The 101,984-nt window shown below is 68.9% G+C and carries 97 protein-coding genes, 2 tRNA genes and 1 pseudogene (1 of these 100 cut by a window edge); 60 read left to right on the top strand and 40 right to left on the bottom strand.

The features are described 5' to 3' along the window. Nucleotides 1-396: 396 nt before the first annotated feature. From A37E_RS27130 to A37E_RS0124920, 12 genes are all read left to right on the top strand, one after another. The gene (locus A37E_RS27130; RefSeq protein WP_029559094.1) at nt 397-654 is read left to right on the top strand and encodes a hypothetical protein; all 258 of its coding nucleotides are present in this window, start codon (nt 397-399) and stop codon (nt 652-654) included. A gap of 1,839 nt (nt 655-2,493) precedes the next feature. Further along, on the top strand, nt 2,494-2,694 hold the full coding sequence (locus A37E_RS0124970; protein ID WP_156026421.1) for a hypothetical protein: 201 nt from the start codon (nt 2,494-2,496) through the stop codon (nt 2,692-2,694). A gap of 75 nt (nt 2,695-2,769) precedes the next feature. Beyond that, nucleotides 2,770-3,261, top strand: coding sequence for a TIGR02594 family protein (locus tag A37E_RS0124965; protein WP_029554753.1), 492 nt, complete (start codon nt 2,770-2,772; stop codon nt 3,259-3,261). Continuing rightward, complete coding sequence (locus tag A37E_RS0124960) at nt 3,251-3,562, top strand: hypothetical protein (RefSeq protein WP_051678657.1); 312 nt, start codon at nt 3,251-3,253, stop codon at nt 3,560-3,562. Before A37E_RS0124965 ends, A37E_RS0124960 begins: the two co-directional genes overlap by 11 nt. Nucleotides 3,563-3,571: 9 nt before the next feature. Beyond that, the gene (locus A37E_RS0124955) at nt 3,572-4,015 is read left to right on the top strand and encodes a hypothetical protein (RefSeq protein ID WP_029554751.1); all 444 of its coding nucleotides are present in this window, start codon (nt 3,572-3,574) and stop codon (nt 4,013-4,015) included. Next, nucleotides 4,012-4,314, top strand: a complete 303-nt coding sequence (locus tag A37E_RS0124950; protein ID WP_029554750.1) for a hypothetical protein — start codon at nt 4,012-4,014, stop codon at nt 4,312-4,314. The genes A37E_RS0124955 and A37E_RS0124950 overlap by 4 nt, the downstream gene beginning before the upstream one ends. Next, the gene (locus A37E_RS27125; RefSeq protein WP_156026194.1) at nt 4,311-4,466 is read left to right on the top strand and encodes a hypothetical protein; all 156 of its coding nucleotides are present in this window, start codon (nt 4,311-4,313) and stop codon (nt 4,464-4,466) included. The genes A37E_RS0124950 and A37E_RS27125 overlap by 4 nt, the downstream gene beginning before the upstream one ends. Before the next feature lie 14 nt (nt 4,467-4,480). Continuing rightward, nucleotides 4,481-4,882, top strand: a complete 402-nt coding sequence (locus tag A37E_RS0124940; protein ID WP_029554749.1) for a hypothetical protein — start codon at nt 4,481-4,483, stop codon at nt 4,880-4,882. Nucleotides 4,883-4,964: 82 nt separating this feature from the next. Beyond that, on the top strand, nt 4,965-6,266 hold the full coding sequence (locus A37E_RS0124935) for a hypothetical protein (RefSeq protein WP_029554748.1): 1,302 nt from the start codon (nt 4,965-4,967) through the stop codon (nt 6,264-6,266). Beyond that, complete coding sequence (locus A37E_RS25675) at nt 6,263-6,673, top strand: DUF6378 domain-containing protein (protein WP_038192312.1); 411 nt, start codon at nt 6,263-6,265, stop codon at nt 6,671-6,673. The genes A37E_RS0124935 and A37E_RS25675 overlap by 4 nt, the downstream gene beginning before the upstream one ends. 109 nt (nt 6,674-6,782) lie before the next feature. Further along, nucleotides 6,783-6,992, top strand: a complete 210-nt coding sequence (locus A37E_RS0124925; RefSeq protein WP_038193684.1) for a hypothetical protein — start codon at nt 6,783-6,785, stop codon at nt 6,990-6,992. A gap of 1 nt (nt 6,993) precedes the next feature. Next, nucleotides 6,994-7,218, top strand: a complete 225-nt coding sequence (locus tag A37E_RS0124920) for a hypothetical protein (RefSeq protein ID WP_029554746.1) — start codon at nt 6,994-6,996, stop codon at nt 7,216-7,218. A gap of 88 nt (nt 7,219-7,306) precedes the next feature. Here the strand turns inward: A37E_RS0124920 and A37E_RS0124915 are convergent. Continuing rightward, nucleotides 7,307-7,382 (bottom strand) — tRNA-Ile (locus A37E_RS0124915). Nucleotides 7,383-7,575: 193 nt separating this feature from the next. Here A37E_RS0124915 and A37E_RS0124910 point away from each other — a divergent pair. Both A37E_RS0124910 and A37E_RS27735 read left to right on the top strand, forming a co-directional pair. Next, a complete protein-coding gene (locus A37E_RS0124910) occupies nt 7,576-8,328 on the top strand; it encodes an SIMPL domain-containing protein (protein WP_029559091.1) in 753 nt (250 codons plus the stop codon). 208 nt (nt 8,329-8,536) lie between these two features. Then, entirely contained in the window at nt 8,537-9,778 is a 1,242-nt protein-coding gene (locus A37E_RS27735) for an NUDIX hydrolase (RefSeq protein ID WP_348550893.1), read from the top strand. A 40-nt stretch (nt 9,779-9,818) separates the two neighbouring features. On the opposite strand, the gene A37E_RS0124900 is transcribed toward A37E_RS27735, so the two are convergent. From A37E_RS0124900 to ltnD, 4 genes are all read right to left on the bottom strand, one after another. Further along, nucleotides 9,819-10,616: a DUF2189 domain-containing protein gene (locus A37E_RS0124900; RefSeq protein ID WP_029559089.1), complete on the bottom strand. Its 798-nt coding sequence runs from the start codon at nt 10,614-10,616 to the stop codon at nt 9,819-9,821. Nucleotides 10,617-10,779: 163 nt separating this feature from the next. Then, the gene (gene glsA / locus A37E_RS0124895) at nt 10,780-12,609 is read right to left on the bottom strand and encodes a glutaminase A (protein ID WP_029559088.1); all 1,830 of its coding nucleotides are present in this window, start codon (nt 12,607-12,609) and stop codon (nt 10,780-10,782) included. A gap of 167 nt (nt 12,610-12,776) precedes the next feature. Beyond that, a complete protein-coding gene (locus A37E_RS0124890) occupies nt 12,777-13,034 on the bottom strand; it encodes a cysteine rich repeat-containing protein (RefSeq protein ID WP_029559087.1) in 258 nt (85 codons plus the stop codon). Nucleotides 13,035-13,173: 139 nt separating this feature from the next. Next, the gene (gene ltnD, locus A37E_RS0124885; RefSeq protein WP_029559086.1) at nt 13,174-14,112 is read right to left on the bottom strand and encodes an L-threonate dehydrogenase; all 939 of its coding nucleotides are present in this window, start codon (nt 14,110-14,112) and stop codon (nt 13,174-13,176) included. Nucleotides 14,113-14,278: 166 nt separating this feature from the next. Here ltnD and A37E_RS0124880 point away from each other — a divergent pair, with 166 nt between their 5' ends. Further along, nucleotides 14,279-14,980, top strand: a complete 702-nt coding sequence (locus A37E_RS0124880) for an aldolase (protein ID WP_029559085.1) — start codon at nt 14,279-14,281, stop codon at nt 14,978-14,980. Between the two features lie 66 nt (nt 14,981-15,046). On the opposite strand, the gene A37E_RS26225 is transcribed toward A37E_RS0124880, so the two are convergent. From A37E_RS26225 to A37E_RS27120, 4 genes are all read right to left on the bottom strand, one after another. Beyond that, nucleotides 15,047-16,075, bottom strand: a complete 1,029-nt coding sequence (locus A37E_RS26225; protein WP_051679328.1) for a polysaccharide deacetylase family protein — start codon at nt 16,073-16,075, stop codon at nt 15,047-15,049. Between the two features lie 175 nt (nt 16,076-16,250). Further along, nucleotides 16,251-19,550: an error-prone DNA polymerase gene (locus tag A37E_RS0124870; RefSeq protein ID WP_029559083.1), complete on the bottom strand. Its 3,300-nt coding sequence runs from the start codon at nt 19,548-19,550 to the stop codon at nt 16,251-16,253. Beyond that, nucleotides 19,547-21,154 carry a DNA polymerase Y family protein gene (locus A37E_RS0124865; protein ID WP_081837767.1) on the bottom strand — a complete coding sequence of 536 codons (1,608 nt, stop codon included), beginning with the start codon at nt 21,152-21,154 and terminating at the stop codon, nt 19,547-19,549. The genes A37E_RS0124870 and A37E_RS0124865 overlap by 4 nt, the downstream gene beginning before the upstream one ends. Beyond that, nucleotides 21,036-21,854, bottom strand: a complete 819-nt coding sequence (locus A37E_RS27120; RefSeq protein WP_029559081.1) for a hypothetical protein — start codon at nt 21,852-21,854, stop codon at nt 21,036-21,038. The genes A37E_RS0124865 and A37E_RS27120 overlap by 119 nt, the downstream gene beginning before the upstream one ends. Nucleotides 21,855-22,113: 259 nt before the next feature. Between A37E_RS27120 and A37E_RS27570 the strand changes: the two genes are divergently transcribed. From A37E_RS27570 to A37E_RS0124835, 5 genes are all read left to right on the top strand, one after another. Then, nucleotides 22,114-25,116 (top strand): DNA translocase FtsK, encoded by a 3,003-nt coding sequence (locus A37E_RS27570; protein WP_245279417.1) that lies wholly within the window; start codon nt 22,114-22,116, stop codon nt 25,114-25,116. 151 nt (nt 25,117-25,267) lie between these two features. Then, nucleotides 25,268-26,080, top strand: coding sequence for an ABC transporter ATP-binding protein (locus tag A37E_RS0124850; RefSeq protein WP_029559079.1), 813 nt, complete (start codon nt 25,268-25,270; stop codon nt 26,078-26,080). Nucleotides 26,081-26,083: 3 nt separating this feature from the next. Further along, entirely contained in the window at nt 26,084-26,893 is an 810-nt protein-coding gene (locus A37E_RS0124845; RefSeq protein WP_029559078.1) for an ABC transporter permease, read from the top strand. Nucleotides 26,894-26,913: 20 nt separating this feature from the next. Beyond that, on the top strand, nt 26,914-27,930 hold the full coding sequence (locus tag A37E_RS0124840; protein WP_029559077.1) for an ABC transporter substrate-binding protein: 1,017 nt from the start codon (nt 26,914-26,916) through the stop codon (nt 27,928-27,930). A 483-nt stretch (nt 27,931-28,413) separates the two neighbouring features. Further along, entirely contained in the window at nt 28,414-28,620 is a 207-nt protein-coding gene (locus tag A37E_RS0124835) for a cold-shock protein (RefSeq protein WP_024278308.1), read from the top strand. Nucleotides 28,621-28,853: 233 nt separating this feature from the next. Here the strand turns inward: A37E_RS0124835 and A37E_RS0124830 are convergent, their stop codons facing one another. Both A37E_RS0124830 and A37E_RS0124825 read right to left on the bottom strand, forming a co-directional pair. After that, nucleotides 28,854-29,438, bottom strand: a complete 585-nt coding sequence (locus tag A37E_RS0124830) for a L,D-transpeptidase (protein ID WP_029559075.1) — start codon at nt 29,436-29,438, stop codon at nt 28,854-28,856. Nucleotides 29,439-29,591: 153 nt separating this feature from the next. Continuing rightward, complete coding sequence (locus A37E_RS0124825; RefSeq protein WP_038193680.1) at nt 29,592-30,452, bottom strand: alpha/beta hydrolase; 861 nt, start codon at nt 30,450-30,452, stop codon at nt 29,592-29,594. A gap of 385 nt (nt 30,453-30,837) precedes the next feature. On the opposite strand from A37E_RS0124825, the gene A37E_RS0124820 reads away from it, so the two are divergent. The 3 genes from A37E_RS0124820 (at nt 30,838) to A37E_RS0124810 (ending at nt 33,396) form a co-directional block, all read left to right on the top strand. Beyond that, a complete protein-coding gene (locus A37E_RS0124820; protein WP_024278311.1) occupies nt 30,838-32,151 on the top strand; it encodes a hypothetical protein in 1,314 nt (437 codons plus the stop codon). A gap of 311 nt (nt 32,152-32,462) precedes the next feature. Continuing rightward, a complete protein-coding gene (locus tag A37E_RS0124815) occupies nt 32,463-32,768 on the top strand; it encodes a KGG domain-containing protein (protein WP_029559073.1) in 306 nt (101 codons plus the stop codon). A gap of 121 nt (nt 32,769-32,889) precedes the next feature. Next, the gene (locus A37E_RS0124810; protein ID WP_029559072.1) at nt 32,890-33,396 is read left to right on the top strand and encodes a ferritin-like domain-containing protein; all 507 of its coding nucleotides are present in this window, start codon (nt 32,890-32,892) and stop codon (nt 33,394-33,396) included. Between the two features lie 577 nt (nt 33,397-33,973). Here A37E_RS0124810 and A37E_RS27115 read toward each other — a convergent pair. The 3 genes from A37E_RS27115 to gph all read right to left on the bottom strand — a co-directional run bounded on the left by A37E_RS27115 (nt 33,974) and on the right by gph (nt 35,536). Continuing rightward, complete coding sequence (locus tag A37E_RS27115; protein WP_156026420.1) at nt 33,974-34,330, bottom strand: hypothetical protein; 357 nt, start codon at nt 34,328-34,330, stop codon at nt 33,974-33,976. 291 nt (nt 34,331-34,621) lie between these two features. Further along, nucleotides 34,622-34,696 (bottom strand) — tRNA-Val (locus A37E_RS0124795). Nucleotides 34,697-34,819: 123 nt separating this feature from the next. Continuing rightward, nucleotides 34,820-35,536 carry a phosphoglycolate phosphatase gene (gene gph, locus A37E_RS0124790; RefSeq protein ID WP_051679327.1) on the bottom strand — a complete coding sequence of 239 codons (717 nt, stop codon included), beginning with the start codon at nt 35,534-35,536 and terminating at the stop codon, nt 34,820-34,822. A 263-nt stretch (nt 35,537-35,799) separates the two neighbouring features. Between gph and A37E_RS0124785 the strand changes: the two genes are divergently transcribed. The 3 genes from A37E_RS0124785 (at nt 35,800) to A37E_RS0124775 (ending at nt 37,711) form a co-directional block, all read left to right on the top strand. After that, nucleotides 35,800-36,267 carry a hypothetical protein gene (locus tag A37E_RS0124785; protein WP_051679326.1) on the top strand — a complete coding sequence of 156 codons (468 nt, stop codon included), beginning with the start codon at nt 35,800-35,802 and terminating at the stop codon, nt 36,265-36,267. 151 nt (nt 36,268-36,418) lie between these two features. After that, on the top strand, nt 36,419-37,126 hold the full coding sequence (gene rpiA, locus A37E_RS0124780; RefSeq protein WP_024278317.1) for a ribose-5-phosphate isomerase RpiA: 708 nt from the start codon (nt 36,419-36,421) through the stop codon (nt 37,124-37,126). Nucleotides 37,127-37,150: 24 nt separating this feature from the next. Further along, nucleotides 37,151-37,711: a DUF2059 domain-containing protein gene (locus A37E_RS0124775; RefSeq protein ID WP_029559067.1), complete on the top strand. Its 561-nt coding sequence runs from the start codon at nt 37,151-37,153 to the stop codon at nt 37,709-37,711. Between the two features lie 221 nt (nt 37,712-37,932). Here A37E_RS0124775 and A37E_RS26220 read toward each other — a convergent pair whose 3' ends face one another. Beyond that, a complete protein-coding gene (locus tag A37E_RS26220) occupies nt 37,933-40,035 on the bottom strand; it encodes a glycosyltransferase family 2 protein (RefSeq protein WP_051679325.1) in 2,103 nt (700 codons plus the stop codon). A gap of 378 nt (nt 40,036-40,413) precedes the next feature. On the opposite strand from A37E_RS26220, the gene gor reads away from it, so the two are divergent. Beyond that, on the top strand, nt 40,414-41,775 hold the full coding sequence (gene gor / locus A37E_RS0124765) for a glutathione-disulfide reductase (RefSeq protein ID WP_029559065.1): 1,362 nt from the start codon (nt 40,414-40,416) through the stop codon (nt 41,773-41,775). Nucleotides 41,776-41,986: 211 nt separating this feature from the next. On the opposite strand, the gene A37E_RS0124760 is transcribed toward gor, so the two are convergent. Then, nucleotides 41,987-42,904 carry an SHOCT domain-containing protein gene (locus A37E_RS0124760; protein WP_029559064.1) on the bottom strand — a complete coding sequence of 306 codons (918 nt, stop codon included), beginning with the start codon at nt 42,902-42,904 and terminating at the stop codon, nt 41,987-41,989. 157 nt (nt 42,905-43,061) lie between these two features. Beyond that, a complete protein-coding gene (locus tag A37E_RS0124755) occupies nt 43,062-44,351 on the bottom strand; it encodes a multidrug effflux MFS transporter (protein ID WP_029559063.1) in 1,290 nt (429 codons plus the stop codon). 425 nt (nt 44,352-44,776) lie between these two features. Between A37E_RS0124755 and A37E_RS0124750 the strand changes: the two genes are divergently transcribed. Then, complete coding sequence (locus A37E_RS0124750) at nt 44,777-46,213, top strand: 3-deoxy-7-phosphoheptulonate synthase class II (protein WP_029559062.1); 1,437 nt, start codon at nt 44,777-44,779, stop codon at nt 46,211-46,213. Nucleotides 46,214-46,521: 308 nt separating this feature from the next. Beyond that, nucleotides 46,522-46,974, top strand: coding sequence for a DUF6790 family protein (locus A37E_RS0124745; RefSeq protein WP_029559061.1), 453 nt, complete (start codon nt 46,522-46,524; stop codon nt 46,972-46,974). A gap of 118 nt (nt 46,975-47,092) precedes the next feature. Here A37E_RS0124745 and A37E_RS0124740 read toward each other — a convergent pair whose 3' ends face one another. The 4 genes from A37E_RS0124740 to A37E_RS0124725 all read right to left on the bottom strand — a co-directional run bounded on the left by A37E_RS0124740 (nt 47,093) and on the right by A37E_RS0124725 (nt 50,988). Beyond that, nucleotides 47,093-48,313: an ABC transporter substrate-binding protein gene (locus A37E_RS0124740; RefSeq protein ID WP_245279416.1), complete on the bottom strand. Its 1,221-nt coding sequence runs from the start codon at nt 48,311-48,313 to the stop codon at nt 47,093-47,095. Between the two features lie 184 nt (nt 48,314-48,497). After that, nucleotides 48,498-48,998, bottom strand: coding sequence for an N-acetyltransferase (locus A37E_RS0124735; RefSeq protein ID WP_029559059.1), 501 nt, complete (start codon nt 48,996-48,998; stop codon nt 48,498-48,500). A gap of 372 nt (nt 48,999-49,370) precedes the next feature. Continuing rightward, entirely contained in the window at nt 49,371-50,558 is a 1,188-nt protein-coding gene (locus A37E_RS0124730; RefSeq protein ID WP_051679324.1) for an FAD-dependent monooxygenase, read from the bottom strand. Nucleotides 50,559-50,727: 169 nt separating this feature from the next. Continuing rightward, complete coding sequence (locus tag A37E_RS0124725) at nt 50,728-50,988, bottom strand: zinc-finger domain-containing protein (RefSeq protein ID WP_024278328.1); 261 nt, start codon at nt 50,986-50,988, stop codon at nt 50,728-50,730. A 465-nt stretch (nt 50,989-51,453) separates the two neighbouring features. Here A37E_RS0124725 and A37E_RS0124720 point away from each other — a divergent pair, with 465 nt between their 5' ends. Beyond that, entirely contained in the window at nt 51,454-53,253 is a 1,800-nt protein-coding gene (locus tag A37E_RS0124720) for an ABC transporter ATP-binding protein (protein ID WP_029559057.1), read from the top strand. A 284-nt stretch (nt 53,254-53,537) separates the two neighbouring features. On the opposite strand, the gene nth is transcribed toward A37E_RS0124720, so the two are convergent. After that, complete coding sequence (gene nth / locus A37E_RS0124715) at nt 53,538-54,500, bottom strand: endonuclease III (protein WP_081837763.1); 963 nt, start codon at nt 54,498-54,500, stop codon at nt 53,538-53,540. Between the two features lie 22 nt (nt 54,501-54,522). Between nth and A37E_RS0124710 the strand changes: the two genes are divergently transcribed. Then, on the top strand, nt 54,523-55,062 hold the full coding sequence (locus tag A37E_RS0124710) for a DUF2244 domain-containing protein (RefSeq protein WP_029559054.1): 540 nt from the start codon (nt 54,523-54,525) through the stop codon (nt 55,060-55,062). A gap of 118 nt (nt 55,063-55,180) precedes the next feature. Here A37E_RS0124710 and A37E_RS0124705 read toward each other — a convergent pair whose 3' ends face one another. From A37E_RS0124705 to fae, 3 genes are all read right to left on the bottom strand, one after another. Continuing rightward, the gene (locus A37E_RS0124705; protein WP_029559053.1) at nt 55,181-55,876 is read right to left on the bottom strand and encodes a ChrR family anti-sigma-E factor; all 696 of its coding nucleotides are present in this window, start codon (nt 55,874-55,876) and stop codon (nt 55,181-55,183) included. After that, entirely contained in the window at nt 55,873-56,454 is a 582-nt protein-coding gene (locus tag A37E_RS25660; protein ID WP_051679495.1) for a sigma-70 family RNA polymerase sigma factor, read from the bottom strand. Before A37E_RS25660 ends, A37E_RS0124705 begins: the two co-directional genes overlap by 4 nt. Before the next feature lie 497 nt (nt 56,455-56,951). After that, nucleotides 56,952-57,491 (bottom strand): formaldehyde-activating enzyme, encoded by a 540-nt coding sequence (gene fae, locus A37E_RS0124695; protein WP_029559051.1) that lies wholly within the window; start codon nt 57,489-57,491, stop codon nt 56,952-56,954. A 188-nt stretch (nt 57,492-57,679) separates the two neighbouring features. On the opposite strand from fae, the gene A37E_RS27280 reads away from it, so the two are divergent. Then, a complete protein-coding gene (locus tag A37E_RS27280) occupies nt 57,680-57,823 on the top strand; it encodes a hypothetical protein (RefSeq protein WP_024278335.1) in 144 nt (47 codons plus the stop codon). Next, entirely contained in the window at nt 57,820-58,779 is a 960-nt protein-coding gene (locus A37E_RS0124685) for a site-specific tyrosine recombinase XerD (RefSeq protein ID WP_029559049.1), read from the top strand. The genes A37E_RS27280 and A37E_RS0124685 overlap by 4 nt, the downstream gene beginning before the upstream one ends. 212 nt (nt 58,780-58,991) lie before the next feature. Here the strand turns inward: A37E_RS0124685 and A37E_RS0124680 are convergent, their stop codons facing one another. Beyond that, nucleotides 58,992-59,567 (bottom strand): nitroreductase, encoded by a 576-nt coding sequence (locus A37E_RS0124680; RefSeq protein ID WP_029559048.1) that lies wholly within the window; start codon nt 59,565-59,567, stop codon nt 58,992-58,994. Nucleotides 59,568-59,801: 234 nt separating this feature from the next. On the opposite strand from A37E_RS0124680, the gene A37E_RS27685 reads away from it, so the two are divergent. The 3 genes from A37E_RS27685 (at nt 59,802) to A37E_RS0124665 (ending at nt 62,083) form a co-directional block, all read left to right on the top strand. Continuing rightward, nucleotides 59,802-60,830 carry a hypothetical protein gene (locus tag A37E_RS27685; RefSeq protein WP_038193677.1) on the top strand — a complete coding sequence of 343 codons (1,029 nt, stop codon included), beginning with the start codon at nt 59,802-59,804 and terminating at the stop codon, nt 60,828-60,830. A gap of 32 nt (nt 60,831-60,862) precedes the next feature. Beyond that, complete coding sequence (locus tag A37E_RS0124670; protein ID WP_081837762.1) at nt 60,863-61,225, top strand: cytochrome c; 363 nt, start codon at nt 60,863-60,865, stop codon at nt 61,223-61,225. A 168-nt stretch (nt 61,226-61,393) separates the two neighbouring features. Next, a complete protein-coding gene (locus A37E_RS0124665; protein WP_051679323.1) occupies nt 61,394-62,083 on the top strand; it encodes an outer membrane protein in 690 nt (229 codons plus the stop codon). 63 nt (nt 62,084-62,146) lie between these two features. Here the strand turns inward: A37E_RS0124665 and thrS are convergent, their stop codons facing one another. Beyond that, a complete protein-coding gene (thrS, locus tag A37E_RS0124660; RefSeq protein ID WP_029559044.1) occupies nt 62,147-64,123 on the bottom strand; it encodes a threonine--tRNA ligase in 1,977 nt (658 codons plus the stop codon). Between the two features lie 458 nt (nt 64,124-64,581). Here thrS and A37E_RS0124655 point away from each other — a divergent pair, with 458 nt between their 5' ends. The 3 genes from A37E_RS0124655 to A37E_RS0124645 all read left to right on the top strand — a co-directional run bounded on the left by A37E_RS0124655 (nt 64,582) and on the right by A37E_RS0124645 (nt 67,474). Then, on the top strand, nt 64,582-65,214 hold the full coding sequence (locus A37E_RS0124655; RefSeq protein ID WP_156026419.1) for a L,D-transpeptidase: 633 nt from the start codon (nt 64,582-64,584) through the stop codon (nt 65,212-65,214). Nucleotides 65,215-65,252: 38 nt separating this feature from the next. Next, nucleotides 65,253-66,266 carry an amino acid ABC transporter substrate-binding protein gene (locus A37E_RS0124650; RefSeq protein WP_029559042.1) on the top strand — a complete coding sequence of 338 codons (1,014 nt, stop codon included), beginning with the start codon at nt 65,253-65,255 and terminating at the stop codon, nt 66,264-66,266. 161 nt (nt 66,267-66,427) lie between these two features. Continuing rightward, nucleotides 66,428-67,474, top strand: coding sequence for an MBL fold metallo-hydrolase (locus A37E_RS0124645; protein ID WP_029559041.1), 1,047 nt, complete (start codon nt 66,428-66,430; stop codon nt 67,472-67,474). A 224-nt stretch (nt 67,475-67,698) separates the two neighbouring features. Here A37E_RS0124645 and cutA read toward each other — a convergent pair whose 3' ends face one another. Further along, nucleotides 67,699-68,019, bottom strand: a complete 321-nt coding sequence (gene cutA / locus A37E_RS0124640; RefSeq protein ID WP_029559040.1) for a divalent-cation tolerance protein CutA — start codon at nt 68,017-68,019, stop codon at nt 67,699-67,701. A 143-nt stretch (nt 68,020-68,162) separates the two neighbouring features. Here cutA and A37E_RS25655 point away from each other — a divergent pair. From A37E_RS25655 to A37E_RS0124625, 3 genes and pseudogenes are all read left to right on the top strand, one after another. Next, nucleotides 68,163-68,938, top strand: a pseudogene (locus A37E_RS25655) (NAD kinase). A gap of 21 nt (nt 68,939-68,959) precedes the next feature. Then, complete coding sequence (locus A37E_RS0124630; RefSeq protein WP_029559039.1) at nt 68,960-70,378, top strand: MBOAT family O-acyltransferase; 1,419 nt, start codon at nt 68,960-68,962, stop codon at nt 70,376-70,378. A 14-nt stretch (nt 70,379-70,392) separates the two neighbouring features. Further along, nucleotides 70,393-71,490 (top strand): hypothetical protein, encoded by a 1,098-nt coding sequence (locus A37E_RS0124625; RefSeq protein WP_029559038.1) that lies wholly within the window; start codon nt 70,393-70,395, stop codon nt 71,488-71,490. Between the two features lie 166 nt (nt 71,491-71,656). Here the strand turns inward: A37E_RS0124625 and A37E_RS0124620 are convergent, their stop codons facing one another. The 5 genes from A37E_RS0124620 to folE form a co-directional block, all read right to left on the bottom strand. Continuing rightward, nucleotides 71,657-72,295, bottom strand: a complete 639-nt coding sequence (locus A37E_RS0124620) for a flavin reductase family protein (protein ID WP_029559037.1) — start codon at nt 72,293-72,295, stop codon at nt 71,657-71,659. An 87-nt stretch (nt 72,296-72,382) separates the two neighbouring features. After that, a complete protein-coding gene (locus A37E_RS0124615; protein ID WP_029559036.1) occupies nt 72,383-73,492 on the bottom strand; it encodes a patatin-like phospholipase family protein in 1,110 nt (369 codons plus the stop codon). Nucleotides 73,493-73,622: 130 nt separating this feature from the next. Further along, nucleotides 73,623-74,528, bottom strand: a complete 906-nt coding sequence (locus A37E_RS0124610) for a helix-turn-helix transcriptional regulator (RefSeq protein WP_029559035.1) — start codon at nt 74,526-74,528, stop codon at nt 73,623-73,625. Nucleotides 74,529-75,068: 540 nt separating this feature from the next. Then, nucleotides 75,069-75,560 (bottom strand): phosphoribosyl-AMP cyclohydrolase, encoded by a 492-nt coding sequence (gene hisI / locus A37E_RS0124605; protein WP_051679322.1) that lies wholly within the window; start codon nt 75,558-75,560, stop codon nt 75,069-75,071. 72 nt (nt 75,561-75,632) lie between these two features. Continuing rightward, nucleotides 75,633-76,358 carry a GTP cyclohydrolase I FolE gene (gene folE, locus A37E_RS0124600; protein ID WP_029559033.1) on the bottom strand — a complete coding sequence of 242 codons (726 nt, stop codon included), beginning with the start codon at nt 76,356-76,358 and terminating at the stop codon, nt 75,633-75,635. 365 nt (nt 76,359-76,723) lie between these two features. Between folE and A37E_RS0124595 the strand changes: the two genes are divergently transcribed. Further along, a complete protein-coding gene (locus A37E_RS0124595; RefSeq protein WP_029559032.1) occupies nt 76,724-77,167 on the top strand; it encodes an iron-sulfur cluster assembly scaffold protein in 444 nt (147 codons plus the stop codon). Between the two features lie 3 nt (nt 77,168-77,170). Here A37E_RS0124595 and A37E_RS0124590 read toward each other — a convergent pair whose 3' ends face one another. Continuing rightward, the gene (locus tag A37E_RS0124590; RefSeq protein ID WP_051679321.1) at nt 77,171-77,770 is read right to left on the bottom strand and encodes an HD domain-containing protein; all 600 of its coding nucleotides are present in this window, start codon (nt 77,768-77,770) and stop codon (nt 77,171-77,173) included. Between the two features lie 126 nt (nt 77,771-77,896). Between A37E_RS0124590 and yidD the strand changes: the two genes are divergently transcribed. Continuing rightward, complete coding sequence (yidD, locus tag A37E_RS27680) at nt 77,897-78,304, top strand: membrane protein insertion efficiency factor YidD (protein ID WP_348550892.1); 408 nt, start codon at nt 77,897-77,899, stop codon at nt 78,302-78,304. A gap of 18 nt (nt 78,305-78,322) precedes the next feature. Here the strand turns inward: yidD and A37E_RS0124580 are convergent, their stop codons facing one another. Continuing rightward, nucleotides 78,323-80,497, bottom strand: coding sequence for a PBP1A family penicillin-binding protein (locus A37E_RS0124580; RefSeq protein ID WP_051679493.1), 2,175 nt, complete (start codon nt 80,495-80,497; stop codon nt 78,323-78,325). A gap of 247 nt (nt 80,498-80,744) precedes the next feature. On the opposite strand from A37E_RS0124580, the gene A37E_RS26695 reads away from it, so the two are divergent. After that, nucleotides 80,745-81,074 carry a hypothetical protein gene (locus A37E_RS26695; RefSeq protein ID WP_081837760.1) on the top strand — a complete coding sequence of 110 codons (330 nt, stop codon included), beginning with the start codon at nt 80,745-80,747 and terminating at the stop codon, nt 81,072-81,074. 32 nt (nt 81,075-81,106) lie between these two features. On the opposite strand, the gene A37E_RS0124575 is transcribed toward A37E_RS26695, so the two are convergent. The 3 genes from A37E_RS0124575 to gspD are packed head-to-tail and all read right to left on the bottom strand — an operon-like array spanning nt 81,107 to nt 84,540. Continuing rightward, a complete protein-coding gene (locus tag A37E_RS0124575) occupies nt 81,107-81,709 on the bottom strand; it encodes a tetratricopeptide repeat protein (protein ID WP_081837759.1) in 603 nt (200 codons plus the stop codon). A 3-nt stretch (nt 81,710-81,712) separates the two neighbouring features. Further along, nucleotides 81,713-82,357, bottom strand: coding sequence for an A24 family peptidase (locus A37E_RS0124570; protein WP_051679320.1), 645 nt, complete (start codon nt 82,355-82,357; stop codon nt 81,713-81,715). An 8-nt stretch (nt 82,358-82,365) separates the two neighbouring features. Next, nucleotides 82,366-84,540 carry a type II secretion system secretin GspD gene (gene gspD / locus A37E_RS0124565; protein WP_081837874.1) on the bottom strand — a complete coding sequence of 725 codons (2,175 nt, stop codon included), beginning with the start codon at nt 84,538-84,540 and terminating at the stop codon, nt 82,366-82,368. 540 nt (nt 84,541-85,080) lie between these two features. Between gspD and A37E_RS0124560 the strand changes: the two genes are divergently transcribed. From A37E_RS0124560 to A37E_RS26690, 12 genes are all read left to right on the top strand, one after another. Beyond that, entirely contained in the window at nt 85,081-86,754 is a 1,674-nt protein-coding gene (locus A37E_RS0124560) for a GspE/PulE family protein (RefSeq protein ID WP_029559025.1), read from the top strand. 4 nt (nt 86,755-86,758) lie between these two features. Then, nucleotides 86,759-87,967 carry a type II secretion system F family protein gene (locus A37E_RS0124555; RefSeq protein WP_029559024.1) on the top strand — a complete coding sequence of 403 codons (1,209 nt, stop codon included), beginning with the start codon at nt 86,759-86,761 and terminating at the stop codon, nt 87,965-87,967. Nucleotides 87,968-87,994: 27 nt separating this feature from the next. Next, nucleotides 87,995-88,447 carry a type II secretion system major pseudopilin GspG gene (gene gspG / locus A37E_RS0124550; protein ID WP_029559023.1) on the top strand — a complete coding sequence of 151 codons (453 nt, stop codon included), beginning with the start codon at nt 87,995-87,997 and terminating at the stop codon, nt 88,445-88,447. A gap of 15 nt (nt 88,448-88,462) precedes the next feature. After that, nucleotides 88,463-88,939, top strand: coding sequence for a prepilin-type N-terminal cleavage/methylation domain-containing protein (locus tag A37E_RS0124545; RefSeq protein WP_029559022.1), 477 nt, complete (start codon nt 88,463-88,465; stop codon nt 88,937-88,939). Further along, nucleotides 88,926-89,327, top strand: coding sequence for a prepilin-type N-terminal cleavage/methylation domain-containing protein (locus tag A37E_RS0124540; RefSeq protein WP_051679319.1), 402 nt, complete (start codon nt 88,926-88,928; stop codon nt 89,325-89,327). Before A37E_RS0124545 ends, A37E_RS0124540 begins: the two co-directional genes overlap by 14 nt. Next, the gene (locus A37E_RS0124535; RefSeq protein WP_051679318.1) at nt 89,324-90,052 is read left to right on the top strand and encodes a prepilin-type N-terminal cleavage/methylation domain-containing protein; all 729 of its coding nucleotides are present in this window, start codon (nt 89,324-89,326) and stop codon (nt 90,050-90,052) included. The genes A37E_RS0124540 and A37E_RS0124535 overlap by 4 nt, the downstream gene beginning before the upstream one ends. Further along, nucleotides 90,049-91,050, top strand: a complete 1,002-nt coding sequence (locus A37E_RS0124530; protein ID WP_051679317.1) for a type II secretion system protein GspK — start codon at nt 90,049-90,051, stop codon at nt 91,048-91,050. The genes A37E_RS0124535 and A37E_RS0124530 overlap by 4 nt, the downstream gene beginning before the upstream one ends. Then, entirely contained in the window at nt 91,047-92,129 is a 1,083-nt protein-coding gene (locus tag A37E_RS0124525; protein ID WP_051679316.1) for a PilN domain-containing protein, read from the top strand. Before A37E_RS0124530 ends, A37E_RS0124525 begins: the two co-directional genes overlap by 4 nt. Further along, nucleotides 92,126-92,737, top strand: a complete 612-nt coding sequence (gspM, locus tag A37E_RS25650) for a type II secretion system protein GspM (protein ID WP_024278370.1) — start codon at nt 92,126-92,128, stop codon at nt 92,735-92,737. Before A37E_RS0124525 ends, gspM begins: the two co-directional genes overlap by 4 nt. After that, nucleotides 92,734-93,420: a general secretion pathway protein GspN gene (locus tag A37E_RS25645; protein WP_156026418.1), complete on the top strand. Its 687-nt coding sequence runs from the start codon at nt 92,734-92,736 to the stop codon at nt 93,418-93,420. Before gspM ends, A37E_RS25645 begins: the two co-directional genes overlap by 4 nt. Nucleotides 93,421-93,519: 99 nt before the next feature. Next, nucleotides 93,520-94,140: a TIGR02466 family protein gene (locus A37E_RS0124510; RefSeq protein ID WP_029559015.1), complete on the top strand. Its 621-nt coding sequence runs from the start codon at nt 93,520-93,522 to the stop codon at nt 94,138-94,140. Between the two features lie 26 nt (nt 94,141-94,166). Continuing rightward, nucleotides 94,167-94,649: a copper resistance protein CopC gene (locus A37E_RS26690; protein ID WP_081837757.1), complete on the top strand. Its 483-nt coding sequence runs from the start codon at nt 94,167-94,169 to the stop codon at nt 94,647-94,649. On the opposite strand, the gene A37E_RS0124505 is transcribed toward A37E_RS26690, so the two are convergent. Together A37E_RS0124505 and A37E_RS0124500 are read right to left on the bottom strand one after the other, a co-directional pair. Continuing rightward, nucleotides 94,546-97,191 carry a fused MFS/spermidine synthase gene (locus A37E_RS0124505; protein ID WP_029559014.1) on the bottom strand — a complete coding sequence of 882 codons (2,646 nt, stop codon included), beginning with the start codon at nt 97,189-97,191 and terminating at the stop codon, nt 94,546-94,548. The two genes, A37E_RS26690 and A37E_RS0124505, sit on opposite strands and share 104 nt — an antisense overlap. Nucleotides 97,192-97,326: 135 nt before the next feature. After that, nucleotides 97,327-99,261 (bottom strand): hypothetical protein, encoded by a 1,935-nt coding sequence (locus A37E_RS0124500; RefSeq protein ID WP_051679314.1) that lies wholly within the window; start codon nt 99,259-99,261, stop codon nt 97,327-97,329. A 262-nt stretch (nt 99,262-99,523) separates the two neighbouring features. Between A37E_RS0124500 and A37E_RS0124495 the strand changes: the two genes are divergently transcribed. The 3 genes in view from A37E_RS0124495 to A37E_RS0124485 are tightly spaced (at most 37 nt apart) and all read left to right on the top strand, a layout consistent with a single transcriptional unit that may run on beyond the window. Continuing rightward, nucleotides 99,524-100,387: a peptidylprolyl isomerase gene (locus A37E_RS0124495; protein WP_156026417.1), complete on the top strand. Its 864-nt coding sequence runs from the start codon at nt 99,524-99,526 to the stop codon at nt 100,385-100,387. After that, on the top strand, nt 100,384-101,373 hold the full coding sequence (locus A37E_RS0124490) for a HupE/UreJ family protein (RefSeq protein ID WP_051679312.1): 990 nt from the start codon (nt 100,384-100,386) through the stop codon (nt 101,371-101,373). Before A37E_RS0124495 ends, A37E_RS0124490 begins: the two co-directional genes overlap by 4 nt. A 37-nt stretch (nt 101,374-101,410) precedes the next feature. Beyond that, nucleotides 101,411-101,984 carry the 5' portion of a HupE/UreJ family protein gene (locus A37E_RS0124485; RefSeq protein WP_024278378.1) on the top strand. Its footprint extends 38 nt past the window's final position, so 574 of the gene's 612 nt are visible here — the first part of the coding sequence; its start codon is at nt 101,411-101,413; its stop codon lies beyond the right edge, outside the window.

Raw genomic sequence — 101,984 nt, 5'->3', positions numbered from 1 at the left:
TCTCGGCACCCATACGGTCGGACGTCCGCATCTCCGGACAGCGACGGACGGGCGTGGCCAACCCTGGCGTCTATGGGCCCATGCCCTCACAGCAGGAGCGTGGCGCGGGATGGGTCAATCTCTGCGGTTGGTGCCGCATCCGAAGCGATGGCCGTGGCGGGCGTCGTCTCGGATCGCTTTGTCGCGCCATCCTCCCTGCGCGCTGCGCTGCCAGGACCGTGCCGCGCGCTGTGCGGGGATGTGGATCGCTTTTGTGGTGGAGGACGACGACAACAATATCCTGGGGAAGTGACCGCGAGGTTATCAAACCATCCGGACATCAATACGATCCGGGACAGGCCGGGCGGGGCGGCCGTTAGCGGAGGTGGTCACGACGTCCGTCGGAGAAATGCGGCCGTGGTGGTCGACGGCGGCGGCAACATCCTGGTGCGGATCACGCCCGATACGATGATCACCCCGACGTCAACGCGATCCGGTCGCGTGCTGGCAGGCGTGGGCGGTGGCAAGGCTCGCGCCCAGTGGAACGGCATCCGCCCCTGGCCGAGATGCGACGTCATCAGCTATGGGCAGTCCCTGACCGCGGCACAACACCATCGAGCCCGTCACCACGACCCGCTGGATTATGCCTATCGGTTTATCGGCGGCGCCGCCTGACGACGGGGGCTCTGGATCCTGCGTTGTCTATGCCTCCTCGTCCCGTTCATCGACGACGGCGGTGGTGCCATATGATCCGGCGGCGCCTCGCGGAACGCCGCTTGGCGGCTGTCTCCGCATGATCGCGCAGCTGCTGCGGGATGAGGATGACGTCGATCTCGTCGCTGCCGGCCAGGCGCTGCTTGGCCAGGCGCCGGGCGCGGCGGCAAATCCATGGCGGAGTTTGTCGGACGGGACGCCCTATTTGCGCGCTCGAAGACCATATCACCTACGGCATGACCCGCTCCGGCGGCCTCGGCGAAGCTACGCGGTCAGCGCGATGCTCTGGCTGCAGGGCGAACGTGATTATCAGATCGCACCACGCAGTCCGCCTATCTGGCGGCCCTGCGGCAGCTCCGGCTCGATGCGCAGGCGTCCGCACAAGCAGCGACGGGTTCGCCTCTCCGCTTCCGCTGGTCACCTACCAGACGCAACGCATCCGCGCTCGGCGTTTCCACGCCATCCATCGCCCTCCGCAGTGGAGGCTTGCGGAGACGACTATATCGCGCTGCGAGCCCGACTTACCACCTGCCCTACTCGGCAACTTCGGATGTGCATTTCGACGCGGCCGGGTCAGCGTGGTTCGGGGCTTACTGCGCCTCACGCTCAAGCGCTGGCTGTGGGACGGGCAGAAGCCCAAAGCCCTGACGCCCTCGCGCCGATGCGGCAGGCCCCGCATCATCGTTCGTTCGATGTGGATGCCGGACGGCGACTGGTGCTGGACGCGACGGTCGGTGGCTTTGCGAATCAGGGCTTTACACTGGTGGATGGCAGCGGTTCTGCGCTCACCATCTCGTCGGTGCGCTGTCCGGCCCGGCGGCGGTCCAGATCACCGCCGCGGCCACTGTGCCGGTCGGCGCGCGGCTGCGCTACGGCTGGGCCGGAGACGCCACATCGGCGGCGGCAACGTCCGCGACAACGCGGGCGACAGTCTCGTCTTTGATCCGGGCGGCTCTCCAAGCCCCTCCACAAGTGGGCTCCCATTTTCGAAATCGAGGTGCCGTGATGCCTGCGCTTATCCTGAAGGTTCCGGGTGCTGACTTTTCCGGGACCGGGCTCGGGAAATACAGCCTTCTCCCGAATATCGCGACAGTCTTTATGCCGGATACCTCACCGGGACGATCTATTCCGGTAACCGCTGGAAGATCATTCCGGCAACGGGCAAGACCTCACCTGGAGCGGCAATCCCGCCGGCCCCTGGCGCCGTCGCCTACGTGTCTGTCACCAATGGAGGCTCGGGTATACCTCCGCGCCGTCCGTTTCGATTGCCGGCGGCGGCGTCAATGCCGCTGCTACCGCCGTCGTTTCCGGTGGCGCAGTGGTCGGCGTCTCGGTGACGAATTGCGGCGTTGGGTATTCCAACCCCACGGTGTCTTTCTCCGGCGGGGCGGCTCGCGCCGCGGCGAGCGCCGTGCTCACGGAGGTCAAGGACAAATCTTTCCAGGCGTCTGCGCGCGGCTCGCGGCTTTGGCGCCTTTCACCGCCCAAACCGTGGCCGGCGCCAACGGGAACTGACCCTTGTCGCCTTCACGAAGTCGGTTGACGCCATCGCCCACGCGCCGATCGGAAACTGGACCAACACGGGTTCACCCGCCTCGGTGACGGTGGCGCAGAACATCGCCTCGACGTCCGCCGCCGCCGCGTTGTGCTGGGCCACCGGGATGGCGACCAGCTCCGGTGCAACCCTGGCCGCCGGAATTGCCGTGGGGCGCAGGTCGAAATGGTGGCGGGGGCGTTCTCGGCGACGGCTGCTCGAAACTGGCTTATCGCGGTCGGACGGGGCTCGCGACGGTGACGGGCGTGGGGACACCGGTCGCGCTCACCGGCTTCCCCGGCACCAACAACATCGTGCTCGGCGGTTATGTCGGGTCGAGCTACCAGTATTCCGCGCCGGAAATCTTCGGTGCGCTGGTCTACGACAAGGCGCTTACGGCGGTCGAGTTGGCCCAGGTCCAAGCACGCATGACCACGCTCTTTGCTGCTTACGGCGTGACCCTCTGATCTGAGGCGCCCCCTCCCCGCATCTGTGCCGCCTCCGGGCGGCTTTTTCATTTCCATCACCTGAAGGACAGCCCCATGGACACTCCGTGGATCGCCCACGCGCGCTCGTTTCTCGGCCTGCGCGAGGTGCCCGGCACGCGGCACAACGCCACCATCCTCGGCTGGTGGCAGAAGATCTTCGCGGACTTCCGCGATGACGAGACGCCCTGGTGCGCCGCCTTCGTCGGCGGCGTGCTCGAGGAGGTGGGCGTCAAGTCCACCCGCTCCGCCGCGGCGCGCTCCTACCTCAAGTGGGGACTCCCTCTCAATCGCCCCGTGCCCGGCTGCGTCGTGGTGTTCTGGCGCGGCTCGCCGTCCGGCTGGTCCGGCCATGTGGGCTTCGTCGTGGGCAAGGATGCCGACGGCAATCTCATGGTGCTCGGCGGCAACCAGGGTGACGCCGTGAACATCAAGCCCTTCGGCCGCGACCGCGTGCTCGGCTATCGCTGGCCCGATGGCCTTCCCCTTCCGGGCGGCGATCTGCCGCTGCTGCGCTCCGATGGCCGCCTCTCCACCAATGAGGCGTAAGCGGGCGGCGGGGGAGCCGCAATGGTTCTTCCGCCGCCTCGTCGCCATCGGCGTCATCGGCTTTGCCGCGTGGCGCCTCATGATGCTGGAATCGGCACCGGACACGCGGGTCAACGAGACCATCGCATGGGGCTGGATCCTGCTGATGGCAACCGTGGTGCTGGGCTATCTCGGCTTCGCCTCCGCGCAGGACATCGTCGCCATCTTCGCGACCCGCTCCGGCACGCCCTACGCGGCGCCGGACGATCCGACCGACCCTCCCGAACGCCCATCCGAACCGCCCCGCAACTTCGCGGGGTGAGGAGGTCCCATGCTCCCCGACTTTTCCGGGATGTTCGCCACGCTCATCTCGTGGCTGCCGTCCGGCTTCACCCTCGCGACCTCCGGCCTGCTGTTCGTCGTGGGCATCGGCGGGCTCGTCTACCAGCGCTTCCCTCTGTTGCCCTATCGCGCGCTGGTGCTGGTGGCGGCCGTCGCCGCCATCTATGCCTCGGCGTGGGCGGCCGGCGCCGGCAACATGCGGGCGGCGCAGGAGCGCCAGGCGCTGCTCGCTGCCAACCGCGCGCTGGTCAAGGAAGTCACCTCGGAGCGGCTCAAGGTGGAGGGCCTTCAGGCGGACGCACGCAAGGCGGCCGAAAACCTGCAGGCGGCCACGGCGCGGGCCGAGGCGGCGGAAGCCGTGGCGGCGACGCTGCCGGCCGATTCCCTCGACCCCGTCACCAGTGAAGCCATCCGGAACCTGTGGGGGCGATGATGCTGCGCATTCTCATCCTGTTCGCCGCGGCCCTGCCTCTCGCGGGCTGCTTCGCCACGGCCCCCGCGCCGAAGCCGCGCATCACCCTGACCGAGGTGCCGGAAGATATCCGCGCCTGTGCCCGCAAGGTCGTGGGCAAGCCGAAGGGCGCGGGGCCGATCCCCAAGCGCGATCTCTTTCTCAAGATCGACGAGCTCAAGGGTTCGGAGGCGGACAAGTCCGCCTGTCTCTTCCGCCTCATCGCCTTGCATGAGGCCGATGCCGCCCGCCTCGCGCTGATCCTCGATGGTGCGCTGTGAGGGCGGCGCTCCGGCTCGTTCTCGTCGCTGCCCTCGCCGGCTGCGTCACGTCCGGCAACGGCCTCATCGGCTCGGGCGGCGGCGTTTCCCGCGGCTCCTATGTCGACATCGCGCCCGACGGCACGCGCCGGGTGGTCCACGTCTCGCCTTGAGGGGATGGCCATCGATGCCGCCGCGTCCGCTTTCCCTTTCCGCGCAGGTCTACCAGCAGCTCGGCGCGTTCGCCGCCACGCAGGAGGCCCAGGGCGCCCACCTCGCGCGGATGGACGAGACCATGCGCGAGGACCGCCACGTCGCCAGCGAGGACCGCCGGCTGATGCTGGACAAGCTGGACGCCATGGCGGAACGCCTTGGCCAGCTTGAACCGGTCATCAAGCCCTTGCCCGCCCGCGTGACCGCACTGGAAACGGAGGCATCGGCCTCCAAGTTGTTCCGCTCCCGCGTGGGGGCTGTGGTGGGCCTCATGGGCCTCGCCGCCTCCGGCCTCGCCGCTGGCCTCTGGTACCTGCTGACGACGTTCTGGGCCGACCTCCTCGCCGGCCTCGCCCGCCTCTTCGGCCGGCCCTGATTTTATTTCGCTGCGGCCCACGCCCGAGCAGGCAGGCGGAACGCCAGCCGTGGCGAACGGCGCCAAACCAAAGGTATTGCTCATGCCGCGTCCTGTCGGCGCCCACCTCGGCGAGGCCGAGGCGGAGCGCATTCGTCTGGCCCTTGCCCGCAACCCGAACATCTCGCAGGTCGCCCGCGAGATGGGCGTCGAGCGCTCCACCGTCCGCCGCGTGCGCGACCGGGCAGGGGAGGGGGCCGCATCTGACGCCCCTGCCAAGCCGCCGCCGTCCACCGCTCCAGCCTCGGCCTTCCGCCTCGGCGGGTCGCCGGAAAGCCGGCGCATCGTGCAGCTCGAGGACGAGGTGCGGCGCCTGCGAACCGAACTGAAGGCCGCGCACCGGGCCGCCCTCGATGAGGAGGCGGTGCGCGAGATCATCGGCAGCCTCGCCCGCGCGCCCACGGAGCCGCCGGACTGGCTGTTGAAACCCGCCACGCAGCGCAAGGGCGAGAGCACCGCCGAGGTGCCGGTATGCACCTGGTCCGACTGGCACCTCGCCGAAGTGGTGGCCCTCGCCGAGACCAACGGCATCAACGCCTACAATCTCGAAATCGCCGAGCGGCGGATCCGCACGCTGGTCGAGAACATCATCAGCATCTGCACCCGCCACGGGCCCGGGCGCTATCCCGGCATCGTCGTCAACCTCCTCGGCGACATCGTGAGCGGGGGGCTCCACCCCGAACTTGCCAAGACCGACCAGGAAGGCGTGCTGCCGGCGGTGCTGCGCGCGCGCGACATCCTGGTGTGGGCGTTCGAGCGGATGATTTCCGCCTTCGGGCAGGTCTATGTGCCCTGCGCGGCCGGCAACCATGGGCGCAACACCCTCAAGCCGGAATACAAGCGCTACATCTTCAAGAACCATGACTGGCTCATTTACGAGCTGCTGGCCCGCCACTTCGCCGGCCGGCCGCAGATACGCTTCGACATCCGCGACTCCAACGAAGTGCGCTACCGCGTCTTCGGCCAGCGCTATCTCGCCATGCATGGCGACATGCTGGGCGTGAAGGGTGGCGACGGCATCATCGGCGCCATCGGCCCCATCGTGCGTGGCGAGGTGAAGACGCGCGGGCAGGCGGCCTCGAGCTGGCGCGATTACGACGTGCTCGTCATCGGCCACTGGCACCAGGAACTCTGGCTGCCCCGCGCCATCGTCGCCAACGCCCTCAAGGGCTTCGACGAATATGCCCGCCTCGCGCTGCGCACCATTCCCTCCGAACCGTCGCAGCCCTTGTGGTTCGTCCACCCCCGCCGCGGCATCACCAGCCGCTGGAATGTGCGGGTGGAGGCGCCGCCCGAGCGCGCCGAGGGCGAAGGGTGGGTGAGCTGGGAAGGAGAGGCGGCATGAGCGGCGATGCAGAGCGCGCGATGACAAAGCACGGGCTTCTTAATCTGGCGTTGGAGGCCACCAAGGACCGGGGGCTCAACTATGGCCGGCCCGCCGACAATTTCCGGCGGATTGCGCGGCTGTGGAATGCGCACATCCTGAATCGCTATGGTGATGGGTTCGGAGGGGACACCACAATCTCCGTCCCCGCGCTAGATGAGGTTGACGTCGCGCTGATGATGGATCTCATGAAAACGGCGCGGCTTGAGAACGCCCCCGCGCACCTGGATAGTTGGATCGACAAGGCCGGCTACACGGCTTGCGGCGCGGAAATAGCGCTCGAAAAAGAAAGGCGGAGCTTCAATCCGCCCGCCCCGAGCGAAGGGGATGGCCTGCCGTCCCACTTCATAGGCGCGATGGGGGAATAGCGCGCGCAGCTCCAGCCCGCTGCCCGGCCTTTACCGCCCCTATATGTAGCGGCTTGTTCTTCGTTCGTTCCCGTGGCAACGATGGGGGAGATCAGCATTGGAGACGGCCATGTCGAGCGAGCCCGCGCCCGCCGAACACTCCCCTTTTGACGTGAGCGAGACCGAGATCGACGAGGCCTTGGCGGCTTGCGATGGCGACGCCCGCGCGACCATCCGCGCGCTTCTGGTGGGCCAAGCCTACCTCGAGCGCGAGATGTCGCAGGTCAAGGCCGACGCCTCCTCCGGCTTTCGCCGGCGCCGCCACGCCTTGGGAGACTGACGTGGGCAACAAGGTGTCGCACGACTTCAAGGTCGAGGAATGGGATGACGCAGGCCTGCGCATCGTCGATGTGATGGCGACATGCGGCAACGCCATCGTCGCCATCACGCAGCGCGAAGGCCGCTACATCCTCCTCCGCCACGGCGCCCGCGTCCTCCGCCGGTCGCCACTGGCCGAAAAGGTGGATGCCGAAGAGAGGGCGGCGGGGTCGTCCGAGCGCCAATAGGTGCTGATGCCGAGCATGTTTCGTTGGCGAATTCATTGGCGGATCTGCACGGCGCGCAAAACGCTATCCGGCAAGTTATTGAAATATTTGGTGGGCCCGGAGGGACTTGAACCCCCAACCTAACCGTTATGAGCGGTCAGCTCTAACCATTGAGCTACAGGCCCCCAAAGTGCGGCATGTTCCTGCTGCTCTACCAATCCTGCCTCTCGGGAACAACAGATTCCCGTCCAGCCGGGAGACGCGTGCCCTTAGGGTGGGGACGGGGGCGGGCTCGCCGCAATGGCGCCGTGTTCGCGCTGTCGTCTGCGGGTCCAAGTCCCGGTGACAGAACGCCCGGGGCCGAACGAGGATACCTCCATGCGTCATTCGCCGGCCCGCATCGTTTCCCTTCCGCGCGCCGCGGCCAGCACGGCGGCCGTGTTCGCGGCAGCCCTGGCCGCAACGCTTGCCGTTGCGGGGCCTGCGGCAGCGGCGGCCACCATCACGGTGGTAGGTGAGGCGAAGCGCACCGCGCCGCCGGATATGGCGGTGCTCACCACCGGGGTCGTCAGCAACGCCAAGACCGCCGATGACGCCCTCGCCGCCAATTCCAAGGCGGTGTCGGAGGTGATCGCGGCGCTGAAGGCGGCCGGCATTGCGCCGAACGACATCTCCACCTCCTCCTTCTCCATCCAGCCGCAGCAGTCCTATCCGCAGCCGCCGTCGCGCGAGACGCCGAAGCTGATCGGCTTCGAGGTGCGCAATTCGGTGCGGATCACGGTGCGCGACCTGGGCAAGCTCGGCGGGCTCCTCGACAAGGTGGTGCAGTCCGGAGCCAACCAGTCCTCCGGCCTCTCCTTCGCCCTCGCCGACACCGACCGTCTGGAAAGCGAAGCGCGCGCCGCCTCCGTGAAGGATGCCATCGAGCAGGCGAAGGGCGTCGCGGCGGCTGCGGGGCTTCGGCTCACGCGCATCATGTCGATCCAGCCCGAGGGGCAGAGCGGTGGTCCCATCATGCCGGCGCCCATGATGATGAAGGCGGATTCGGCCCGCATGGCCGTGCCGGTCGAGGCTGGGGAGATCGAGGTGCGGGCCCGTACCGTCCTGGTCTATGAAGCCGAGCCCCAATAGGGGCAGGCCGTCGCGTTCCACGCCGATTTCTTGGCAGGAATGCTTTGTGATAGATCAGTCATAATGACCGATTCTACCGTCGGCGGGCGGAGAACGGGTCCCCCGTGTATTGCGTCTGTTTTTCACGTACCGCCGATGTTGGATCGTCATGGCGCCTTCGTCGGAATGGCCCCATCTCGCGGTCACCGGCGGGCCTTCGGGACGCAGGGTGCAATATGCTGCCCTGCCGTACCGTGTGCGGCGCGACGGCGAGGTGCAGGTCCGCCTCATCACTTCCCGCGAGACGCGCCGCTGGGTGATCCCCAAGGGATGGCCCATCAAGGGACTGACGCCTCCAAAGACGGCCGCCCGCGAATGCTATGAGGAGGCCGGCCTCGTCGGCGTGGTCTCCCGCGAGCCGCTCGGCGCATACACCTACGAGAAGCGCCTCGGCACCCGCTCGGTGCTCTGCGACGTGCTGGTGTTCCCGCTCAAGGTCAAGCGCCTGCTGCAGAAGTGGCCGGAACGGTTCCAGCGCTATGGATTCTGGTTCTCCGTCGAAACTGCTGCTGCGGCGGTTCAGGAGGAGGATCTCTCCGAGCTGATCCTGTCCTTCGGCGCCATCATGGCGCGGCGCTGGGAGGAGGCACAGGCCGAAGCTGCGAGCGCCGCCGAAGGAGTCGCCGCCAAGGCGAAGCCGGCGAAAGCGAAGGCAACCAAGGTCCGGGAAGGCAAGGCCAAGGTGGCCAAGGGCACGGACGCTGCGCCCGAGCAGGCCGAGCCCGAGGCGCCGAAGGGAAAGCCGTCGAAGGAGCCGAAGCCGGTAAAGGCTGCCCCGAAGTCGGCAAAGGCGAAGGCGAGCAAGGCGAAAACGGCCAAGACGAAGTCCGCGAAGGGCGGAGCGGCGCTTGCCGTGGACCCGGAAAAACCGTCGCCGGCCGATGAGGCGCAGGAGAAGGACGCTGCGCCGCCCGCCCGAACCAAAGGCGCCAAGGGCAAGGTGAGCAAGGCGCTTGCAGCACAGGCGAAGGCTGCTCAGGCTCCGGTGCCTGCCGCCGATGCCAACCCGGCAAAAGCGGGGGCGAGGACCAAGGGCGTTGCCAAGACGACGGTCGCCAAGGCGGCCAGGATAGCGACAGTCGCAAAGTCGGTGAAACCCAAGTCCGTGAAGCCGAAGGTGGCGAAGGCCAAGGGCTCAGCGAAGCCGGCCAAAGTTGCTGCAGTCAAAACCGCCTCGGGCAAAGCCGCGCGGGTCAGGAAACCGGCTGCCAAGACCGCGATTGCCAAGGCCGCGGCTGCCAAGATTACGACGGCCAAGACCGCCACTGCGAAGAGCACGACGCCCAAGACAACAACACCCAAACCCGCTAAGGCGTCGCTCGCGTCCGCCACGGAGAGCGCTACCGCCAGCAAGAAGGCGCGGGCGCGCAAGGCCGCCGCGCCTAAATCTCCGTCCAAGCCGAAGCGCTAGGCAGCGTGCGCCAACGCGCCTTCGCGCCGGCGTGGCCGTTTCAGGGAAGCGGCGCCACGGCCCGGCGGTACAGGTGCCACGTGGCGTGCCCCAGAACCGGCAGCACGAAGATCAGCCCGAGGAAGGCCGGCGCCGTGCCGATGGCGATCAGCCCCACGACGCAGATGCCCCAGAGGATCATCGGACCAGGGCTGGTGAGCACCGCCTGCACGCTAGTGATCATCGCGGTCACCACGTCGAGATCCCGGTCCATGAGCAGCGGGAAGGAGATGACGGTGATGGAGAAGAGCCCCAACGCCAGCGCCGCACCGATCACGTGGCCCACCGCCAGGAAGGCGATGCCGTCCGAGGTGGTGAACAGCACCTTCAGGAAGTCGTTGAGCGTGGCGAAGGAGGCGAAGCCGAGGAACAGCGCGAGCAGCAGCCGCACCTGATACATCCAGATGATGAAGGCGAAGATGGTGACGAACGCCATCCATCCAAGCTCGCGCTGGCGCTGGGCGAAGATGGTGGACAGGACGCCCTGCCATGTGGGCTGGCGGCCCGCCTCGAGTTCCCGGCTGACATCGTAGAGCCCGGCCGCCACGAACGGCCCGATCAGCACCGATCCGGCGAAGAGCGGATAGGCGAGATAGCCTAGTTCGAAGGAGAAGACGCAGGCAACTATGGCGAGACCGCCCGCTGCATAGAGCGCGCCGAACGCAAGGCCGAAGGCCGGAGCCTGCGCGAAGTCTGACAGTCCCTCGATGAGCGAGGCCTTCACGTCCGCGAACGTCACCGCCCGGACCGCCGGCATCGCCTGCACGGCCTGTGGCCGGTTCTCCACCGTATCCACCATCTTCACCTCCCGAATTCTTCTCTTTGGAAGAAGACTGGGAGGGGAACGGGGGGTTGTAAAGGGCTTCGCTCAAGGCTGGCCGAAAGTGCTAGGCGCGGTGCGCGACCGGACGGCCTCCTGGGCCCCGCGCCTGCGATGATGCAAGCCAATGATGCGGAAGGGCTTATCCGGTCAGCATCTCGATGCGGGCGGTGGCCATGCGGATGCGCCCGGCAAGCAGGATGGCGAGGTTGCGCATGATCTTGTCGGCGGCGCGGGCGTGGGTCTCCTGGAAGGCATGGAACTGGTCGGCCGTCACCTCCACGCACACCGCCTCCGTGTCCGCCCAGACGTCCGTGCTGCGCGGCTGCTCGATGAGTGCCATTTCCCCGAACACCATGCCGGGGATCATGGTGGAGAGCCGCACGTCTCCCACCGAGCGCGCGCTGACCATGCCCCGCAGCAGGAAATAGACCCTGGCCGGCGGCTCGTTGGCGGAGATGATCCTTGTGCCGGCCGGGAATACGACGCGGGTGCCGAGCCGGGACAGATCGGCCAACTCCTGAGGGGAAAGGCCCGCGAGCAGCGCCTGTCGGCTGAGGTCCGCCTCCACCTCTATGCGCGAGAACCCGCCATGGCGGTACACCACCTGGTCCTCGGCCCACTCCACCGCCGCGTCGTAGGTGGGGAAGATGCGCACGCGCACGCCCTGCTCGCGCAGCGCCTTCAGCTGAGGATTGAGCGGCGAGGCGGCCTCCACGCCGGCGATGACCGCGGTGGTGGCGGCCGGCAGCTGGTTCTTGATGAGGCCGGTCAGCAGCCTCAAGCCGGCATCGGTGATGGTGGCGACGCGGTGCAGGTTGAGGATGAGGAACTCCGGCACGTCACCGGGGTCGGTGAGGCGTCGCGTGACATAATCCATGGAGGCGAAGGAAAGCTTGCCGGCCAGCTCGATGGCGCGGATGGCGCCGGAACGGGCGGAGAGGATGTCCTGCTCGTGCGGCTGCCGGCCGGGCTTGGAGGGCACGGTGCGGAAATCGTAATCGGCGACGATGCAGGTGCGCACATCGTCCCGCCGGGAGAGCATGTGCAGGTCGAAGGCTTCGGAAATGGCCTCGCAGGTACGGATGCCGCGGACGCTGTTGCCGTGCATGTCGAGCCGCGGAGAGAAGGTGCCGAGGCCGAGCTGGGACGGCAGCGCCGCGAGAATGCCGCCGCCGACGCCGCTCTTGGCCGGCACGCCCACGCGATAGATCCACTCGCCGGCGAAGTCGTACATGCCGGACGAGCTCATCACCGCCAGCGTGCGTGCCACCGCGTAGCTGGAGGCCACGGTGACGCCGGTGAGCGGGTTGACGCCGTGGTTGGCGAAGGTCGCGCCCATCACTGCAAGGTCTCGGGCGGTGACCAGCACGGAGCACTGGCGGAAATAGACATCGAGCAGCCGGTCCACGTCTCCCGTGACGCCGCCATAGGTGCGCAGGAGGTAGGCGATGGCGCGGTTTCGGTCGCCGGTGGAGCGCTCGCTCTCGAACACCGCCTCGTCCAGGCCGAGGTCGCGCCCGGCGAAGCGGCCGAGGGCCTGGCGGATCAGCTCGAACGCATCCCCGCCGGTGCTCTCGGCAATCAGGCCCGAGCAGGCGATGGCGCCCGCATTCACCATGGCGTTGAACGGCTTGTTGTCGGCTCGAAGGCGAATGGAGTTGAACGCCTCGCCGCTCGGCTCCACGCCGATGGCCGCCTCTACCCGCTCCGCCCCCAGCAGATCGAGCGCGAGGGCGAACACCATGGCCTTCGACACCGACTGGATGGTGAACGGCACCTGCGTGTCGCCCGCCTCGTAGACATGCCCGTCCGTGGTGGCGACGGCGATGCCGAAATGGTCGGGATTGGCCTTGCCCAGTTCGGGGATGTAGGAGGCGACCTCGCCCTCGTCGATGCGGGAGAAGTCCGCGTGCGTGTCCTTCAGGAACCGCAGCAACGGGGTCTCGAGGGTGGTCGAGGGATGGGGCAAGGTCAGGCTCCGAATTCACCTCCAGTGAAACGCCACCTGAGCCATGATGCAATGCCGCAAAACCACCGTCGCGCTGACGGAGGGAGAGTGGAGCAAGTCAGCGCGCGGGCCGCCGTGCGCTGCGGCAGACAACACCAGCCTCGCGCGCCTGAGGTTCGCTGAGGAAACTACTTCTTGCCGAGGGCGCCGAGGGCGGCCTGGCAGGGCGGGGTCGTCTGTTCCTTCTTGCTCTGCATGCACTGGACCACGCGGCCGCCGCCGGGTTGCACGTCACCGCACAGCTTCTTCACGTCCGCCGAACAGGCGGTGCGCAGGGCCTGGGCCTGCTCTGCGGTGAGATTGGCGGCGGTCTGCGCCGGAGCCGGGCCGGCGCAGAGGGCCAGAAGAGGGAGCGCGAGGAAAGAGGCGCGGAGCGAGAGGGTCATCGGCAGGATCCTCATGTGGTTGCGTCGGGTCTATGCCTGACCCTCGCGGGGCGAGGTTGCGCAGGCATTCCCCAAAGGTAACGAATCGCGACGGAGTGTAACGTCCCTGCCGCGGCAAAAAAGCGACTCCCGCCGCGCCTCAGCTCCCTTCGCCTGGGAGCTTCGTGCCGGTGATGCGGGCATAAAGGCGGGTGACGGAGGCGTCGTCGTCGCGGCCCATGCCGGCGGCGGAAGTGGCGAGAAACATCTGCAGGGCGGCGGCCGAGACCGGCACCGGGAACTTCGCGCTGCGCGCCATATCCTGGATGATGCCGAGGTCCTTCACGAAGATATCTACGGCGCTTTTCGGCGTGTAGTCGCCGTCGAGCACGTGCGGCATGCGATTCTCGAACATCCAGCTGTTGCCGGCCGAGGCGGTGATGACCTCGTAGACTTTCTTCAGGTCCAGCCCCTGCCGCGCGGCGAAGGCCATGGCCTCGCTGGCGGCGGCGATGTGCACGCCGGCGAGCAGCTGGTTGATCATCTTGAAGGCCGCGCCCTGACCGGGAGCGTCACCCAGCGCGTAGAGCTTGGCGGCCATGGCATCGAGGGCTGGCTTGGCCCTGGCGAAGGCGGTGGGACTACCGGACGCTAGGATGGTGAGCGCCCCTTCCGCCGCCCTTTGGGCGCCGCCGGAGATGGGGGCGTCGAGATAGTGCCGCCCGGTGGCCTCCAGCCGCGCGGCGAGGCTGCGGGCGATGTCCGGGTCCATGGTGGCGGAGGAAATGAAGACGGCGCCCTCGGGCAGCGTCTCCGCGACGCCGGAAGGCCCGAACAGGATGGCCTCCGTCTGCGCGGCATTGACCACCACGCTCACCACCATGTCCGCCCCTTCTGCCGCCTCAGCCGGCGAGGCTGCACCACGCCCGCCCGCCGCGACGAAGCGATCCACCGCGGCCGCGCCCACATCGCAGCCGGCCACATGGAGCCCCGCCCGCAGCAGAGACTGCGCCATGCCGAAGCCCATGGAGCCGAGGCCGATCACGCCCGCGCGTCCGGCGCCCTGGTTGCCCGCTGTTCCTTCCGCCTGCTCGACCATGGCCGTTTCCCCGTGTCTCGGCCGCCTGTTGGCCAGACGGCATCCGGAGCCTTTTGTAAGAGTCCGCCGATGGTGGATCAAATCGTTTTAGCCGCGGTGCGGTTCACGCTTGCCAAGGGAGTTCCGCTTCGCTTTGGTGCGTCGGCGGAACAAGCGGAGGCAGGACATGGACGAGACCAGACTGCGGGAGGAGATCTGCCGCTTCGGGCGCTCCCTGTTCGAGCGGGGGCTGACGCCCGGCTCGTCCGGCAATATCAGCCTGAGGCTCGACGACGGCGGATGGCTGGTGACGCCCACCAATGCGTCCCTCGGCTTCCTTGATCCCGCGCGCATCTCCCGCCTCGATGCGGCCGGACGGCTCCTGAGTGGCGATCCGCCCACCAAGGAAATCCCGCTGCATTCGGCGCTCTACGAGACCCGTGGCACGGCCCGGGCCATCGTGCACCTGCACTCGACCCACTCGGTGGCGCTCACCATGCTGCCGGAGATCGATCCGCGCGCGGCCTTGCCGCCCATGACGCCCTATTACCTCATGCGTGCCGGGCAGACGGCGCTTCTGCCATATTATCGGCCGGGCGATCCCGCCGTCGCCGACGCGATCCGGGGCCTTGCCGGCCGGTACACGTCAGTGCTCTTGGCCAATCACGGTCCGGTGGTTGCGGGCGACACGCTGGAGGCGGCGGTCTTCGCTACCGAGGAGCTGGAAGAGACAGCGAAGCTCTATCTGCTGCTGCGCGGCCTCAATCCGCGTTATTTGTCGCCGGCACAGGTGGACGATCTGGTGAAGACCTTCGGCCTCACGCTCCCCGCGCCGGATGCCCACCACGACCACGACCATCACGGGCATGCTCATTCGACCGAGGACTGACCGGTCCGAAACGAGAAACGGCGCCCCGGGGACCGGAGCGCCGTTCGAAGGAATACCCCTCTCGCGTCAGTAGACGCCGGCACTGCGGGCCGGGGCAGGGGATGCGGCCGGCTTCGGCGCGAAGCCCGCCGGCTTGGAGGTGCCGGCGGGCTTCGCCGCATCGGGCTTCGCGCCAGCGGGCTTCGGCTTCTTGGCGGCGGCTGTTCCGGGGGTGGCGAGGGCCACCTTCAGCGGCTTGTCCATGGCCACCATCTGCGACAGCGTGGCGAACTTGTAGCCCTTGGCTGCCAGCTCATCGAGGATGCGCGGCATGGCATCCACGGTGGTGGCGTAGATGTCGTGGGAGAGCACAATGGCGCCGGGCTTCACCTGCGCCATGATGGCGTCATGCACAGCCTGGCTGTTGCGGTTCTTCCAGTCGTTGGGGTCCACCGACCAGTTGACGATGGTCAGGCCGTACTTGTCCTCGATGTAGCTGCGCAGCGACGGCTTCATGGAGCCGTAGGGCGGGCGCAGATAGATCGGGCGCTTGCCAGTGACCTGGAAGATGGCTTCGGAGGTGTTGCCCAGCTCCTTGTCCACGGCCGCCTGGCTGATGCGGGTGAGCTGCGGATGGCTCCAGGAATGGCTGCCGATCTCGTGGCCCTCGTCGGCGATCATCTTCAGCACTTCAGGGTGCTTGGCGACCATGTTGCCGAGCACGAAGAAGGTCACCTTGATGTTGCGCTCGCGCAGGATCTGCAGGAGGCGCGGCGTCGTCTCCGGGTTCGGGCCGTCGTCGAAGGTCATGGCGATGTAGGAGCCATCCACGTCGAACGACTTGTAGGTGTAGTTCTTGCGCGGCGTCACCGGCGGCGGAGCAGCGGGCTCCGGCGCTGGGGCCGGCACCGGCTGGGCCGATGCGGCCGCGCTCTTCTGCGCGGCGGTCGCGCCCTTGCCCTGGGCGGCCTGTCCGGCAGCCGGGTTCGCCGGCTGGGAAATGGATTGGGTGGTCACCGGGCCGTCGTCTTTGGCGGACAGGAGCGGGCTGATGGCCATGCCGGCGCCCACGGCGGCGGCGGCCACAAATCCGGTAACGATGAGGAGCGGCTTCACGGCGACGGTATCCCGGCCTTAGGTTCCATATGCTCTGAAGCCTCACGGGTTTTTGTGGATAAATCGTGAAGTGCGCGGGGCCCTCGTGCCTTTTTTGCCCGATTTATCGGGTTTTCGCCTGCCCGCTTACGGACTTGGGCTGCTGGATACCTCTGCGGCATCGCGGGCGGCACGCTCAGTGAAAGTCTCGGGACTTGGGCAGTACCCTTACGTCACGGGGATGCTTGCGCGGATGCTGGGGGTGGGCGAACTCGTCGGCCCGCGCCACCTCCATCCGCGGCTGCCGCACCCGGGAGAGCAAGGCGAGGTCGGCGGTGCGATCGGTGAGGCGCTGGGCCATGAGGTGGACCACCCCCTCCGGGCTCTTCTGGATGCGTCCTTCCACCAAAAGCAGGCGCGCACCCATCACCTCGCGGCGGAAGCGCTCCAGCGTCCGCTCCCACAGGACGATATTGGTGATGCCGGTCTCATCCTCGATGGTGATGAAGATGGCCTTGCCGTTGCCCGGCCGCTGGCGCACCAGCACCACGCCGGCGGTGCGGGCAAAGGCGCCGTCCTTCAGTGCTGATGCCTCGGCGCAGGAAAGAATGCGTTCTTTCCGGAAATGCTCGCGCAGTTCGCCCATGGGATGCCCCTTCAGGGAGAGGCGCACCGTCTGGTAGTCGGCGACGATGTGCTCCGACCGCGCCATGCGCGGCAGCGTCACCTCCTCTTCAACGCCCAATTCACGGGCGTCCGCCGCCGCGAACAGGGGCAGAGCGTCGTCGTCCGGCAGGCGGCGGGCGTGCCACAGCGCGGCGCGGCGGTCGAGGCCCATGGAGCGGAAGGCATCCGCATCGGCGAGCAGTTTCACCGCGCGGGTGGGCAGGCGGGCACGGCGAGCGAGGTCCTCGATGCTTGCGAAGGGAACGGCGCGGGCGGCGGCGAGGCGTCCGCCCCAGTCCTCGTGAAAGCCATCCACCTGCCGGAAGCCGAGACGCAGGGCGAGGGTGCCATCGTCGCGGTGTTCCAGCGTGTTGTCGTGATGGCTGAAATTGACGTCGATCGGGCGCACCTCCACGCCATGCTCGTGGGCATCCCGCACGATCTGCGCCGGGGCGTAGAAGCCCATGGGCTGGGCGTTGAGCAGTGCGCAGGCAAAGGCGGCCGGGTGGCGGCACTTGATGTAGGAGGAAATGTAGACGAGCTTGGCGAAGGAGGCAGCATGGCTCTCGGGAAAGCCGTAGCTGCCGAAGCCCTTGATCTGCTCGAAGCAGCGCGCAGCAAATTCCCGCTTGTAGCCGCGCGCCACCATGCGCTCCACCATCAGGCTCTCGAATTCGTGGATGGTGCCGAGGTTGCGGAAGGTGGCCATGGCCCGGCGCAGCTTGTTGGCTTCCACATCGGAGAAACGGGCGGCGACCATGGCAAGCTTCATGGCCTGCTCCTGAAACAGCGGCACGCCGAGCGTTTTGTGGAGGACGTCGCGCAGTTCGTCCTTGTCGCCGAGATGCGGGGCGGGGGAGGGGTAATCCACCGCCTCCAGCCCGTTGCGGCGCCTCAGATAGGGGTGGACCATGTCGCCCTGGATCGGTCCCGGCCGCACGATGGCCACCTGGATGACGAGGTCGTAGAACTCCTTCGGCTTCAGGCGCGGCAGCATGTTGATCTGCGCCCGGCTCTCCACCTGGAACACGCCGATGGAATCCCCGCGCTGGAGCATGGCGTAGACGTCCGCCTGCCCGCTTGGCACGTCGGCAAGACCCCAGTCGATGCCCTCGTGGTCGCGCATCAGGTCGAGCGCCTTCCGGATGCAGGTGAGCATGCCAAGCGCCAGGACATCCACCTTCATCAGGCCGAGCACGTCGATGTCGTCCTTGTCCCATTCGATGAAGGTGCGGTCCGCCATGGCGGCGTTGCCGATGGGCACCGTGTCATCCAGCCACTCACGGGCCAGCACGAAGCCGCCCACATGCTGGGAGAGGTGGCGCGGCGCGCCCATCAGCCGGCCGGCCAGCTCCACCGCGCGGCGGATGAAGGGATTTGACGGGTCGAGCCCCGCCTCCCGGATATGCGCGTCGGAAATGTCCCGCCCCCAACTGCCCCACTGGGTGGAGGCGAGGCGCGCCGTGACGTCCTCGGTCAGCCCGAGGGCCTTGCCCACGTCGCGGATGGCGCTGCGCGGGCGGTAGTGGATGACGGTGGCGACGATGCCGGCGCGGTGGCGGCCGTATTTCTCGTAAATGTGCTGGATCACCTCCTCGCGCCGCGCGTGCTCGAAATCCACGTCGATGTCGGGGGGCTCGCGCCGTTCCTCGGAGATGAAGCGGGCGAAGAGAAGATCGTTGTCGGCGGGGTCCACGGCGGTGATGCCGAGCACGTAGCAAACGGCGGAATTCGCCGCCGAGCCCCGCCCTTGGCAGAGGATGCCCTGGCTCTCGGCGAAGCGCACGATGTCGTGGATGGTGAGAAAGTAAGGCGCGTACTCGAGCTTGCGGATGAGGGCCAGCTCGTCCCTCAGCAGCTTTTCCACCTTCTCCGGCACCCCTTCGGGATAGCGCACGGCGGCACAGCGCCAGGTCAGTTCCTCAAGCCACGCCTGCGGCGTCCAGCCGGGGGGCACCGGCTCCTCGGGATAGTCGTATTTCAGCTCCTTGAGGGTGAAGTCGATGCGGGCGAGGAGGGACGCGCTTTCCGCCACCGCCTCGGGGGCGTCGCGGAAGAGGCGGGCCATCTCGGCGGCAGGCTTGAGGTGGCGCTCGGCATTCGCCATGAGCCGCCGCCCGGCCTCGGCGATGGTGGTGCCCTCGCGCACGCAGGTGAGAATATCCTGCAGGTCGCGCTCCTCGGGCGTCGCACACAGCACCTCGTTCATCGCCAGCAGAGGCACGCCGGCGGCGTGGGCGACGGATTTCAGCGCGGCCAGGCGGCGGCGGTCGGCGCCATGGAAGGGCATGTCGGCGCCAAGCCACACCGCCCCGGGGGCGGCCTCGGCGAGGCGGGAGAGGAGGGGCGGAAGATCGCTTCCGTCTTCGCCTGGCAGCACGATGAGCATCTGGTCGCGCGCGTCGGCGAGGAGGTCGGCGAGGGAAAGGTGGCATTCGCCCTTCTTCGCCCGCCGGTTGCCGGTGGTCAGGAGACGGCAGAGCCGGCCCCAGCCGGCGCGGGTCGAGGGATAGGCGATGATATCCGCCGTGCCGTCGCAAAAGATGAGCCGTGCGCCCGTCACCAGCCGGAAAGTGCGGGCACGGGCGGCGACGGCGCGCTTGGCCTCCGCCTCGGGATCGTCTGCTTCCAGATTCTCGTCGAGGGCGCGCAGGTCCTCCAGGGCGCTATAGGCCCGCACCACGCCAGCCACCGTATTGCGGTCGGCGATGCCGAGACCGTCGAGACCGAGAGCGACGGCGGTACGCACCAGATGGGCCGGCGCGCTCGCCCCGCGCAGGAAGGAGAAATGCGAGGCCGTCGCCAGCTCCGCATAGAAAGGCGCACTCACGGGAACAGCCCGTGCAGGAACCAGCGGGGCGCCGCCGTTTCCCGTCCGTAGGTGCCTTCGCGATAGAGCCAGAAGCGGCGACCTTCAGTGTCCTCCACGCGGAAATAGTCGCGGGTGAGACCCGGCCGGTTGCCATCGAGGACGGTCCACCATTCCGGCGCGATACGCTCCGGCCCCTCGGCCCGCGCCACCTCGTGCAGCACCCGCCGCCAGCGGAAGCGCAAAGGCGGGCCGTCCGGCACCTCGGCCAGCGTTTCCACCGGCTCGGGCGCGGGAAACAAGGCCGGCGGGCGGGCGAGGGGCGCATCGGCGGCGGCCGGCTCGGCCCAGTCGTGTGCCAGGGAGGTCTGGGCGCGTGTTTCCCGGCTGCGCCACGCCTTCTGCGCGGGCACCCGCACGGCGGCGCGCTCGGGAATATGGCTGTCCAGCGCGGCAAGGCAGGTGACGCGGCGCGGTCCGAGCCGGGCGGAGAGAATGTCCACCAGCTGGTCGAGCCCTGCGCCGTCCGGCTCGGCGTCGAAGCCGGATTGGGTGGCGGTGAGCGGCTCGGCGGCGGTGACGGACAGGCGGATCACGTCATAACCGAAGCCGGGATCGAGCGGGTCGGCCAGCGCCTCCAGCCGCTCGCGGAACAGGGCGGCGAGGCGCGCGCCGTCGCGCAGTGGCGCAGCCGTGCCCGCCGCCACCCGCCGCACCGCACCGTCGCTGCGAAAGAAGGCGGCCTCGAAGCGCCGTCCGCCCTCGCCGTGCCGCTCCAGCACGCCGGTGAGGTCGCGGGCGAGGTCGGCGAGCACGGCGCGGGCGGTCGCCTCGTCACCCATGGGTTCGGCGAAGCGCCGCTCCGCCACATAGACGGGCAGGGGATTGAGCGGGGAAATGGGCGGAGAGGCGGCGCCGCACAACTCGTCCAGCCGCTCCACCAGGGCGCTGCCGAAGCGGGCGGCGAGGGCCGCGCGGGGCTTGCCGGCGATGTCGCCGATGCGCACCAGCCCGAGATAGGAAAGGCTGCGCGCCGCCTCCGCATCCAGGCCGAGTGCCTCCACCGGCAAAGGCGCCACGGCCTCCCGTTCGCCTCCCGCCAGCACCACCCGACCCGGCCTCCAGTGGGCGAGGGCGAGGGCAGCTCGGGCGGTGCCTGCCACAGCCCCGCAGGCGGTGAGACCGGTGGCGGCGAGCCGTTCCGTCATGGCAGACAGTAGGTCCGCCTCGCCACCGAACAGATGGGCGCAGCCGGTGATATCGAGCACGATGCCGTCCGGCCCGGACACGGCGACGAAGGGCGTCCAGCGCTCGCACCACGAGGCGATGGCGGCGAGCAGCGTCGCGTCCGCCGCCGCATCCGCCTCCACCGCCTCGATCTTCGGCACGCGGGCCTGCGCATCCGCCAGCGTGAGGCCGGGATGGAGCCCGAGGCGGGCCGCGGCGGCGTCCACCGCGGCGAGGCGGCGGGCATTGGCCTTCACCTCGACCGTGACCAGCGGCGGGTCAGCCGGTGCGGCGCCAGCCGACGACATGCGACGTCCCCGCCGGCTGCGGTGCAGCCGGTCGGTCGGCAGGCGCGGCAGGAAGAGCGCGGCGAGGCGTCGGGACGAAGCGTCGGGCATGGGCATTCCATTCCACGGTGAATCGGCCGGTGGGGCCGAGGCGGTTGCGCTCGATCTCCAGCGCGAAGGCGGGTGGGCCGAGGCAGAAGGCCGGCACATCCCCCGTCACCCGGGAGGGGGCCGCGGCGACCCGCCAGCGGGTGGCGGCGGCGGAGGGACCGGGGTCCGCCCCCGGCCGCAGCAGAAGGGACGGCACACCGGAGCGCTCGCTGCGTAAGGCGAGGCGGCGGGTGGCGGTGAGATCGATGAGGCGCGGGGATCCCCAGGGCTCGGCCACCACCAGCCCGAGGGCGCCATGGCCAAGGGCTTCCTCTGCGGCGCCCAGCGTGTCGGCGGCGTCTGCTGCGGCCACCAGGATCAGGCGGGACGGATCGAGCCCGAAGGCGGCGCAGCCGGGGCCGTAGATGTCGCCGCCCTCCAGCGCCGCCATATCCTGCCGCACCCACAGCACCGGCTTGCGGGTACCGGCCGCGAGCGCGAGGGCGAAGCCGAGCACGGCGGCGGCATTGCCCTTCTCCGCCGGAAAAGCCTCGTGCAGCGCATCGCGGGCGAGGCCACCCCCCAACGCCTCGTCCAGCGGCCCCCCAAGGGACAGGCGCGGCCGGGCAGGACCGTCCGGAGGGCCGGACAGCCGTTCCATCTCGACGATGCGGCGGCGAAGGGCCGCCAGATCCTCGCGGGGAGCCTGCTCGGGGTGCATGAATGAAGGACCAATGTTCCTATTTTGTTCTTTTTAAAAGGACTCCGGGAGGGCGGAATGTCAACCGTATGGAGGTCCGGCAGCAGGGCCTGCGGGGGCTGGAGCGAGCCCTTCGCAGGCAGGTGAAGCGGCGCGGTCTTGTCCCCGTAATTCACAGATAAGGTATTCTGAAACCGTTGTTGTGAGGTGCAAACCTCCCCTTAACGCCCCCGCCCTAGTGTCCTCGAAACGGCGCCGGTGCTGCGGATTTCGGATTCCCATGTCTTCCTTCAACCGTCCTCCGAGACCTCTTGCGTATCCTTCCTACGCTCCGGACGACTCGTTCGATCCACCAGCCGATTCCGGCACCGAACGTGGCCTGCCCTCGTTCTACGAGCGGATTCCGGAATACGACCCGGCCATCCACGACGGCGCCTTCGAGGCTGCCGAAACCCACAGCTGGATCGACCTGGAGCTGGTCCCGAGCTGGCTGCGGCCGTTCACCCTCGACGCCAACACCCGCTTCACCCGCACCCCGGACCATCTGCTGCGCCCCCGCGAGCCAGGCGCGGCCCCGTTGCCGCCAGTCTTGCCGCAGGTCCCCACCCCGGTCACGACCCAGGGGTCGAGCCGCGGCTGGCACTTCCTGTTCGAGCCGGCGGACGACGTGGTCCAGCCGGTGGCACAGCCCGTCGCCAAGCTTGCGGATATCCCCACGGAGACAGCCTTCGCCGCGCCTGCCTCCGTGCCGGAAGAGGTGACGGCGGCTCCCGTCGTCCTGCCTCCCGTCGAGGAAGAAACAGCTGAGGCCTACGAGGCTCCCGCTTCCGAGGTCGCGCTTGCAGAGGCTGCCCCGGGCGAGGAGTTTCTGACTGAAACGACAGCGCCTGTGCTCCTTGAAGCCGACACCGCGCCGCAGGCTGTGGCCGAGGCGGCTTCGGAGGTCGACACGGCTGATGTCCCCGATCACCTCTGGAGCTTGCTGCGCCTCGTCGTTCTCGGCCGCGCCGCCACCCCGCCCGCTCCGGCCGGGGAGCAGGACCTTGATCCGGCGCCCGCAGAGGCGGTCGATGCGGAAGACGACCTTGTGAAGAACGAGGACACGGCTTTCGAGGCGCTGTCCGATACCGAGGAGGCTGCCGACTTCGACGAAGACGAGGTCTTAGAGGCGGCCGCCTCCGAGGAGGATGAACTCGAGGATGACGCGTTCGAGGACGAGGACGCCGAGGATGATGAGGTCGCCGAACTGGACGGCGACACGGACGACGCCGAGGAGGAGGGCGATGAGGTCGACCTTTCCGAGGACGACGACGAACTGGACGAGGACGACGCGGAGCTCTCCTCCGAGCTGGAGGAGGATGACCTCGAAGACGACGAACTCGAAGACGATGCTTTCGAGGACGCGGAGCTGACGGAAGACGAGGAAGACGAGGAAATCGACGCCGAACTCGACGAGGACGAGGCGGAAGACGCCGCCGCGCTTGAAGACGACGATCAGGCTGATGACGAGGCCGAAGCCGAGGACGAAGCATTACCCCTCGCGGCCACGCCGATCCTTTCGGGTGAGGCGTTCGCATCCTGGCGGCCCTACCAGCAGAGCATCAGCGCCCAGTTCTTCGGCGCCCTGCATTCGGCTGCCACGTCCGCTCCCGCGGCTTCGGCCGCGGCGCCTGCAGTGTCGGATGCCGTCGCCCCCGTTCCGGTGCAGGCCGTTGCAACCCTCCCGCCCGATCTCGCGCCCGCAGCTGCGGAGGGCACGGAAGGCCCCTATTTCCTCCCGCCCCTCGACCTGCTGCGCGAGCCGCCGGTGGTGGAGCCGGACTATGAGCTGTCCGAGGAGTTCCTCGACCAGTCCTCCAGTATGCTGCAGCAGGTGCTGCGCGACTTCGGCGTGCGCGGCGAGGTGATCGATGCCAATCCCGGCCCTGTCGTCACGCTCTACGAGTTCGAGCCGGCACCGGGGGTGAAGTCCTCCCGCGTCATCGGCTTGTCGCCTGACATCGCCCGCTCCATGAGCGCCGTTTCCGCCCGCGTGGCGGTGGTGGAGGGGCGCAACGTCATCGGCATCGAGCTGCCCAACCGGCGGCGCGAGACCGTGTGGCTGCGCGAGCTTCTGGCGAGCCACGAATTCGCCGAGGCCCATCCCAAGCTCGGTCTCTGTCTCGGCAAGACCATCGGCGGCGTGCCGGTGATCGCCGACCTCGCGCGGATGCCGCATCTGCTGGTCGCCGGCACCACCGGCTCCGGCAAGTCGGTGGCCATCAACACCATGATCCTGAGCCTGCTCTACCGGCACACGCCGGAAGCCTGCCGGCTCATCATGATCGACCCGAAGATGCTGGAACTCTCGGTCTACGAGGGCATCCCGCATCTGCTCACCCCCGTCGTCACCGACCCCAAGAAGGCGATCATCGCGCTGAAGTGGGCGGTGAAGGAGATGGAGGAGCGCTATCGCAAGATGAGCCGCCTCGCCGTGCGCAACATCGACGGCTACAACGCCCGCGTCCGCGAGGCGGCAGCCAGGGCTGAGATCATCACCCGCAACGTCCAGGTGGGGTTCGATCGCGAGACAGGGGAGGCCCTGTTCGAGGAACAGGAGATGGACCTCACCGCGCTGCCCTACATCGTCGTCATCGTGGACGAGATGGCCGACCTGATGATGGTGGCGGGCAAGGAAATCGAAGGCGCCATCCAGCGCCTCGCCCAGATGGCCCGCGCCGCCGGTATCCACCTCGTGATGGCGACGCAGCGGCCCTCCGTGGACGTCATCACCGGCACCATCAAGGCCAATTTCCCCACCCGTATCTCCTTCCAGGTGACCAGCAAGATCGACAGCCGCACCATCCTCGGCGAGATGGGCGCGGAAACGCTGCTGGGGCAGGGCGACATGCTGTTCATGGCCGGCGGCGGCCGCATCAGCCGCGTCCACGGCCCGTTTGTCTCCGACGGCGAGGTGGAGAAGGTCGTCGCCTTCCTCAAGGCCCAGGGCGGGCCGGACTATATCGACGAGGTGGTGCTGGACGAGGATGCCGTGGCCGAGGACGATGACGAGGCGGTGTTCGACCGCTCCGGCATCGCCGATGCGGGCGGCGACCTCTACGAGCAGGCTGTGGCCATCGTCATGCGTGATCGCAAGGCCTCCACCTCCTACATCCAGCGCCGCTTGCAGGTGGGCTACAACAAGGCCGCCTCCCTCATGGAGCGCATGGAGACCGAAGGCATCGTCGGCCCCGCCAACCACGCCGGAAAGCGCGAAATCCTCACCTTCTCGCGACCGGGGTGAGGTTCGCTCCACCGGCGATCCTCCACCCTTGCCTCCCGCGCGCCCTGGGCTACCTTGTCCGCTTGATCCGGGCCAACCGGACGCGCGGTCGGGGCGCGGGATCGGGAGACGTTCAGTGGTGCAACCCTTCAGCGTGGTCCAGGGAGGCCGCATGGCTCAGGCATGCGCGGTCGGGCTGCGCAACATCTCCATCGCCTTTCCCGGTGCCAGCCGTGCGGCTTTGCCCTTCGTCGCGGTGCAGGGCGTCAATCTCGAGGTTGCGGATGGCGAGTTCGTCGCCATCGTCGGCCCTACGGGCTGCGGCAAGTCCACCTTGCTCAACGCGACGGCCGGCCTGCTGAAACCGGCCTCCGGCACGGTCACGATCCACGGCAAGCCCCTCGCCGGCCTCAACCGCGCGGCCGGCTATCTCTTCCAGGCCGAGGCTCTGTTCCCATGGAAGACGGCGCTCGACAACGTGGCCATCGGCCTCGAGGTCGCCGGCACCGACACGGACGAGGCGCGCGCCCGCGCCCGCAAGTGGCTGGCCCGCGTGGGGCTCGCGGCCTTTGCCGATCGCTACCCCCACCAATTATCCGGCGGGCAGAGGAAGCGCGTGGGCCTTGCCCAGGTGCTGATCCGTGACCCCAAGATCCTGCTCATGGACGAGCCTTTCGGCCCGCTCGACGCCCAGACCCGTCAGATCATGGGCAACCTCCTGCTCGATCTGTGGAGCCAGGACCGCAAGGCCGTGATGTTCGTGACCCACGATCTGGAGGAGGCGATTTCGCTGGCCGATCGGGTGGTCATCATGGGCGCGGGGCCGGCCTCGCGCATCATCGGCCAGTGGCGCGTGCCGATCCCTCGACCGCGTGACATCGATGTGCGGCTGGAGCCCGCCTTCCACCACCTTCACCGCGAGATCTGGGCGGCGCTGAAGGATGAGGTGGTGAAGGGATATCGCCAGTCCGAGGTCGCGAGCTGAACCATGCGCAACCGTTTCACGCTGTTCACCCTGCAGGTGCTGGTGGCGGTGGTGCTGATCGCCATCTGGCATTTCGGCTCCACGGTGAAGGTCTCGATTCCGGCGCTCTCGCCGAAGCCCTTCTACCCGCTCGATCCCTTCTTCTTCTCGACGCCGCTGGCCGTTTTCGAGAGGACCTTCAAGGACTTCTACACGGGAGTGATCTGGTATCACCTCGGCATCACGCTGCTGGAGACCATGCTCGCCTTCGCCATCGGCGCTTTCGGCGGGGTGCTGGTGGGCTTCTGGTTCGCCCGCAAGGCGGTGATCGCGGCGGTGTTCGACCCTTATGTGAAGATGGCCAATGCGCTGCCGCGCGTGGTGCTGGCGCCCATCTTCGCCTTGTGGCTTGGGCTCGGCATCTGGTCCAAGGTGGCGCTGGGCGTCACGCTGGTGTTCTTCATCGTTTTCTTCAATGTTTATCAAGGTGTTAAGGAGGTCAGCCCGACGCTGCTCGCCAACGCCCGGATGCTGGGCATGAGCGAGCGACAGCTCATGCGGAACGTGTTCTGGCCCTCCGCGCTCACCTGGATGTTCTCCTCGCTCCATACCGCCGTTGGCTTTGCTCTGGTGGGGGCGGTGGTGGGGGAATATCTCGGTTCGGCGGCGGGGCTTGGCTATCGCATCCACCAGGCGGAAGGGGTGTTCGATGTCACCGGCGTGTTCTCGGGCATGCTGGTGCTCTCCATCTTCGTCATCATCATCGACACGGTGGTGAGCGCAATCGAGAACCGCCTGCTCGTCTGGCGCCCCGCGCCGGCGACGCAGGCGTGAAGAAAAACGGGAGGAAAATCATGAAGATGCTCAAGCTCGCGGTGGCCGCCCTCGCGCTCGCCTTCGCCGCTCCTGCGGCGGCCCAGCAGGCCGCCAAGATCGAGAAGCCGAAGCTCACGCTGGGCGTCGGCGGCAAGCCGCTGCTTTATTACCTGCCGCTGACGATCGCCGAGCGGAAGGGCTTCTTCAAGGAGGAGGGGCTGGACGTCGCCATCAACGATTTCGGCGGCGGAGCCAAGTCTTTGCAGGCCCTTATCGGCGGATCGATCGATGTGGTGACGGGGGCTTACGAGCACACGATCCGCATGCAGGCCAAGGGCCAGGACATTGTTTCCGTTATCGAATTGGGCCGTTTTCCGGGGATCGTGCTGGTGGCGCGGAAGGATCGGCCGATCAAGTCGGTGAAGGACCTGAAGGGGGCCAAGATCGGCGTGACCGCGCCAGGCTCCTCCACGAACTTTTTTGTCAATTTCCTGATGGCGAAAGATGGCCTGAAGCCGGATGATGCCTCTTACGTAGGTGTCGGCGGTGGAGCCTCGGCTGTGGCGCAGATGAAGCGCGGCGAAATCGATGCCATGTCCAACCTCGACCCCGTGATTACCAAGCTGGAAGACGACGGGGACGTGATTGTTCTGGCGGACAGCCGAACGGAAGCCGGAAACGACAAGATCTTCGGCGGAGCGAACCCGGCCGCCGTGCTCTACATGAAGCGCGACTTCATGGAGCAGAATCCCGTCACCACCCAGAAGCTCGTGAACGCTTTCTACAAGGCGCTTCAATGGCTTAAGACCGCCACACCCGAGGACGTGGCGGCGGTGGTGCCGGAGGAATATCTGCTCGGGGACAAGGCGCTCTACCTCAACGCGGTCAAGAACTCCCTGCCGATCTATTCCCGCACGGGCCTCATCCCCGAAAAGGGCATGCAGAATGCCCTCAACATGTTGGTGGAGTTCGATCCTGAGCTGAAGGCGGCGAAGATCGACCTCGCCAAGACGTTCGACGGCACCTTCGTGGCGAAGGCGGCGGCAGGCAAATAGTCCGGCCCCGGTTCGGGGGTGTTTCACCACCTTGCCGGTGGGCGTTCACCCCCGGTATCGGGTGGGTTCGGCAAAAGGTTCAGGAGCGGCGGGCAAAAATCTTCCCCGCCGCCCTTGAACCGCCGCGATTGATCCCTATCTTCCCATCAACCCCAGCCGATGGATGCGGCGCGCTTTTGAGCGCAGACGCTTCCGGGAGACGGACGGATGTACTCCGATCCCGCCTGAGCAGATTGCACCAAGGCATGGGGCGTTCGTTCCTCCGCTTTCCATTTCATGGATGTGCGGAGGGGCGAGCCGAGCGGACAAGTTCGTCGACGGCCTTCTTCGTTTCCTTCGGGCCGCGACGCAAAAGCCTTCCCCAAGTACGAACCTGTCCTGAACTGCGTCCCGTTGCGCCGTGACTCTCTTGTGGTCGCGTGTCGCCGGGACGATCGGCGCTTTTCGGGAAACTCCCGGAGAGCGTTTCCACAGGAGGCCTCCATGGCCACGGGTACTGTCAAGTTTTTCAACGCCCAGAAGGGTTTCGGCTTCATCGTTCAGGATGAGGGCGGCCCCGACGTGTTCGTCCACATCTCCGACGTGGAGCGCTCCGGCATGTACAGCCTGAACGACGGCCAGAAGGTCTCGTTCGATGTCGTCCCGGACAACCGCGGCAAGAGCAAGGCTGCGAACCTCGCCGCCCTCTGACGCGGCGTGAAGCCGAGGGTGCGTGAGCCTGCTCACGACCCTTCGGCCAAGTCCGCCTTAGGCCCGCGGCCAAGCCCGCGCGGCGCCTGAGCGAACCCGCTCGGCGCTGATCGCAGACCGGGACCGATGGGTCTTGTCGCTGACAAGAATCTCGGCGTTGACAAGAAAAGGCCCGGTCGTCGCAAGACGGTCGGGCCTTTTTCGTGCCTCGACTTTCGTGCCTCGATGGAAGATCAGCGCAGCACGTAGACGGTCGCGCCCACGCGCACGCGGTTGTAGAGGTCCACCACGTCGTCATTGGTCATGCGGAAGCAGCCCGACGACACCGCCTGCCCGATGGTCTCCGGCTCGTTGGAGCCGTGGATGCGGTAGAGGCTGGAGCCGAGATACATGGCGCGGGCGCCGAGCGGGTTGTCGATGCCACCGGGCATGTAGCGGGGCAGATCGGGGCGGCGCTTCAGCATCTGGGAGGGGGGCGTCCAGGAGGGCCATTCCTTCTTGGCGCTCACCGTCTTCACGCCGGACCAGCGGAAGCCGTCGCGGCCGACGCCGATGCCGTAGCGGATGGCCTGGCCCCGCGCCGTCACATAATAAAGGCGGCGCTCCGAGGTCATGATGACGATGTTGCCCGGCGCATATTTCGGGTCGATGGAGACCATCTGGCGGCCGATGGGCGAAGTGCTGCCCACCACGCCGACATTGCCGCCACCGAAGAACTTGTTGAAATTGAAGATGTCGTAGCGATCGTCGGCCTTGGCCGAGCCCGTCGCCACCAGCGCGGCGATGCCTGCGAAAACAAGCGATTTCAGCTTCATCATGGCTCTGCGTCTCGGATGGACCGGAGCGCGAACGACCATCGAGCACGCCCGGAAACGTCGGCAACACCGCTTTGTCGCCACAAAACGGACAAGACTGCAACCGCTTTGTGGCGAACGGGTTCCCGTCCCACGGGAGTGTGAAGCCGTCTTCTCCTAACGTGCTACCATCCCTGAAGTTGCTGCCGCAGCGGCAGCAAAGGCCGCGAGCGTGGCGTTGAAGCGGTCCGCCGCCTCGATGAAGGGGGCGTGGCCGACCCCCGCATAAAGGTCCAGCCGGGCGCCGGGAATGGTCGCGGCGATATGCTCCGCCATGGCCGGGGCCACCACCTCGTCCAGCGCGCCCTGGGCCACCAGCACCGGCACGTCGAGGCGCTTCAACAGGTCTTCATATTCCGCCGTCCGGCCGAACAGGGCGGAGCGCACCTGCTGCGGCACCATCATGTTCACCGCCAGCAATTGCTCGAACAGCGGCTGGGGGATGGGGGCGGCGAAGCAGCGGCGCAGGAAGGTGCGGGTGGCCGCGATGTTCTCCTCCACATCCGTGCTGCACATGAGGCGCATCAGCCGGTTGCAGGTGCCGTAGAAGCGGCGCTCGTTGGCGGTCACGGCATCCACGAAGACGATGCCGCCGATGCCCGCCGTGCCATGCACCGCCAGATAATCGCCGATGATGCGCCCGGCATAGGACCAGCCCACCAGCACCGGCCGCTCCAGCCCCCAGCCGCGGATCACCGCATCAAGCTCCCCCGCCCACACCTCGGCCGACTGGTAGGCGGCGGGATCGGACGGACGGTCGGAGGCGCCATGGCCGCGGAAATCGTAGGTGACGAGCCGCAGGCCGGCCAGCGCCGGGCTGGATGTCTGCCGGTTCCAGCACAGGCCGGATTGGGAGAAGCCATGGATGAACACCACCGGCGTTCCCTCGGGCGGGCCGAAGGCGGCGCTGGCGATGCCGACGCCATCGGGGGTGAGGATGCGGCGGACCTCGCGGTCGGCGGGGGGAGGGGTGGTCATGGCAGGGTTCCGGCGCGAGGTGTTCGGCGACCGCTTTAGCATCGACAGGGCGCGGGCTTAAGGGGTGGAAACGGTTCTTGCCCCGGACCAGCGACGGCGCAGCCGGAGCGCCGAGCCGGGGTCCAGGGGAAAAGTCGGCGAAGCCGGCCATGCCCCGACAGCGTTTCCGCTTGAGCCGCCTGCGGCGTACCCTTGCGCTGGGCCCCGGATCAGCGATCCGGCTAAGCCGTCGCTTGTCCGGGGCGCGACGGCTGTTCCCAGGCCATCGCCTTCCTGCTACCGGCCGACCGGCCGCCGCCTTTGGGGCGCCATGTGGCAGTGCTATACAACGCCTAGCACAGCACAGCTCGAATCGAAGACCAGCATCACAAGGAGAGGCGACGGAATGCGCACCTCAGCCGTGACACGCACCGCCCACCGCCGGACGGTTCTCGCCGCCCTTTCCGCCCTTGCGCTCGTGCCCGCGCTCGTCATGCCGACGGTGGCCGATGCCGCCAGCGAGCGCTTCATGGTGCTGGGGCTTCCTTTCTTCAAGCCGTACCGGGCGGCCATCGCCACCCTCGATGTGGACGGCGCCGGCAAGGTCTCCGGCACCCTCGCGCCGCCGTCGGGCGATGCGCGGGCCGCGATTCCGGTGTCCGGCACGCTGGCCGGCGGGGCGCTGAAGCTCACCATCGGCCAGGGGGACGACAGCTACGCCCTCGCCTTCACCGAGAACCAGCGCGGCCTGCACCACATCTATGAGGAGACGGCCGCCATCCCCGGCCTCGCGGCGGTGACGGTGTTCCGCCCGGAAGGCGGCTTCTCCGAGCCGGCGCTGGTGCTCCAGCACGACGAGGACAATTGGTGCGGCCTCGTCACCGGCGGCCTCGCCGTGGACCTCAAGGCGGCCGACCTCGCCCGCACGCCGGTGGCGCCTGCCGAGCTTGCCGAGATCGATCTCGTGGTCACGCCCCAGCAGGGCGGCACCGCGAAAGTGAAGCTGAAGGAGGCCTGGAGCCGCCTGCGCCTCGCCGCCCGCGACGGCGACGACGTTTCGGTGGATGTGGCCGTGCCGCTGGGCGCGGAGGCGAAGATCGCGCAGGAGCTGCGCAAGGTGCCGCTGGTGGCCACCGTCACGCTGCCCTCCGTGTGCGGGGAGATGGCGTTCGCCGCCGTTCCGCGCGCCAAGCTGATGGACGGCGACAAGGTGTCCGAGGCGAAGCTGAAGGCCTATGGCGACGCCATGCTGGCGCGCGTCCTCTCCGGCGCCGCGCCCGAGGGCGGCAACGGCACGCGCAAGTTCAAGGTGGCGGGATCGGTGGTGCCGGGCGAGGCGGGGCCGGCCTACAAGGCGACCGTCTCCGCCGAATCCGAGGCGAGCCGCCTCGCCAAGGGCAATTGGGACCAGTTCACCGTGCTGCTCCAGCCGGTGGTGACGCCGGCGGATACGGCCGCATCGGTGTCGCTGGTGCCCCTCGTCATCGATCTCAAGGTGGCGAAGAAGTCCGGCCCGCAGGCGCCGGCGGATGCCGCCTTCAAGCCGGCCGATGATTCCACGCAGGTGGCGGCCATCAGCCACCGCCTCGTCTCCTACATCGCCGCCGCCGAAGGCACGCGGTGCAGCTTCCTGACCCAGACGGCGTTCGACGAGCCGGACGGTAGCCTCTCCTGCACCAACCTCGCCCTCGACGACGTGAGCGCCGCCGACGACAACTGAGGCCGTCGGCCCCGGGTGCCGCGCGGGCGGCTGAAGCTGTGCCGCTTTCCTGATCTCGCGAAATGCCCGGCCCCGTGCCGGGCATTTCTGTTTCCGGTGTGCAGTCACGCTTGGCGGCGGTGCCGTTCCGTTCAAGTTGTGAACGGTCAAGCTGTGCGATATTTGTGATCTATTACTTTTCGGAAGGCGTCCGCGTCGGGCTCGAGCTGCACATTAAGGCCATGATTGCTTCTGTTTTGTAATGTTTGTCATCGGAACCATCCTCCCCGCCCTCCGTTCTCTGACGGGGACACAAGAGAGGATACGAACCGATGAACACTCGTCAGCAGGGCGGATCCGGGAACTTCGAGAACGATCGCGAGCGCGCCTCCGAGGCCGGCCGCAAGGGCGCCGAGCAGGCCGCCCAGAACCGCCAGCAGGGCGGACAGGGCGGCGACAACCGCCAGCAGAGCCAGCAGGAGCACGATCGCGGCCAGCAGGGCGGCTCGGGCAACGCCCAGGACCGCGAGCGCGCGGCCGAACCGGGCCGCAAGGCCGGGCAGGGCATGCCGGAGGAGAAGCGCTCCCCGCAGGCTCCCGACGCCGCTTCGGACGCCGGCCGCAAGGGCCAGCGCTGAGGCTGAACGGGGCGCGGCCTGGAGCGCGATCCGGGCGGATTTCGATCCGCTCGGTGAATCGCCCTCTACTCCAAGAGAGAGGTCGCGCCCCCTCTCCATTCATTCTTCCGGGAGGTGCCACATGGGCTTTTTCTCCAAGGACATCCATTCCATGGACGACCTGTTCGTCCACACGCTGCGCGACATCTATTATGCCGAGAAGCGCATCCTGAAGGCGCTTCCGACCATGATCGAGAAGGCGCAGAATTCCACGCTTCGCCAGGCCTTCCAGTTCCATCTCGGCGAGACCGAGGGGCATGTGAAGCGGCTTGAGGAAGTGTTCCGCATGCATGGCGTCGAGGCCAGCACGGTGAAGTGCCCGGCCATCGACGGCATCATCGCGGAGGCCGAGGAGATCGCCTCCGAGGTGGCGGACCAGGAAGTGCTGGACGCGGCCCTCGCCGCCGCCGCGCAGGCGGTGGAGCATTACGAGATCACCCGCTACGGCACCCTCATCGCCTGGGCCAAGCAGCTCGGCCGCAACGACTGCGCCGCCGTGCTCCAGCGCAACCTGGACGAGGAAAAGGCCGCCGACGCCAAGCTCACCGGCCTCGCCGAGGCCAAGCTGAACATGCGCGCCGCCGAATAGGGCGCCGCACGTCTCTCCGCGAAAACCCCGCCGGTCCGCCGGCGGGGTTTTTTATTGGCCCGGCCGGGCGCGCGCGATTGTCCACGGCCAAGCCGGGAGCAACATGCCGGTGTCCTTCGGGAGGGTAGGGCGATCCATCCGGGGGAACACTGACAACCTGAAGGCTCTTCTTGTCGCAGCGTCGCTCGCCGCACCGACGCTGTCCGCTACATCCGGCTTCGCGGCCGACGATGTGCAATGGAAAGCGGCGAACGGCCCCTCCTGCGATCAGGTCTGCGACGCCGCCGGCCTCACGGCGATCTAGACCGGCGTGTACACGCCCCGCAATCAGGTGATGTAGGACAAGTTCTACGTCTGTGCCGCCAACATGAACGGCGTCCGCCCCGGCTACAATCTCAAGCCCAAATGGTCCAACGCCTGCTACGTGGGCTATGGCGGCAAGGAAGTGGGCGCGAAAGACTACGAGTGCGGCTGCCGCTGACGGCTCCGGCGCGGCGCTTCTCGCGCCGGGTCTTTGCCCCAGCGCGAGCTCATCCTTGTCTAAGATGGGGTAGCTTCTTCAAATTTGATGTGCAGGTCAATCGATGCCCGGAAGGTGCACACGCTTACGATTCATGCCACCCAACTTTTCCCACAAGCCCTTACGGTTGCGAGCTGCGGTCTGGGTAATACCGAGAGCTTTCGACGCTCGGTTATAACCTGCGCCATGATCAAATAGTCTGTAGAGAATTTCAGCGCCGCGTTCGGTTAAATTGCTTCCAATCTTGTTTGCTGGGTCTTGGCATGCTTCATTTGTCGGAAGTTTTGGCGCGGTAACAGAAGGTTCGGTAATCAATTTATCTTTTAATTTATCGAATGATCGATCAATATAATTGTGCATTTCGGCCCGAAAGATATCAATTGCGGCACTGATTTCTGGGTCAGTAGCGGACATAGAGTAGCTCCTTCTCTATACCCATCGCCCACTGAAGTTGGCGATGGCCCTGCGCTATGTGCAGTGCTCCATCTGTCTACAGAATGTAGACAGATACGTCAATGCTCCAGCTGTTATTCGAGGGGGCTGGTGTAGCGGGGCGGTCGGAGAGCAATTCCATTCGGTGCAATTACCGCATAAGGAATTTTGCGACGGGACAGCATGGAAGGGGCGGATTGCGCCGTGACGCATGCATCTTTCTGCGCTCTGGTGAGCCTGATCGATCTCTACTTTCTTGAGTTGAGCGCGGAATGGTGGGCGATGCAGGGATTGAACCTGCGACCCCTCCCGTGTGAAGGGAGTGCTCTCCCGCTGAGCTAATCGCCCGCGCCATTGCGAGGAGGGCCGTTTAGAGCCGCAGGGCCTCCCCTGTCAAGGGCGGGCGCGACGAGGACCGCGCCTGCCTGTGGATCATTCGGGCCGACACCCGCGCCTACGCCCGGCCGGAACCTACGCCGAAGCGTTGGCCAGCAAGGCGTCCACCGCCTCTTCCAGCTGGTCGAAATGGTGGATCAGCCGGTCGGCGCCGAGTTCGCCGGGGGGCGTCTCCGTATAGCCGAAGGAGACGGCCACCACCGGCACGCCGGTGGCGCGGGCGGTGAGCACGTCGGTGATGCTGTCGCCCACCATGATGGAGCGCGCCACGTCCGCCCCCGCCGCCGAGATGGTGGAGAGGAGCGGCAGCGGATCGGGCTTGGAGCGGGGATAGGTGTCGGCGCCGGTGATGACGGCGAAGCGCGGCGTCAGCTCCAGCGCGTCGAGCAGCAGGCGGGCGAGGTGCTCCAGCTTGTTGGTGCACACCGCCAGCGCCACGCCCTTGGCCTCCAGCCGGTCCAGCGCCTCCAGAAGGCCGGGGAAGGGGCGCGAGCCCACGGCGATGTTCTCGGCGTAATGGGCGATGAAGCGCTGCGTCATGGCGGCGATCTCGTCGTCCGGCAGCGCGATGCCCTCGCTCTTCAGCGCCCGCACGATGAGGAGGCGCGCCCCGCCGCCGATCATGTTGCGCGCCTCGGCGCGGTCCACGGGCGGGATCTTGTGGGCGGAGAGCACCAGGTCGAGGGCGTCGAGCAGGTCGGGCGCGGTGTCCACCAGCGTCCCGTCGAGATCGAACGCCACAAGAGGGCGCGCGGCTTGCGGGCGGGGGGCGGGCTGTGTGAGTTGGGTCATCGGGCGCGGTCCTTCAGCGTGGCGGTATCGGGGCAGATGATATCCGCAGGTTCCGGTCGGCTGCCCCTTCCGTTGCGCTCGCGCCGGCAGCGGGGAAAGGGGCGATGAGGAGGATATCCTCGCCTTCTGCCTTAAATCCTGCCGCTTTTTCGCGCCAGCGTCGCGGGGATTCGAGGGCTGCGGCCCCGGCGCGCAGTTCACGGCTGCGCCCGGGCGCGCGGCCTGTCGGCTAAGGCCGACGGCGGAACAGTCAGGAGGCATGAATGCGGACCACTCCCCTTCGCACCGGGCGCGCGGCGCGCCGCAACCCGGTGGTGCTGCTCGCGGTGGCGGTCGCCGCCGCCGGTCTCGGCGGGATCGGCGCCGTCGTCGCCCAGCCCGCGGCCGCACAGGGGGCGAACGGGCCCGGATTCGAGTTCGCCGCGCCCCCCTCCGCCCAGGCCAACCGCGTCTACGGCATCAACCGCCAGACCGGCGAGATGAACGTCTGCCAGTTCGAGCGGCCCAACGCGGCCGGCGTGGGCGTCACCTTCTGCTTCGCCCAGGGCGAGGGCGCGGGGCCGCAGAAGGCCGGCAATTACGCGCTCATGCCCACCCATTACGAAGGGGAAACGGGCATCTTCCGGGTCAATCGCGACACCGGCGAGATGAGCATCTGCTACGTGCGGGAGACCGCGCGCGCCGCGGGCGGCACGGATTCGAGCCTCGTCTGCACCCCGGCGGCGCGCTGAGGCACCGCGCCGGCTTGTCGGCGGCGCCGATCGGGGCTAGAGCCGGAGCAGGGGCGGCTGAAACCGTTCCGCCAGAAAAGAAGCGCCGTTGCGGCAAGGCCCGTCGGGCCGGCGCGCGGCGACGTTTCAAGGAAATCGAGGCAGAAATCCAATGGTCCACGCCGAAGACCTGAAGCGCCGGGCCGCCGCCCATGCTCTGACCTACGTGACCGACGGCATGCGCCTCGGCCTCGGCACCGGCTCCACGGCCCGGCATTTCGTCGAGCTTCTGGCCGAGAAGGTGCACGGCGGCCTCACCGTGCTCGGCGTGCCCACCTCCGAGCAGACTTTAGCCCAGGCGGTGTCCCTCGGCGTGCCGATCGCCACGCTGGACGAGGCCGGCCCGCTCGATCTGTGCATCGACGGCGCGGACGAGATCGGCCCCGGCCTCGCCCTCATCAAGGGCGGCGGTGGCGCGCTGCTGCGCGAGAAGATCGTCGCCAGCGCCGCGCGCGAGATGATCGTCATCGCCGACGCCACCAAGAAGGTGGACGTGCTCGGCCGCTTCCCGCTGCCCATCGAGGTGGTGGATTTCGGCGTCGGTGCCATCACCCGCCAGGTCATCGAGGCGATCCGCAGCGCCGGCTGCGCCGGTGACATCACCGTGCGACGCGACGGCGACGGTCATCCTTTCGTCACCGATCAGGGGCACCTGATCCTCGACGCCCATCTCGGCCGCATTCCCGACCCCGCCGCGCTGGCCGCAGCGGTGGCGCAGGTGGCCGGTGTCGTCGAGCACGGCCTGTTCATCGGCCTCGCCCGGCGCGCCGTGCTCGCGGGCAAGGACGGCATCACCGAGCTGGAGCCCGGCAGCTTCTAGCTTCTTCCCTTTCCGGAGACTTCCATGCGTCACCCCCTTTCCGGCCGCTTCGTCCGGCAGCTTTTCCTCGCTGCGGCCCTGTCGGTTCCGGCCGCCGCGCTCCTCGCGCCGGTGGCCGAGGCCCAGACACGTCCGGTTCCCCCCGCCGCCGCGCCCGCGGCCAAACCGTCCCCGGCGCTGCTCCAGCTCGCGCGCGATCTGGTGACCGCCAACGGCGAGGCGCGGGCCTTCGACGGCGTCATTCCGAACATCGTGGACGGCGCGGCCCTCTCCTTCCTCCAGACCAACCCCGACCTCGCCAAGCAGCTGCGCGAAGTGGCGGTGCTGGTGCGGCCCGAGTTCGAGAAGCGTCAGGCCGAGGTCATCGACATCCTCGCCACCTCCTACGCCACCCGCTTCACCGAGGCGGAGCTGAAGGAGGCCATCGCCTTCTTCCGCAGCCCCACCGGCATCAAGCTGGTGCAGGACCGTCCGGTGATCGTGCAGGAAGCGGTGCAGGGCATCCAGGTGTGGGGCGCGCAGATCAACGCCCAGGCCGTGGAGCGCGTGCGCGCCGAGATGAAGAAGCGCGGTGTCGATCTCTGATCGCGCGGCGGTTTCAAAGGTCCGGAAAAGGCCGGTCCCGCTGGGGCCGGCCTTTTTCATTTTGGCACCGTCATCCCTTTGCGCCGTCATGCCCCGGCTCGTCCGGGGCATCCACCCCGCCGTCGGTCCGGTGCGAGAAACGGAAAGCCGGCCCGGCCACCCCGTGGATCCCCCGGATAAACCGGGGGATGACGGCTCTCCCCCTGATCCTTCGCTCCCGCCTAGACCCCGCCCGTGCGCGGCGTGCGCGGGCCTTCCGGCGCCTCGGCCTCCGCGGCGAACAGGCTCTTGCGGTCGAGGTTCGGGCTGTAGTGCGGGTCCACCAGCGTGGAGGTGTGCCAGATGGCCTCCATGCGCGCCCGCTGCGCCTTCAGCCGCGCCCGGTGCTCGCGCGAGCGCTTCTTGCCGCGTGAGGCGGATTCGTAGTGGAGGAGGGTGGCGAACGGCGTCCACACCACCTCAAAGCCCGCCCGCCGCGCCCTCAGGCACAAATCGATGTCGTTGCAATCCTCGGCGAAGCGCTCGGCGTCCAGCGGGCCGATGGTGTCCCATACGTCGCGGCGGATGAGGAGGCAGGCGGCGGTGACGGCCGAGAGGTTCTGCCGCACGCGCAGCCGATCCTCATAGCCCGGCGCATCGGCGGCGTTATGGGCGAACCAGTGGTCCGCATAGCGAAACAGCCCGGCAATCACGCCCGCATGCTGGATGGTGCGATCGGGAAACAGCAGCTTCGCCCCGACGATCCCGGCGCCGGGGAGGGCGGCGAGGGCGACCATCTCGTCCAGCCAACCGGCGTCGATCACCTCCACGTCGTTGTTGAGCAGGAGGATCATCTCGCCTTGCGCCGCATCGACGCCGAGGTTGCAGATGCGGGGGAAGTTGAAGTCGCCGTCATCCCGCACCACCACGGTTGCGGGCCACAAGGCCTTGATCTCCTCGAACAAAGCGAAGGTCGCCGGCTCCACCGAGCCGTTGTCGACGATGATGATCTCGAAGGCGCGGTAAGCGGTCCGCGCGATGAGCGAGCGCAGCGCCACGGCGAGCAGCGCCGCACGGTCGCGGGTGGGCACGACGATGGAGACGAGCGGGGCCGTCGCGGGCGTGGGATAGAGCGGACGCAGATGCCGGCCGATGGTCTCGACCTCGACACCGCGCAGCCGGGCGAGGGCGGCGGCGGCCGCCTCGATCTCCTCCGGCGCGAAGCCGGGCGGATGATCCTTCAGCCCCACCGCCACGCGGGGCACATGGCGGATGCGGGCGTCGGGCAATGCGGAGGCGTGGCGCAGCAGCAGGTCGAACACGGCGGCCGGCCCGGTGGCCGGATCGAGGCCGAGGCGCAGGGCGTCCACGCGGGGCAAAGCGGCGAAGCGCCTGAGATAGCCTGAGGACTCCAGCAGATGCCGGTTGAAGGCGGGGTGATAGACGCCGTGGAGCGGCGCGCCGCCGTCGTCCAGCCGCTCCTCGTCGGCATAGGCGAGGGCGCAGTCGGGGTGCTTGGCGAATGCATCGCGGATCAGCGCCACCGCGTCCCGCGTCGGCTGCGCGCCGGCATCGAGGAACAGCACCAGCCCGCCCTCGGCAGCATTGAGCGCGGCGGCAATGCGCTGGGCGGGGCCGCCCTCGGCCGTCACGATACGCGCGCCGGCGGCGGCTTGCGTGAGGGCGGTCGGAGCGTCGGGGGGGAGGGCCACCACCCACTCGAAAGTCCGGTCGGTCTGCGCGGCGAGGGCGGCAGCACAGGCGGAAAGGTTCGCTGCGCTGGCGCTGCCGCCATCGGTGAGCAGGCTCAGCCGGGGCGCCGCGCCGGGTGCCGGCAGCTCGGCGAAGTCGCCGACGAAGCGGGCGCGGAAGGCGCGGTAGCGCGCCGCCTCAGCCCGGCGGCGGGCGGGCGCGGCGGAGACGAGGGCATGAAGCGCCCCGCGCAGGGTGCGGGCGGCGGTGCCGGCCGCCTTCCAGCGGCGCGGCAGGCCGAGGCCTTCAAACCGGCCGTTGGCGAAGGCGTGCAGCTTCAGCGCCACCTTGTGGACCGGGTAATAGCCCAGCCGGAAACCGGGCGGCGCCCCCGCGACCTCGATGCGCGTCGCCCCGGCTGGCAGCAGTGCAACCGTGGGCACGCCGGGCAGCAGCGTCTCGCCGTCGCCCGCGCCCGTTGTGGTGGCGAAGGTGAAGGGCAGGGGGGCGTCAGCACCCTCGCCCGAGAGCACGATGGCGAGGGCCCCCCGCCGCGCGCGCAGCCGCAGCACAGCGGGCAAAGCGAAGCCCGCGCGACCCGTCGCGGCCGGCGCGCTCTTCAGCCAGAGCGGGGGAATCTCGGTGTCGTGCATGCCTTGCGTATCGATGGGCGTCCGGATTGGCTGCCGCGTTGAAGCACCTATGTGCAAACGCGGCAAGCGGCCGGCCGGCGGCTTGCGAGCCTTCCGTCCCATTTCGGACCGGCTTCGCGCCTCGGCCGACTGGAACGGAGCGCAGCGCAGTGGAAGGAGAGCCGTGGCCCAGCGCGACATGTCGCCGAAGGCGGCTCAATTTGGCAGGTTCGGCCAGCGCGTGCCGGCTTCGCCGACCTTTTCCCTGGACCCCGGATCGGCGCTCCACCTGCGGTGTCGCTTGTCCGGGGAGGGCAGCCCACGGCGAGTTTGCTTGACGCCCCGGCGAGGCTCCTTCAAGTCACCGGCCACGCATCGGGATCTGGCGGGAGCCAACACATGACACAGCGCGAGGTGGACCTGTTCGTGATCGGCGGCGGCTCGGGGGGCGTGCGCGCCGGCCGCATCGCGGCCCAGCACGGCGCCAAGGTGATGATGGCGGAGGAATACCGCATGGGCGGCACCTGCGTCATCCGCGGCTGCGTGCCCAAGAAGCTGTTCGTCTATGCCGGCCGCTACGCCCACGACATCGACGACATGGCCGGCTTCGGCTGGCGGGTCAGCGCGCCCGAGTTCGACTGGCTGACGCTGGTGGCCAACAAGGACAAGGAGATCGCCCGGCTCGAAGGCATCTACAAGCGCAATGCCGAGGCCGCCGGGGTGGAGATCGTCGCCTCCCGCGCGGTGGTGGCGGGGCCGAATCTCGTCCGCATCCTCGACACCGGCGAGGAGGTGGCGGCGCGCCACATCCTGCTCGCCACCGGCGCCCATCCCGCGCTCGGGCCGCAGATTCCCGGCTGCGAGCTGGCCATCACCTCCAACGAGGCGTTCAATCTTCGCAGCTTCCCCGACCGCATCCTGATCCAGGGCGCGGGCTACATCGCGGTGGAGTTCGCCGGCCTGTTCCGGTCGCTGGGCGCCGAGGTGACTTTGGTCTATCGCGGCGACAAGGTGCTGCGCGGCTTCGACATGGAACTGCGCGATCATCTGGAAACCGAGATGACGCGCGCCGGCATCAAGCTCGTCAGCGGCAAGACGCTGGCCTCCATCGAGGCCATCTCCGGCGGCAAGAAGGTGGTCCTCTCCGATGGTTCGGAGCTGGAGGTGGACGAGGTAATGCTCGCCATCGGCCGCATCCCCAGCACCCGCAATCTGGGCCTCGAGGCGGTGGGCGTGGCGCTCGACCCGCTGGGCGCGGTGATCGTGGACGCGCACAGCCGCACCAACGTGCCCTCCATCTATGCGGTGGGCGACATCACCAACCGCATCAACCTCACCCCCGTCGCCATCCGCGAGGGCCACGCCTTCGCCGATACGGTGTTCGGCAACAAGCCGTGGACGGTGGACCATTCCCTCGTCGCCACCGCCGTCTTCTCCGAGCCGGAGATCGGCACCGTGGGCTGCACGGAAGAGGCGGCGCGGGCCGCCGGGCGGCCGGTGGACATCTACAAGACCACCTTCCGCCCGCTGAAGGCGACCCTCTCCGGCCGCGAGACCCGCAACTTCATGAAGCTGATCGTGGATGGGGAGACCGACCGGGTGCTCGGCGTCCACATCATGGGCGAGGCCGCCGCCGAGATGATCCAGCTTGCCGCCGTGGCCATGGGGCTGAAGGCGACCAAGGCTGATTTCGACCGCACCATCGCCGTGCATCCGACCGCGGCCGAGGAGTTGGTGACGCTGCGCACGAAGGCGTCGTGAGGGGCAGGTGACGCGCTATCGAGGCTGCAATGTCGTCATGCCCGGCCTCGTGCCGGGCATCCACGTGGAACGGCTGGGAGTAGAGCTTCGGGCTGTGGCGCCATCGGCCCGACGTGGATGGCCGGGACAAGCCCGGCCATGACGGCGGTAAGGGATGGGAGGACGCGGGGAGGGCGGGCGACGCCGGTGCGACGGCCGCCCGACGCTTACCTCACAGCCGGCTGAGCAGCTCGGCCTTCTTGGTGCTGAATTCCTGGTCGCTGAGGATGCCCTTGGCGTGGAGATCGGCCAGCTTTTCGATGGCGGAGATGATCTCGCTCTGGCCCAGAGGCTGGGCGGTGCCATACGCCTGCGGCTGCGGCGTGAAGGACTGCGGCTGCGGCGCGGGCTCGTACACGGGCGCGGAGACAGGCGCCTGCGGGGCGTAAGCCGGAGCCTGCGGCGCGCCGCTCACGATGGGCAGGCTGGAGACGAACACCGTGCCGTACTGGCTGGTGAAGGTCAGGCTTCCCGATCCGCCCTGCTGCTGGGAGAAGCCGCCGATCTGGTGATCGAGGCTGTCATAGACCGTCACCTGCCCGTTGAGGTCGATGGCGAGGCGGCGCGTGCCGGGGAAATAGGCGTAGCGCACGCCGTTCTGCGCGCCGGTGCTGGCCGGCTGGCCGAGATCGGCCGGCCACCAGTTGAAGCTGCCGGAGGCATCCGGCACGAACAGGCTGGGCTGGTTGCCGCCCATGTTCCCCCCGAAGCTGCCGCCCATGTTGCCGCCGAACCCGCCGCCGCCGCTGGTCTGCCACTGGCCACCGCCGGAATAGCCGCCGCCCTGGTTCTGCGACTGGAAGCTGCCGCTCTGGGTGAGGCCGGGCTGGCTGGCGACGAGGCTCGACAGCTCGCTGCACAGGCCGTCCACCCGGCCCTTGAGGTAGCTGTTGAACATGTCGGAGACCATGGTCATCCCGCCCGCCATCCACTGGCCGGAGCCGCCGAATTCGGGGTGGTTGAACTGGGCCATGGAGCCGTTGCCGGCGATCACCGAGTACAGCATGGAGGTGACGGCATCCGGGCTGAAGCCGGTGCGCTGGGAGATGGCGTTGATGGCCGCCTGGCCTTCGGGCGAGAGCTGGGGCATGGGGGCTCCTCGGGTCGTGCGATCGGCAGGCGCGGAATGGCGCAGGCGTGTCGGCGTCGCGCGTGTTCTACCACGGCTCGCGGACAGTTCCCCGACACACTTGGGCGTGGCGGGCGCAGGGCAGCCCTGCGCGGGGCCGCCCCCTCCCGCGCGGCGACTAATGCTGGTGGCCGAACAGCTTGCCCTTCTCCGCCCACAGCACGAACACCAGCGCCAGCGCGCCGAGCACCAGATAGCCCATGGCGAGGGGCAGCACGGTACCGTCGAAATGGCTGCCGACGATGAAGCCCAGCACGGCGGACAGCAGCGTCGTGAAGCCGCCGATGAAGGAGGAGGCGGTGCCCGCCACCGCGCCGAGGGGCTCCATGGCCATGGAATTGAAGTTCGGCACCGTGAGCGCGAACAGGAACTGCCCCGCCGCCACGAGCCCGCAGAACAGCACGAGCGGCGGCTTGCCGTCCCAGACGATGCTGGAGGCCACCATCAGCCCGCCCGCCGCGATGAAGCCGAGGATGCCGCCATGGGACAGCCGCCGCATGCCGACCCGGTGCACGAGGCTGGCATTGAGGAAGGAGGCCACCGCCATGATGCCCGCCACCGCCGCGAAGGCGACGGGGAAGAGGTTGCCGAGGCGATAGACGTCGGTCTGGAACACCTGCGAGGCCGAGCCCACATAGGCCATCAGCGAGCCCATCATGAGCCCGATGGCCACCGCATAGCCCACCGAGCGGCGGGTGGTGAGGGTGAGCATCGCCGCCTTGCCGATGGAGCGCATCGAGAAGGGGATGCGGTATTCCGGATGCAGCGTCTCCGGCATCCGGAGGCCGAACCAGGCGAACAGCGCGAGCGCCAGCAGCAGCATGGCCACGAAGATGAGGTGCCATGAGCCGAACACGAGGATGAGGCTGCCCAGCGCCGGCGCGATGATGGGCACGGTGAGGAACACCATCATGCTCAGCGACATGATCCGCGCCATGTCGCGGCCCTCGAAGCGGTCGCGGACGATGGCGATGGCCAGCACCCGGCCCGCCGCCGCGCCCATGCCCTGGATCAGCCGGGCGACGATGAGCACGTCGAAATCGCGGGTGAACAAGGCGAGGAGGCTGCCCGCCGCATAGATCGCGAGGCCGGCGAACAGGATGGGGCGGCGCCCCAGCACGTCGGAGATGGGGCCGTAGAAGAACTGCGCGCCGCCGATGCCGATGAGGTAGGCATAGACCATCACCTGCACGTGATTGGGATTGTCCAGCGCGAAATCGGCCTGGATGGCGCCGAAGGCGGGCAGCAGATTGTCGATGGAGAAGGCGGTCATGCCCATGAGCAGGGCGATGAGCGCGACGAACTCCACCGCACCGGGACCGACCGAGCCGGGCTGCCCGGGCGCGGGACCGCGCGGACGCAGGGCAGAAGCGGGGGCTGGCGCCGGCGCGCGATGGGACTGTGACATGACAGGCTCGGGCGTTGGCGTGTCCCGCAACAGACACGGACATTCAGGACGGTGCCGGAGGGAACGGCAGACGCGCGCTGGCGCGCACGTCTCACGAGGCAAAGTGCGCTGGCGCGCACGTCTCACAAGGGAAGGCGCGCGCTGGCGCAGTCCCCTCATAGGCGATGGGTGCGGCCAAGAGAAGGCTCGCAGAGAAGTCTTCGACGGACGGCCTGAGCGCCAGGGCAGGGTTCGAGGGGAAACAGCCCCTCCGGTCCCATCTCGCGGGGCGTCGCGCCTGCGTTGCGCCGCATCCTTTCGGTGCGCACGTGCTTCGTGTATAAGCCCGCGTTCCGATCCCGCGAACACAAGAGGAACGCCGGAGGCGCACCAGCGGGACGGACCGGACCGGACAACCGGCCGGCCTTATGCAAATGGAGAGTCAAATGGTGACCCGCCCGCAGTCCGCTCCCGTCCCTGGCGCCGAGGCTCCCCGCCGCGCCGAAGGCTGGCGTCCGGATAGCTGGCGATTTTATCCCGGCCTCCAGATGCCGTCTTATCCAGACAAGGCGCAGCTCGAGGAGGTCGAGAAGAAGCTCGCCTCCTACCCGCCGCTTGTGTTTGCAGGTGAGGCGCGCCGCCTGAAGGCCGAGATCGCCAAGGTCGCCCGCGGCGAAGCCTTCCTCTTGCAGGGCGGCGACTGCGCCGAGAGCTTCGACGAGCATTCGGCCGACAACATCCGCGATTTCTTCCGCGTCTTCCTGCAGATGGCGGTGGTGCTGACGTTCGCCGGCGGCTCGCCGGTGGTGAAGGTCGGCCGCATCGCCGGGCAGTTCGCCAAGCCCCGGTCCTCGGACACCGAGACCGAGAACGGCGTGACTCTGCCCAGCTACCGCGGCGACATCATCAACGACATCGCCTTCACGGAAGCCGCCCGCATTCCGGACCCGCGCCGGCAGCTCGATGCGTACCGCCAGTCGGCGGCGACGCTCAACCTTCTGCGCGCCTTCGCCAACGGCGGCTATGCCAACCTCGCCAACGCCCATGCTTGGATGCTGGGGTTCGTGAAGGATTCGCCCCAGTCCTCGCGGTATCAGGAACTGGCGAACCGGATCACGGAGGCGCTGGACTTCATGCGCGCCTGCGGGATCGATCCCAAGAGCCATCCCGAGATGAGCTCGACGGATTTCTTCACGAGCCACGAGGCGCTCCTGCTTGGCTACGAACAGGCCCTGACCCGCGTCGATTCCACGTCGGGCGACTGGTACGCGACCTCCGGCCACCTCTTGTGGATCGGCGACCGCACCCGCCAGCCGGACCATGCGCATGTCGAGTACTTCCGCGGCATCCGCAACCCGATCGGCATCAAGTGCGGCCCCTCCATCTCCCCGGAGGGCCTCATCCGTCTGCTGGACATCCTCCAGCCGGACAATGAGGCGGGCCGCATCACGCTGATCTGCCGCTTCGGCGCCGACAAGGTGGGCGACTACCTGCCGGGCCTCATCCGCGCGGTGGAGAAGGAAGGCCGCACCGTGGCGTGGTCGTGCGATCCCATGCACGGCAACACCATCAAGGCCGCCTCCGGCTACAAGACCCGCCCGTTCGAGCGGGTGCAGTCGGAGATCCGCTCCTTCTTCGACATCCATGCGGCCGAGGGCACCTTCGCCGGCGGCGTGCATCTGGAGATGACGGGCAAGAACGTCACCGAATGCACCGGCGGCGCCCGCGCCATCTCGGACGAGGACCTGCGCGACCGCTACCACACCTATTGCGATCCGCGCCTCAACGCCGAGCAGGCCATCGAGACCGCCTTCCTGGTGGCCGAACTGCTCAAGCGCGAGCGCCTCGCCCGCGGCCGGCCGCAGGTCGAAGCCGCGGAGTGATCCGCGGGTTCTTCCGACAGTGCAAATGAACGAACGGCGGGCCTCGGCCCGCCGTTCTTCGTTTTGGGCTTGGGACGATGCGACCGTGCCGGGACGTGCCGCGCTCTTGGGCCCTTCACCGCCGTCATGGCCCGGCTCGTCCGGGCCATCCACTTCGCCGCTCTACCAGCGCTTCAATGCCTAGAGCCGGCCCAGCCACAGGGTGGATCCCCCGCACGAGGCGGGGGATGATACTGCCAATCAGGTCCGCGTTCGCTACTCTGGAGGAACGCCGGAGCATCCCGGCCCCCCGCCGGGAGCGACCCCCCATGTATCTCGCCGCCATCCTCGTGCTGATGCTGATCGCCCCGCTCGCGAGCATCCTTGTCGAGGCGCTGGTGGCGGGTGGGCCGCTGGCGCCAGTGGTGCTGAAGTGGTTCGTGGTCTGGGGCGTCGGCGCGCGGCTCGGCCTCGCCGGCCTGAAGCAGGTGACGCAGCCGGCCTTCACGGCCGAGACCATCTTCGAGATCTCGGATCCCAAGGCGCAGGTGATCGTGCAGGAGCTGGGCTTCGCCAACCTGACCTTCGGCCTCCTCGGCCTCCTCTCCCTCGCCTTTCCGTCCTTCCTCCTGCCAGCGGCGGTGGGCGGCGGGCTGTTCTATCTCCTCGCCGGCGTGAAGCACGCGCTGCGGGCGGGCAAGACCCGCACCGAAACCATCGCCATGGTCTCCGACCTCGCCATCGCTGCGGTGCTCGCGGTGGCGCTGGCGGTGGCGCGGTGAGGGCGAACCCGTTGCAACAGGTTGGGCGAAAAACCGCCTGAACCGTTGACGAGCCTGACATCAAACAAAAAGCCGGCGCCGCCCTCGCGAGGCGGCGCCGGCCCTTAAGCGTCGCGGCTCACTTCACCAGCGGGCAGTTGCCGTCCTTGAGGGGGCGGAAGGCCTCGTTGGCGGGGATGGTGGAGACCACTTCGAACAGGTCCCACTCGCCCTTGCTGTCGGCGGGCTTCTTCACCTTCAAGAGGTACATGGGGTGGATGGCGCGGCCGTCGATGCGGATCTCGCCCTTGCCGAACAGCGGGTCATTGATGGGGGTGGCGCGCATCTGCTCCATCACCTTGGGCGCGTCCTTGGTCTTGGCGTCCTTGATGGCGTTCAGATAGTGCATGGCGCTGGAATAGACGCCGGCCTGGGCGCTGGTGGGCATCTTGCCGTTGAACTTGGCCCCGAAGCGCTTGGAGAAGGCGCGGGTGTCGTCGTTCAGGTCCCAGTAGAAGGCGTCGGTGAGCACCAGGCCCTGCGCCGCCTGGAGGCCGAGGGCCTTCACGTCGGACGAGAAGATGAGCAGGCCGGCGAGCTGCTGGCCGCCCTGGGTGATGCCGAATTCGGAGGCCTGCTTCACCGCGGTGATGAGGTCGTTGCCGGCATTGGCGAGGCCGATGACCTTGGCGCCGGAGGACTGCGCCTGCAGCAGGAAGGAGGAGAAGTCGGTGGTGGAGAGCGGGTGCTTCACGCTGCCCGCCACCTTGCCGCCGGCCGCCTTCACCGCCGCCGAGGCGTCGCGCTCCAGCGCCGCGCCGAAGGCGTAGTCGGCCACGAGGAAGAACCACGGCGAGCCGCCCTGCTTGGTGAGGGCCGATCCGGTGCCGTTGGCGAGCGCCCAGGTGTCGTAGGTCCAGTGCACGGTGTTGGGCGAGCACTTGGCGCCGGTGAGGTCGGAGGTGCCGCCGCCGGAGACGAGGAAGATCTTGTTCTTCTCTTTGGTGATGTCGCTCACCGCCAGCGCCACCGAGGAGGTGGTCACGTCGAGAATGGCGTCCACATTCTCCTGATCATACCACTTGCGGGCGATGGAGGCGCCCACGTCCGGCTTGTTCTGGTGGTCGGCACCCACGACCTCGATCTTGAAGCCCTTGTTCTTGGCCATGAAGTCGTCGGCCGCCATCTGCGCCGCGACCACCGAGCCGGGGCCGGAAATGTCGGCGTAGACGCCGGACATGTCGTTGAGCACGCCGAGCTTCACCGTGGTGTCTTCGGCCTTGGCCGCGCCCGTCAACAGGGCGCCGATCGCCGCCGCCGCCAACAGGGCGCGCGAGTGCCGCATGATCCCAGACGTCATCGTCCTTCCTCCCTCTTTCATCGCCGATGCGGTGCGCGGGAACGCCTTTGGCAGCGCCGTGGCGGCGCCGTCCTCCCCGGCCCAGCGGCGTACTGCCGGGCCGTTTCGCATCTCGGTACCACGCTAACGGAGCGCGAGCCGCCCCGCCAGTTGTGCCTTAGACCAAGGGCGTAACCGGCGCGTGTCAGCGGCTGCCGCTGACCATGCCGGACACGCCGGCGAAGGCGCCCTCGGCCAGCTCGGCCACGAGGAGGCGGCCGGGGTCCACCGGGCCGGGCAGCGTCACCTGGCCGAAGGGCACGCGGCGGAAGCCGAAGCGGGCGTAATAGGGCTCGTCTCCCACCAGCACGACGAGGCGGTGGCCCTGCGCCCGCGCCACGTCCAGCGCGTGCTCCATCAGCCGCGCGCCGATGCCCACCGACTGGAACGGCGGCTCCACCGTGAGCGGGCCGAGCAGCAGGGCCGGCGTGGCGCCGATGGAGATCCGCGTGAGTCGCACCGATCCCACCAGCATGGTGCCGACCCGCGCCGTGAAGGAGAGGGCGCGCTCGTGCCCCGTCTGCTCGCGGATGCGGAAGGCGGTGCGGGCGAACCGGCCGGGGCCGAAGGTGCGCTCATGCAGCCGGTCGATGGCCGCATCGTCGGCGGCCGTCTCCACGGCGATGGACAAGGGAAGCTCGGTCATGGGGAAAACTCGCAAGGCAGGGCAAGAAGGCCCGCGAGTTCGGCGGGCCGGCTTCAGGCGGGCGTGACGGCGCGTGCGCGCATGCGCAGCGTGTTCGGTCGTCGTCGCTGAAGCCGAAGGCCCATGGTCCCCTCACGAGAATGGGGCGGGCGGATAGCATGGCGCGCGCGGAAGGTCCAGCGGGGGGTAGCCTTGGGTGCGGAAGGCGGTTCCCCACACCCGTCATCGCCCGGTTCGTCCGGGCGATCCACGGTTGGGCCGGTGCAATCCTTGGGGCATCGCGCAGGCGGCGGGGTGGATCGCCCGGACGAGCCGGGCGATGACGCGCGAAATCAGCGGATGGCAGCGATGAGTGGGCCTGAGGCCCGCCCCTCAAGCCTTATAAATCCACGCGTAGCGATCCAGCAGCGCCGCGCCCTGCCGGCGCAGCACCAGGTCTCGGGCGAGGCGGGGGGCGCCGGAGAGGTGGTAGACCATGCCGTTGCGCCGCGCTTCCGACTGGATGCGCGCGGTGCGGCCGAGCCGCTCGGCCTCGTAGGCCTTGAGGGCGGTGGCGGCGTCGGTTTCCTTCTGGAGGGCGCGGGCGAGGGCCGCGGCATCCTCGATGCCCTGCGCCGCGCCCTGGGCGAGGAAGGGCAGCATGGCGTGGGCGGCGTCGCCCAGCAGCGTCACGCGCCCGGTGCTCCAGCGGGGCAGGGGATCGATGTCGTAGAGGCCCCAGCACAGGAAATGCGGCGCCGCCTTCAGCAGCTCGCGCACCTCCGGCGCCCAGTCGGCGAAGGCGGCGTGGACGGCGGCGCCGTCGCCCGGCGCGCTCCAGCGGGCCACCGGCTCGGTGTGCTTGACGATGGCGACGAGGTTCAGCGTCGCCCCGCCCTTCACCGGATAGACCACGAGGTGCGCATCGCGCCCCATATAGAGCCGCACGTCCGGCGGATGGCGGGCCGGCACGGGAATGGTGGCCCGGTAGGCGAGGCGCTGGGCGAACACCGGCGGCCGCGCGACGCCGAGATGCGCCCGCACCGCCGAGCGCACGCCATCGGCGCCGATCAGGATGTCCGCACCGTGGGCGATGAGGTTCTCGCCCTGCTTCACCACCGCCCGCACGCCGCCGAAGGCGGGCTCCACGGCGGTGAGCTCGGACCCCAGCGCGATCAGCACGCCCTCGGCCTGCGCCGCCTCGGCGAGGAGGTTCTGCAGATCTGCGCGGTGCACGACGAGGAAGGGCGCGCCATAGCGCGCGGCGGCCGGTCCGTAATGGGCGCGGGTGATGGTGGCGCCGCTCGCGCCGCTCCTCACATCGAGGGAGCGCGGCGTGACCGCCACCTGTTCGAGGCGCGGCAGCAGGCCGAACTCGCGGATGATGCGGGTGGCGTTGGGCGTGAGCTGGAGGCCGGCGCCCACCTCGCGCAGCTTGCGCGCCTGCTCCACCACCTGGACGGTGAGGCCGGCACGGCGCAGGGCGATGGCGCAGGCGAGCCCGCCGATGCCTGCGCCGACCACCACGGCGCTGCGCGCGGCGGTGCGGGGTTTCGCCCGGAAGGGGATGGGATCGGCCATGGCAGGACCCGGCTCCGTGAAGGAGCCGGCCGGATAGTCTTTCTTTGCGGCGGCGATCAGGCCGCGGGGATCAGGCCAGGGGGCAGCAGGCCCAGGATTGGGTCAGACGGGTGTAAAGCGGCGGTCAGGCCGCGGGTCGTGTGAGCCGGGCCGTTACCGGGCCGGCGCGTCACGCGGCGGATTTGGCCGCGGGCTCGCCGTGCCACACGGCCGCTTCCGGCTTCGCCGCGCCGGCGGCGAGCGCCGGATTGTAGCGGTAGAGCGTGGAGCAGTACGGGCAGACGTGCTCGTCGTCGTCGCCGAGGTCGATGAAGATGTGCGGATGGTCGAAGGGCGGCTTCGCACCGATGCACATGAATTCCTTGCTGCCCACCTCGATGACGGTGACGCCGAGGTCGTTGCAGAAGTGGGGAATGCCGGTGTCCGCCATGGTTCCGCCCATGCTTGTCCAAAAAAGCGCCGCGACCTTAGCGTCTCATGGCCGCCTGCGAAAGGGTCTGGACCGCGGCAGATCGGCCGTCCTTACCGCAGGCGCCGCCCCGCTCCGGGGCCGCGCGGAATCAACATCCGGCAGGGAGGGGTCACGTCCATGAGCACTACCACGTTCTCCACCCCTGCTGTGCCACGCGGCATTCTCCGCCGCGCCCGTTGCACGGATGTGATTCCCCGCCAGCCCGGCTTCCGCCGCTAGCTTTTCGGACATCCAGGGGCCCGTGGTCCGCCACCCGCCTGCGCTCCTGCGCGGGGCGGGCCGCCGCTAACGCGCCCCTGTCCTCATCCTTTCGCGGCGTCGCGCGCCGCGTCACCCCGTCATCTGCGGCGCCATGCGCCGCGCGTCCCCGTTCGAATCAGGGACCGGCCTCTGGCGCCCCATGCGGCGCGGCCGGATCGTGTCATGTCGTTGTTCCAGACCCACAAGCGCGGGGTGTCGTTCCGCGCCATCTTCGCCTTCCTCTTCACCCATTGGGCGAAGCGGAAGGGCATCATCGCGGCCACTCTGGCCGCCGTCCTCGTCTCCACCCTCGCCGAGGTGCTGGTGCCGCTGTTCGCCGGCCGGCTGATCGACGCCTTGTCGCTGGCCGACCGGGAGACGGCCTGGCACCTTGCGACCATGGCCTTCCTCGCCATCGTCGGCCTCGGCGTGACGATGGTGAGCGCGCGGCATGTCACCTACTTCATCATCGTGCGGCTCACTTTGCGCATGATGTCGGACGTGGCGGCGGACGCTTTCGCGCGGGTGCAGCGCTTCTCGTCGGACTGGCACGCCTCGTCCTTCGCCGGCTCCACCGTGCGCAAGATCTCGCGCGGCATGTGGTCCCTCGACGTGCTGCACGACACCCTGCTGGTGGCGCTGTTCCCGTCCGTGGTGGCGCTCGGCGGCACGGCGCTGCTGCTCGGCTGGAACTGGCCGGTGCTGGGCGCCGTGGTGGCGGTGGGGGCGGTGGCCTTCATCGGGCTCACGCTCACGCTGTCGCTGAACTACGTCGCCCCGGCGGCGCGCCTCTCCAATGCGTGGGACACCCGGGTGGGTGGCGTGCTGGCGGATGCGGTGGGCTGCAACGCCGTGGTGAAGGGCTATGGCGCGGAGGCCCGCGAGGAGGAGCGGCTGGAGCGGGTGCTCGGCAAGTGGAACGCCCGAACCTACCGCACCTGGATGGCGGCCACCTGGGCCGGCACGGCGCAGCTTCTGGCCCTGGTAGCGCTTCAGGCGTCCATCATCGGCACGGCTTTGGTGCTGTGGCATCAGGGGCAGGCGAGCGCGGGCGATGTCGCCTATGTGCTCACCTCCTACCTCGTCATCCACTCCTACCTGCGTGACATCGGCATGCACGTCCACAATCTCCAGCGCTCCATGAACGAGCTGGAGGAGCTGGTGGAGATCCAACATCAGACCGTGGGCGTCTCCGATGCCCCGAAGGCGGTGCCGGTGCAGGTGAAGGAGGGGGCCATCGCGTTCGAGAACGTGACCTTCCACTATGGCGGCCACGACAAGCCGCTCTACGAGAACCTCTCCGTCACCATTCCGGCGGGGGAGCGGGTGGGCCTCGTGGGGCATTCGGGCTCGGGCAAGACCACGTTCGTCAAGCTCATCCAGCGGATGCACGACGTGACCTCCGGCCGCGTCACCGTGGACGGGCAGGATGTGCGGGACGTGACGCAGGGCTCCCTGCGTCGCGCCATCGCCGTGGTGCAGCAAGAGCCCGTGCTGTTCCACCGCTCGCTGATGGAGAACATCGCCTATGGCCGGCCTGATGCCTCGTTCGAGGACATCCGGCGGGCCGCGGAGCTGGCCAATGCGGCCGACTTCATCGCTCGCCTGCCGCGCGGCTACGGCACGCTGGTGGGCGAGCGGGGCGTGAAGCTCTCCGGCGGCGAGCGCCAGCGCATCGCCATCGCCCGGGCCTTCCTCGCGGACGCGCCCATCCTGATCCTGGACGAGGCCACCTCCAGCCTCGATTCGGAATCGGAGGCGGCGATCCAGGATGCCATGGAGCGGCTGATGGTGGGGCGCACCACCCTGGTCATCGCCCACCGCCTGTCCACGGTGCGCTCCCTCGACCGCCTGATGGTGTTCGACAGGGGCCGCATCGTGGAGGAGGGCGACCACGACACGCTGGTCCGCCGCGAAGGCGGCCTCTACCGCCGCCTGTTCGAGCGGCAGGCCATGGAGCTGGCCAAGGGACTGGCGGCGTGATGAGAAAGGCCTTCCCGCCTTCGGGCGGGGAGGCCACCAAAGGCTGGCGCCGTGATGCGGCCGGCGTGCCCTCACCACCCTCGCGCCCCGGATGCATGCAGCGATAGCGGAATGCGAGCCGGGGCCCAGCGCAAGAGTTCGCCGAAGGCGGCTCAAGCGGAAAGGCGGTCGGGCATTGCCGGCTGCGCCGGACTGTCCCCTGGGCCCCGGCTCGGCGTTCCGGCTGCGCCGTCGCTGGTCCGGGGCGCGATGGGACGACAAAAAGCGAGGCCGCCCCCAACCCCTCAGAAATTCTTCTCCGGCCAGCGGCAGAGGTCGGTGATGAGGCAGCGGCTGCACGCGGGCTTCGTCGCCTTGCAGATGTAGCGGCCGTGCAGGATGAGCCAGTGGTGGGCGTGCAGCTTGAAGCGGTCGGGGATGCGCGCCTCCAGACCCAGCTCCACCGCCAGCGGCGTCGCGCCGGGGGCAAGGCCGGTGCGGTTGGCGACGCGGAAGAGGTGGGTGTCCACGGCGATGGTGGGCACGCCGAAGGCGATGTTCAGGACCACATTGGCGGTCTTGCGCCCGACACCGGGCAGCGCCTCCAGCGCTTCCCGGTCCTTGGGCACGATGCCGGCATGGCGCTCCAGCAGCAGGCGGGACAGCTCCACCACATTCTTCGCCTTGCCCCGGAACAGGCCGAGGGTGCGGATGTGGTGCGCCACCTGATCCTCCCCCAGCGCCACCATGGCGGCGGGGGTGGAGGCGGCGGAGAACAGGCCCTTGGTCGCCTTGTTCACGCCGGTGTCGGTGGCCTGGGCGGAGAGCACCACGGCGACGAGCAGGGTGAAGGCGTCGGTGTGGTCCAGCTCGCCCTTGGGCTCGGGGTCCTGCGCCTCGAAGCGGGTGAAGGCCTCGGTGATCTCCGCGTCCGACCAGGGCGAGACGGTGCGGCCGTGGACCGCCGCGGCCGCATTGGCCACCGCCTTGTTGCGGCGGGGGAGGGGGGCGGCGGTTTTGCCGGTGGGCTTGGTCCCGGAAGACGTCTTGCCGCCCGAAGCCTTTGACGCTGGGGCCGCCTTCGCCGTGCCGCTTGCCGGAGCCTTGGCCGCCTTGCCCTTGGCCGGGGCCTTCGCCCCCTTCCCGGTGGTTCCCGACGCGCCGGCCGCGACCTTTGCCCCCTTCGTCGCGCGCGTTGGGCGCGGGGGCTTGGCGGCGTCAGCCTCCGGGAGGACGGCGGGTTTGGGCGGATTGATCCTGCGCGGCATTTTTCGGGTATACTGCCGAGCAATGCCCCAGACCAGCGACCGAGACATCGCACTCGAGACGGACGCGCAGGCTCCCGACGAGCCCGTCGTCTATGCGGTCACGCTCGCGCCGCACCGGTCCCTGTCCCGGCGCGGCTTCTTCTGGGTGATGGCGGGCATCGGGGCGGTGAGCTTCGTGTCGGGCGTCGCCTTCCTCGCCATGGGGGCGTGGCCGATCTTCGGCTTCTTCGGCCTCGATGTGCTGCTGATGTACATCGCCTTCCGCGCCAGCTTCCGCTCGGCCCGGGCGCGCGAACATATCCTCGTCACGCCCAGCCTCGTGGAAATCCGCCGCGAGCCGGCGGCGGGGCGCCCCTCCACCACACGGCTCAACCCGTTCTGGACCCGCCTGTGGCGTGAGGACGACGAGGAGCACGGGACGCTGGATGTTGCCCTCATCAGCGGCAAGCGCACCGTGCCCGTGGGCCGCTTCCTCGGCCCCGTCCAGAAGGCGGAGCTGGCGAGCGACCTCACCGAGGCGCTGGCGGTGGTGAAGAAGGGCGTGACGCGTAGTCACTTCTGAGGGGGCGGGCCAAGCCCGCGCGGCGTTTGAGCGAAGGCAACGTCAAAGCCCGCGCGGCGTTTGAGCGGAGGCAACGCCAAAGCCCGCGCGGCGCCTGAGCGAAGAAACGCCCAACCACTCAGATAAACGGCCGTGTCACCATGCCGAGCAGGCCGCGGAAGCGGATGCGGCCGTCGAAGGCGGCGAGGCAGATGCATTCGCCGTCATCATCGACGCGGGGGGAATGGTCCACGTCGCCATCGCATTCCACCAGATCGCCGGGGCCGTAATGGCCATCGGGATCGCTGAAGCCACCGCAGATCACGTGGGTGAATTCCAGCCCCGCATGGGTGTGCTGGGGAATGGCCCGCCCCGGCGCGATGCGGAACAGCAGCACCTGCGCGTCCGGGTCTTCTTCCAGATGCACGAGGCCAAGCCGCACCCCCGGCGCCACCGGCACCAGACGGCCGATGCGGCGCGACGCGATGGCCGGCGGCAGCACCACGCCAGGCGGCAGCTTCAGCCCCTCGGGCAGCGGCCAGCGCTTCGGCGATGGTGCTCCGGCGGCTTCCGCATGATGGAGCGCAGCGGGATTGCGGCGTGGGGAGAGGCCGTCGAGCCGCGCCAGTGCGCGGTCGAGGGCATCGGGGGCGAGGGCGAGGGGTTCGCAGGCGTCCAGCAGCGTGCCGCCGACGGACATCAACCGCGCCACCATCGCGCGGCATTCGGGGCAGCCGTCGAGATGCACATCCACCAGCAGACGGGGACCGGCCGGCAGCGTGCCCGCCGCGTAGCGCAGCAGGGTCTCGGTGCCGGGATGGGTCGAAGCACTCATTTCAGGTCTTCCAGCAAAGCGCGCAGACGGTTGAGCGCGAGGCGCACGCGCGACTTGGCGGTGCCCAGCGGAATGCCCAGCTCCTGCGCGATCTGCGAATGGGGCTTCTCCTGAAAGAAGGAGAGGCGGACGATGGTGGCCTGTTCCTCCGACAGCTTGGCGAGGGCGGCGCGCACCCGCGCCTCCCGCTCGGCGGTCATGAGGATGGTCTCGCCCGAGGTTTCGTCCACCTCGTCCTCGTGCGTCTCCGCTTTGTAGGTATCACCATAGCGCTCGCGGCGCTTGAGGTCGATGGAGAGGTTGCGGGCGATGGTGAAGATCCAGGTGGAGGCGGCGGCGCGGGTGGGGTCGAAATAGGTCGCCTTGCGCCACACCGTCAGCAGGGTTTCCTGCGCCAGCTCCTCGGCGGCATTGGCCGGGAGCCCGCTGCGCACGAGATAGGATTTCACCCGCGGCGCGAAATGGCGGAACAGCCGGCCGAAGGCCTCGCGATCGGCCCGCGTGGCGATCGCGACGATGAGCGCGCTCAGCTCGGCCCCTGAGGCGGCGACCCGTGGCTCCGCAGGCTGGACGCTCATGGCGCTCGCTCCGCCCGGACGAATGCCGCCGTTGGGCAGCGTTCGGGTGCGACGCGGCTTCGGCAGTTCGACGATGAGACTGGGCTCGGCGACATTCATGCTCTCGATACGCGGCACGCGGCCGGGCGGATGACGGGGCCGGCCCGGAAAAATCGTCCGGACCCGCCCCCTGACCACCGGCGCAAGCCGGACCCTAGCCGAGCGGCGGGTCCAGCTCCACCAACGTCACCGTGACCTCAAGGCAGTTGCGGCCCGCTCGGTCGTATCGCGGGCTTCCGGACTTTCCCCGGAGTCATCCCCCGGCTTGTCCGGGGGATCCACGGTGTGGCCGGGTCTGCCATTTGTATCGAAGCGCCCGGCAAGAGGCGAAGTGGATGCCCCGGACAAGCCGGGGCATGACGGCGTCAATGATGACACTGGCTTGAAACGGACGACGTCTCTCGCAACTTTCAGCCGAGCGGCGGGTCCGGCTCCACCAACGTCACCGTGACCGTGCGTCAGTACTCGATGACGCCCTCGAGGGCGTAGTGCTTCACGCTCGTGCGGTTGGCGATCAGCTCGTCGATGGACGGCTCGCCCTTGAGCGCGCGGGAGATGGCGAGCTTGGTCGCCTCGTAATTGGTGCGGTAGAGGTCGGCCTTGTCGAGGTTGGGGTCCTCGGCGCAGCGCGGGTCCAGCCACACCATGATGATCATGGCCAGCTCGTCCACCTGATCCTTGGGGATGATGCCCTCGCTGACGCAATCGACGATGGCGTCGCCCATGGCCGCCTGCACCACGCCGCCCAGCAGTTCCACATATTCGGCGGTGTGGATGGTGGCCTTGGTGGTCATCATCGTCGCGGGGCGCACCATCTGGTTGAGGTCGCGCACCACGAACATGCGGGTGTGGCCCTGCACCTGCCCCATCATGGAGGCGAAGGCCTGACCCACCGGGCCGCGCACCGAGCCGATCAGCACCTCCGGCATGGCATCCGTCGCCTGCCCGTCCGCCGCCAGCACCGTCGCCTCGCCCGCCTTGAACCAGATGTCGCTCATCATTTCCTCCTCGTTGGGAGGCGGCAGCAAAGCACCCGCCGCCCCGCCCGTCCAAGGCGACGCTGCGTCGCTGGTGCCGAAAGGCATGGGGACAGCGCCTCGCCTTGAACGGCGGCGCAGGCCGTGGCACCTCTGGCGAAAGAGGGGTGCCCGCGGGCGATTCGCGCCCGCACCTGATGGAGGCAGCGATGCCCACGCTCTTCCGCATTCTGGTGGTGCTGGCCGTGCTCGGCGGCCTCGGCTATGCCGCCCTGTGGGCGCTCGCCACGCGGGTGGAGCCGCAGGAGCGGGAACTCTCCTTCACCGTCGCCCCCGAAAAGATCGGCAAATGACCACGCCCGGCGCGACGGCCCAGGGCCCGCTCGCGCTGTTCCTCGACATGCAGGCGGTGGAGCGCGGCGCGGGCGCCAACACGCTGGAAGCCTACCGGCGCGACCTGACCGATCTTGCCGACTTCCTCGCCCCCCGCGCCATCGCGACCGCCGACACGCCCGCCATCCGCGATTGGCTCGCCGATCTCTCCACGCGCGGCTACAAGGCCACCACCGTGGCGCGGCGCCTTTCCGCCGTGCGCCAGTTCTTCCGCTTCCTCTATGCCGAGGGGCACCGGGGGGACGATCCCGCCGCCGTGCTGGAAGGCCCGAGGCGCGGGCGCCCTTTGCCCAAGGTGCTGACGGTGGAGGAGGTCTCCACCCTGATCGAGACGGCGCACGCCCGTGCGTCGGAGGTTCCGGCCGAGGAGGGGGAGGCCGCAGCCAAGGCGCGCGCGGAGATGCTGAAGCGCCGGCGCACCGCCGCCGTGGTCGAATTGCTCTATGCCAGCGGCCTGCGCATTTCCGAGCTGGTGTCGCTGCCGGCTGCCGCCGCGCGGGCGCGGGGCGATGCCATTCTGGTCACCGGCAAGGGACGCAAGGAACGGCTCGTGCCCCTCTCCGACCCCGCGCGGACGGCCATGGCGGCCTATCTCGATGCGCGCAAGGGGGCGGGGCTGGAGGCGTCGCGCTGGCTGTTTCCGTCCTCCAGCGAGAGCGGCTACGTGACCCGCCAGCAGGCGGCGCGGGACCTGAAGGAGCTGGCACTGGCCGCAGGGCTCGATCCCGCCAAGCTCTCCCCCCACGTCCTGCGCCACGCCTTCGCCAGCCATCTTCTGGCCCATGGCGCGGACCTTCGGGTGGTGCAGACCCTGCTCGGCCATGCCGATGTCTCCACCACCCAGATCTACACCCACGTTCTCGACGAACGCCTCAAGAGCATGGTGCGCGACCTGCATCCGCTGGCGGATGAGTGAGGGGGAGGCCCCCCGGTTCCCCGGACAAGCGACGGCGCAGCCGGAGCGCTGATCCGGGGGCCAGCGCAAGTGTTCCCGCGCAGCGGGGCAAAGCCCGAGGGCGGCGGGATCAGGAAGCGCCTGCGGCGGCGCCTTGCGCTGGACCCCGGATCGCATTCCGCTGGCGCTGCATGCGTCCGGGGTGCGAGAGCGGGTGATGCGGGCTCACCCCCTCAGAACCGCGTCACCACGGCGGCGAGGGGCGGGCGGGGGCGGTCTTCCAGCTTCTGGGTGGCGGTGCCGATATAGATGAAGCCGACGAAGCGCTCGAACTCTTCGAGGCCCAGCGCCGCGCGGGCGTTGGCGTCGTAGGTCGTCCATTCGGTGAGCCAGGTGGCGCCGTAGCCCAGCGCCGCGCAGGCGACGAGGATGTTCTGGCAGGCGGCGGCCGCCGACAGCAGCTGCTCGTATTCCGGGATCTTCACATGCGGCGCCGCGCGCGACACCACCGCCACCACCAGCGGCGCGCGCAGGAAACGGGCGCGCTCATCCTCCAACCGCTTCTCGCCGACGCCGGGATCGGATGCCGCGAGCGCCTCCGCCAGCAGGGCGCCGGCCCGGTCGCGGCCGTCCCCCTCCAGCACGATGAAGCGCCAGGGGGCGAGCTTGCCATGGTCCGGCACCCGCGCGCCGATGGTGAGAAGGGTGTCCAGCTCCTCCAGCGAGGGGCCAGGGGCGACAAGATCGATGACGCGCGAGGAGCGGCGGGTGGCGAGGAGGGCGATGGTCTCGGGGCTCACAACAGTCATGGGGCAATGGCTTCCGATGAAAGGGTTACGGGGCAATCTACAGAGGGGCCGCCCGGGAAGGAACCGCGCGGGCGCGGCGGCAACCGGCCGCAGGCTGACGCGGCGGGTGACTTGAATCCGCCCCGAATTTTGTGCACGTCAGGAGGCATGATCCGCTTCGCTCGTGCTTTTCCTCGCCTCCGCCGCCCCGGACCGGTCGCCCCGGCCGCGCGGATGCCGGCGGCTGGGCGCGCGATGCGGGTGGCTGTGCTGGGTCTCTGGGCCGTGATGGCGCCCCTGGGGCTCGTTGCGGGCGCAGGGCCGGCCGCGGCGCAGTCCATGCAGTTCCTCGGCCCGTCCGCCGCGCCGCCGCCCGCCGGGCCGTTCGGCACCCCGCCCGCCGCGCGGCCGACCGGCCTGCCTCCGGGCCTACCGCCGCCCCCCGGCCAGCCGGGTCCCTCGGCGCAGGCCGGCCAGTCGGGTCGCGAGCCCCATGCGGTGCTGCCGCCGGCCCCTCCCGGCAAGGCGGCGCTGGGTGTCTATGCCCGTTTCGGTGCAGAAGGCGGCCCCATTTCGCGCGGCCTCGTCTGGCGCGTCTTCGCCGACCAGCCCGAGGCCTCCACCGGCGCGTTCCCGCTGGTGGCGGAAAGCTCGGAGCACGCGCCCGTCTTCTTCCTCAATCCGGGCGGCTACATCGTCCACGTCAGCTACGGCTTCGCCACCGCGGCGCAGCGGGTGCAGATGGGACCGGTCTCGCGCCGGCAGGCGTTCGACCTTCCGGCCGGCGCCCTGCGCCTCGCCGCCGACGTGGACGACAAGCCGATCCCCGCCCAGAGGCTCACCTTCGACATCTTCGAGGGCTCCTTCCTGCAGGGCCGCACCTCCAGCCAGCCTTATTATCGCGGCGCCGCCGCCGGCGACGTGGTGCTGCTGCCGGAGGGCACCTATCACGTGGTCTCCACCTATGGCGACGCCAACGCCGTGGTGCGCGCGGACGTGATCGTCCAGCCCGGCAAGCTCACCGATGCCACGGTCCACCATCGGGCGGCGCAGATCAGCCTGAAGCTGGTGAAGGTGGCACATGGCGAGGCGCAGGCCGACACCCAGTGGACGGTCATCACGCCCGGCGGCGACACCATCAAGGAATCCATCGGCGCCTTCCCGACCATCGTGCTCTCGGAAGGCGACTATTCCGTCATCGCCCGCAAGGACGGCAAGAATTACAGCCGCGACATCAAGGTCGAGGCCGGCAAGAATCAGGAGGTGGAGGTTCTGGCGAAGTGACGCCCGGCCGCCATCCCGTCCGGAGGGTTCCCATGGTGCGTCTTGTCCTGCGCGCGACCAGCGTCGTCGCGCTCCCCGCCCTCGTCGCCTTGAGCCTCGCCACGCCGTTTCTCGCCGCCGCGCCCGCCCGCGCCGCCGACGCCGCGGCCGGGCGCTCGCTCGCCGAGCGCTGGTGCGCCAGCTGCCATGTGGTCGGCACCGCGCCCCAGAGCGCCGCCAGCGATGCCCCCACCTTCGCCGCCATCGCCGCCCGTGACGGCGACGTCTCCGGCGCTCCGTCTGGTTCCTGGCTGGCCTTCCGCCTGCTGAAGCCGCACCCGCAGATGCCGCAGGTCTCCCTCACCCGCACCGAGGCGGCGGACCTCGCGGCCTATTTCGCGACGCTGAGGAAATAATCGGCCCCTCGGCCGGCGCGTGCGTTTCCCAAAAGACACACAAGCGAAACTGTTCAGCTCAAGTTCCCTGCCGCCTTGCGGGGGGTGCGGGTGGGGCCGCATGCTGCACGCGCTGCGTTGCAGCAGTGTCTTCCAGTCCCCGTTGGTCTCCCCGCTTGAGGTCGCCCCATGCGCGCTCGTTCTTCCGCCGCCGTAGTCGCGTCGCTCGCCTTGATCCTCGGTGCCCCCCATGGCGCCCTGGCGGCGCCCCCGGTGGAGACGCCGGCCTTTTCCTGGACCGGCTTCACTGTAGGTCTGGACGTCGGATATGCCTGGGCGCAGGCGAGCGGGCAGGATTGCAACTGGGGCCGCAACAAATGCCCGGCCTATTCCACCGGGGCCGACGGCATCGTGGGCGGTGCCTATGCCGCCTTCAACTGGCAGGTGGACCACATCGTGCTCGGCATCGAGGGCGATATCGAAGGGTCCGCAGTCACCGGCACCTCGGCCTTCTCCAGCCCTTTCACCAACTACCTCTACGGCCATGCGGTGGACGAGAGCTGGCAGGCCTCGCTGCGCGCGCGCCTTGGCTATGCATTCGACCGCACGCTCGTCTATGTGACGGGCGGCGTCGCCTATGCCGATGTCTTCAACAATCTGTGGCGGCTGGGAAAATCGTTCCACGCCTACAGCGAAACCCGTCCGGGCTGGACCGTGGGCGCTGGCGTCGAGCAGGCCCTCTCCGATCACTTCACCGCCCGCCTCGAATATCGCTACACCGGCTTCGACAGCTCCGAGAACTCGGTGGGCACCAATTCCACGATCCTGCAGGACCTGAACCAGCAGGCCATCCGCATGGGCATCGGCTACAAGTTCTGACAGGTCGTGCGGCGGGCAGGGCGTGCGGCGGGCGGAGCCTGAGCCCCGCCCGTGCGATCCAGCTTACGCCGCCTTGGCGGACAGCATCTTGCGCTTGAGGTCCGGCGGCACGGCCTCGTCCACCAGCGCGGCGATCACCTCGTCCAGAGACCCGGAGGTCTGGGCGTTGGAGCCGAGGCGGCGGATGGAGAGGGTGCGTTCGGCCGCCTCCTTCTTGCCCGCCACCAGCAGCACCGGCACCTTGGCCAGCGAGTGCTCGCGCACCTTCAGGTTGATCTTCTCGTTCCTGAGGTCGAGTTCGACCCTGAGCCCCGCCGCCTTCAGCGCGTCCACCACCTCGGCGGCGTAGTCATCCGCATCCGAAGTGATGGTGGCGACCACCACCTGCGTCGGGGCGAGCCACAGCGGGAAGTGCCCGGCGAAGTGCTCGATGAGGATGCCGGTGAAGCGCTCCATGGAGCCGCAGATGGCGCGGTGGATCATGACAGGCGTCTTCTTCTGCCCGTCCGCATCCACATAGAAGGCGCCGAACCGCTCCGGCAGGTTGAAGTCCACCTGCGTGGTGCCGCACTGCCATTCGCGGCCGATGGCATCCTTCAGCGTGTATTCGAACTTGGGGCCGTAGAAGGCGCCCTCGCCCGGCAGGATGCCGGTCTTGATGCGCCCGCCCGACTGGGCCTCGATCTCGGCCAGCACGCGGGTCATCACCTCCTCGGCGTGATCCCACACGGCATCCGAGCCCACGCGCTTCTCCGGCCGGGTGGAGAGCTTCACCACGATCTCCTCGAAGCCGAAATCGGCATAGGTGGAGAGGATGAGATCGTTGATCTTCAGGCACTCCGCCGCCATCTGCTCCTCGGTGCAGAAGATGTGGGCGTCGTCCTGGGTGAAGCCGCGCACGCGCATGAGCCCGTGCAGCGCGCCGGAGGGCTCGTAGCGGTGCACCGCGCCGAACTCCGCGAGGCGCATGGGCAGGTCGCGATAGCTCTTCAGCCCGTGCTTGAAGATCTGCACATGGCCGGGGCAGTTCATGGGCTTCAGCGCGAACACGCGCTCGTCCTTGGTCTCGTCGCCGGCGGACTGGACCTTGAACATGTTCTCCCTGTACCAGCCCCAGTGACCGGAGGTCTCCCACAGCGAATGGTCGAGCACCTGCGGGGCGTTGACCTCGCTATAGTCGGCCTTCAGCCGCCGGCGCATGTAGGCCACCAGCTCCTGGAACAGGGTCCAGCCCTTGGGGTGCCAGAACACCGTGCCGGGGCCTTCCTCCTGGAAGTGGAAGAGGTCCATCTCCCGGCCGAGGCGGCGGTGGTCGCGCTTCTCGGCCTCTTCCAGGCGGTGGAGATAGGCGCCGAGCTCCTTCTCGTCCTGCCAGGCGGTGCCGTAGATGCGGGTGAGCATCGGGTTGTTCGAATCACCGCGCCAGTAGGCGCCGGCCACCTTCATCAGCTTGAAGGCGGTGCCGATCTTGCCCGTGGAGGGCATGTGCGGGCCGCGGCAGAGGTCGAACCACTCGCCCTGCTTGTAGATCTTCACGTCCTGGTCTTCCGGGATCGCGTCGACCAGCTCGACCTTGTAGTTCTCGCCCTTGGCGGCGAACACGCGCTTGGCCTCCTCGCGCGTCCACACTTCCTTAGTGAAGGGGCGGTCGCGGGCGATGATCTCGCGCATCTTCGCCTCGATGACGGGCAGGTCTTCCGAGGTGAAGGGGGCGTTGCGGGCGAAGTCGTAATAGAAGCCGTTGTCGATCACCGGGCCGATGGTCACCTGCGTGCCAGGCCACAGCTCCTGCACCGCTTCCGCCATCACGTGCGAGCAGTCGTGGCGGATCAGCTCCAGGGCGCGGGGATCGTCGCGGGTGACGATCTCGATCTTCGCGTCGCGGGTGATGGGCTGGGCGAGGTCGGCCAGTTCCCCGTCAAGGGTGACGGCGACGGCCTTCTTGGCGAGGGATTTGGAGATGGCGGCGGCGATGTCCGCGCCGGACGTCCCCTCGGCATAGTCGCGCTTGGCGCCGTCGGGGAAGGTCAGGGAAATCATGTCAAAGCTCCTTGCGGCCCACTCCTGCGCACCTCGCAGGTAGGCCTTTTCGTTAAGCGCGCCCTTTTAGGCGAGGCCATGGCGCCGCGTAAAGCGCGCCGCCCGACGCCGGGGCCGAACCGGGCGCCCCTGCAAGGCCGGCGACAGCTCCGGACCCGGAAAAACGCTCGATCCACGCTCCGGATACCGTTCAGCAATCCTTCAGGACCAAAATGCTTCAGTGCTTCGGCTGCGTCCCCCCTTTCCCTCGCGCGCGGCCTCGGCTAATCGGAATGCGGGGTCGTGAGTGTTCGCCATGCTGGCGTCGTTCCGGAAAGGTCCAGGGAGGGCCTTTTTTCGGAGGGCAGGGCGGGTCACGCGGGGTGGGAAACCGGTCGGGGCGCCTTTGGGGGCGGCACGATCGGGAGGACACCGCTCGACCGGGTTCATAGCCCGGGATGCGTCTAGAAGAGGCCGGCATGATGCCTGTGACGATCAAGACCTTGACCTTCGCCGCCCTGCTTCAGGTGGGCGTGTTTGCCTTTGTGACCGGCGCCAGCGCCCAGGTCGGCCCGCGCGGCGGCCCCGGCGCGGTGATGGACATCGACGAGCAGCCGGGCCTCACGGCGCCGGATGACGACGTCGCCCAGCTCGATCCGCAGTTCCGCCACCAGCCGGTGTACTTCCGCACCACCGAGAAGCCCGGCACGATCGTGATCCACACGAACGAACGCTTCCTGTACCTGGTGCAGGGCGACAACCGCGCCATGCGCTACGGCATCGGCGTGGGCCGTGACGGCTTCCAGTGGTCGGGCCTCAAGTCCATCGAGCGCAAGGCCGAGTGGCCGGACTGGACCCCGCCGTCCGAGATGATCCAGCGCCAGCCCTACCTGCCGCGCTTCATGGCCGGCGGCCCCGGCAACCCGATGGGCGCCCGCGCGCTCTACATCGGCGGCACTGTCTACCGTATCCACGGCACCAACCAGCCGCAGACCATCGGCTACGCCGTGTCCTCGGGCTGCTTCCGCCTCGTGAACAGCGAGATCATCGACCTCTACAGCCGTGTCCCGGTGGGCACGAAGGTCGTGGTTCGCCAGCAGGCCGCTCTCTGAGAGCGGCCCTTTCCGACACATTTTCACTGGGGGACTTCATGAAGACGATCCTGGCCCTACTGGCCGGCGCGGCCCTTGCGCTCGGCGCAACGGCGGCAACGGCGCAGACCCTCAAGACCGTGAAGGACCGCGGCGAACTGGTCTGCGGCGTCTCCAAGGGCCTCCCCGGCTTCTCCGCCCAGGACGCCTCCGGCAAGTGGACCGGCTTCGACGTCGACGTCTGCAAGGCGATGGCGGCGGCCATCTTCGACGACCCGAACAAGGTGAAGTACGTGCCGCTGACGGCGGACGAGCGCTTCCCCGCCCTCACCAAGGGCGAGATCGACGTGCTCTCGCGCAACTCCACCTGGACGCTGGAGCGCGAGGCCAAGCTCGGCCTGCTCTTCGCCGCCATCAACTATTATGATGGCCAGGGCTTCCTGGTGCGCGACGCCCGCAAGGTCACGTCCGCCCTTGAGCTGGACAAGTCCAAGGTCTGCGTGCAGGCGGGCACCACCGCCGAGAGCAACACCAAGGACTATTTCGCCGCCAACGGCATGACGCTGGAACTGGTGACGCTGCCCACCTCCGGCGAGCTGGTGAAGGCCTACGAGGACGGCAAGTGCGACACGCTCACCACCGACGTGTCGCAGCTCTATGCCCTGCGCCTCACCATGGCCAAGCCCGGTGACCACATCGTGCTGCCCGACGTCATCTCCAAGGAGCCCCTCGGCCCCGTCGTCCGCCAGGGCGACGACCAGTGGTTCAATCTGGTGAAGTGGACGGTGTACGCGATGATCAACGCCGAGGAACTCGGCGTCGCCACCAACACCATCGACGCCGCGCTGAAGTCCCAGAAGCCCGAGGTGAAGCGCCTCGTGGGCAATGAGGGCAATTACGGCGAGGAGCTGGGCGTGACGAAGGACTTCGTCGTGCGCATCGTCAAGGCGGTGGGCAATTACGGCGAGAGCTTCGAGCGCAACGTGGGCGCCGCCTCCAAGCTGGGCATCCCGCGCGGCATCAACCAGCTCTGGAGCATGGGCGGCATCCAGTACGCGCCGCCGGTGCGCTGATCGGGTGCCGGGATCGGCGGTGCGCTGATCCCTTTTGGTCCCGCTTACGATTCGAAACGCCGCGCTCGCAGGGATGTGAGCGCGGCGTTTTCGTTCCGGCATCGACCTGCCTTGAAGGCCTGTCCTAATCTCCCGGCGCGTCACGCCCCGAGGAGAATTGGATGACCGAGGTTTCCCGTCGGACCCTTCTGGCCGGTACGGCCGGCATGGCCGGTGCGCTCGCCGGCGCAGTGGGTGGTGCCGCCGCCCAGCCAGCCCCCGCCAAGAATGCCGCCCCGCCCGTCGCCGGCACCCAATCCACCCCCGCCCCCAATCCCGATGCGGCGAAGACCGCCGGCGCGATGCAGGTGCCAAGTGTCTATCGCTACAAGGTGGGCGACGTGGTGGTGACGGCCATCTCCGACGGCATGCGCACCATTCCTCTGTCCGACACGTTCGTGCGCAACCAGCCGAAGGACAAGGTGAACGCGGCCCTCAAGGGCGCCTTCCTGCCCGAGAACGAGGTGCCCATCTCCTTCACCGTCCTCCTGCTCGACATCGGCGGGCGCAAGGTGCTCGTGGATACCGGCAATGGCGGGCAGGCCGGGCCCGTGGGCCTCGTGCGCGGCACCCTTCAGGATCTGGAGATCGACCCCGCCTCCCTCGATCAGGTGGTGATTTCCCACTTCCACCAGGACCACATCAACGGCCTTGTCCTCGCCGATGGCACGCCGGCCTTCCCCAAGGCCCAGCTCATGGTGCCGGAGAAGGAATGGGCGTTCTGGATGGACGACGGCCAGATGAGCCGCGCGCCGGATGGCCTCAAGGCCGGGTTCCAGAACGTGCGCCGGGTGTTCAAGCCCTTCGAGGGCAAGGTGGAGCGCTACGCCTGGGACAAGGAACTGGCGCCGGGCCTGAAGGCGGTGGGCACGCCGGGCCATACGCCGGGGCATACCTCGTTCGAGCTGGAATCGGGCTTCGACACCCTCTTCATCCAGTCCGACCTCACCAATCTGCCGGCCCTGTTCGTGGCCAATCCCGGCTGGCACGCCGCGTTCGACATGGACCCCGCGGCGGCCGAGGCGGTGCGGCGCAAGACCTACGACCGCCTCGCGGCGGAGCGCATCATGGTGGCGGGCTATCACTTCCCGTTCCCCGGCGCGGCCTTTCTGGAGAAGCAGGGCGACGGCTACCGCTACCAGCCGGTCTACTGGCGGCCGGTGCTGTGAGCTGAGGGCAAGGCGGCGGGTTCAGCCCGCCGCCACCATTTCACCGCCGTCATGGCCGGGCTTGTCCCGGCCATCCACGTGGATCGGCCGGGAATATGTCTTCGGCCATCGCCCAATCGGCCCGACGTGGATGCCCGGGACAAGCCCGGGCATGACGGGTTTAGGGTGGCCAGGGCCAAGCGAAATCGCCCCCGCCAGCCGCCGGCGCCCCACACCCCGCCGCCTCAGCCCGTCGTCACTTCGCCGGCGATCCAGGCGAGATAGGCCGGCAGGCCGCCTTCCAGCGGCAGAACGACGATGGCTGGCACGTCGTAGGGATGGGCGGCGCGCACCGCCTCCACCACCTCGGCGGCGCGCTCCGCGGTGGTCTTGAGCATCATCACCGCCTCGGTGCCGCGCTCGATCTGTCCCTCCCAGCGGTAGATGGAGACCATCTCCGGCAGGATGTTGGCGCAGGCGACGAGGCGCGCCTCCACCAGCGTGCGGGCCATCGCCTCGGCCTCCGCGACGCTGGGGAAGGTGGCGTAGACGATGCGCGCGGGCATGAGTTCCTCCGGGCGATGCGCTTGCCCCGCGACCCTACCATCCCTCCCGGCGCCTCGACAGACGGCGGCGGGAGGGCTAGACCGTTCCCGGCCCCTTCCGCTCCCGGCCCGCCGACCGGACGATCCTCCTGACCGACGCACCGATGAGCGAACCCCGTTTCCAGCGCATCGCCTTCGTTTCCAGCCAGACGCCCGAGGCCGACGCCGCGCGCGAGCGCCTCGTCGCCCGCTACGGCATGGTGGCGGAGGAGGAGGCCGACGTGGTGGTCGCCCTCGGTGGCGACGGCCTGATGCTGCAGACCCTGCACCGCTTCCGCGAGCGCGACCTGCCCATCTACGGCATGCACCGCGGCTCGGTGGGTTTCCTGATGAACACCTATCGCGAGGAGGGGCTGGTCGAGCGCCTCAGCGCCGCGCAGTCTGTGACCATCCATCCCTTGATGATGGAAGCCGTGACCTCCAGCGGGATGCGCCACCGCGCCCCGGCCTTCAACGAGGTGTCCCTGCTGCGCCAGTCCTACCAGGCGGCGAAGCTGCGCATTTCCATCGACGGCAAGATGCGGCTGGAGGAGCTGATCTGCGACGGCGTCATCGTCGCGACCCCGGCCGGCTCCACCGCCTACAACCTCTCCGCCCACGGGCCGATCCTGCCTCTGGGTACGGCGCTGCTGGCGCTCACCCCCATCTCGCCCTTCCGCCCCGCCGCTGGCGCGGCGCGCTGGTGCCGGACCGCGCGCGCATCGACATCGCCGTGATGGAGGCCGACAAGCGCCCGGTGAGCGCGGCGGCCGACCATTTCGAGGTGCGCGACATCATCGCCGTCTCCGCGCGGCTCGATACCACCTCCTCCGTGGACATGCTGTTCGACCCCGACCATGGTCTCGACGAACGCATCCTGCGCGAGCAGTTCGTCTACTGACGCCCCGGGCGCCGGCGAGCCATGGTCTTCTCCTCCGTCACCTTCCTGTTCTATTTCCTGCCGGCATTCCTGCTGTGCTACTTCGCGACGCCCGGCGTGCGCGCGAAGAACATGGTGCTGCTCGCCTTCTCGCTGGTGTTCTACGCCTGGGGCGGACTTCCCAACGTTCTGGTGCTGGCGGCCTCCATCGTCGGCAACTATTTCCTCGCCCTCGCCATCGACCGACGCAGCGAACGCTGGCGGCTGCGCGTGCTGGGCCTGGCGGTGGCGGCGAACCTTTGCGGCCTCATCGCCTTCAAGTATTCCGGCTTCCTGGCGCAGAATTTCAACGTGCTGCTGGCGCCGACGGGCCTCGCGCTGCCGGTGGTGCATCCGGCGCTGCCGCTGGGCATCTCCTTCTTCACCTTCCACGCGATTTCCTATCTCGTGGACGTGTACCGCCGGAAAGCCTCGGCCAACGGGCGGTTCGAGGAGATCGCGGTCTACATCACCATGTTCCCGCAGCTGGTGGCGGGACCCATCGTCCGCTACTCCACCATCCACCGCCGCATCCGGCAGCGGCGCACCACGCTCGGCCGGGTCTCGGCGGGCCTGCGCATCTTCGTCATCGGCCTGTCCTGGAAGGTGCTGATCGCCGACGAGGTGGCCCCGGTGGTCAGCGCGGTGTTCGACCATACGGCCACGCCCAATCTCGGCGAGGCGTGGCTCGGCGTCACCGCCTATGCGCTGCAGATCTATTTCGACTTCGGCGGCTATTCCAACATGGCCATCGGCCTCGCCATCGCCATGGGGTTGAAGTTCCCGCGCAACTTCAACCTGCCCTATGGCGCGCGCTCCATCTCGGATTTCTGGCGCCGCTGGCACATGAGCCTGTCGAGCTGGTTCCGCGACTATCTCTACATCCCGCTCGGCGGCAACAGGCACGGCCACTGGCACACGGCGGCGAATCTCTGGACCGTCTTCCTCCTGTGCGGCCTGTGGCACGGGGCGAGCTGGACGTTCGTGATCTGGGGCGCCCACCACGGCACCTTCCTGGTGCTGGAGCGCACCCGCTTCGGCGCCTGGATGAAGACGGCGCCGCGCGTGCTCTCCCACCTCTACGTGCTCTTGGTGGTGCTCACCGGCTGGGTGTGGTTCCGCGCCGACAGCCTGCCGCAGGCGCTGGAGCTGTTCCAGGGCCTCGTGGGCATGAACGGCGCCGGCTATCTTTCCACCCAGCTGGAGGTGGAGCTGAAGCCGGTGACGCTGGCCATTCTGGTGCTGGCGTGGCCGCTCGCCATGTTCGGGCTGCCGCGTCCGGGCGGGCGGAGCATGGCGCCGAAGGTCCGCCTCGCGGTGTTCGGCGCGGTGGATAGTCTCGTGGTGTGGGGCCTGTTCGTGCTCTGCGTGCTCTCGGTGGGGGCGGCGACCTACTCGCCCTTCCTCTATTTCCGGTTCTGAAGGGAGGACATGCGATGCCGCTTCTGATGTCCTTCCGCCGCTGGTGGGCGGTGATCTTCTTCGCCATTCTCACTCTGCCCACCATCGGCCTGATCGCCCCGGACCTGCCGGCCCCGCTGCGCACCGTCGCCGCCCCCGAGGCGCGCTGGTGGGAGGATGCGGCGCGCCGGCTCGATCCCTACATCAACAACGTGTTCGGCTTCCGCGGTGCGGTGCTCACCGCCCACCGCTCCTATGTGCGCTTCATCGGCGACACCCAGGGCGACCTCGCGCTGAAGGGCGAGAACGGCTCGCTCTTCCTCAAGGACGAGCACGCGCTGGAGCAGTCGCTGGGCCAGTTGGTGCGGCCGGAGGCGGTGACGAGCATCGTCGCGCTCGCCGAGCGCATGAACGCCTACATGACCGCCCATGGCGGGCGCTTCGTGGTGCTCATTCCGCCCAACGGCCACACCACCAATTTCGAGAATTTGCCCGCCTATGCCCGGCGCCTGAAGGTGTCGCCCACCGAGTATGATCTCGTGGCGGAGAAGATGAAGGCGGCCGGCATCACCTTCGTGGACATGCGCCCCATCCTCGCCGAGGCGAAGAAGACCGGGCCGGTGCATTGGCGCTATGACACCCACTGGAACCAGCGCGGCCAACTCCTCGGCTTCAACGCCGCCATGGCCGCCGCCGGCCGCCCCGATCTGGAAGTGAAGCCGGAAGACGCCCTCGGCCCGCCCGAGCCGCGCCTCACCGGCGACCTGCTGCGCGCGACGGGCGCGCCCGTGCCGAACCCGCCGGACGTGATGTTCCCGCCCAAGGGACCCATGGTGGCGCCGAAGGACCCGAAGCTCATCCCCGGCATCTTCAAGCCGGTGCCGGACAACGATCCGTTCCAGCCCTATGCCATCGACACGGGCCATGCCGGCCCGCGCATCATGGTCATCGGCGACAGCTTCTCGCAGGGCTCCTGGCGCGGCCTCGGCGTGTCGCAGGCATCAGCCTATGCCTGGATGCACCACCGCTATTGCCGCTTCGAGATGGGCGCCGTCGAGCGCTTCAAGCCCGACATCCTCATCTACGCGCCCACCGAACGGGCGATGCCTTGCAAGGGTACGCCGGCGGAGTGAGGAGCGCACCGCTCCATTTCACTGCTGTCATCGCCCGCCTCGTGCGGGCGATCCACCGTTCCGCTGGTGCCGTGGCCGACGATGGGAATCAGCCACACCGTGGATCCCCCGGACGAGCCGGGGGATGACGGCGCAGTGCGCGGACTTCTGCTTAAAATCGCGAGGCTCAACCCTTCGGCGTCCGCGCCTTCAGGTCCATGCCGCCGCCCGGCGGGCGCTCGCGCTCGGTCAGTTCATCGACAAAGGAGTAGTCGAGATAGCCGCAGCGGGCGAGGGACTTCATGACCCGCATGTCCACCCGCCCGTCCACGATGGCGGCATCGTCCACGTAAACGCCGACGATCTCGCCGATGATCATGTGCTGGTCGGGCAGCGTGCCGTCCTTCCCCTTGGGGCGGAAGGTCTCCACATAGACGCATTCGAGGGCGCAGGGGCTCGCCGCCACGCGGGGCGGCTTCACGAGGCGCGAGGGTGCGCGCTCGAGGCCCACGAGGTCGAACTCGCTCACGTCGCGCGGCGCGGGGGCGGAGGTGAGGTTCACCGCGTCGATGAGGTCGAGGGTGGCGAGATTGCAGACGAACTCGCCGGTGGCCTCGATGTTGGCGGCGCTGTCCTTGTGGCCGGCGGACGAGAACATCACCAGCGGCGGCGCCTCGCAGATCAGGTTGAAGAAGGAATAGGGGGCGAGGTTCGCCACGCCCTCCGGCGTCAGCGAGGAGATCCAGCCGATGGGGCGGGGCGCCACGATGGCCTTCAGCGGGGAGAAGGGCAGGCCGTGATTGCGCTTGGACGGCTCGTAGAACATGGCGGGGCAGATCCTGATCCGGGAGATCATGGACCATAGCCGCTCCGCCCGCCGGGCGGCAGCTATACTCATGCATGGTGCGGGGCCTCAGCCCAGCGCCAGCATGGTCGATGTGATGTCCTCCAGCGCCCGCTCGGTCGTCTCCATGCCGGCGGCGATGGCCTCCTTTGCCCGCTGGAACTCGAACAGACCGATGCGGCCGAGCTTGGGGGAGAGCATCACGTCCGGCGGGTCGCCGGCGAGGCGCGAGCGGGCGATGCGGTCCTGGGTGATGTTGAAGGCGTCGATCATCACAGTGGTCAGCCCGCGCGGGCCGTCGCCCGAGGGACCGGCGAAGAATTGCCGACGCAGCCGGTCGGGGCTGAGGATGCCGGCGAGGCCATCCTTCTTCTCCGCCACCGCCATCTCGGCGACGCGCTCCACCACCCCGCCATGGTCCTGGATGACCGTGCCGCGGCCGAACACGTCGGCATTGAGGTTCACCGCGATCACCATGCGCGCGCCCATGGCGCGGGCGGCGGAGACCGGCACGGGGTTCACCAGCGCCCCGTCCATCAGCCAGCGCCCGCCCACCTTTACCGGCGTGAAGATGCCGGGCAGGGCGTAGGAGGCGCGGATGGCGTCCACGAAATCGCCGCGCGTGAGCCAGATCTCGTGGCCCGTGCCCAGCTCCGTCGCGATGGCGGCGAAGACGATGGGCAGGTCCTCGATGGAGATGCCGCCCACGTTGCGGCGCATCAGCTCCACGAGGCGACGGCCGCCGATGAGGCCGGCGGCGCCGAGATTGAAATCGAGCAGGCCCAGCACGTTGCGCTTGGTGAGGCTGAGCGCCCATTCCTCCAGCGTGTCGAGCTTGCCGGCAGCCCAGATGCCGCCCACCACCGCGCCGATGGAGGTGCCCGCCACCACCGAGGGGCGGATGCCGGCGCGGTCCAGCGCCTTCAGCACGCCGATATGGGCAAAGCCCCGCGCCGCCCCGCCGCCGAGCGCAAGGCCGATGGCCGGGCCGTTGGGCACGGACGTGCGCGGCGCCGCGTGCGCCGGCGTGCCGAGATCGGGCGGGCCGGCATCGGGCGGCTGCGACGCGGGATTCTTCGCCTCGGAGGCCGCGGAACTGGAGGCCGTAGAACTGGAGGCCGCAGTTTTGGGGGCGGCCGCTGCGGTGGGGCCGGATCGCCAGTGGAGGGACTGAAACATCGACGCCTCCCGTCGCGCCGCCAGCTTCTGGCACCGTGGAAGCAGAGCCTCCGCCGGCACCGGAGCGTTTCCGGCGCACCGCTACTATGGCGTCACGTTTACTAAGGTCTGGTGTCCGAAGCGTGGCACCCTATGGCACCTCTCGGCGCCGGGCGGCCGAGGGCGCCTCGCCGAAATGGCGGCGGAACTGGCGGTTGAAGGTGGAGAGGTCGCGGAAGCCGGCCTCGAACGCGAGGTCGGAAATGCGCCGGTGGGCGTGGCGCGGATCGTCGAGCATCCGGCGCAGCCATTCCATCCTGAGTCGGGCGACATAAGCGGAGAAGGTCTCGCCGCCTTCCTCGAACAGCACCTGCACATAACGTGCACTGATGCCGAGCTGGGTGCCGATGGTGGTCGCGGACAGATCGTGGCGGTGGAGGGCCGCCAGGGTCGCGGCCTTGGCGGTGGCGAGGCGCGCGGCCTTCACGGCGCTGCGTCCGGCCGCTTCACGCGGGGGAGCGCTGCGCTTGAACGCCAGCGCGGCGAGTTCAGCGAGCTGCGCAGCCACCAGCCGGCCGCCTTCTTCCGAGCCGACGTGCTGCCGTTCGAGCAGTTCCGCATAGCCGAACATCAGATCGAGCGCCGGATCGCCGGCCGCGAAACGCAGCATGTCGAGGTCGTCGATGTTCGGCACCAGGGTCCGCAGCCGGGCGCGCGAGACCTGCACGGTGCGGAACGTCGTGCTCGACTGGATGTCGGCGGACGAACGCTGGCCGAGGTTCCAGACGCCGGTTTCGCCCGCGCCGAGCTCCATCTCGCGGCCGTCCGGCGTGGTGACGCGATAGGCGCGTTCGGAACGGCAGATGGTGAGATCGTCGATGCCGTCCGAGAGCAGCGCGGTCGTCCGGCTCGAGACGATGGCGCTGGTGTGTCCCTGCCCGACCAGGACGCCGGGAAGGTTGAGGAAGTGCCCCGAGATGTGGAAGGGGTCGCCGGAGCTTGGCACCAGGTCGAGGCCGATCAGCACGGGGCCATAAAAGTCACGGACATAGGCCATCCGCTCCGCTGCCGGCACGTCGGCGGTGTTGAACCGCACGGGTGCAAAGGCACTGGCGTGATCGGGGGGCGTGTCCGCGGCTTTTTCAGCGGCCTGTTCAGCGGCTTGGGGCATCGAAACGGAGCTTGAAATCTGGTCCGATCGGCGACCGGGGTCATCTGTCCCACGTGCCGTCGAAGAGGTTGCGGCAATCGCCTGCCTGAAGCGGGCGACGACTTGCCGTCGCAAAGGAATGCAGGGGAAGCTTTGCCGCGTCAATGTCCCGGGCGCGCGCGGCGCGGTTGTGGCCCGCATTTTCTGCACCGGAAGAGGCGCGTTTCGCGCCTTGCACAGGGGGAGTGCGCGTAATGCCGAGCAACGCGGCCGGGAGTGGCGGATAAGAAGCAGCGGATCACAGTTTCAGCGCTTCCGTCAGGGCGATCGCCTGAAAACCTCCGCGGCCGGTGCAGTGCTTTTTCCGTTGCCGCGTTCTCGCAGGCGGCGGGCCGGCACTGTGCCGGCTATTTCTGTTCGGGCGGCAGTGTCAGTGGTCGTGCCCGGTCAGTGGTCGTGCCCGTCGTGGCCCTTGCCATAGACGGCGGCGGGATCGAAGCGCGGGGTGTCGCCGGTGAAGGCGAGGCGGGTCGCCTCGGAAGGCGCCGCGCCGATGGGCACGGAGCGGTAGAAGCAGGAGCGGCGGCCGGTGTGGCAGGCAGCGCCCGTGCCGCCCATTTCCACCTTGATGACCACCGCATCCTGATCGCAGTCGATCAGCATCTGCCGCACCTTCTGGGTGTGGCCGGAGGTCTCGCCCTTCTTCCAGAGCTTGCCGCGCGAGCGGGAGAAATAATGCGCCTCGCCGGTCGCCATGGTGAGGGCGAGGGCCTCCGCATTCATGTGGGCCAGCATCAGCACCTCCCCGGTCTCAGCATCCACGGCGACGCAGGTGACGAGGCCGTTGGCGTCGAAGCGCGGGGAGAGGATGGTGTCCTCCTCCAGCGCGGCGCCCTTGCCGGCGGCGGGGAAGGTGAAGGCTATGGTTTCGGCGCTCATTCGCTGGACTCTTTCGCTCGCGTGTCGGGCGCTCCCGCCTCGGCAGGAACGCCTCTCGGCGGCGGTCCTGCGTCAGCCTTTGGAGCGCACCAAAGTGATGAAGCGCACCTGCTCGGCCGGATCATCCCGGAAGACGCCGGTGAACTGGGTGGTGAGGGTGGAAACGCCCTGCTTGGTGATGCCGCGCATGGACATGCACATATGCTCGGCCTCGATCATCACCGCCACGCCGCGCGGGCGCAGCCCCTCGTCGAGGGCATTGGTGATCTGCGAGGTCAGGTGCTCCTGCGTCTGCAGTCGGCGGGCGAAGATGTCCACCACCCGCGCGATCTTGGAGAGGCCGACCACCCGCTCCACCGGGAAATAGGCCACATGCGCCTTACCCACGAACGGCACCATGTGGTGCTCGCAATGGGAATGGAACGGGATGTCGCGCACCAGCACGAAGTCGTCGAAGGTGCCGATCTCGCCGAACGTGCGGTCCAAGAGCTCGTCGGCGTCCTCGCCGTAGCCGGAGAACAGCTCGTCATAGGCCTTCACCACGCGCTTCGGCGTGTCGAGCAGGCCCTCGCGCGCCGGGTCCTCGCCGATATAGGCGAGCAGCGTCTTCACGGCGGCTTCCGCCTCGGCCCTTGTGGGGCGGGGGCTGCCGTCGGAGAGGGGAGGGTGGACCTTGGGGAGGGCAGGGGCACCATCCGGCGCAGGCGCGCGCAGAGCCGCCGCAGCCTTGGCCTTCAGCTGACGCTCCCGCTCCTCGTTCTCGGCCTGCGCCTTGAACAACTTGACTACCGCGTCCATGACCAACTCCGTTCGACCCGCCGCCCCGGAGCCGCGAAGCTGCCGGGAAAGGCGGGAGTGTCACCGGTTGTCGGCTCGCTTGCGCGGTGTCGCTCAAACCGCGCCCCGCCGGACCTGCCGGCGGCGGCTTTGCCGTCCGTTTCAAAAATGAAGGCCCAAAGTCGGGCCCAAGTTCCATGATGGGGCCGAAGGGCCGTTTTCGCAAGGGTGAGGGTGCCCGAATGTCCCGCACAGCGGTTCCATGACACCGCGCGACCAGACGGCACGCGCCGCCTTTGCGTCCGTTCCTCCCGTCTCTATATAAGATCGGAATGCTCGCGCGGCAGGCCTCTGGGCCTTGTTCGCGCCGCCGGATTGGTTCGCCCATGATCAATGACGTCTACAACGCCCGCATTCTCGCCCTCGCCGCCGATATTCCGCGCCTCGGCCGGCTCGCCGCGCCGCAGGCGAGCGCGCGGGCGCATTCCAGGCTGTGCGGTTCCACCGTCACCATCGATCTCGTGATGGACGGGGACACCGTGGCCGACTTCGCCCACGAGGTGCGCGCCTGCGCCCTCGGGCAGGCCTCCTCATCTCTCATGGCCAGCCACATCATCGGCGCCAGCGCGCAGGAGTTGCGCGAGGTGCGCGACACCATGTGGAAGATGCTGCGGGAGAACGGCCCGCCCCCCGCCGGCCGCTGGGAGGATTTCAAGGTGCTGGAGCCGGTGCGCGACTACAAGGCGCGCCATGCCTCCACCATGCTCACCTTCGACGCGGTGGTGGACGCCATCGGCCAGATCGAGGCGGCCCGCGCCGCGGCCGAGTAGCGGTTAGCCCGCCGCCCATTCCTCCGCCCGCCGCGTCTCGATGGCGGCGATGGCTTCGTCCGCCGCCTGATCGAAGGCGGTTTCGAGCGCCGGATTGATGCCGCGCAGGCCCGCCGCCACCGCCCGCGACCATTCCACATAGGCGCGGGCGCGCGATTGCGGCCAGTCCTCCGGCGGATCGTCGGCGAGGGAGCGCAGGTTGCAGGTCTTGTCGGCGAGCTTCAGCAGCTTGCCGCGCGCCGACAGGTGCGGCGCGTGTTCCACCTGAAGCCGCTTGCGCTCGACCGAGGTCAGCGCCTTGTCGTCCGTGACTTCCATGACGAGGCCGGCGATGTCCGGGCCGAAGGTGGTGGCGATCTCCTCCGGCGTCACGCTTTGGTCCTCCACCACGTCGTGCAGCAGCGCGGCGGCGACGAGTTCGGGATCGGTACCTCCCGTCGCCTCGCTCACCAGCAGGGCGACCTCCACCAGGTGGTTCACATAAGGCTGCGCCCGCCGGCCCTTCCGCCGCTGGTCGGTGTGGCGCAGGGTCGCGAAGGCGAGCGCGCGCATCACCGTGGACAGGGGCGGGACGGAAGAACCGGGCGGGAAGACATCAGGCATCGTCGATCACCTCGCGCGACAGTATAGCCCCCGAAACGGGAGCCGCGCGGGTCGTCGGGACCAGCTCGGCCCCGACTTCGACATGAAGGCTGGATAGGCGCATTCCGCTCCCCGAGGGTGACGAATATGGGGCGGCGGGCCATCGAGGCAGGGACCGAGGCGGATATGGCGGCGGAGCAAGGCGGGCTGGACGAGACGGCGGGGCCGGTGCGCAGGATCGGCGCGCGGATCGCCCGTGTCCCGCGCCTTGCCTTGCGCGGGCTCATCCTCGTCTATCGCTACACCTTCTCCGCCTTCATGGGCCGGCAGTGCCGCTATCTGCCCACCTGCTCGGAATATGCGGAAGAGGCGGTGATGCGGCACGGCGCGCTGCCCGGCGCGGTGATGGCCACCGCCCGCATCTGCCGCTGCAATCCCTGGGGCGGGCATGGCTATGACCCGGTGCCGAAGTGCCTGCCCACGGGCGGGCGCTGGTACAAGCCGTGGGGCTACGGCATCTGGCGCACGCCGAAGGCGCCGGACGCGGAAGACTAGCCTCCGCGCGCTGAGCCGTCAGTTCCGGCGCACCGCCGTGGGCATGGGCGTCGCGGGCGCCACCGGGGTGGGCGCGGCGGCCGGGGCGGTCTGTGCCGCTGCCGGGGCGGGCTTTGCCGCGGCGCCGGCGTCGGTCATCTTCACCTCGGCCTCCTTGAACATGCGCTCCAGCGCCGCCAGCCGCTCGGCCGAGCGGGGCGAGAGGGTCACCGGCCGCTCGCTGTCGGCGAGGCCGGGCACGTTCAGGGTTACGGGCGGCTCGTCGAGCTTGGGGATGGGCGTGGTGACACCGGGGATCGGCTTGATCTCGATGCCCTGGTGGGCATAGGCCATCACCTTCTGCCAGGTCATGGCGGGCAGGGTGCCGCCGGTCATCTTGTTCATCACGGCATAGTCGTCATTGCCGAACCACACGCCGCAGACATAGTTGCCGGTGAAGCCCATGAACCAGGCGTCGCGGTAGGCATTGGTGGTACCGGTCTTGCCCGCCACCTTGGCGTTGGGCAGGCGGGCGCGGCGGCCGGTGCCGTTCTCCACCACGTTGTTCATCATGTCGTTGATGTCGTAGAGCGCCTGCTGCGGGATGATCTGGACGGGCTTTGGCGCGTCGCGGTCGAAGCGCCAGATCACGTCGCCATTGCCGATGCGCATCTCCACCACGGCGTGGGGATAGACGCTCTTGCCGCCGTTCGCGAACACCGAATAGGCGGTGGTCGCGTCGAACAGCGTCACCTCGGCTGCGCCCAGCGGCAGCGGCGCGGAGATGGGCAGCGGGGTGCGGATGCCCATCTGGTGGGCGAGGTCCACGATCTTCTTGCGGCCGAACTTCTCCGCGAGACGCACTGCCACCGTGTTCAGCGAATGCTGGAGCGCGGTCTTGAGCGTGATGGAGCCCATGTAGGAGCGGCCGTAGTTCTGCGGGCACCAGTTGCCGAGGCAGATGGGGGCGTCCTGCACGATGGTGTTCGGCCGGTAGCCGTTCATCAGCGCCACCGTGTAGACGTAGGGCTTGAACGAGGAGCCGGGCTGCCTGAGCGCATCGGTGGCGCGGTTGAACTGGCTCTCGCCATAGTCCCGCCCGCCCACCAGCGCGCGCAGCGTGCCGTTGGGCTCCATCACCACGATGGACCCCTGCTTGACCTTGTAGTCGCGGCCGAACTCGTTGAGCGACGATTCCAGCGCCGCATCCGCCACCTTCTGGATGTTGGGGTCGAGGCCAGTGCGGACGATGAAGTTGCGCTCGATGACGGAGGGCGGCAGCTGGTCCACCAGCTTCTTCACCTCGCCGAAAGCGTAGTCGAGATAGAAGTCCGGCACCTCGTCGTCGCGGCGGTCCACCGGCGTCGCCGGGTTGCGCCGCGCACCGAACACCTGGCCTTCCGTCATGAAGCCGGCCTCGACCAGATTGTCGAGCACGGTGGAGGCGCGGGCGCGGGCGGCGGGCAGATTGATGTGCGGGGCGTATTTCGACGGCGCCTTGAACAGGCCGGCGAGCATGGCCGCCTCTGCGAGGTTCACCTCCTTCACCGACTTGCCGAAATAATAGCGCGCCGCCGCATCCACGCCGTAGGCGCCGCCGCCGAGATAGGCGCGGTCGAGGTACAGCTTCAGGATCTGGCTCTTGGAGAGGCGCGCTTCCAGCCAGATGGCGAGGAAGGCTTCCTTGATCTTGCGCTCGATGGTGCGTTCGTTGGACAGGAACAGGTTCTTGGCGAGCTGCTGGGTGAGCGAGGAGCCACCCTGCCGCACGCCGCCCGCCTTGGCATTGGTGACGAGGGCGCGGGCCGTGCCGGCGACGTCGATGCCCCAATGCTCGTAGAAGCGCCGGTCCTCGGTGGCGAGCGTCGCCTTGATGAGGTTGTCCGGGATGTCTTCCAGCGGGATGGTGTCGTTCTGCTTGACGCCGCGCTCGCCGATGGAATTGCCGTAGCGGTCGAGGAAGGTGACGGCGAGCTCGGTGCGCTTCAGCCAGTCGTCGGAGGTCTCGCGAAAGGCCGGCATGGCGAGCGCCAGCATGACCATGGCGCCGGCGACGCCCAGGGTGAAGCCTTCCGAGGCCGCGCCGATGGCCCAGCGCCCCACGCCCGTGACGTTGAACCGCTCGGTGAAGGCGGCATAGGCGGAGAGGATATTGCGCGTGCGGGCACCGAGGCTGAACAGCGAGCTGTCCAGCAGCGCGTCGAAATCGAGCATCAGCCCGCGCAGGCGCTCGAGAAGGGAAGGACGCTTGCGCTCGGTCACGGTGCGGGCTCTGGTCTTTCTCAACGATGGCCCGATGGCGCCCCCGCGCCGCGACCGGACCTCTGCCCTATATAGCGTCCCCCGGCGGCGCGCGCGAGCGTTTGCCTAAGGAGCGCGTTCCTGATCGGTTGAGCAATCCTAATGCCCCCGATAAAGTTGCAGTGCTTAGCTGAGAAGCTCTGCCAATGAGACACTGCTCATGACAAAACTCGAACAACAGTTTGATCAAGCAATGTTCGATATTTATCGCCGAGCCAAACAGGAGGCTGGCTATAATGCGACGCTTTTTCTCCAGATGATTTCCGATCGGAAAGGGCTTCGCACGGCAAAGACATTAATAAATGCAGAAAAGCCGTCAGATGGTTATACGGCATTGTATCTGAAGGGGCGTTTGGATCTAACGGTCGAAGCTGTGGTGGTCGAAAATGAATGCTGGCACCCGCTTTTTCTCGACATCGAAATTGAGCGCGCCCGCAAGAGACTCCGAGACTACCGCTATGAGCCTCGGCTACGACAATCGGGACCGTAAATCGGTACGGCGTCGGCTTCTCGATTCGGCTTTCAGAATGGCGTGAACGAGCGCGGCCGGTTCAGCCACAGGGGCTCGGGCACGTAGGGCGGGGCCGGCATCCACAGGATGGCCTGCTCCTGCGCAGCGGCGATCTGTGCCCGGCTCATCTTGGTGCGGACCGCATCGCGGATGCGGGTGAAGGTGTCGCGCTCCTGCTTGCCGGCGCGGGCGGCGGCGAGGATCAGCCATTTCTGCGAGAGCACCACGTCGATGGGCACGCCGCGCCCCTTATCGTAGGCGAGGCCGAGCAGGTATTGCGCGGTGGGGTCGCCCTGCTCGGCGGCGCAGCCGTACCACTGGGCGGCGACCACGAAATCCTGCGGCACGCCTTTCCCGTTCTCATAGAGATAGCCAACCATCCCCTGCGCCTTGGCATCCCCCTGCCACGCGAGGGGGATGAGCAGCGCGGCGGCGGTCACATAGTCGCCCTTGGCATAGGCCGCATAGGCGCGAGACTGGGTGCCGTCCTTGCTTCCCGCGAGGGCCGGCCCGGTGAAGGCCAACGCCAGAGCCAGCGTCAGCGCACCTGCGATGCGGCGGAGTGGGGCGGGGCGCGAAGTCTCTTCCGGGCGCAAGGTCTCTTCCAGAGGCATGGGTCAGCTCGCCTTGAGGAGGAGGGCGTCGATCATGAAGGCGATCCACACTGCCGGCGCGAGGAACAGGCCGAACGGCAGGCGCCCGTCGAAGCGCAGCGCCCGGCCCGTGGCGCGGCGGCGCAGGGCATAGGCGAGGAGCGCGGACAAGGCGGCGATCTCTATGGCAATGGGGATGGCCGTCACGTCCAGCCACACGCCCGCCAGCACCGCGAGCTTCACATCGCCGAGGCCGAGGCCGTCGCGCCCGCGCAGCGCCCGATATCCCGTGCGCAGGCCGAGGAAGAGCAGGCCGAGGAGGAGGCCGCGGATGCCCGCAGCGATCAGCCCCTCCGCCACGTCGTCGGCGGCGAGGGCGACATAGGCGAGGCCGAGGGCGATGCCGGCGGCGTTGAGGGCATCGGGAATGAGGAAGTGCCGCGCATCGATGACGGCGATGGCCGCCAGCACCGGCACCAGGGCGGCGAGGGGCAGGCCGGCGGGAAGTCCCGCCACCGCGAGGCTCGCGCCCATGGCGGCGAGGCAGAGAGCGGCAAGCGCCACCGTCTCGGCCCGGCTGCCGGCGCGCGGCTGGATGCCGAGGCCTTTGGCGACGGGGGCGCGCGGCGTCGGCTCGACCATCGGTTCGCCCGCTGCGGCGTCGGCCATGGCGGGCCTCACCGGTTGATGAGCGGCTGGGGGCCGCCCGGCAGCACGCCCACCGAGCCCTTGAGCTTGGCGCGCAATTCTTCCGCCACCGTGTGGGCATCCATGTTGTCGCGGATGATCTGGGGGCGGATGAAGATGATCAGCTCGGTGCGCTTTACCGTCGTGTCCTTGTGGGCGAAGGCATCGCCCACGCCCGGGATCTGGTCCAGCACCGGTACGCCCTGGCGCACGCCGTCGCTGCGCTCGCTGATGAGGCCGGCGAGCAGCACGGTCTGCCCGCTGGTCACGGCGATGGTGCTCTTGACACGGCGCTGGGAGACGGTGGGCGTCAGGTTCGAGCCTTCGCTGGCGCTGCCGTTGGCGGTCGGCTGCTTGGTCACGTTGCTGATCTCCTGCTCGATATCGAGCCGGACCTGCCCGTTCACGTTCACCCGCGGCGTCACATGCAGGATGATGCCGGTATTCTTGTATTCGATGGTGTTCACCACCGTGTTGGACGAGGTGAGCACGGTGGCGCTGCCGGTGGAGACCGGCACCTCGTCGCCCACCTGAAGGGTCGCCTTCTGGTTGTCCACCACCACCACGGAGGGATTGGACAGCACCTTCACGTCGGTGACGGTGTGCAGGGCGTCGAGGATCATCTTCGGCTGGTTCTCGCGGCCGATCAGCAGGTTGAAGCCGGGCAGAACGCGGTTGATGGCCTGATTGGTGATCTCGCTGGACAGCGTGTTCACCGCCGAGCCGTTGTTGCGGCCGAGGCCCAGATCCTTGCTGGTGAGGAAGAACTGCACGCCATAGGCGAGCTGGTCGTTCAGCGTCACCTCGGCCACGGTCGCCTCGATGGCCACCTGCAATTGCGGCTGGTCGAGCTGGAGCAGGGTGCGCTCGATGATCCGGTAGTTCTCCTGGCTCGCATAGATGAGCAGGGAGTTGTTCACCTGATCGGCGGTGATCCGCACGCCCGAGAGCAACGCACCGCCGCCGCCAGAGGGGCCGGAGCCGGAACCGCCCTGCAGCTCGTTGTCGGTCTCGCCCCGGTTCACGGGCTGGGCATTCTGGCCCTGGTTCTGCGGCGGCGTCTGGCCGAGGCGCTGCTGCACGGACATGGGACCGTTCGAGCCGCCGCCGTTGGACGATGCCGAGGTGCCGGAGCCCGGCGCGATCTGGTTGGAGGCCTGATCCAGCCCCTGCGAGGAGGTGCCGTTGAACAGCTCGTTCAGCACCCGCGCCGTCTGCCGGGCCTCGCCGTAGCGCAGGCGATAGACGCGCACGCCCACCGAGCTGTCCGAGCGGTCGAGGCGCTCGATCCAGGTGGCTGCGGTGCGCAGCAGGTCCGGCTTCTTGGCCACCACCATCACCGAATTCATCCGGTTGATGGCCTGGAACTTCACCATCTTGTGGCTCAGCCCGCCCTCGCCGGCATCAAGCAGCGTCTCCAGCTCGGTGATGAGCGGTTCCGGCGCGCTGTTGCGCAGCGGGTAGATGCCCACAGACTGGCCGCGCATCCAGTCGGCATCGAACGAGAGGGCGGTGTTGATGGCCGCCTGCCGCTCCTGCGCCGTGCCCTGGATGAGCAGGACGTTGCGGCCCGGGTCCACCCGCACCATGCCGGCCCGGGTGGCGAAGCTGTCGATGACCGGCATCAGGGTCTCGGCCGAGACATACCGCAGCGGCACCACGGAGACGCCATAGCCGGGCTCCGGCCGGGAGGTGCCCACATCGGTGGCGCCGGAGCCGGCGGCCTCGGTCAGCGGCATCAGCTGATAGCCAGAGGAGTCCTTCACGAGCGCGATGCCATTGGCGCGCAGCGCGCTCTCCAGCACATAGGCGAGATCGGTACGGGCCACCGGGCGCGCCGAGGACAGGCTGATGGTGCCCTGCACCCTCGGGTCGATGATGACGTTGGCGCCGAGGATGTCGGTGAGCACCACCTTGGCGACGGTGGTCACCGGCGTATTCTCGAAGTTGAGATCGTATCCGCCGTCAGCTCCGCGTTGCGCGGTGCCCGCCGCGCCGACCGTCGTCGGGTCCGCCACCGGCTGCGCGCCGGGGGTGGCGAAATATTCGATGGGCTGACGATTGTCGGACGGCTGTTGCGGCTGCGCCACAGGCTGCATGGGCTTGGGCGACAGGTCGATGTTGCGGACCTGGTCGAATGTGCTCTGGGGCTTGGTGTCGTCCATGATGCCCGAGCAGCCGGACAGGATCGCGGCGAAGAGGATCGCGCACGTCAATACGAGAGTGCCCGGTCGTGGGCTCGACCGGCCGCGCCAATCCTCAATCACGCATCACCTGAATACTTCCGAACGCAAGAGCCGCGGAATCCGAGAGCCGCTACAAGGGCCGCCGGTCGCAGGAGATGGCCAGACGACCCTTGGCGCGCCTCTCTTAGCGACAGCATGTGACGGATATATAAGGGTTGACGGGCAGTGCTGCCAAGCTTCAGTTAGCTGGCTATCGCCGGTTCGCAGCCGTGTCCGGATGTCGTGACATTGTCATCACGGTGACGCGCGAGCGTCACGAGAGGCGGGAATACCAAGCCGGCCGCCGGGTGCTCCGTGTCGGCAGCCTGCTCCGGGCCGACGGCGGACCCGCAAATTGCTTTCCGGGGGCAACCTTCGCCGATGATGCGGCCCATGTTAATAGCAGCCAAGGTCCAGCTGTAGAATAGCGCCGCTGGATTGTACTGCTGGATTTGAATGCTGGCTTTCGGGGGCGCGGGCATGAGCGGGCAGGGGGGCGGCGATTTCCTGAGCTTCCTCGCCGCGAGCGGGCTGGCGCATCCCGCCGGGTCCGGAACGGCCGGCACGCAGGCCCGTCCGCTACGTCAGGTGTGGGAGGCGAGTGAGCTGACCGCCAACGATTTCGCCGATGAGGTGGCCCGCTTCTATCGCCTGCCGCGCATCGCCCTGCCGGAGCTGATGGCGGCGCCCTCCCTCGTCTCGCACTTCACCCCACGCTTCCTGCGCGAGATGACGGTTCTGCCCTTCCGCGCGCCGGACGGCACAGCCTGCCTCGCCGTCGGCGATCCCACCGACGAGACGGTGGTGCGCGCGGCGGAGATCGTGCTGGGGGGCAAGGTGACGCTCGTCGTCGCCTCCTTCGAGGACATCGCCACCGCGCTTGCCGAACGGCTGGGCGCCGATGAAGCCGCCGCCCGCGAGGCCGCCGGCCCCGTCACGGCGCGGGCCGAGGACGACATCGACAGTTTGCGCGACCTCGCCTCCGGCGCGCCGGTGGTGCGGGCGGTGAACGACCTGTTCGACAAGGCCATGGAGCTGCGCGCCAGCGACATCCACATCGGCCCGTTCCGCACCGGCCTTGAGGTGCGCCTGCGCATCGACGGCATGCTGCGGCCCATCCATGCGCTGGCCGATGTGCTGCCGCAGGCGGTCATCTCGCGCATCAAGATCCTCGCCGGCCTCGACATCGCCGAGCGCCGCCTGCCGCAGGACGGCGCCGCGCGCCTCAAGCTCGGGCGGGACGAGATCGACGTGCGCGTCGCCATCATGCCCACCCAGCACGGGGAAAGCGCGGTCATCCGCCTTCTGGCGCGCGATCGCGGTGTGCTCACGGTGGACAAGCTCGGCCTCGCCCCCCACGACCGCGAGACGCTCATGAAGCTGCTCGCGCTGCCCCACGGCATGGTGGTCGTCACCGGCCCCACCGGCTCGGGCAAGACGACCACGCTCGCCACCATCCTGTCGGTGCTCAACGAGCCCACGCGCAAGATCCTCACCATCGAGGACCCGGTGGAATACGAGATCCGCGGCGTGTTCCAGTCGCAGGTGAGGCCCCAGATCGGGCTCACCTTCGCGGCGGCGCTGCGCTCCTTCCTGCGGCAGGACCCGGACGTCATCATGGTGGGCGAGGTGCGCGACCCGGAGACGGCGCACATCGCCGTCCATGCCGCGCTCACCGGCCATCTGGTGCTCACCACGCTCCACACCGACACCGCCGCCGCCTCGGTGCCGCGCCTGCTCGACCTCGGGGTGGAGGGCTTCCTGCTGAAGTCCACTTTGCGTGCGGTGATTGCCCAGCGCCTCGTCCGCCAGCTGTGCGAGCGCTGCAAGCGGCCGCACACCCTGTCCGCCACCGACGTGCGGGACGATCCGCGCTATGTGGCCCTCGGCCTCAAGGCGGGGGAGACGGTGTACGAGCCGGTCGGCTGCGAGCGCTGCGGCGGGGCGGGCTATCGCGGGCGTATCGGCGTGTTCGAGGTGCTGACCCTCTCGGACGACATCCGCGAGATGATCGACCGCCATGCCGGCGCCGCGGCCCTCGACCGCGCCGCCATCGCTGGCGGCATGACCACCATGCTGGACGACGGCGTCGCCAAATGCCGCGCCGGCCTCACCTCGGCCGCCGAGGTGCTGCGCGTGACCACGGTGCGCTGAGCTGATGGCCACCTTCTCCTATCGGGCGCTGACCCAGGCCGGGCAGATCGTGAGCGGTGAGATCGCCGCCCCCACCGAGGCCGAGGTGCGCCGCCGCATCGAATTCCTCGGCCTCGTACCGGTGGAGACGACGCCGCTGAAGGAGAAGAAGGAGAGCGCCTTCGGCTTCTCCTTCGGCGCGCCCAAGGCTGAGGATGTCACCCTCTTCACCCGCGACCTCGCTTTGCTGCTGCGCGCGGGCGCGCGGCTCGACGAGGCGCTGGAATTGCTCACCGGTGACACCGATCTCGGCCGCATGCGCACTGTCGCCCGCAAGATCCGCGCGGACGTGCTGGCCGGCGAGAGCCTCGCCGAGGCGCTGGCGTCCCATCCCTCGCTGTTCCCGCCGGTTTATGTGGCGCTGGTCAGGGTGGGCGAGGCCTCCGGCACCGTGGACCGGATGCTGGAACTGGTCGCCGCCGAGCGGCAGCGGGCCGAGGAGCTGCGCCGCAAGGTGGTGTCGGCGCTGCAATATCCCGCCTTCGTGCTGGTCGCGGCGGGCGGCGTGCTCGTCTTCTTCCTCATGTTCGTGATGCCGCAATTCTCCTCCGTGCTGCGCGACATGGGGGCGAAGCTCGACCCCATGGTGCAGGTGCTGCTGGACCTGTCGGACGGCCTTCAGGCCCACGCCGCCGCGGTGGGCGTCGCGGCGGTGGTGCTGCCGGCTCTCGCTTTCCTCGCTCTGCGACGGAAAGAGGTGCGCGGGGCGGTGACGGGCACGCTCTCCAAGCTGCCGTTGGTGCGCACGGTGCTGCTGTTCCGCCGCTCGGCCGTGTTCTGCCGCAACCTCTCCATCCTGCTCGGCAACGGCGTGACGTTGACCGCCGCGCTGCGCATCATCGTGGACGTGATGGCGGCGGGGGAGGAAGCCTCCGTCTGGGCCAAGGCGGCGGACCGGGTGCGCCATGGCGGGCGGCTGTCGGACGCCTTCGCCGAGGGCGACGTGCTGCCCCCCATGGCCATCCGCATGCTGCGCCTCGGCGAGGAGACCGGCCAATTGGCCCTGCTCTCCGGCCGCATCGCCGATTTCTACGAGGAAAAGCTCCAGCGCGCCCTCGCCAGGGTGGTCGCGGTCATCGGCCCGGCCGCCATCGTCACCATCTCGGTGGTGGTGGGCGGGCTCATCGTCTCGGTCATGACCGCGTTGCTGTCGGTCAGCCAAAGCATCGGGTGACGAAACGTGATTGAAGGTCCCGCCCCCATGACGGCCAACACTGCCCCCTCCCGCTCTCGCCGCCGGAAAAAGGAAGGCGGCTACACGCTGGTGGAGCTGCTGGTGGTCATCACCATCATCGGCCTCATCGTCGCCCTAGTGGGGCCGCGGGTGCTCGGCTATCTCGGCGACAGCAAGGTGAAGACGGCGAAGATCCAGATCCAGGGCTTCTCCAGCGCCCTCGACCTCTTCTATCTCGACGCCGGCCGCTATCCCTCTTCGTCCGAAGGGCTGAACGCGCTGGTGCAGCGGCCGGGCAACGTCTCCACCTGGAACGGGCCGTATCTCAAGGGTGGCACGGTGCCGGTCGATCCCTGGGGCAAGGCCTACATCTATCGCGCGCCCGGCCAGCACGGGCCGTTCGACATCGTCTCCCTCGGCTCCGACGGGCAGGAGGGCGGCACCGGCAACGCCGCCGACATCACGAGCTGGGCGCGCTGAGGCGGGGCGAGGCGGATGGCACGCGAGCGGGAGCGCAGGCGCGATCATGAGGCGGGGTTCACCCTGCTGGAGGTCGTCTGCGCCCTCGCCATCGTCGCCGCGCTCGCGACCCTCGCGCTGCCACGCCTTGCGCCCGGCACTTCGCGGGCGAAGCTGGAATCCCTCGCGGTCGAAGCCGCCGCGCTGCTGAAGGCCGACCGCGCCGCCGCCATCCGCCGGGGCGTGCCGGTGGCCACGTCGGTGGATACGGCCGGCCGGCGCATCACCTCCGGCGCGGCTGGGCGGGTGGTGCGCGTGCCCGGCGACGTGCAGATGGACACGGTGCTGCCCGCGACCTGCGACGGAAGGCCGGCCCGCGCCTCGGTGGAGTTCTTTCCCTCCGGCCTTTCCTGCGGCGGCGTGGTGGCCATGCTCAAGGGCGGGGCGGGCTATGAGGTGCGGGTGAACTGGCTCACCGGAGGCGTCGAGATTGTCCCCCGTGGCCGCTCCTGATCTGCGCGCGCGGCGCGGCGCCGCCGGCTTCACCCTCATCGAAGTGCTGGTGGCGCTGGCGGTGGTGGCCGCCTCCCTCGGCGCCATCGCCATGGTGGCGGGCAGCAGCATCCGCGGCACGCGGGCGCTGGAGCGGCGGGTGGCGCTGCTCCAGACCGCCCGTGCGGTGGAGACGGGCATTCCCGGCCGCGATCTCCTCCAGCCCGGCCGCACCGAGGGCGAGATCGCCGGCCATCGCTGGCAGATGGACGTGCAGCCGCTCAAGATCGCCGGCCTGCCGGAAACCGGCCCCTGGACGCCGCTCGATGTCCGCATCCGCGTGCGCGGTCCCGGCGGCGAGATGGTGGCGCTGGAGACCGTGCGCATCGTGCGGAGCCAGCCGCAATGAGCGCGCTCGCATCGTCGCGCCGCCGTAGCGCCGGCTTCAGCCTCATCGAGATTCTGGTGGCGATGACGCTCACCGGCCTCGTGCTCGCGGCCATCGCCATGGTGACGGCGAAATGGCTGCCGGCCTGGCAGCGCGGGCTCGGGCGGGTGCAGCAGAGCGAGCTCGTCGCCCTCGCCCTCGACCGCATGGCCGCGGACCTTTCCGCCGCTGCCGTCCTGCCCGTCGTTCGTGGCGGGGCGAAGCCGCTGTTCGACGGATCGTCCGAGCGCGTCGTCTTCGTGCGCGAGGTGCTCGCCCCCGGCGCGGCGCGCGGGCTGGAGATCGTCGAACTGGCCCCGGTGCCGGACGGGCGCGGCGTCGCCATGGTCCGCCGCACCGCGCCCTATGCGCCGCAGGCCGAGGCCGGAGGCCTGCCGCCCTTCGGCGCCCCGGTGCGGCTGCTGCGCCCGCCGACCCGCGTCACCTTCTCCTATGCCGGACGCGACGGGGTGTGGCACGACGCATGGCGCGGCGAGGAGGAGCTGCCGCGCGCGGTGCGCATGGTGGTGCGCGAGGGCGGGCGGACCACCGCCGCATCCACCGCCGTCTCCATCCGCTCCGATGTGCCGGCCTTCTGTGCCGCCGATGTCACCAAGCCGGTCTGCGGATCATCCGTCGGTTTCAGTGGAGCGCGCGCGAAAGCCGTCTCGGGTGCCGGGGGAAATAGCGGGGGGGCCGCGCAATGACGGGCGCCTGCCTCAACGCCCGGCGCGGGACGGAGCGCGGCTTCATTCTGGTGACGGTGCTGTGGATTCTCGCGGCGCTCGCCGCCTTCACCGCGGTCTATGCGGTCTATGTGTCCGACACGGCGTCCGCCTCCGCGGTGCGGACGGAGACGCTGCGCGCGGACGGGCTGGTGGTCGCGGCGGTGGAGCTGGCGGCGCTGCGCATTCTCTCCGTGCCGGCGCAGGACCGGCCCATCAGCGGCGAGGTGCGGTTCCGCATGGGCGAGGCCAACGTCTCCGCCCGCTTCGCCGACGAGGCCGCCCGCATCGATCTCAACTCGGCCGCGCCCGCTGTGCTGGCCGGCCTGTTCCAGGTGCTCGGCGTGCCCGAGCAGACGGCGAAAACCTACGCCGCGAGCATCGCCGCCTGGCGGACCCCGCCCCGGGGCAGCAGCGCCGGCGCGGGCGGCGCGACTTCAGCCGGCAAGACGTCCGCTCTGGGCGACGATGAGGCCGCGAAAGGGCAGGGCGCTTTCGCCCATGCGGCGGAGCTGGCCCGCGTGCCCGGCCTGCCGGCCGATGTGGTCGCGGCGGCGCTGCCTCATCTCACGGTCTATGTCGGGCGGCGGGAGGTCAATCCCGAACTGGCGGGGTCGGTGGTGCGGGCGGCGCTGGCGAAGGCGGGGCAGGGGATGAACGATATCGACAACGCCACGTTCGCGACGGCCGGCGAGACCTCCGGCGAGGACAAGGCAGGCGGCGACAAGGCAGGCGGCGACGGAAACGCCATCGCCGGCGCCTCCGGCCTCACCACGGTGGCCGGCGACACAGCACGCGTGACGGTGCGCGTCGCCTTCGACAATGGCCGCAAGCAGGGCGCCGAAGCGGTGATCCTGCTGCGGGATTTCGGGATGGACCCCTACCGCGTGCTCCTCTGGCGCGACCTCTCCTGGCGCGAGCTGGCCGACCTGGATGCGGCGCCCGCCGCGCGGCGCAAGACGACGGGAGGACAGCCATGAGCATGATGCCCGGCGCGCCCGACGCGTCTCTGGTGACGCGCTTCATCGATGGCTTCTCGGCCTTCATCGACCTGACGGCGACGGCCGTGGACACTGCCATCGCCAGCGGCCGGGCGCGCCTCGGCCGGCTGCGCGCGGTGCGCATCGAGGAGGGGGAGGACGGCGCCTTCCACCTGCCCGGCGTTGCTCCGTTCCATCCCGATTCCGGTGACATGGCGCGCGCCGTGCCGCCGGGGGTGACGGCCGCATTGAAGGGCCGGGAGGTGGAGCTGGCGCTTGATCCCGCCCGCTTCCTGTTCCGCCCGCTCGATCTGCCCGAGGGGGCGAGGCCCTATCTCGACGGCATCGTGCGGGCGCAGATCGACCGGCTCACGCCGTGGAGCGCCGCCGAGGCCGCCTTCGGCTGGACGGCGCCCGAGCCCCTCGGCGACGGCCGCATCCGCCTGATGGTGGCCGCCACCCCGCGTGCCCGTCTCGCGCCCGCCCTCGATGCGCTCAAGGGACTGGGCGTGGGCCATCTTCTGCTGACCACCCGCCAAGGGGAAGGCGCGCCGATCATCGTCCACGCCGGTGCATCGGGTGAAGGCGCGGGCACCGCGCGGCTCAAACAGGTGCTGCTCGGCGTGCTTGCGGCTGCGGCCCTTGCGGCGACACTCGCCTCCGGCGTGTCCGGCTTCCTCGGCGGCAGCCTCGACGAGGAACAGCAGACGCTGGATCAGGCCATCGCGGCCCGCCGCCGCGCCATCGCCGCCGCCCGCGACGGGCTGGGCGCGGAGGGGGCCGCCCTGCGCGGTCTGGAGAAGGCGAAGCGGGAACATGCGCCCACCGTGCTCGTGCTGGAGGCGCTGTCGCAGGTGCTGCCGGACCATACCTATCTGACGGCGCTGACCATCCAGAACGGCAAGGTGGAGCTGACCGGCGTCTCGCGGGAGGCGCCCTCCCTCGTGCGGCTGCTGGAGGAGTCGAAGCACTTCTCCGCCGCCACCTTCGTCGCCCCCACCACCCGCCAGCCGGGGGATGCGGGCGAGCGCTTCCAGATCCAGGCCGACATCACTTTGCCGTTCGAGGTGAGCCAGTGACCCCCGCCGCGCCCGCCCGTTCCCGCCGCACGCTGGCGCTGGCCGCGCTCGGCTACGGTGCGCTGGTCGCGGTCCTGCTGGCCGTCGCGTTCGGCGAGGTGGCGGACATGCTCGCCAAGCGCGCGGCGGTGGCGGAGGCGCAGGACCTGCTCGACCGGCTGGAGGGGCGCAGGCCCCCGAGGCCCGGTGCCGCCGGTGCCGAGGAGCGCGGCTCCCCCTTCCTCGAAGGCGCGAGTGTGACGGTGGCCGGCGCCGCGCTGGCCGAGCGCGTCGCCGCCGCGGCCGATGCGGCCGGCGGGCATCTCGTCTCCTCCAGCGTGGAGCTGGGCGCCTCGCCGCTCGGCCCGGGCTTCGTGGCGGTGGCCGCGACCGTCGATATCGGGCAGGAGGATTTGCAGAACCTGCTATATGATATCGAGAGCGGCCAGCCCTTCCTGTTCATCGACCCGCTCGTGGTCCAGGCGCAGGGGCAGGGTGCCGCATTGGGGCAGCTGGACACCGAAGGGACCGAGGGACGGATGCAGGGGGATGGCGCGGAAGCACGGGGGCAGGAGGGGCGCATCCAGGTGATGCTGACCGTCCATGGCCGCTGGCGGGGGGCGCGATGATCGCCCCAGCTCAGACCCCTGCGCGCCCTTTGCCCGCGCGCCGTTTCCGCTGTCTCCCCCTCGTCGTGGCGGGCCTGATCGTCGGCATTGCGGCGGCCTCGGCCGAGGTGGAAGCCCCCGCGCCGCAGGTGGACTTCCTTGTCCCCGGCCAGCCCTCCACCCGCGGCGCGACGGCTCCGGCCGATCGCGAGTGGGGAAATCCCCTGTGGACCGTTCCCATCGAAAGCCTCTCGGCGACCCGCGATCGCCCGCTGTTCACGCCATCCCGCCGTCCGCCCGAGCAGCCGGTCGCCCTCGCACCGCCGCCGCCGCCCTCCGCTCCTCCGGCTGCCGTCTCGCCACGGCCGCAACTGGCGCTGATGGGCACGGTCGTCAGCACGGCGGGCAGCATCGGCATTTTCACCGATCAGGCGAGCGGGCAGATCGTGCGCCTGAAGGTGGGCGATGCCCATGGCGGCTGGACCCTGCGCAGCGTCGGCCCGCGCGACGCGGTGCTGCACACGGGCGCCGACACCGTGACGCTCGCCCTCCCGGTCCCCGGCAAGGGTAGTCCCCAGCCGCCGCGCGGGTCCGAAGGTCCGTTCGCCGCCGCGCAGGTGGGCGGGGCGAAGCCCGTGGCCGGGCAGGTGGTGGTGCCGCGCCGCACCAGGCCGTCGCCGGCGGATCTCGATTCCAGCCACTGAGAGGCCGGCGCGTTTAGACGACCGAAACGTCATCGTCGGGTCATGGCCCATGGGGAAAGTGCGCCGTCTTCCCGTCTCGCGCACATCGGCCGGCCTGTCGTGACCCAGCTCATCGGACTTTTTCCCACCCCCGTGATGCGCGTCGAGGGCCTCATCGGCCCCGCCGACGTGGAGGCGCTCGCGGCCGAGGTGGCGGACCGCACCTCCCTCACCAACGCCTATTCGGACCTCCTCTCCCACACCCCGGTGGCGGGCGACCAGTCCGACACGCTGCTATCGCGGCTCGGCGCGCTGGTGCTGCCCAAGGTGGCGGAATTCGGCGAGGTGCTGTTCGGCGAGGCGCTGAGCTGGCAGATCAAGGAAATCTGGGTGAACGTGCTGGAGCCGGGCGGCCATCAGGCCATCCACACCCACGCCAACAGCTTCATTTCCGGCGTGGTCTACCTGACGGAGGCGCACCCCTCCGCCAACATCGTCTTCCACAAGGCCATCGGCGGCAGCGGCTTCATCTTCGGCAACACCAATCCCGGCGCGCGCATCAACGCCTTCAACGGCGGCAAGTTCGCCATGCCGCAGACGGGTGCGGGCGACCTCGTGATGTTCCCGAGCTATCTGCTGCACGAGGTGCCGGTGAACAAGGGCGGGCGGCGCATCTCGGTGGCCTTCAATGCCATCCCCGACCGGCTCGATAATTTCGGCTACGCCATCCACTTCTCGTGAACGCAAGCCTTTTCAGGGAGAGGGCGATGCGCCTTCATGCAGCAATCGCGGTGCTCTTCTTCGCAAGCCTTGCGGCGACGGGGGCGCGGGCACAGTGCGCGTTCGACCAGTCGGTGCCCAACGCCAACGAGGTGCTCACCGAGACCCAGCCGGAAGTCACCATCGACTTCACCGACGAGTTTCGGCTCGATGACGTGCGCGTGGTGAGTCTCGACGACAAGGCCGAATGGCCCACCGACTGGGCCCGCCCTGCCGAGGAAGTGCGCCAGACCGCGTTCCGCATGGCCAAGCCCCTGCCGCCCGGCAAGTATCTGGTGGAATGGAACGGCTATCTGCGCCGCCACCACCATGCGGATGGCGGCTCCATCGCCTTTACCGTGGCGAAGCCCGGCGAGATCCCGCCCGCTACGCCGGCGGTAGCTGAGCCAAGAGCCGCCGCGCGTCGGGGCGGCTCGGGTTCGCCCTATCCAATGCTTCTAGGAGCCGCCGGGCGCTCGAAGGATCAGTGACGGCGAGCTGGCGCGCCATGGCCAGCACGGGGGCGTAGGCGGCATCGAAATCCGGGCTGATGCGCACCAGCTCGATGAGTTGTGGCGCCAGCGTGCCGATGACGTCGCGCGGTCCCTTCGCCGCCAGCGCCCGGGCGCCCATGCCGATGTAGCCGTCGCGCGCTTTCCAGTAGGCGGCGAGGCGCGCCTGCGTGGCCGGATCGGTCCCTGCCAGCAGCGTCGGCGGCGTCGGATGAAGCGCCGCGAGGAGCGCCACCAGACGGTCGGCGGGCCGCTCGCTTGCGGCATAGGCGGTGCCCGGCGCGGAGGCCGTCACCACCGGCCGGTCATCGGTGTTCAGGGGGGCATTGCCGGCGAAGCGGGCGAGGTCCGCCGGGCCGGCGAGGTGGAGGCCGAACAGGGCGAAGCTGCCGTCGAGATCGACGGCCTTCAGCCCCGTCGCCAGCGCGCGGTCGCGCACCCGGCGCTCCACCCAGTCGGACGGGTAGGTCGCGGGCGTGCGGCGGCCGATGAGGGCAACGAGGGGCGTCTCCACGCTGAACTGGGCAAGCCACGCCGTCGTATCCGGGAACACGTCGAGGAAGGTGCGGACGATCACCTTCAGCGTTTCCATGTCCAGCTGGTGCAGAGGCAGCCACTGGCAGAACAGCCCATCCGGCGCGAGGCGGTCGCGGATGGCGGCGAAATGCTCGCGGGCATAGAGGGCGCCGGAGCCGTCCACGGAGGGGTGGTAGAGGTCGGCGACGATCACGTCATAGGGCGCGGTGCCGGCGCGCACGAAACGTCGGGCGTCGGCCACATGGATGCGGATGTCCGGGTTGCCGGCGAGGCGGGGCGGCGTGCGCTCGAAATAGGGGAAGCTCTCCACCACTTCGGGCACCAGCTCCACGCCCTCTATCCTGAGGCCGGGATGGTCTCCGGCAGCGGAGAGGGTCGCGCCGGTGCCGAGGCCGAGGAACAGCGCGCTGCGCGGGTTGGGATGCAGCAGCAGGGGGATGTGCGCCTGCCGGTGGTCCGAGCGCATGGAGGCGCTGCCGCCCATGCGAAAATGGTTGTTCACCTGAAGATGGCGGTCGCCGGCGGCATTGCGCACCACGCTCACCGCCGCCATCACGCCGTCGCGGTGCCATTCCAGCGCGCCGCCTTCCGGCACCTGCACGAATCGCAGGGAAACGGGCGCCAGCACCAGCGCCAGCGTCGCCGCGAGGGTCAGCCCGCCACCGGCCAGCGCGGCGCGGCTCCGGAGCGGCAGCGCCAGCACATAGGCGGCGGCGAGGAGCGCGAAGGCGTATTTCGCGCCCATCAGAGGCAGCAGGACAGGGCCGAACAGCATGGGCGCGAGCGCCGCACCGAGGGTATTGGCCGCAAGCCCCGGCCCGACGCCGCCGAGGCGGTCGGATGCGCGCTGGGCGAGCGCCGTGAACAGGGCGCCCATGGCGATGGTGGGCGGCAGGAAGGCCACGGCGGCCATGGCAAGTTCGGCGGAGAGACGCCCGGCCACCGTCACCGGCAACGCGGCCTTGAGGGACGAGAGAATCTGCCCCGACGCCCCGAGCAGCGCCGCGCCGGCGACGCAGGCGAGGGCGGTGAGGGTGACGAGGAGGACCACTGAGCCGTCCGCACCGGGCCCGCGAATGGACCGCCACCGGGCATAGAGGGTGGCGCCCAGCGCGGTGCCCGTGAGGTAGCAGGCCAGGAGCACGGCGAAGGTGTAGATGGTGTTTTCCAGAATCTGGCTCAGCACCCGCACCGTCAGCACCTCGTAGCCGATGCCGAGGAGGCCGGTGAGGAACAGGGGCGTCAGCACCGGGAGCGAGGCGGAGCCGGTCTCGGGCGCGCGAATCGGGCGTGCCGCCGCCTCTGAAGCCGAGTCGCGGGCCACGGCGAGCATGGCCACCGCGCAGACCGCATTCAGTACGGCGCACAGCACCAGCGTCGCGGAGAGGCCGAGCGCGGGAATGATGAGGAAGGCGGTGGCCAGCGTTCCCGCCACCGCGCCAAACGTGTTGGCCGCATAGACGTGCCCCACCGCCGCGCCTGAGGCGAGACGCGGCGCCAGCACGGCCTCCAGCGCCGGCAGGGTGGCGCCCATGGCCAGTGTCGCCGGCAGCAGCAGCACGAAGGGCAAAGCGAAGGCGACGGACCATTGCCGGAGCGCCGAGGCATCCACCGGCACCAGCGCGGGCACGAGGTCGCCGAACAGCGGCGTCGCGCCGATGAGAACCAGCGCCCACGCGCCGATCACCAGTTCGAGGCCGGCGTACCAGGCGGCCGGCCGGCGGCTCCCGGCGATGGCGCGGCCGAGCAGCAGGCTGCCCAGTGCGAGGCCGCCGAACAGGGCGGAGATGACCCCCAGCACCGCCACGAGTTCATGGCCGAGGCTGACCGCGAGCATCCGGGTCCAGACGATCTCGTAGCCGAGGCCGGCAAAGCCCGAGAGGGTCGCGACCAGCGCGATGGCGATGCCCGTGCGGGCGTTTCGGCCGAGCGTCAGGCGTTGCGGCGCGGCGGATTCGGGTTCCGAAGCCTGAACCTGGGACATGACAGAAACCGTTCCTGAAAGCGAAAGAAGCCGGAGGCCCGAAGGCCCCCGGCATCCGAAGGTCTCGCGCCGGCCGTGGCCGGCGCTTGTCTTTCGTCAGTTCACCATCACTTGGCGAAACTCACTTGGCGAACGTCATTTGGCGAGGGAGACCGCGAGCTTCTCGTTGGTCTCGACGAGGAGTTCCGGCTGGTCGGAGACGCGGATGAAGATGGGGTTCGTGTAGAACCACAGGTCCGACCACGCGGCCACGTCGTAGCTGGAGATCTTCTGGCCGTCGCGCACCACGAGGTGGGACGGGCAGGCGGCGTCGTTACAGGGCACGAAGGGACCCTGCGCGGCGTTTTCCGGATCCCAGTCGTTGAGCGGGTTGCCCTGGGCGTCCGTCTCGGCCGGCACGGAGGCCGGCAGGTTGGAGCCACGCACGCGGACGTACATGTTGTTCTGCACGTTCGGGATGGTGACGGTCATGGTGCGCTTGGTGCCGCGCGCCTTCCAGGTGGTCGGGCCGAAGGTGGCGATGATCGCCGCCGAGGCATTGGTGCCGGCGGTGTAGTTGGCGCTGCCGGGCGCCACGACGCCGGTCACGTCACCCTTGATGAACTGCACCTGGCGGAGCGTCGGCTTGTTGAGCGGCTCCTGGATGCCGATCTGGGCCAGCGACGGGTTGTTGAAGGTGTAGGGCGAGTAGTTCGGGTTCGTGGGGACATTGACCTCGAGGGTCAGCGTCACCGACTTGCCGCGCTTCACCACCAGCGTGTCACCCATGCCCGCCTTGGCGCCGAAGCCGGCCTTGGCGTTGTAGGTCAGCTCGCCGGTGATGAGGTCGCCCTGCACCGAGTAGACGTTGCCGGAGCGCACGCCGTCGACCACCACCTGCGGGCGCAGGGCCACATTCCGCTTGGGACGCGGGATGTAGAGCTTCTGGAACTCGCCCGGATAGAAGTCGTTGGTGGTGCCCTTCTCGTAGATGGAGAAGGCGCCGCGGTTGTGCCAGTCGGAGCTGGCGAAGAAGAACCAGTTGCGGCCTTCGCCCAGCATGGCGTCCCACACGCCGCCGATCTTGGCGGCATAGATGCCGGTGCCGCCGAAGGTGGTCACGCCCACCGAATCGCAGCCATTGCCGCAGAAGCCGGCGCGGTATTCGCCGCGGTTGTTCGACGCCTGGTGGCCGGGCTGGCTCTCGAAGCCCACCGCGACGGTCGGGCCGGCATTGTTGAAGTCGCGGAAGTGCTCGATGTTGAAGCCGTTGTTCTTGTCCGGATTGAACACGCCGGCGCGCTCCACGTGCGCGGGCACGTAGTAGCTGTCGAGCGGATAGTACTTCTGCAGCCACTGGACGGAGGGAACCGCCTTGGCGTCGTGGTTCTTCTGGCCCGAGCCGGAGCCGGAGGCGTTGGCCACCTTGCCTTCCCAGTTGTGGGTCGGCGCGCCCTTGCTGAAGTCCGAATCGGAGCGGTCGAAGCGGTATTCGAACTCGGCCACGGCGCTCGCGTTGCCGGTGTCCTTGTCCTTGTTCTTGTTGCCGAACAGGCCCTTCTTCTCGATGGCGTTCTGCGGCTTCTGATTGCCGATCACCGCCATGGAGGTGTGCTCGTGGCCGGGCACGTTGGTCTCGATGCCGGCATAGAGCATCGGCACGCCGGTTTCCTTGGCGAGGCGGACGAGCTCGGGGAAGATGATCTCTTCCGCGCTCTGCCAGCGCCACATGGAGCGGTGGCCCTGCGAGGTGGCGGTGTCGCCCTTGATGACCAGGCCCTGGACCTGATCGAAGAAGCGGCCCTTGCCGGTGGTGGAGCCGTCACCTTCCGGATCGTCCACGCGGCAGTCGCGCGGGCTGGAGCCGCCGTGATCGGCCGCGCCGAGCCATTCCAGGCCGTAGCTCTGGACCGCCTTCTTCACCATGGTCTCGACCGACGAGCGGCCGTCCGAGCACGGCGTGTGATTGTGGAAGTCGCCGGCCATGTAGCTGTCGGCGAACGCCTGCGTCGGCGCAAAAGCCGCTCCGCCGGCAACAACGAGGACCGACGCCCCCGCGATGAGCTGCTGTGTCAGCACCCCGCCCTTCATGCTCCAACCCCTAATTTCCCACGGACGCCAGTCCGCCCGTAGGGGCCTCCTAGCCGCGTTCTGTGACCGCGTGCTGAAGGTTCTGTGACGCCGGGGAAGGTGAGCCGGGAAACCTTGCGAGACCTTTCGGACCCTGCGTCCGCCGCAACGCTGTCATCAAGCCGACACCGGTCCGCCGCTAGGGGATGCGCCGTCAGCAGGCGTGGAAGCACGACGTGGCGGGGATGCGCTTTTTCGCGTCCCTGTGGGCGGGGGACGAGTCTTGACGTCATCGGGTTTGAATACGGGCGCGGATGCCCCGGCCGGCACCAGGAACAAGAGCCTCATCCGGCGGCTGATCGGCGAGCCGCTGCTTCAGTTCATGGTGCTCGGCACCATGATCTTCGCGGCCCATGCGGCGGTGACGCCGGCGATCCCGAAGGAAAAGCTCATCGAGGTCACCCCCGAGGTGCGCCAGAGCATCGTCGATGCCTTCAAGTCCACCCACGAGGGCCGCGAGCCGGGGGCGGACGAGTATCGCAAGCTGGTCGACGTGTGGGTCCTGAACGAGATCACCTTCCGCGAGGCGCTGGCGCAGGGCCTCGACAAGGGCGACGAGATGATCCGCGACCGCATCGTCCACAAGATGCGCCTGCTCATCTTCAACGGCGTCGAGGTCAAGGAGCCGACCCACGCCGAGCTCGAAGCTTGGTACGAGAAGCGCCGGGCGCAGTATGACGTGCCTGAGACCATCAGCTTCATCTCCGTGCCCTTCACCGGCCCGAACGCCGAGGCGGACGCCCGCGCGACGCTGGAGCAGATCGTCGCCGGCGAGGAAACCGAAGAGACCCAGAACCGCGCCCTCATCTTCGGCGAGCGGCCGCGCAAGTCGCTGGAGCCGTCGTTCGGCACGCCGTTCGTGGAGACGCTGGTGGCGCTGCCGCAGGGCGAGTGGCGGGTGGTCCCGTCCAAGGACGGCTGGAACGTGGTGCGGCTCGATGCCTATGCGCCCGGCCATCCGACCGACCTCGACGAGGTGTCCGCCCAGGTGGCCCTCGCGTGGAAGGACGAGCGCCGCCGCATCCTCGGCATCGCCGCGACCAAGGACTTGGGCAACGCCTACGTCATCCGGCGTGGTGAGCCATGATCGCCGGAGCCATAACGGCGCGAGCTCCCCGCGCCTTCCGGTCCGGCCTGCTCGCGGTCCTGGCGCTGTTCTGCGCGCTCCTCCTGCCGTCGCTGGCCGCGCGGGCGCATGAGGCGACCATGGCGGTCATCACCCTGCGCGAGATCGCGCCGGGCCGCTTCATCGGCCAGTGGACCATGCCGCCGGCGGACGTGACCCTGCAGCCCATCTTCCCCGCCCACTGCCAGTGGAACCCGCCCGAGCTGGTCTGCGGCGAGCGCGGGCTCACCGGCCGCCTCAGCTTCATGGGCCTCGGCAGCAAGCAGTCGGTGGCGACCATCCGGGTTGTCCCGCGCGAGGGGCCGGCCGTCGTCTACACGGTGAGCGCCGCCAAGCCGACCATGATGGTGGCGAGCGAACCCGGCACCAATCTCGCGGTGTGGGCCGATCTTGCCGACACCTACGTCAATCTCGGCATCGACCACATCCTGCGTGGCATCGACCACCTCCTGTTCGTGCTGGGCCTGATCTGGATCGTGAAGGGCGGCTGGCGGCTGGTGAAGACCATCACCGCCTTCACCGTGGGCCATTCCATCTCGCTCGCCGCCGCCACCTTCGGCTGGGTCGGCGTGCCGGAGCGGCCGCTCAATGCCGCCATCGCTCTCTCCATCGTCTTCGTGGGCGTGGAGATCGTGAAGCTGCAACGGGGCGAGCCGGGACTGACCGCGCGCTATCCCTGGATCGTCGCCTTTGCTTTCGGCCTCCTGCACGGCCTCGGCTTCGCCACGGCGCTGACGGCGCTCGGCATCCCGCAGGCGACGCTGCCCATCGCGCTGCTGTTCTTCAACGTGGGCGTCGAGATCGGCCAGCTGATGTTCGTCATGGCGGTGCTCGCCCTCATGTGGGCCCACCGGCAGGCTCAGGCGCTGCTGCCCCGCTGGGGCGCGGCCATCCCGGCCTATGTCATCGGCTCGGTCGCGTCGTTCTGGTTCCTCACCCGCATCTGACCCTGCCTGGGGCGCACACCTTGGAAGGACATTTGTCATGAAGTCCCACAGCCCGAACCCGGCGCTCGTCCTCGCCGGCCTTCTCGCCATGATTCCCCTGTCGCCGGCCCTCGCCCATACGGGCACGGGCACGCAGATCGGCCTTGAGAGCGGCTTTCTCCATCCGCTCTCCGGGGCGGACCACATCATCGCCATGGTGGCGGTGGGCCTGTGGGGCGCGCAACTCGGCAATCCGGCCATCTGGGTGCTGCCCATCACCTTCCCGCTGGTGATGGCGGTGGGCGGCCTGCTCGGCGTCATGGGCATCGACCTGCCCTTCGTCGAGCTTATGATCGCGCTGTCGGGCATCGCGCTCGGCGCCATGGTGGCCCTGAACATCCGCCCGCCGCTGTGGGTGGCGGCGACCATCGTCGGCGTGTTCGCCATCTTCCACGGCTATGCCCACGGCAAGGAGCTCCCGGATGCGGCCGATGCGGTGGCGTTCGCGGTGGGCTTCGTGGTGGCCACCGGCATGCTGCATCTTCTCGGCATTCTCATCGGCGTCGCGGTGCGCTGGGAGGCGGGAGCCAAGGCGGTGCGCGCCTGCGGCGCCGCCATCGGCTGCCTCGGCG

The organism is Xanthobacter sp. 91 (assembly GCF_000702385.1).
In the GTDB taxonomy this organism is placed as follows: Bacteria; Pseudomonadota; Alphaproteobacteria; order Rhizobiales; family Xanthobacteraceae; genus Xanthobacter; species Xanthobacter aminoxidans.
Note: the sequence above shows the minus strand (reverse complement) of the source record. Positions and strands in the feature narration are given on the sequence as shown.

Excerpts from the sequence above, each read along its gene's own strand:
- A37E_RS0124965 (WP_029554753.1), top strand. The coding sequence starts at position 2,770 with ATGGACACTCCGTGGATCGCCCACGCGCGCTCGTTTCTCGGCCTGCGC.
- A37E_RS0124960 (WP_051678657.1), top strand. The coding sequence starts at position 3,251 with ATGAGGCGTAAGCGGGCGGCGGGGGAGCCGCAATGGTTCTTCCGCCGC.
- A37E_RS0124955 (WP_029554751.1), top strand. The coding sequence starts at position 3,572 with ATGCTCCCCGACTTTTCCGGGATGTTCGCCACGCTCATCTCGTGGCTG.
- A37E_RS0124950 (WP_029554750.1), top strand. The coding sequence starts at position 4,012 with ATGATGCTGCGCATTCTCATCCTGTTCGCCGCGGCCCTGCCTCTCGCG.
- A37E_RS0124940 (WP_029554749.1), top strand. The coding sequence starts at position 4,481 with ATGCCGCCGCGTCCGCTTTCCCTTTCCGCGCAGGTCTACCAGCAGCTC.
- A37E_RS0124935 (WP_029554748.1), top strand. The coding sequence starts at position 4,965 with ATGCCGCGTCCTGTCGGCGCCCACCTCGGCGAGGCCGAGGCGGAGCGC.
- A37E_RS25675 (WP_038192312.1), top strand. The coding sequence starts at position 6,263 with ATGAGCGGCGATGCAGAGCGCGCGATGACAAAGCACGGGCTTCTTAAT.
- A37E_RS0124925 (WP_038193684.1), top strand. The coding sequence starts at position 6,783 with ATGTCGAGCGAGCCCGCGCCCGCCGAACACTCCCCTTTTGACGTGAGC.
- A37E_RS0124910 (WP_029559091.1), top strand. The coding sequence starts at position 7,576 with ATGCGTCATTCGCCGGCCCGCATCGTTTCCCTTCCGCGCGCCGCGGCC.
- A37E_RS0124900 (WP_029559089.1), bottom strand. The coding sequence starts at position 10,616 with ATGGTGGATACGGTGGAGAACCGGCCACAGGCCGTGCAGGCGATGCCG.
- A37E_RS0124890 (WP_029559087.1), bottom strand. The coding sequence starts at position 13,034 with ATGACCCTCTCGCTCCGCGCCTCTTTCCTCGCGCTCCCTCTTCTGGCC.
- ltnD (WP_029559086.1), bottom strand. The coding sequence starts at position 14,112 with ATGGTCGAGCAGGCGGAAGGAACAGCGGGCAACCAGGGCGCCGGACGC.
- A37E_RS0124880 (WP_029559085.1), top strand. The coding sequence starts at position 14,279 with ATGGACGAGACCAGACTGCGGGAGGAGATCTGCCGCTTCGGGCGCTCC.
- A37E_RS0124865 (WP_081837767.1), bottom strand. The coding sequence starts at position 21,154 with ATGCCCGACGCTTCGTCCCGACGCCTCGCCGCGCTCTTCCTGCCGCGC.
- A37E_RS27120 (WP_029559081.1), bottom strand. The coding sequence starts at position 21,854 with ATGCACCCCGAGCAGGCTCCCCGCGAGGATCTGGCGGCCCTTCGCCGC.
- A37E_RS27570 (WP_245279417.1), top strand. The coding sequence starts at position 22,114 with ATGTCTTCCTTCAACCGTCCTCCGAGACCTCTTGCGTATCCTTCCTAC.
- A37E_RS0124850 (WP_029559079.1), top strand. The coding sequence starts at position 25,268 with ATGGCTCAGGCATGCGCGGTCGGGCTGCGCAACATCTCCATCGCCTTT.
- A37E_RS0124845 (WP_029559078.1), top strand. The coding sequence starts at position 26,084 with ATGCGCAACCGTTTCACGCTGTTCACCCTGCAGGTGCTGGTGGCGGTG.
- A37E_RS0124840 (WP_029559077.1), top strand. The coding sequence starts at position 26,914 with ATGAAGATGCTCAAGCTCGCGGTGGCCGCCCTCGCGCTCGCCTTCGCC.
- A37E_RS0124835 (WP_024278308.1), top strand. The coding sequence starts at position 28,414 with ATGGCCACGGGTACTGTCAAGTTTTTCAACGCCCAGAAGGGTTTCGGC.
- A37E_RS0124830 (WP_029559075.1), bottom strand. The coding sequence starts at position 29,438 with ATGATGAAGCTGAAATCGCTTGTTTTCGCAGGCATCGCCGCGCTGGTG.
- A37E_RS0124825 (WP_038193680.1), bottom strand. The coding sequence starts at position 30,452 with ATGACCACCCCTCCCCCCGCCGACCGCGAGGTCCGCCGCATCCTCACC.
- A37E_RS0124820 (WP_024278311.1), top strand. The coding sequence starts at position 30,838 with ATGCGCACCTCAGCCGTGACACGCACCGCCCACCGCCGGACGGTTCTC.
- A37E_RS0124815 (WP_029559073.1), top strand. The coding sequence starts at position 32,463 with ATGAACACTCGTCAGCAGGGCGGATCCGGGAACTTCGAGAACGATCGC.
- A37E_RS0124810 (WP_029559072.1), top strand. The coding sequence starts at position 32,890 with ATGGGCTTTTTCTCCAAGGACATCCATTCCATGGACGACCTGTTCGTC.
- A37E_RS27115 (WP_156026420.1), bottom strand. The coding sequence starts at position 34,330 with ATGTCCGCTACTGACCCAGAAATCAGTGCCGCAATTGATATCTTTCGG.
- gph (WP_051679327.1), bottom strand. The coding sequence starts at position 35,536 with ATGACCCAACTCACACAGCCCGCCCCCCGCCCGCAAGCCGCGCGCCCT.
- A37E_RS0124785 (WP_051679326.1), top strand. The coding sequence starts at position 35,800 with ATGCGGACCACTCCCCTTCGCACCGGGCGCGCGGCGCGCCGCAACCCG.
- rpiA (WP_024278317.1), top strand. The coding sequence starts at position 36,419 with ATGGTCCACGCCGAAGACCTGAAGCGCCGGGCCGCCGCCCATGCTCTG.
- A37E_RS0124775 (WP_029559067.1), top strand. The coding sequence starts at position 37,151 with ATGCGTCACCCCCTTTCCGGCCGCTTCGTCCGGCAGCTTTTCCTCGCT.
- A37E_RS26220 (WP_051679325.1), bottom strand. The coding sequence starts at position 40,035 with ATGCACGACACCGAGATTCCCCCGCTCTGGCTGAAGAGCGCGCCGGCC.
- gor (WP_029559065.1), top strand. The coding sequence starts at position 40,414 with ATGACACAGCGCGAGGTGGACCTGTTCGTGATCGGCGGCGGCTCGGGG.
- A37E_RS0124760 (WP_029559064.1), bottom strand. The coding sequence starts at position 42,904 with ATGCCCCAGCTCTCGCCCGAAGGCCAGGCGGCCATCAACGCCATCTCC.
- A37E_RS0124755 (WP_029559063.1), bottom strand. The coding sequence starts at position 44,351 with ATGTCACAGTCCCATCGCGCGCCGGCGCCAGCCCCCGCTTCTGCCCTG.
- A37E_RS0124750 (WP_029559062.1), top strand. The coding sequence starts at position 44,777 with ATGGTGACCCGCCCGCAGTCCGCTCCCGTCCCTGGCGCCGAGGCTCCC.
- A37E_RS0124745 (WP_029559061.1), top strand. The coding sequence starts at position 46,522 with ATGTATCTCGCCGCCATCCTCGTGCTGATGCTGATCGCCCCGCTCGCG.
- A37E_RS0124740 (WP_245279416.1), bottom strand. The coding sequence starts at position 48,313 with ATGACGTCTGGGATCATGCGGCACTCGCGCGCCCTGTTGGCGGCGGCG.
- A37E_RS0124735 (WP_029559059.1), bottom strand. The coding sequence starts at position 48,998 with ATGACCGAGCTTCCCTTGTCCATCGCCGTGGAGACGGCCGCCGACGAT.
- A37E_RS0124730 (WP_051679324.1), bottom strand. The coding sequence starts at position 50,558 with ATGGCCGATCCCATCCCCTTCCGGGCGAAACCCCGCACCGCCGCGCGC.
- A37E_RS0124725 (WP_024278328.1), bottom strand. The coding sequence starts at position 50,988 with ATGGCGGACACCGGCATTCCCCACTTCTGCAACGACCTCGGCGTCACC.
- A37E_RS0124720 (WP_029559057.1), top strand. The coding sequence starts at position 51,454 with ATGTCGTTGTTCCAGACCCACAAGCGCGGGGTGTCGTTCCGCGCCATC.
- nth (WP_081837763.1), bottom strand. The coding sequence starts at position 54,500 with ATGCCGCGCAGGATCAATCCGCCCAAACCCGCCGTCCTCCCGGAGGCT.
- A37E_RS0124710 (WP_029559054.1), top strand. The coding sequence starts at position 54,523 with ATGCCCCAGACCAGCGACCGAGACATCGCACTCGAGACGGACGCGCAG.
- A37E_RS0124705 (WP_029559053.1), bottom strand. The coding sequence starts at position 55,876 with ATGAGTGCTTCGACCCATCCCGGCACCGAGACCCTGCTGCGCTACGCG.
- A37E_RS25660 (WP_051679495.1), bottom strand. The coding sequence starts at position 56,454 with ATGAGCGTCCAGCCTGCGGAGCCACGGGTCGCCGCCTCAGGGGCCGAG.
- fae (WP_029559051.1), bottom strand. The coding sequence starts at position 57,491 with ATGAGCGACATCTGGTTCAAGGCGGGCGAGGCGACGGTGCTGGCGGCG.
- A37E_RS27280 (WP_024278335.1), top strand. The coding sequence starts at position 57,680 with ATGCCCACGCTCTTCCGCATTCTGGTGGTGCTGGCCGTGCTCGGCGGC.
- A37E_RS0124685 (WP_029559049.1), top strand. The coding sequence starts at position 57,820 with ATGACCACGCCCGGCGCGACGGCCCAGGGCCCGCTCGCGCTGTTCCTC.
- A37E_RS0124680 (WP_029559048.1), bottom strand. The coding sequence starts at position 59,567 with ATGACTGTTGTGAGCCCCGAGACCATCGCCCTCCTCGCCACCCGCCGC.
- A37E_RS27685 (WP_038193677.1), top strand. The coding sequence starts at position 59,802 with ATGCGGGTGGCTGTGCTGGGTCTCTGGGCCGTGATGGCGCCCCTGGGG.
- A37E_RS0124670 (WP_081837762.1), top strand. The coding sequence starts at position 60,863 with ATGGTGCGTCTTGTCCTGCGCGCGACCAGCGTCGTCGCGCTCCCCGCC.
- A37E_RS0124665 (WP_051679323.1), top strand. The coding sequence starts at position 61,394 with ATGCGCGCTCGTTCTTCCGCCGCCGTAGTCGCGTCGCTCGCCTTGATC.
- thrS (WP_029559044.1), bottom strand. The coding sequence starts at position 64,123 with ATGATTTCCCTGACCTTCCCCGACGGCGCCAAGCGCGACTATGCCGAG.
- A37E_RS0124655 (WP_156026419.1), top strand. The coding sequence starts at position 64,582 with ATGATGCCTGTGACGATCAAGACCTTGACCTTCGCCGCCCTGCTTCAG.
- A37E_RS0124650 (WP_029559042.1), top strand. The coding sequence starts at position 65,253 with ATGAAGACGATCCTGGCCCTACTGGCCGGCGCGGCCCTTGCGCTCGGC.
- A37E_RS0124645 (WP_029559041.1), top strand. The coding sequence starts at position 66,428 with ATGACCGAGGTTTCCCGTCGGACCCTTCTGGCCGGTACGGCCGGCATG.
- cutA (WP_029559040.1), bottom strand. The coding sequence starts at position 68,019 with ATGCCCGCGCGCATCGTCTACGCCACCTTCCCCAGCGTCGCGGAGGCC.
- A37E_RS0124630 (WP_029559039.1), top strand. The coding sequence starts at position 68,960 with ATGGTCTTCTCCTCCGTCACCTTCCTGTTCTATTTCCTGCCGGCATTC.
- A37E_RS0124625 (WP_029559038.1), top strand. The coding sequence starts at position 70,393 with ATGCCGCTTCTGATGTCCTTCCGCCGCTGGTGGGCGGTGATCTTCTTC.
- A37E_RS0124620 (WP_029559037.1), bottom strand. The coding sequence starts at position 72,295 with ATGTTCTACGAGCCGTCCAAGCGCAATCACGGCCTGCCCTTCTCCCCG.
- A37E_RS0124615 (WP_029559036.1), bottom strand. The coding sequence starts at position 73,492 with ATGTTTCAGTCCCTCCACTGGCGATCCGGCCCCACCGCAGCGGCCGCC.
- A37E_RS0124610 (WP_029559035.1), bottom strand. The coding sequence starts at position 74,528 with ATGGCCTATGTCCGTGACTTTTATGGCCCCGTGCTGATCGGCCTCGAC.
- hisI (WP_051679322.1), bottom strand. The coding sequence starts at position 75,560 with ATGAGCGCCGAAACCATAGCCTTCACCTTCCCCGCCGCCGGCAAGGGC.
- folE (WP_029559033.1), bottom strand. The coding sequence starts at position 76,358 with ATGGACGCGGTAGTCAAGTTGTTCAAGGCGCAGGCCGAGAACGAGGAG.
- A37E_RS0124595 (WP_029559032.1), top strand. The coding sequence starts at position 76,724 with ATGATCAATGACGTCTACAACGCCCGCATTCTCGCCCTCGCCGCCGAT.
- A37E_RS0124590 (WP_051679321.1), bottom strand. The coding sequence starts at position 77,770 with ATGCCTGATGTCTTCCCGCCCGGTTCTTCCGTCCCGCCCCTGTCCACG.
- yidD (WP_348550892.1), top strand. The coding sequence starts at position 77,897 with ATGGGGCGGCGGGCCATCGAGGCAGGGACCGAGGCGGATATGGCGGCG.
- A37E_RS0124580 (WP_051679493.1), bottom strand. The coding sequence starts at position 80,497 with ATGCTCGATTTCGACGCGCTGCTGGACAGCTCGCTGTTCAGCCTCGGT.
- A37E_RS26695 (WP_081837760.1), top strand. The coding sequence starts at position 80,745 with ATGACAAAACTCGAACAACAGTTTGATCAAGCAATGTTCGATATTTAT.
- A37E_RS0124575 (WP_081837759.1), bottom strand. The coding sequence starts at position 81,709 with ATGCCTCTGGAAGAGACCTTGCGCCCGGAAGAGACTTCGCGCCCCGCC.
- A37E_RS0124570 (WP_051679320.1), bottom strand. The coding sequence starts at position 82,357 with ATGGCCGACGCCGCAGCGGGCGAACCGATGGTCGAGCCGACGCCGCGC.
- gspD (WP_081837874.1), bottom strand. The coding sequence starts at position 84,540 with ATGGACGACACCAAGCCCCAGAGCACATTCGACCAGGTCCGCAACATC.
- A37E_RS0124560 (WP_029559025.1), top strand. The coding sequence starts at position 85,081 with ATGAGCGGGCAGGGGGGCGGCGATTTCCTGAGCTTCCTCGCCGCGAGC.
- A37E_RS0124555 (WP_029559024.1), top strand. The coding sequence starts at position 86,759 with ATGGCCACCTTCTCCTATCGGGCGCTGACCCAGGCCGGGCAGATCGTG.
- gspG (WP_029559023.1), top strand. The coding sequence starts at position 87,995 with ATGACGGCCAACACTGCCCCCTCCCGCTCTCGCCGCCGGAAAAAGGAA.
- A37E_RS0124545 (WP_029559022.1), top strand. The coding sequence starts at position 88,463 with ATGGCACGCGAGCGGGAGCGCAGGCGCGATCATGAGGCGGGGTTCACC.
- A37E_RS0124535 (WP_051679318.1), top strand. The coding sequence starts at position 89,324 with ATGAGCGCGCTCGCATCGTCGCGCCGCCGTAGCGCCGGCTTCAGCCTC.
- A37E_RS0124530 (WP_051679317.1), top strand. The coding sequence starts at position 90,049 with ATGACGGGCGCCTGCCTCAACGCCCGGCGCGGGACGGAGCGCGGCTTC.
- A37E_RS0124525 (WP_051679316.1), top strand. The coding sequence starts at position 91,047 with ATGAGCATGATGCCCGGCGCGCCCGACGCGTCTCTGGTGACGCGCTTC.
- A37E_RS25645 (WP_156026418.1), top strand. The coding sequence starts at position 92,734 with ATGATCGCCCCAGCTCAGACCCCTGCGCGCCCTTTGCCCGCGCGCCGT.
- A37E_RS26690 (WP_081837757.1), top strand. The coding sequence starts at position 94,167 with ATGCGCCTTCATGCAGCAATCGCGGTGCTCTTCTTCGCAAGCCTTGCG.
- A37E_RS0124505 (WP_029559014.1), bottom strand. The coding sequence starts at position 97,191 with ATGTCCCAGGTTCAGGCTTCGGAACCCGAATCCGCCGCGCCGCAACGC.
- A37E_RS0124500 (WP_051679314.1), bottom strand. The coding sequence starts at position 99,261 with ATGAAGGGCGGGGTGCTGACACAGCAGCTCATCGCGGGGGCGTCGGTC.
- A37E_RS0124490 (WP_051679312.1), top strand. The coding sequence starts at position 100,384 with ATGATCGCCGGAGCCATAACGGCGCGAGCTCCCCGCGCCTTCCGGTCC.